Genomic DNA, 115,343 nt, shown 5'->3' on the forward strand with positions numbered 1-115,343 from the left:
AACGTCTGAAATATTTTTTCTATCAATTTCTTCTGTTGGTGGAACTACGTCAATACCTTTAGATTTTGCGGAATAATATGCTAAGTGTAAATGAATAACAGAGTTGACTGTAAATATATCTTTTTGTAGGGTTCTGTAGGCTGTCATATAGCTTTTTTTAATATGATCTTGATCTATTTTTTCAAATTGAGTTTGCATAATGAGTGCTCTTAATTTAAAGTTAAAAACTGCTCGATTAAGGTTTGCTTTTTTATAATAGTGAGCGCTGTCTAAAAAATATTGAGATGCAGTGGAATAGTCTTTTTTGCAAAAATAAAAAATTCCTAGGAGAACATTTTCTATACCGAGATTCATACTACTTTTATTAATTTTTTTAAAAAGAGTAAGTTTTTTTAGTTCTTTCTTTGCAAGGTTTATAGCGCCTTGATCTAAAAGGCAGTCTACATAAAATAAAAAGGCATTGTAACTTTGGCGTAAGTTATTAAGTTTTAAAAAAGAATCGCTCGCATATTTGTAATGATTTAAAGCGTTTTCAAAATCTCCTAAAATAGAGTATGCTACTCCTTTATAGAGAGTCATCTGATTTTTTGTGTTGATCAAGTAATGTTTATCGCAAAGTTGGATGTTTTTTGAAAGATAATAAATAGCTTCTAAATTCATTTTAGCAGACTGAAGCCACCTCACAATATTGGTGTTGATTTCTATCTGAGGCTTAATTGCAAACTTATTGTAATCAAATGTATTGATCAGACGTACTAAGTAAGGACTGCAAGAAGTTTTCCTACTGTAAATATTTGCTAAAAGAACTTTACCCCATATATTTGTTAAAAGCTCTTTGTCTATATTTCTTCTTAATAAATATCTTAATGTTATAAAGCCTTCATGAATGGTTTCGTTTTGCTTCCCATCATTTAATAAAGACTTTAGTCGCATGGGCAATAAGTCTGGAAAAACTTTTTGTGTCCATGCATCATCTACTTCAAGGTTTTGAGTTTTATCAATAACTCTTTGATATTGGTTTTGATGATGTGAAATCTCAGCTTCAAGATAATCAAAAATAGGTTTATCAAAGTTAACTGTTTTTCTCACTTTTGCAATGAAGTTATTGGCATGTTCTAAGGATTCTGTCGCAATTAAGGCCTTAGTTTTATATATAATATAGGTTTCAAGTTGTTCCAAAGATAGGTTGTGCGTATGGTCAGACAGATGTTTGAAATGTTGTACACTGAGTTGAAACTGGTTGTTTTGATAGCTTTTTACACCTGCTAGGTAGCTGTACTGGACTTTTAAAGAAGTATTGTCGCCTTTTTGAGCATGGCCGGCAATTTTATAGGTTAAATCATCCAACTCCAGTTGATCTTTGTAGATGTCTAAAAATTCAGCAATATGGGTATGAATCTCTTTTTTTTGTTCTTGGCTTAGTTGTTTGAGTAGGGTTTTGTATAATAAGGCATGGTTGAAGCGATACTTGTACTGCGGGAAGTTGCTGGTCACATCTAAAAAATGTTCACTGAATAAAGTATTGAGGCTGTTGTCAACGTCTTGCTTAAAGAAATGATCAAGATAGGCTTTTAAATGATCCGCGTTGTCCTCATAGCCAAAAATAGAACAATGCAACAAAAGTTGTTGTGATAATTCTGGTAAGCCATGAAAATGAGCCAAGAGCAATTGAGAAAGATCTTTTGGGATGCTGCCAATATCTTTTTTTAAAATAATGGAACGTTTGTCGTTGTCAGTAAAATACTGAATGTATTTTTGCTTTAATGCGTGTTCAAGCAACTTTTCTAAATAAAGCGGGTTGCCTTGAGAGCTGTCGTATAAGGTTTTAATAACCGATGATGCAATATAGTCTGCTTTTAGATGTAAAGTGCAAAACTGATAGACTTCTTCTTGAGTAAATGCAGGGAGTTTTTGTTCATTGTAGTTTAGATCTTTTTGCCAGGGAAGTGTGTGCTGTGCAACTTGAGTGTACAATAATAGAGTACGGTTGTTTTCAAAGTTTTCAAAAACAGTGCCTAAATATTCAATCGTGGTGTTGGGAGCAAAGTTTAGATCTTCGATGATCAATATTAAATGATCATGATTGAAGCGTTTTATGATTTGTTTAAAAGTATAAATCACCGCTTGATCAAATTCATTGCCTTCATAAGGCAGCTTACTGTGTATTTTAGGCTTATTTAGAGCAAGCAGAATATTGTGTTCAGTCGTGTTAAGTTCAATATTCTCTGATTTACAAAGCTCTAAAAGTTGAGGGGCCCAATCCCTAAAGCATTGTAAAGCATCGGATGTATCGGGTGAGAGCTGAGACTTTATGTGCAAATGCTGACTGTGCAGTGCCTGCTCATAGCGCTTGAGCAGTGTGCTGCAACCAATGCCAACCGGTCCTTCAATGCTTAAAATTTGTCCTTGATCTTCTTTTATTTGTTCAAGTGTAAGTTTAAAATCATGAATGAAGTCTTGTCGGCCAATGAATACGTCTTTTTGTAATTGAGTCATAGTGTCGAGGCTGATTGCTTGGGATATACAAGGTTTATGTGAAATATGCAAGATGTTGCAAAGATGTCACAGTTTTGATGCAAAAAAAGTTTACAATTATTTATTGATTTTAATAAAAAAATATAAAAAACAATAATTTCAATATCTTATAAATTTAAAAAAATGGCATAGCACATGCAATAGTATATGGGTGAGAGGACATAACCATGAAAAAACGCCCAGTACAATATCTTACTTTAACCCTAATCACCCTACTTTTAACAGCTTGTGGAGCACACAGTACCTTAGACAGTAATAATGAAAGTGTAAACTTAGGTTTAAGTGCTTTTGAAGCATATAGAGCTGCCGATGAGAGTTTAAAATGTAACGACTTAGCCAATAATTACAGCAATGTAGGTGTTGGTTGGTATGCTGCAAGAAGAGGTATAGGAGATGAGTTGCCGCGCTTGAGGGGAATCGGAGATGAGTTACCGTTTAGATTTGCCGCCAGTAGAGGAATAGGCGATGAATTGCCATCTTATAAGAGGAGAGGTATTGGTGATGAATTGCCATCTTTGAAGGGAATTGGCGATGAATTGCCATCTAGGTTTATGTACGACAGTTCAGTTATGATGGTTGAAGAGTCTGGTGACGTGAAGTATCAAGAAGAAATGACTTGCGCCAATATTGTTATTGATATGCAGGTTGAGGTTGCTTCAGACGCGGATTCAGTATTGGTCATTATTGATGGTAAAACAGTTTCAGTTAATGTTGAACAAGGAGTAGCAAAAGTTAATGTTGCTCTAGAAGACTTAAAAACAACGGAAATTCATGTTCAAGACACAATCTCGGGTGATGTTCTAGGCGTTGTTTTTGAAGGTCAATAAAAGATAGTTTTCAGCCCCACATTAAATTACAAACATAAAGCTCCTAAACAATTCGTTTAGGAGCTTTTTTTATAGATAAAAAAATAGCCTCATACTTTATAAGTGTGTCCATAATATGTACAAATGTTCAAAATTTGTACATATGTTAATTAAATATCTATATTAATTTTTTGTATAAGTAATTGGAATTATTTAAATAAATAGTTGGCACAAGGTTTGCTTTAGAGATATGTTTTATAAATAGAGATAAAACAATTTAAACGCTTAAGGCACATTAAACATGAAATGAAAAAATATAGCTTATATTATGAAGGGTTAAAGACTATTAGGCAAAGTGGTTTTTATGGACATGATGTAGAGAGAGTGGATGGTCGAGAATTATATGTAAATCAAAAAAAGGTTATTGATTTTTCAACTTGTGGTTATCTTGGTTTGGAGCAAGATATTCAAGAGGAGGATATTAAGCATACAAAGTTGTATGGTTTAAGAGATGGCTGGAGCAGGATTACGGGTGCAAGTAATATAGTTAGGCAGTTAGAGAAAAAAATAGCAGAAAAGTTAGGTTTAGAATCATGTCGTTTAGGGCAATCCATTAGCTTGATTAATGGATCAATTTTTTATTCACTAAAAGAATTGTTTGAGAATACTTTTTGTGATGCGGATGCACATTTTACCTTAAAAAAAGGTGTTGAAAGTAACTATAAAGCTAGAAGAAATTTATTTTACTTTAAAAACAATGATCTTAACTTTTTAGAGGGTAAACTAAAAAAAATTGAGAGCAGTACATCAAAATTGATTGTTGTAGATGGGATCTATTCAATGAAGGGATCCTTTGCAAAAATAAATGGTATTCTTGATCTTTGTGAAAAATATAATGCTTATTTGTATATTGACGATGCACATGGTTTTGGTGTCGTTGGAAAAACAGGTTTAGGTGTTCTAGAAAAACTAGACGTAAAAAAATTATCAAGAATTATATATGTTGCCAGTTTTTCTAAGTCTTGTTCAAATCCTGTAGCCTTTGTTGCAGCAAATAAGAATATAATTCAATGCTTAGATAATTCTGCGCCATTTTTAATTTTTAGTGGGCCGCCATCTAATTTCCATTGTGTTATATCAAATAGACATTTAGATTCGTTTGACAGTAGTGTTTATAAAGATAAGAGAGAAAAAATTAAAAGGTATTCTTCTAAGCTTCATGGTAAATGTAAAAACCTTGGATTAGAAACGTTTAGTGAAAAAGAATCGCCTATTATTTCCATCAAGATTTCGTCAAGAAACTTTAATGCGCTTTCTGATAAGGTCTTTGATATTGGTTTGATAGGGAAAGGGGTCATTTATCCAGCTGTAAGAAAAGGAGATGAAGCTATGCGATTTACAATCACATCAAAACATAAACAAAGTGAGATTGAAATGTTAGGAAAAGTCTTTGAAGTAATAAAGGAATATAACAATGAATAATACTGAGAAGTTCTTAGAAAGATTCGAGAAAAATAGCAATATACCTAGACATATTATTTCTAAGTATCCAAATATATTTCCATATAAAAAAAAACAAGATTTTGAATTTTTTAGTGAGTTGGTTAAGGATCTAGCTAACTTTTTTAACAATAGAGAGGAAATCTGTACTAAAGAAGAGGTTAAAGTTTTAGAGAAAATTAGCTACTCCAATACAATTGAAATTCCAAATAAAAATACTATTTTTGCTAGGCCTGATGGTTTTTGGAATGAATATTTTCAAATGATAGAAATCAATATAGGAAACTCTATTGGTGGTCTATTGGCAATAGATAAATTGGGACAATATTATAGTTCAATTACAGAGAATATAGAGTTTAATTCAATTGTTGAGGGCTTATTTCATATGTGGAAGCCTTATAATGATCAAAAGAATCCAATTATTTTGCATAGAAATATTGGTGAGCATGAGCGTTATGAAAGACAAAATATTGAGCTTGTATCTTTACTCAAGGAACGTGGGCTAAATATAGAGTTTTCAGATACCAAAAAGCTATATCAACAACTGAAAAATAATGAACTAAAACCAAGTCTTTTGGTTACTAGGCAAGATATATTAGACAATAAAGAAAGTCATGATCTTATTTTTAAATTTGAAGACCTAGCGAAACAAAAAGGTTTTAGGTTGTTTTGTGATAATAGAAATATTGATATTTTAAACAGTAAAGTTTTACTAGCGTTGTTTAGAGAATACATGCAGTCAAAATATATAGTACCATCTTTTTGGTTAGGTAATGTAGCAACAAAAAGTTTAGATAAGTTTCGTTTGAGAATAGAGAGTATTATAAGTGACAAAAATAAATTTATGATTAAAAAAGATTGCAGTTATCAAGGAAAAGATGTCTTTTTTGGTGATGAGTGTTCTGATGCTGAATGGGAAAAGTTAATTAATAATGCAATTAATGATGGGGTATGGATAGCTCAATTTGTGCAGTCGGGTCAGAGTTTTATCTTTTACGACACAAAAGGTAGCTCTGAAAAGGAATATCCAGCAGTAGTTAGTCCGTATTATTTTTCTGGAAAAGCAAATGCTGTAGCACTAAGGTATCGTTTGTCTGAACAGAGTAAAGTTTGTTCAATGCCAGGGAGTAGTAAGACAGTTTTTGGAATGTTGGGGTTTAAAAATGCTAATTAATGTTTTACCACATTTTTTCTATTCATTTATTTTATGGATGTTGTTTTCAAAAATACCTGAGATGCAGTCCGATCCATTTGATCAGCCTACGTATTTACTAATCATTGGTATGATAAAGTATACACCCGTATTCCTTTTTGCTATTTTAGGTGGGCATATTGTTAAAGAGTATGCAAAAAAAGGATTTATAGTTGGTTTGATCGCTGTTCAAATGGTCATAATCTTTTTTCTAAAAACATACACGCAGGATTCCTATGCAAGCCTAATATTGCTTGGAAGTTTTGTGATTTTTTCGTTGATCTATGAGCCTTTGATTGACTACTTAACAGCCTATTACTCTGAAAAAAAAGGAGAGTACATCTATATGAACAGTATTGTGTCTCTCAGTAGAACATCTGCAAGACTGTTGGCTCCAATGATGTTTGTATATGTTATTGCAAAAAATAATGGAGATATTTTTTCGACTACACAAATTATGTATTTGATATTGGCAGTGTCCATTATGTTTATTGATTTTCCAAAGTTAGAGAGTGGTGAAAAAAAACAAAAAAAAAGCTTAATAGTGTGTATGAAAAATATTATCAGCAATAAAACAGCTTTGGGCATTTTGTTAATTTACTGTGTGTTTTATTTAGGAATAAACTATTTAGAATATATAGTTGTGATCTCCCAAAAATTTGCATCAGTTCAGTTGGGTGATTTATTTATGACTATGGGGGCAGGCTTTGTTTGTGCAAATGCTAGTTTATTAATCTTAAAAGATAAGATTAAATCAATCCATATGATGACATTTAGCCTAGGTTTAAGCGGTACGATGTTGATAATGTTACCTTGGATAGAGGTTAAGTATTTAGTTTTCATGGCTTTGTTTTTGATTGGTTGCGGTAATGGTTTGGCCGTGCCCATATCAATGGGCTATGCTCAAAAATTACTTAAAAAAGATTTGATACCCTATTTTAGTGGCTTGTTGGATACAGCTATTAATGTTTGCGCTATTGTTTCAGTTGGAATTGGGTTTGTTTTAATGAAAACGCTTGGTGCAAAAGGAGTCTTTCTGTTTGATGGTTTGTTTTTGCTGATGTCAATGCTGATATGGGTATCGTTAAATAAAAATACACTTGGAGAAATAAAATGAATTTAGCAAATAAAAGTGAAGACTCTTTTTTAAGGCATTTTTGTGAGATTAAACCCTCCGAGTGCTCTTCAATTTATTATTGGAAAGATGGAGTTCAGTGGCCAAAATTTACTTTTATTAGAGTTCATGTAGCTGAAAAATATGATGAAAAAGACTTTGAAAGTGACTCTGTATTTTTTATAGACAAATTGAAATTAAGTAAGCGAGAAATTTATATTAAAGTAAGCGATGATTTAGAAAAATCGAGCTATATTAAAGAAAACTTTAAATTAAGTGGTTCTAGGTTGGCTTATTTTTCATTTAAAAAGAATAATGGCGCATGTTCATTAGAGAAAGATGAAAAATTTGTAGAGTGCAAAAATGAAAGAGATTTAGAAAATTTTTGGCTTATAAACTCTAGTGGACGATCAAGAAAAGATCCCTTTTTAAGCCCTTTATGGCCGATTATAAAAAATTCTTTTTTAAAAGGAACCAGATACTTTGTTCTAGAAAAAAATAATATTCCAGTTTCGGGTGCTGCATTAGATATCTTTGAAGGTGGTTATAATTTATGGGGATTGGCCACTGTAGAGAGTGCAAAAAGAAAAGGATTTATGAAAAAATGTATTTATAATATTATGCAAATATGCAAGGGTGATTTTTATGCTCAAACTAATTATGATTCAATAACACATCAATATTTTTTAAAACACCATGAAGCAGAGTTTTTAGGTTCAGAAACTTGGTATGTGCATAAATAAAAAAAATATATATACCTCCCTTTTTGTTGGAATTTTTTTAGTCGTTTTATTTAAGGTTTTTCAAGAAAATAATAAGACAGTTGTAAAAGTTATTTTTGAAACAGAGTTGGAAAAAATTTTACCTTTAAAGACTCAAGCAAAAGATTGGAGCGAAGTTTCTAATCAAATTTTTGAGAGACCTTTCTTTTTTTCGAGAGAAGGTAAGTTAAAACCACAGCTTGCAGATGATTGGAATTATGAAAATAACTATAAAGATTTGATTATTAGTTTGAAAAAGAATGTGTTTTTTCATAATGGCAAAAAATTGAAAGCTGAAGATTTTGTTTATAGTATAAAAAAACTAAAAGAAATTAATTCTTATCTAGAGTCTTCAATTATGTTTGATCTAATCAAAGATGTTAAAGAAGAATCAGATTATATAGTAAGAATACTTTTAACAGAAGCGAATCACGATTTTTTATATTTTTTAGCAAGCTCTAATATTAAAATTTTTCCAAAGGATATTTTTGATAATTATAAAAAAGTAGAGGGTGCATGGGTTGGTACAGGGGCATTTAAACTTAAAGAATTTACAAATAAATCTATTATTTTAGAAAAATTTACTGATTATCGAGATAGTGTAAAAATAGATGAGCTGCATTTTGTAGTATCTAATGATCCAAAACAAGATTTGATAAATGGAAAGCTTGATCTTATTCATATAGATAGAAAAGACATAGACTTTTTTTCTAAGCAGAAAAACTATACAACTTATAGCTTTCCAATCTTGGGAAGTTTTTATGTAGGGTTTAATTTGAAAAATAAAAAATTTTCATCCGATTTTAGGCAAGCTCTTTTTTATATGTTGAATAGAAAAGAAATAGTGCAAAATGTTAAAATTGAAGATGAATTGATACCAAAAAATATTATTCCTTTTGGTATGATAGGTTATAAATCTTCAGGGAGTACTCATAATGAAAAAAAAGCTTTTGAGTATATTAATAAAATCCCCAAGCACTTATTACCTAAAAAAGAGGATTTGACGATATCTTTGCCAAGAAATGCCCATCCTATGGCGGTTTATGCAGCAAAAAAAATATCGAAAGCATGTGTTGACTTGGGGTTGCCTGAGCTTGAAATTAAATACGTTCAAGAAAACTATGGACAAGGAAAGATCGGAGATTTTTATACTCATTTGAACAAGAATAAAGATTTTAATATGTATATTCGGGCAGTTATTATGTCATACCCATCTACACTTTTTTTGTTGAAACAAGTGTTTCTTCCAGAATCTAGGATGAATTTTGGTGGTTACAGTAATAACGAAGTTTCTAAAAACTTAAGGAAAACACCTGAAAGTTTTTATAGTGAAGATTTGAGAGTATATTATGAAAAATCATTGAAGTACATTGAGGAAGATATTCCAGTTATACCTTTAGCAAATTTAAAAAATAATATTGTATATAGTAATAAGTACCCATTAAAGGTACATACTATGAGCCCTGCATTTTTTTTATATAAAGATAGTTTATGAAGCAGTATAGTATCCTCAAAAAAGTCAATACTACTTACGTTGTTATTCTTGTGTTAGCTTTTTTATTTCCGTTAGGTTTTAATGCATATTTTAATATTTCAAAGTATAATTTAGAAAAGATTAGGTTAATCAAAATTTCTAATGATTTTTCGTCAGATAAAATAAGTGAAGCATATCTTTTAAATAATTTAGCTTTGGTTAATCAAACTTTAAGAAATTTATGTGTAGAACTTGATTTAGCTACTTGTGAGTTTTTAAATTCAAAAAAGGACCAAATTTACTTTTTTAAATTAAAAAATATATCTAAAAATAGTTTATCAACATATAAATACCCTCTTATATATAACGGTAAAACTTTGGGTTGGTTAAACTTTTCATATCAACCATTGTCTTTCTGGAGAGGTTTGTTCAGTAAAAACATTCATCTAGTCCCATGGTTGGTTTTATTTATGTTTTTGAGCACCTCTTTTTTAAGGAACTTGATTAAAAGTTCTTTAGAGAGGTTTAATGATATTTCTAAAGCAATGGAAGACCCAAATCTTTCATTAATCATTGAGAATATTAAAGCTATGAGTTTTTCTATGAAAGAGGTTGAGAGTCTGAAAATTAAAATTCAAAATAATTTAGAAAAAGTTAAAGATTATGAGGAAATTTCTAAAGAAACAGAAAAGCTGAAAGTTGAAACAAGTATAGCTCGACAAGTAGCCCACGACATACGCTCACCGTTAACGGCGTTGAATGTGGTATCTAAGGATTTGTCAGGTTTACAAGAGGGGTCTCGGGTATTGTTGCGGTCATCTATTCAGAGGATACAAGACATTGCCAATAATCTAGTAAGTAAGAGTGATGTGAATGCTCAAGATGAAGGTGAAAGTTCAGAACAAGAGATATTAGAGTCAGTTTTACTATTACCTATTATAGAAGAGATAGTGTCAGAGAAAAGGTATCAGCAAAGAAGCAAAGCAGATGTGGATATTGTATTAGAGAGTGATAAAGCCTATGGTTTGTTTGCTAAAGTGGATGAGCATGTTTTAAAAAGAGTCATATCTAATCTGATTAATAACAGTGTGGAAGCATTTAAAGGTACTGGTGAGGTTGTAGTTCAAGTTGCTAAATGTTTGAATAGTGACGAGATTGTAATCAGCGTTAAAGACAATGGTAAAGGAATTCCAAAAGATGTTTTGCCAAAGTTGGGAGAAAGAGGTGCTTCTTTTGGTAAAGAAGGCCATAAAGAGTCAGGCTCAGGCTTGGGCTTGTACCATGCTAAAAGTAATGTAGAGAAATGGGGCGGGAGGTTTGTTATAGAGTCTGAACAAGGAAAAGGTACAGAGATTCAACTTTATTTGCCTAAAACAGAAGCTCCGGATTGGTTTGTGCCCAGAATTAACCTTCAAGGCATAAAAAGCATCGTTATCTTGGATGATGACGAGTCTATCCATCAAGTGTGGGATAAGCGCTTAGATGTTTACATAAAAGAACATAATATAGATTTGAAACACGCCCGCTGTCCAGAGGCATTTGAAAAGCTGGTGCAAGATAGAGAAGGTTTGTTGTGTTTGTGTGATTATGAGCTTTTGGGCTATGAAGAAACGGGTTTGGATCTTATTGAGAGGAATAAATTAGAGAATATAGCTATACTGATCACCAGCAGGTATGCTGAAGAAACTGTTCAGGGGCGCTGTAAAAAACTTGGGATAAAACTTATCCCAAAAACATCTGCGGATTTAGTGCCGTTAACCATTGAGAAAAGCCAGAACAAGGTGCAGTACGATGCAGTATTGATTGATGATGATGAGATGATTCGGAATGTATGGCAGATGGCAGCAGATGATGACAATAAGCGTATCTTAACCTTTGCGGATCCAGCATTGTTTGATGAACAGGTGAAAAAGATAGATCTTCAGACGCCAATTTATATAGATCAGAACTTAAAGAATAAGCAGCTGGGTACTGAAGTGGCAAAGAGCATCGCTAAACGAGGATTTAAAAATTTGTATTTGGCCACTGGTGAAGAGGCGTATAGAGTTAAGCAAACGCATGATACCTCCATCTTTACTAAGATTGTCGATAAAAACCCGCCTTGGGTTTAGAAAGCTTTATTTTTAAAGAGAGGCATTTGCAATGACTTTAGATATTGATCATTTTAATATCACATTGGGCGATGAAGTATTTGAAGAAATAAAAAAGTTTAAGGTGCGGGTATCAAAAAATACAACATTAAATGTACTTTCCTAAGCCTGTATTAACCAACAATGTCTGCATGCCCAGTGTTTCTGCTGGGATGATATCACATCGCAAAGAGTCTCCAATATAAAGAATAGAGTTGTAGTCTAGAGTATTAAAGTATTTTAGAGCAGCATAACAAAACCCTTCAAGGCTTGGTTTTCCAATTAATTGGTAATGTAGTTTTTTGTTTAAATCTTTAAAAGAAGAAATGAAACATTGTAATATCGAGCCTGCACATAAAGAGTATTGATTTTGTTGAGGAGAATATAAATAATCAGGGTTAACAATATAGAATGGAATATGAGAGTTAATGATTAGATAACTCATTAACTTAGAATAGTTTTCTAAAGGAATAGTAGAATCCTCACCAAGTATAATAGCATCATATTTATCAAAAGTATTCCAATAAATTTTATAGTTAGATATACGCTTATCTGATAAAATAGATGCTTCAGGTTTTCCAAAATATAAAATGTTTTTGGCATCAATTTTTTTTAGCTTAATTTTTAATAAGTCTGCTGAAGTTGTAACTCTATTGTTTGCACATTGAATTCCAAGATTTTTGAGATTAAATGCTTTTTCTTTTCCTAAAGTTGAGGAGTCATTTGATAGAAAACCATACTCGATATTTTTTGTATTTAGATATTCAAATACATCAAGTATATTTTTTGATATTTTTCTATTTATTAAAACTGTTCCATCAATATCAAAGATTATTCTTTTTGGGTTATACGACTTTAAAAGATCAACGTTTAATTTTTTTGACTTATGTTCCATATCTCAAAAAATTGTTGTTTTTTTACTGAGTGCTACAATTTATTCTACTGATTAATTCAAATTCACTTGTATTAAGTTCAGTAGCGAGTTTTGATATGATATTGCCTTCAATACAAGGTTCATAAAAGCATATATTTTTTAAGTTTGATTTGTACTTGGTAATCTTATCAAACAATATGTATCCAAAAGACATGAAGTTAGGCCCAATTAGTTTAGCTTTGCCAATGTTAGATTGGACTTCTAATATAAAATCACTGGGAAGTTTTAAAAAATTATCAAAACCTAGGTTTGATATTCCTATATATCCATCACTGGTTAACTTTGTTCTAGGGGAATATCCAATTTTATCATGTTTAGAGACTTTTTTTAACTGATATATGTCAAATTCAATTGAAATAGAACAAACAAGACCTAAGTTTTTAATCCTTATAGAATCTTTCCAAAGTCCAAATATAAGTTGACCAACTCTGGGAATTCCAACTCTGTTTTGATAATTTTTTTCAAATGTTGAAGAAGTTTCTAAAGAAACTGATGCCTTTGGGAAATATCGACTTTTAATTCCTAAAAGTTCTTTCTGAGTTGCAATGTTTTCTGATGCATATGGGTTAAGCCTATTGATATACTGAGACCATATACTTACAATATTTATTCTTGATTCATAAAGTCTTGCTAAATAACTTTCTGAATTGAGTAAATCTAAACCCTCTCTTTTAAGACCACTATCAAAAACTAAAATTGCCGATTGAGAATAATCCATATCTAATAAGATGTTTAACTCTTCAACTGACTTTATAGTTGGAAGTATATTATATTGAGAAAGTAATTTAACATCTAAGTCCCAGCCATAATATACGCAAGCGCCGCGATAGCCATTATTCCTCAAAATAATTAGGTCCTCAAGCTTATTGCAGGCAATATAAGCTAGCATGCTATTTATGTCTTCAGCAATTAGGGCGATATTATGTATGTTAAGGTTATATGCATTATCTTTTAAGAAAAGTCCGATTTTATTGTTTTTGTTGTCTTTAAATAAAGTGCTTATATTATGAAGAATCGCACTACTATTAATTTGAATTGACATATTCTATATTAATACTTTCCAATAAATCAAAGTACTGGTCTTTTATGGCTCTAGTTGAGTCACCTAAAATGATAAAACTACCTAATCTACAATCATTGTCAGTGAGTTGTTCAATAGCAATCGGAAGTTTAACAGTTCTCATAAGTTCAAAGTTATCTTTGCAATATGTGATGCTTTCAATGTGGCCCAGATGTTTTGGAATAATCTGACCCATAGCTTTAATATTATTAGATAATTTTTTATGATTAATATTAATTGGATTAGATAAATAAGAATTAATCCAAAGATCTGCTACATCTATGTTTAATGTTTCATATATAAGTTCAACAATCCTGTCGCCAGGCAATCTTGGATTAATTTCTATGAGTTTAGCAATACCATTATCAATTTTAAACTCAATGTGTGCAACTGAACAATCTAGGTTAACAGAATTTAACCAGTTCAATATAATTGAACGATTTACTTCTTGGTTGGGAATAGTAACATTGCAAATATCCAAAAGTTCAACGCAGTTTTCATTAATATGTAAGTCTTTTGAAGTGTATTTTTTAATATAAGTAAGTATTTCCCACTGGTCTTCATTCCAATAACACTCTGCAGAGTACTCAATGCCCTCTATAAATTCTTCAATTTGACAGCCACGTTTAAACTGATACCCATAGTTGTTTTTTTTCTGATCAAAATATAAAGGAGAGACTCTATTTAATTCGTTTTGATTGCTTACAACATAAACATCACAGCTTCCACTGCCATTGATAGGTTTAATAATTGCCGGATATGTTTTCCAATGGTTTACATCTTCACTTTTATCAATGCTTTTATAATCAACAGATGATTTTGAATTATTGGTTAATTTTCGTGTTTTATCCTTGTATTTACAATTACATATAGCATTGTATTTAGGGCCATAGCCTTTAAGGTTTGCGTTGATTTGAGAACATACTTCTAATTGATAATCTCCGGGAGCAATTAAACAATCAATATTATTATTTTTACAAAGCTTTGTTACTTCATCAACTGAATATGAATTTCCTACAATTAAAGTTTCAGTTAAAAGCGCTGGATTAAGTTCAAGATGGTGATACTTATTGATGTCCGTTGTTATAAACACTGCTTCAAAATTATTCTTTTGCAGTGCCTTAATTAAGAACCAGCCATTACCTGAAGAATTTGTTTCTAATATACCAATTTTCATATCATCCTCCTAAAAACTATCTAAAATACGATTCATTTCATTCCCCACAATATCAATATCATTGATTTTACATGATTCTAATGGCATACCCAGTATACTTCTTACACTATCCTGGCATTGTTTTGTAAAATGAACGGTGCCTTCTGCGTCAATTTTTTCTATTCCATCGTACTTTTGACCTTCAATATTTACTCTTATCATTTCATTTAATTCATTATGATTATCGTAGTGAACAGAGTTGGTTGATGGATTTATAGGATATCCTCCTTCAAGACCATTTATTCCTGGAGCATGAATATTGCCTAAATTAAAACCAAGCTTAGTTAAAATAACTGAAGCTGCAGAATGTGCGGTCATTGTTTGTCCCTCTAGACCGGTAATTCTCTGAAATTTATGGTAGGTATTTTTTAAAATAAAATTTTTGTTTGACTCTATATCTAAAGATCTACCTTCTATGTTAGCTTTAATATAAATTGGAGCTCCATTCGTAGTGCCTGATCTAGTTATTGGAAACCCAGCGGCATGATGTCCTGCAACTTTTAAATTGATTTTTTCTGGATTAACATTAAAAAAATCTGCAATTGAATATTTTATTGCAGGAACTGAGTTAGCAATATTCCCAATTCCAATACTTGGTGACATGTCATAACGCTTTAAAACTGGATTAGTCACGTCAGGATAACAAGCATTGATCACATCTGTTTTTATTTTTATATCATTCAGTATTTTCATTAACTTTATCGTATTAGGTGCAAGAAAAGGATACCAAGCACCGGGTAAAACTGATTTTAGTTCTGCATACCTTTTAGAATTACTATTTTTCCATAAAGGTCGAAGTGGAGCAGTTTGCAATATATAATCTGGTGATATTTCACTAAGATACGTAGAGATTTGATCAGAATTATTTAAATCACCTTCTTTAAATTTAATAATACTATATTTGTTTATTTGTGCATTTGTCAGTTTAAGATGATTGATCCTTTTTTTTACTGACTCGTAATTTCTAGATATGATCCATAATTCTATATTAGTTCTTGCGGTTACAATCCGTAAGGTTTCATAGGCTAAGTTTCCAAATCCGAATACTAATAGTCTTTTCATTTTAATGATCTCCTAAAAATTTATCTATGATTGGAAATACTTGTGTATTAAATATTTTTATTATCTTTTCCGTGCCCATTTTGAATACTTCTCCACCCTTTTCTTTATAAGATTTAATTTTAGAACTATTTATTTTAGAATCTCGCTCAAGTTTAGTTTGATAATCATAGTGATCAGATGCACCATAGCAACCATAGGCTAGTCTATGGTAACCAGGTAATCCATGTGAAGAACCAGGAGCAAATGATACTTTTGCATATTTTTGTAAGTAAAGAGTAATATCTACATCAGTGTTTAATTTCTTTTTTCCATCTTTCTTAAATTTTAAGGCGTTGAATGAAATTAAAAGAGAATGTCCAGAGTATGGTGAGTGAGCAATCTCAATGGGGTCATAGTCAATAATAAATTTATTTTTAGCCTGTACATTATAAGAAATGATTTCTTCTTCAATTTTTCTTACGCGATCTTTTAAGCATTGATTGTTTTGAAGATAGTACCAGTTTGGTGATCTTAATGCCGTTATAGCAGCATGTTGATTGATCATAGTTACAGTGCCATATGTTAGGCGGTTATAATTTTTGAGATCATTAACGATTTTTTTGCTTCCACACATCCAGCCAAGCCTTAAATTAGCCAAGTTAAATTTTTTTGAAAGCCCTGAGCACACAAGAATAGGGTTTTTTAAGTGTTTTGATGAGGCAATAAGTTTGCTTTCTTCTTTAAACTCTGTTCCTCCAAAAACATTATCTTCAATAATTGTAATGTCGTATTTACCAAGCTCTTTAGCAAGGGAATCGATTTCATTTTTTGTATACACCGATCCAGTATATCCTGGATTGAATAAGACCAGTGTTGATACTTTTGTCATGCTGTATTTTTGGCAGTAGTGATTAATTTCTTTAGGAGTAAGTTTAAAATCATTATCTTTTCTTGTTTTAATTATATGGAGAGGAAGGTTGTTTTCGTGACACCAAGCAATAAGAGGATGGTAAATAGGAGCCGAAGTTAAAACGACTGAATTTTTTGGACATATTTTATTTAAATAGCTAGTTATGATTCTTGTTACACTGCCTTCTATACTGATATTTTTACTTAGATGCTCAGGAACTCCTTTTTCATTATATGACTTAATAATAATTGACTCCAACTCTTCATGGACTTTTAGATGGTGATAATCTTCAAGTGAAAATCGTTTTGCATCATACACTGCTTCACAAATCTGTTGTGTGACTTCAAAGTAAGGCCTTCTACAACCATCTCCATGTGAAAATGAACTGATGTTTGGTGAAAACATTGACTCAGAGTAAAGTTCGCCATCTATATTTTTTCCTTCAAGCGCAAGCCTTGCGTTTGATAATATTTTCATATTAGATTTATACATTTATAATCCTTTTTGTTGATGATTGGTAAAATGATAGTGATCCAAAAATAGAAATAAATAGAAAAATGCTTAAGCTTACTATTAGGTTTTTGTTTACAATAATTGCACCAAGGTACTGTCCAGCTCCTAATCCAAAACCACTGCAAAATAAGTTGTATTCAGCCATAGATGATAATTGGTCTAAAGATGAACTCAAAACTTCATTCTGAATGTGTACTGAACAAATAATTTCTCCTAGAGAAAATATTACTGCTGAAAATATAATAATATATGCATTTAAATTTGGATTAACTCTAAGAGAAGCCAATCCTATAAATGTTAATAGAAAACCTAAAAAAACCATATGATGTGATTTTTTGGCTTTAAATAGTTTAATAACAAAATAGCTCAAAGAAACTATAATTGAAGAATTTAAAAATAGATAAAATGAAGTCCAATATTTACCATTAGAAATAGATTTTAAAAGTAAAAGAGGTATAAAACTATAAAGCATACCTGCTAAAACAAAGTAAGCGAGTCCAGACAATAGTAACCCTATATTTTCAAAAGGTCTTTTTCTAGCTTTATTGATTGAGTTTTTTTTAATTTGCTTGCCTGAAACAGATATGCTGATGCACATGGCAATAAAAAATAAAGCACTACTCATTAATATTGTTTTTGAATAATTATAGCGGGCAATTAAAAATGAAAATCCCAAAGGAGCTAAAGTACCACTAAGTCCCAGTACAATATGGAGTTGCGATAGCATTGCTTTTAGAGAAGTGTTTTTGCCTGACACTTTAGACGCAACTACTCGTGAGCTGATCACGTAAAATGAAGAAAATAATCTAAATATTAGAATCAAGCATGAAAAAATAATAATACTAATTGCATATTTTTCCGAGATTCCAAGCATTGCTGTGGAAAGTGATAAAATAAAAATTGATCCAGTAAAAACGCTAAAAACATTAAATGATAATGTGGAAGTGATAATTAAATAGCTTGCAATTGCACCAATATAGGTAGAAGCCATTAGAATAAACCCAATGTTTTTGGATTCTATTTTAAATTCAGTAGACCCAATGGATATTAAATATGGAAATATCATCTGAGTTGCTAAAGCTACAAGAAAACAACAAAAAAGAAATAAGATAGCCTTATGATTCATTACAAAGACTAAACATTTCAATTTATATGCCAAAAAAAAGCACTGATTCTCTAACAATAAGTAGAGTTATATAAATTTAGTCCAAAAATTGGACATCACGGTGTCATATTTTGGACAGTATTAATCTTGATATTCAAAAGTTATTTTTGAGATCAGTTCTTTACATTTATTCATGGCTGACTGAGCAGTATTTCCGGTGCAAATTACATAACCAACCCTATCATGAGATGATCTTACAATTGGTGTTGTATCTCCTGGTTTAAGATTAATATTGATTTCTACAACATTGGGTTCAAATTTATATTTTGTTAATCCTGAAATTGATTTTAATATTTTATTAGGTGGTATATTGAAATAACGTATTGCAGCTCCCCGCAAACTCTTAATTGACTCTGAGGGTATCTCCATAAGTTTTAAAGGCCATTTTATGGCGTAGTCATATAAATCATGTCCTGTCGATAGCCTTACAAGATTTGCAATATTATCTCCGCCATTTCGATTATGGGTTTCAATTATGTATATAGTTTTATCTTTAATTATAATTTCGGTATGAGCTAAACCATCTTTGAGTTCCATAATATCTAAAAATTTTGAAATATACTCTTGCAAATATTTATTGCTTACTGAGAGTTTAGTTGGCAATTGATGACCTATTTCAATAAACTCCCCATCATATTCATTTTTTGCGAGGGCTTTTTTTGTAACTGAAAATATCCTATGATTACCATTAAAACTAAATGTTTCTATTGAGTATTCATTGCCGTCAATATACTGTTCAACAATTAAATCTGATTCAAATATTTTTTTATTCAGTTGATGTATATCTTCCAAACAGTCTATTTTGTAGATATCTTTACTACCAGAACCTTCAGTTGGTTTTAAAATAAAAGGATAATTCTTTCCATGAATAAATCTAATTAAATCATTGAAAGAGTGTATTATACAATAATCTACATTATTAAAGCCATGTTCAGTAAGTTTTTTGCGCATTAAATGTTTATTTTTAATGCACTCAACAGACTTTATCGATGTACTGACAATATCAAGTTTTTCGTTTAATACTGCGGTGGGATAAAGACCTTTTTCAGTAATAGATAAAACATGCTCTATTTTTTGGTTTTCGTTTATTTTTTTAAGCTTTTTTAAAGTATTTGGCGAAGAATAATCTGAAACATATATTGTTTTAGGGTCAATGATCTTTAATTTTGGGTATTTTGTTTTATTATTTAAGATCAATATATAGTCAATATCAAGTAATTTTGCTCTGTCACACAACACTTCATTTGCTCCGAGGAGTACTATTAATTTTTTTCTCATAAATCTTCCTTTTGCAGCTGTTTATCCGCTATAAAATGCAAAATTAATACCAAGCAATAAAAAGTGAATTAAAGGAAATATTAATTTAGGCTAGATCGCACCGTATATTAATGCATGAACATAACCTGCTTGCAGCAACGGTTATGTTTGCCTTAATAATGAATTTTTAAAACCTTGGATTGTGTTAAATATAAAAAAACACAAAAAAAAGTAACGATTGCCCCTTGACTTATGGTCGCGGATGGTTAACTTAGCCGCAGTATTTGCAGTGCGTAAGTGCTGAGGTATGGTTTTTTTGTTAACTATTTAATTATTAAGGTTTTTTATGCCGCTTTACGATTATCAATGTTTAGACTGTGACAAGCATTTTGAAGTATTTTGTAAAGTTACTGATACAGCCAATATAAAGTGTGAGGCCTGTGGGTCTTTACAGGTTAAAAAAGCAGTATCAGCGCCTTCTTTTCAACTAAAAGGAGGGGGATGGTATAAAGATGGCTATGCCAGTGTGCCAAAGACTGATTCAAACAGTCCAAAGCCAACATCTGAAGCCAAAAGCCAAAATAATAAAAGTAGTGAAGCAAAAAATAGTAGTTAACCCTGTCAATAATAAGGATGGATGTATGAATATTAGACCTTTACACGACCGTGTTCTTGTCAAAAGACTTGACCAAGAAGAAAAAACCCAAGGGGGTATCATTATTCCTGATTCAGCAAAAGAAAAGCCTATGCAAGGTGAAGTCGTTTCTGTTGGATTGGGCAAAGTGCTAGAAGATGGTAAAACCCGAGAAATGCAAGTTAAAACTGGGGATAAAGTTTTATTTGCAAAATATGCAGGTACAGAAGTAAAAATTGGTGGCGAGAATCATTTGATTTTCAGCGAAGATGAAATCTTGGGTATCATTGAATAATAAATTTAAATTAAGTGAGGAAATAAAATGTCAGCAAAAATTATAAGTTTTGGTGAAGAGGCTAGAAAGTCTGTTCAAAACGGTGTTAACACTTTAGCCAATGCAGTAAAAGTTACTTTAGGGCCACGTGGCCGCAACGTGGTGGTTGAAAAAACCTTTGGTAGCCCAACCATTACCAAAGATGGTGTGACTGTTGCAAAAGAAATTGAAATCTCAGACAAGTTTGAAAACATGGGCGCACAAATGGTAAAAGAAGTGGCTTCAAAAACTTCTGACAGCGCCGGTGATGGAACAACAACAGCAACTGTTTTAGCCCAAGCTATTTTTCAACAAGGGTCTAAAATGGTATCAGCCGGTTCAAATCCAATGGATCTAAAGCGTGGTATCGATAAAGCAGTTGAAGCCATTGTAGGTGAATTAAAATCCATTTCTAAAACTATTTCAGAAAACAGCGAAATTGCGCAAGTGGGTACAGTTTCTGCCAACGGTGACAAAGTGATTGGTGACATCATTGCTGATGCTATGGACAAAGTGGGTAAAGAAGGCGTGATTACTGTAGAAGAAGCCAAGTCTATGGAAACAAGCTTAGATGTGGTTGAAGGTATGCAGTTTGATCGTGGTTATCTTTCTCCATATTTTGTAACCGACTCAGAAAGAATGGAATGTGTCTTAGAAGATCCATATATTCTAATTCATGAGAAAAAAATCTCTTCAATGAAAGATTTGGTTCCAGTTTTAGAGAAAATTGCTCAGTCTGGTAAACCCATTGTTATTATTGCAGAGGATATTGAAGGTGAAGCTTTAGCAACCTTGGTTGTGAATAAGCTCCGTGGTTCATTGAAATGTGCCGCAATCAAAGCACCAGGCTTTGGTGACAGAAGAAAAGCTATGTTGGAAGACATTGCTGTTTTAACTGGTGGTAAATGCATTACTGATGATTTAGGCATTAAGCTTGAAACTATCAGTGTAGAAGATCTTGGCCAAGCCAAACGCGTTGTGATTGACAAAGAAAACTCAACAATCGTTGATGGTATTGGAACCCGTGATGAAATTGATGCACGCGTTAAGCAAATCAAAAACCAAATTGAAGCTTCTTCATCTGATTATGATAGAGAAAAACTTCAAGAACGTTTGGCTAAATTGATTGGCGGCGTGGCAGTGATCAATGTGGGTGCTGCAACTGAAACTGAGATGAAAGAGAAAAAAGCAAGAGTTGAAGATGCAATGTATGCTACCAAAGCTGCTGTAGAAGAAGGTATAGTGCCTGGCGGTGGAACTGCATATATCAGATGCTTAAAAGCTCTTGATAAAATTGACGTGACAGGTGACGAGAAATTTGGTGTGGACATCATCCGTAAAGCGGTTGAAGCCCCATTGAGACAAATTGCTCATAACGCAGGTACTGAAGCGTCTATCGTTCTTGCAAATGTAGCAGAGGCTAAAGAAGCCAGCTATGGCTACAATGCAGGTACTGAAGAGTATGGTGATATGATCAAAATGGGTATCATTGATCCTACCAAAGTATCTCGTTTGGCCTTACAAAACGCAGCATCAGTAGCTTCACTGTTATTAACAACAGAAGCATTGATTGCTGAAAAACCAGAAGAAAATAAGCCAGCTGCTCCAGCTGCCCCTGATATGGGTGGCATGGGCGGAATGGGCGGCATGGGTGGAATGTACTAACATTTCATTTATGTTAAGCCTCTGATGCTTAGCTTAAAAAAGGCCGTGCTTATAAAACAGCACGGCTTTTTTTTTGCTTTGTCAGTATGCCTATAAATTAAAGCGCTGTGTATAAAAAAATATGCGTTTTTTTTAAACTTGGTATGCTTGTATCTTATGTCTTTTACGATTAATAACTGTTCTCTTGTTTTTCCTCTATATAATGAGCAAAGTAGAGTTAAACAGCTTGTTGAAAAATTAATATTAGAGATTGATGCTGCATCAAAAAATTTTGAAGTTATTTTTGTTCTGGATGGCTGTAAAGATAAAACTCTAGAGTATCTAAAAAATGCGCTTAAAGATAACGCAACCTTTGTATACAGCGTTGCAGCATTAAAAAAAAATTTGGGAAAAGGTGGAGCTATTCGCCATGGTTTTGCTTTAGCTCAATATGAAAATCTAGCGTTTTTAGATGCTGATTTATCAATTGGTATCAAAGATCTTTCTGAAGCGTTAATGCAGTTTCAACAAAATCCATCTGCAAGTTTGTTGATGGCACAAAGACAAAATGTTTTAAAAAATAAAGGGCATCAAAACCCCCAACGACGTTGGGCCAGTTTTGGGTTTCGCTGGCTGGTCTGTAAAATGTTTTTTAAAAAAATAATTGATACCCAAGCCCCTTTAAAAATTATAAAACAAAGTGCCTACAAAAAAATAGAATGTCTTTTATCTGAAAATGGATATTTATTTGATATTGATTTATATTTAGCAGCGAATATAGAGGGTTATACTACCGTTGAGTACCCAATAGCCATCTGGTTGAATAAAGATGATTCAAAAATAAGGCTGTTAAGAGATTCACTAAAAATGTTTAAAAGTTTAGTGGCTTTAAAGTACAAATACATGAAGATAAACAGTGCTAGTAGAGTTGAGTAATGGAGGAAACAGGAATGTATAGGAAAAATGGGTTTACAATTTTAGAGTTGGTTGTGGGTGTGGCTATTGTGAGTTTATTGGCAGCAGTTTCCATTTCTTCTTATCAAAAGTACGTTAAGCGAGCTAAAGAGGCTGAAGGCTACATCATGCTGCGTAAAATAGTAGACTCTGAATTGGCTTTTGCAGCAAGTCCTTTATACACAAATCAATCAGGACAAACCTGCCGTTTTTATACAGGCTTTATTCAAGTTAAATCATACCATGAAGATAATAACAATAACAATTGGTACTCCGCATTACCTCCAAAAGGTAAAAAATCAGACACCATAAGTTTTTATGGTCGAGATATGAGCGCGAATACCGTTATGCCCAATCAGTTAGGGCACTGTGCTGCTGCGCCGATGGTTACTGGTTACGGCTTATATGATGCGCCGCAACTTTTAAACTTAGGCGATTCATACCAAAGATTTGCATCCAACAGCTCTCTCCTGAAAAGTGATTACTTGGAACCAGGCTATTTTTTATATACTGCAACCAAGAGTAACTCTGTTGCTGCAGAAACAGGTTATCAACACGCATACATGGTGCAAGCGATTGCAGATTTGGATGGTGTCAGCCCAGATAGCGGAATTGGAGCGATGGAGTGGTTGGCGGATATTAATTTATCAAAAACCTATTACACCATCCTTGCCCGGGGTATTTATATTGATGCTAATGGTGAGCCAAAGGCACAACCTGGAATATATAAGCAAAGAGAGCAAGCTTATTCTGCTGCAAGCTATGAATCTTCTACATACTATGGTGGTGGATCTTCAAGCAATAACTGTGATTATCTAGAAGAAGTTTACGGTATTGATTACTGTAATAAGTACTATTAACGACAAAAGATAGGCTTTTTAAAAAAAGGTGTTTCAATGATTTGCAGGCTGCGATCATGCTCTATTTTAAACTGAGCATCATCAAAAATGAAATATTGTTTAAGTTTAGGAATCCAGGTTTTTCCTAAGTTTTTATGCTCATTAATTTTTTTAAGACCACCTTGTGACTCATTTTCAATAAATATTTTTATGTTAATTTTATGCTGCTTCAAAAGAGCTCTTATTTTTTGTTCATAAACTTCAGGTAAAATGAGTATACCCTTATTTTGATGGATGTGTTTTATAGCGCAAGCAACAGCTTCATCATCAAACTTTGGATGCATGTAATACAATTTATATTCTGATATTTTATTTGAAAACAAAATATTCTCATAAAATGTGACAAACTCCATGTCAGACAAAGAATTTCTTACTTTTGCACCAAGTTCAGCATAGAGTAATATTGGAGTTCTTAAGTTGTTATGGACTAAAGGAACGGCATAAACTGTCCACCAGTAACTTTTTGAGACGATTTGTAAGGGATGTGATGTGTTTTTCAAAGTTGCACACAAGCCTTTTTTAGCTTTTGTCGGGCAAGCAATAAAACCTATATTAAACTCGTTAAGAATTTCAACATAACCATCCAAACCAACAGACTGAAGTAGAAGGTCATTGTGGTATTTAGGGATATAAAATAAGCCGCCTGGTTTTTCCAATATCAATTGACTTCGGACAGGTTCTATCAGTTGCTGAATAACTGAGTTTTCATGGTAGCCGTTAAAATCAATTTTAATGGCACTGCGCACAGCTTGAATTTTAAGGTCAGAAGCTACTGTCCGAGCCACCCAATTATCATTAAACGTAGGTACCATAAAGACCTTGTCTTTATATATTGAATGCTGTTGCTGAAATTGACGGATGTCATGAACAAGAGCTTTGTTTTCAGTATGATAATGGCGGTTGACAAAGATTGTATTGTAATTGCTTAAAAATATGAGGCTGTTAAATCCAAGGAAAATTATACCTAATGTCAAAGGACTTACACATTTTAACTTTGATGTTTTTAAGTTGTCTTTATATTCAGCAGCTAAAACTAGAAATGTTGCAATAACCACATAAGGCCAGTATCGAGAAAATTGTATGGGTAGGTTGGTCAAAAAATTAAAGACTTCAAAGTCTCTGAGAAAATCATGGCTTAAAGTCCAAAAAATACATTGTGAAATAAATAGAAAAGCAATGGTCCAAAAAATTGTATACTTAAAGCGGCGTAAATAGAGCAAAGAAAGAATGATTAAGCAGTATGTGTAGAGTAAACTGGCTTCAATGTAGTGATATAAAGCCATGGTTTTCATTTTAGACGGTGAAAAGGTCGTGATTTTTGTAAATGGGATGAGCCAAGGGCTAATGCTTAAAAGGGCCAATATAAAAGGGATGTAGCGTTTAAACTGTTTAAGTCTGTCTGTATAGATGATGTATGCAAGGACAGATAGACTTAAGGGGAAGGCAAGAATATTTGACCAATAACATAAGCTTAAAAATAATGTTGAGGCTGCAAGATTTATCCAGTTGATATTTGAACGAATTATCAGCCTGGTAAACGTAGAAAAAAGACATGTAAATAAAAGTTGAGCATACAGGCCAACAATAATAACAGAAAAATAACTGACGCCTTTTTCAGGCATGGAGTAATCACTGAACAGAACAGCGCTTAGTGTGAGCCAAAAAAACCAAGATATATGAATATTTTCACTGTAAGGTCCTATGCAGTACTTAAACCATTGTTGGATTTCATATAAGAGGTATAAAAAACAAACAAAAATGATCATCATGCAAGCTATTGCCCAGGGCAAGCCAAAGATTATGGATAATATTGAGCATAAAATATGGAATAGGGGAGGATATTTATCGGGGAAACGGGCATTGTAGCCAATTTCTGGAACTTTATTGCTTAACAGGTTTTTTATGCCACCTTCTTTAAGTTTTTGCGTGTATATTTCACCAAACATTTGATGGGTTGGGCCATCAACACTATTGACTAAGGCATCTGGATAATAATTAACAATGGAAAAGAGGTTGGGCCCGGTGAATATAAGGATTTGTACTAAAATTAATAACAGTAAAGCTGCTCTAGACTGAACAAGGCGTGTAACAAAGTTAGATGAAAAGTGTTGTGTGAGTTTCATGATGTTAATTTCCAAAAAATCATATTATTGAAGCCATACAATTAAAATGATTTTATATGTAAAAAAAATTATAGACACAAGGTTGATGCACTTTTTAGTAAATTTAATGTATTTTTAATAAGATAAAAACGTAATTTGAAAGCTGAGCATAAATTTGTTATTCAGAGGGGTCATGACTTATAAGCAGCTCATTGAGAAATTAAGAAATGTATGTGTGTGTAACAATACCGTTGTGGATAGTACGCAGATCAAACAGTACTTTTTAGGTTTAGATAAGTCCGATGAAGATTTACAAAAAATACTCAATGAATACAGCTATGCTCAACTGCCAGTGAACGCAGTGATTCATAGAGAACAGGGGTTTGAAATTAAACTTCTGCAAACGGGAGTTGATTTTGACAGTGAAATTCATGACCATCCTTATCGAGATGTTCATGGTTATGTGGTTGAGGGAAGTATCAATATGACTGTTTTTGACTTAAAAAAGCAAGTCAACCCTGAATGCAAGCAAATAGAAAAGGTGTCTGAACAAAATTACAATGAAGGCGATTACTTTTTAATTGGTAGAGACAAAAACAACTATCATCGTGTTAAAAGTGATCAGCCAGCAGTTGTCCTTGAGCTGGTAACTCCTGCAATCACGGCCAAGTTAGATGAAGATACTTTAAAATATCAAGTTGATAAGGTGTTGGAAGGTGACCTTATTCAGGTTGTGAAACTTGATGATAATGTGGCGTAACATAGAGCTTAATCGAATAACTGCTGGGTTGTTTTTTTTCTGTATTCAAAGATTTTCATAATATCTTTAAGAATCCAGTTGCCCAGTGCAAGCAAGCCCAGCCGACCAAAAGGGATTTGATAAATGACATCGTCCAACATCAGTGTTCCCTTCGAATGGGGTTCAAATGCATGCGTATGTTCCCATTGTTTGTAAGGACCTTTTTGCTGAACATCTGTAAACGAGACATTTTTTTCCCAGGCTTTAATTAATGTCCGCCATCGTGTGGGTACACCGTGAATTTTAAGCTTGTAGTTTATTATAGTGCCTTTTGTAATGTTTGGCGTTGATTGATTGAGGACTTTAAACTCAAGCAGGGGTGGGGTGATTTTTTCTAAATTTTTTGCTTCACAAAAAAATGGAAAAATTGCGTCAACCGGTTTATCAAACCATTGTGAGGCACTGAAGATTTGTTGATACCGTTGACTATGCCATGCATAAAGGTCTTTAAATGCACTGTCTAAATCAGGGTATTGAAATTCAAAGTCATGATCTAGCAATTTTTGCGAGATGACTTTCTGGCTGCCTAGAGCCAGGATAGACATTTCACCCAATAGCAGTTTAAGTGCAAGTGAAGGAACAGGCAAAAAAGGTTTTTGCTGCAGTGTTTTTGCCAATTTTTGCGTAAAATCACGATTGGTCACAGCTTGGGGAGCCACAATATTAATGGCGCCTTGAATTTTTGATTCATTTAGGCAAAAAAGCGTTGCTTTGACCAGGTCGTCGATGTGAACCCAACTCATCCATTGTTTGCCATGCCCAATTTTACCTGCTAGACCCGTTGAAAATAAAGGCCCCATTTTTTTTAAAAAGCCGTCACGAGGGTCAAAGACTAAGCCAAATCTTAAAAGCACTCTTCGGCAATGCTTTTCAAGCGGTAAAGAGCTTTTTTCCCATTGTTCACACACATCAGAAAGAAAGCCTGTGCCTTTGGGTGAGTTTTCATCAAAAGCTGTATCCATGCAGTAAGGGTAATAGCCAATAGCAGCGGCAGACAGAAAAGTTTTTGGGTAATCGCCTATACGATCAAAGTAATCAACCAAGGCCTCTGTTGTCTTTACCCTTGAATCAATAATGATTTGCTTTTGTTTTTTAGTCCAGCGCCCTCCAGCTATGGATGCACCTGCAAGGTGGATAACCGCATCAATATTCAAGTTATGCTTTAGTTTTTTTAAATCATCCCAGCTGTAATACGCGCAAGGCAAAGTAAATTGCTCTCTGAAAGTTTTTTCTTCTGATCGACCGACAACGATAAGATCATGGTTATTTTTTAACAAAGCCAAGCTCAACTTACCGCCGACAAAACCTGTGGCACCTGTAATTAAAATAGTCATGGCGTATCTTTTAATGCTTTTTCAATAGCAGTTAGAATTTTAGCATCCATTGGATCGGTTGATGAACGAAAGCGAGCGACAACCTCTTGTTTGCGATTCACTAAAAATTTTTCAAAATTCCACTGAACATCGATTGATTTTCCATCCTTTGGCGCCATTTGAGTAAGTTGATGAAATAAATCACTTTGCTCATCACCCAGAGCATCTCTTTTAGAAAGTATGGGAAAAGTAACGGTGTAACCTTTTTCAGCAAGAAATTGCTTTATTTCTTCGGCTGTACCGGGCTCTTGGTTGCCAAAGTTATTGCAAGGTATAGCAATAACTGTAAAGCCCTGAGTTTCATAACGTTCATGCAGCTGTTGAAGTTCTTTGTACTGACTGGTGTATCCGCAGTAGGAAGCGGTGTTAACAAATAAAATAACTTTACCAGCAAAATCATTAAGATTTATTTTTTGGCCGTTAAGCAGGGTTGTGGTTTGATTAAGAAGCATGGCATGTCCTTTCTTTGCTGCATAAGCTGTGTTTAAATGTGCTGTGAAAAAAACAGACACGCACAAAAAACTTTTAAACACTGATTTAATCATCTTCATCCTCAGTAACAGTAATGTTTTCATGGTGGCTATTGTTTTGTGATTGAGATGAAGTTTTGTCTATTTTGGAACGCTGTTTTTTTAAAAAGCTTCCAAGCGCTTCTAGACCATCAATTGAAAAATCAAGAGAGTCTTTGGCCCATGTCTTATCTTTACTGTTGCAAGCAAAGTATTCTTTGAGTAGGCCATAAACTTCGCTGAGGTTTTGTTTAATATCAGACTCGATATCTTTTTTGTTGCGTTTCATGCGGATGCTCCTTTGGTAAAGGTGATGTTTAAATGTTCTTTTTTTATTTTTGCGCTTAAAATTTTTTCATTCAAGATTGCGCGAGGCAGGAGTAGTTGTCTTTTAAAATTACCTACCCGGAGAGTAAGGTAGTCTTGGTGACGGTTTAAATCAATGGATTTTTGTCCAAGATTCGGGGTTTTTAAGGTTAAGGTATACTGGGTTTCATCTTCAGTGATTTTAAAAGGAGCTTCTGAGCTAAGCGTTGAGCTTGCGTCTTGATTAGGGTAAAGTTCAGTGCCAATGGTTTTTAGATTTTCAAGCCCAATCATTTCTTGAGAGTACCACGGAACCTTTCTTAGAGGGACTTGGCCGAAGTGTTCATTCAAACTTGAAATATGTTTTTGTTGCACCTCATACCAAGTATTGTGGAGAGCATTGTCTTTGTTGATGACTTTATTGATGATAATGAGGTCGCACATCACACCATACAAAGAAAAGTAGGTAAAGGCGCGCTGTGTTTCACGAACAATCATTTTTTCAGGTGAGGTTACCAGCCGGACAGAAGTGACTTTTGGATCAAGTAGAATTTTTTCTACGCCGTTGAGTCCATCAAAGAGCTTCTCAATGGCAGCAAAATATGTTTCTTCCGGCATGGGAAGTTTGGTGAGGGTTTTAGCTATAGGGCGAATGGCTTTTAAAGCAGTACGCTCCACTTTAAAAATTTTCTCCATGTACCACTCTAAGGTGGTAGGAAGGCTGACAAAACGTAATGATTCTCCGGTAGGGGGGCAATCAAGAACAAGCACATCGTACGTGTTCTCTCGAACAAATTGATTTATGTACAGTAAGGCCACAACATCTTCCATTCCCGGAAACACGGCCAGTTCTTGTGCTACAACATTGCTTAGCCCTGAGGTTTTAAGCACAGCTGAAAAAAAAGAGTAGATGTCTTTCCAGTATGTTTTTAATTCCTCTTGCACATCTATTTCTTGGAAACTTAGATTTGGAGAGAGTTCTTGAATGCGACCATTTTTTTTGTCAAACAAGTCACTGGGCAAGTCTAAAGCATCAGCCAAGGAGTGAGCGCTGTCCAGTGATATAAGGTGTGTTTTTTTACCTTCTTTAGCGCAGGCAGCAGCTGTAGCTGCCGCAACCGTTGTTTTGCCTACGCCGCCTTTGCCTGAAATTAATATTACGCGAGGCATTATGACGGATCCTTGTCTTGTTTTGGATTTATCTCACAAACGTTTTTTTTAGGGAGGTAAACCCTAAGTTTAGCAAAGCAAGCGTAAGCAATTTTTGCCAAACCATAAATGATCGGGAGTTTAATAATTTTTGAGAAATACGGATAAGGTTTGGGTAAGTGGTTCCAAATTAAAATAAACGAGTCAACGCCTTTGTAAACTGTTCCATGTTCATCAATGGTGTGCAATGACGCGTCGACCTCTTGTGCTGTAAGCTGATATTTCTCGGCGTCAAAGCCTGGTTCAGCGATATTGATCCATTCGATACGGCTGTTGTGCTTTTTATAAAGATTAACTTCTCCATCGCATACATAGCATGCGCCGTCATAAAATGCTTTGACCATGTCTTCTTTTTAGTTTAATATTGATTAAAAATCAAATTATATTTTATATATTTGATTTTATTGATTATTGTTAATATAGGAAATGTAGTTTTATGATTGCTAAACAAGAAAATATTAAAGCTAAGGCCTTGTTTCATCCTGTCGTCAATGAATTTGCTCAGGCAGTGGGGGATTTCATCGCTTATTGGGGCTTCTCTGAAACAGATGGAAAAATCTGGTCATATATCTATATCCAAGAAGAGCCCGTAGAAACCCCAGATATTATTGAGTTCGTTAAAAAAAGTAAGGCAAGTGTGAGTATATCCATTACTAAGCTTTTGAACTATGGTTTGATTGAAAAAAAGAGCCTGGGTCGAGCTGGAACTGTGCGTTATGTGGCTGCTCAGGACGTATCTAAGGTTATTTTTTCAGTTTTAAGGCAGCGCGAGTTGAAGTTGTTGAGTCATGCCAAAGAATCGATGGAGTTATTGCAAGCAACCAAAGCAAACTGCAAAACCATGCCAAACCTTTCTCAGCAAAAGCTTGATGAACTTCAAGACATGATTGAGCTCAGTCACAAAATTCTTAAATTGATTTTATCCATGGATAAACAAACTATCCACGGGCTCAATACAATGCTGCGTGGCTACATTAACTTAAAACAATCAAAGTTGGTTAAATCTTAAATTTATGATTTTGGATAAGACAGAAAAAATATGTTTGTCGTGTTATCGTTATTTTAGCTACAGAAAAAAATGGGCAGGTGTTTGGAGTGACGTCAAATACTGCAGTGAAAAATGTAAAAAATATAAACTGAAATACAAAGACCATGAATACTGTGTTCAATTAAAGCTTTATATTAGAGCGGAACATCCTAAAAAAATTTTTACGAATCATCTGAGTGGTTTTATGGGTGAACGGAATAAAAATTTATTGAATACTATGATTAGAAAACTTTACATTGACAATACAATCAGTGTCTTTGATCAAAAAGGAAAAAAAGTGTCTCCCTTGTTGGAAAAGGGACCTTATTACATTGCCTTGAGTTCGATATAGTTTTATGAATAAAAAGTTTGGAAATAATATGCATGAGCTGGCCAAAGACGCCCTCAATCGGTTTATGAATGAGGCTCTCTTAAACTATGCCCATCAAAGAAACTTTGATTTAGGCAAGGAAAATCATAACAATGTCAGTCGTTTGTCACACTTCATCAGAAAACGGCTTATTTCTGAAGAGCGGGTTGTAAAAAAAATATTGAGTTCCTTTGACCTTGGCCCGGTTGAAAAATATATACAAGAGGTTTGCTGGCGGACTTATTGGAAGGGCTGGCTCTGCCATTATCCAAGTGTGTGGGATAACTATAGGTCTGAGCTTGATCAACTCTTAAAAAATGCTGATGCAATAACTTTTTCAAAAATAAAAGACCTTGAAATGTCAAACTCTGAGTTCGAGTGCCTAAATGACTGGAGTGAAGAGTTACAAGAAACTGGATATCTGCATAACCATGCCAGAATGTGGTTTGCTAGTATTTGGGTTCATACCCTTCAACTTCCTTGGCAACTTGGGGCACACTTTTTCATGCAGCATTTGTTAGATGGAGATGAAGCCTCAAATACTTTAAGTTGGCGTTGGGTTGCAGGTCTTCACACAAAAGGTAAAGCTTATTTAGCCTCAGCAAAAAATATTAAAAAGTTTACGCACTCACGCTACGAAAAAATACCAGAAATGGCTGCTCGAGCAGTTCAACTGGAGTATCAAGCCCCCAGCTTTGAGAATATTGAATTGAAATCTCCAGCAAATACCAAGGGCAAAGTTCACTTGCTTGTTCATGGCAATGATTTGGAAAGTTTGGGTGCACTTGTTAAGCGCTATAAGCCAGAAGTAATTTATATTTTGTCTTTAAGGCATTTGAATAAGCAACTTAAGATTTATAGCGAAAAAGTTTTAAAATTTGATGATCAAGCCTTGGAACAAACATTGCATCAATTGAGTTTAAGTCAGGACTTTAAAGTTATATCCATAGAAGATGATATTAGCTTTGATCAAAATGTTGACTATGTAAGTTACTTCCCCGGTCAAGGTTATATGATGGATTATCTTCAAGATAAAATTCCTAATTTAAAGTATGTTTATAAACCATGGGATCAAAAACTGTTTCCCTATGCCAACAAAGGGTTTTTTCCGTTTTGGAAAAAAGTTAAGCAATTTCTTAAGCAAGAGGATATTTAATGCAAGCGTTTTATCAGGATTACTATGATAAAGCTTGGCAGTTGATGGCCTTAGGTCAAAAAAGCCGTAAGTCTTGCTTTAGAACAGCTGCGTTTTCTACGATATCTTCAGATTTTCCAGAGCTTAGAACTGTGGTGATACGAAAAACAGATCAAGCAAGTCAAACAATAGTGTTTCATACAGACACAAGAAGCCAGAAAGTAAATGAACTTAAAAACAATCCTAACTGTTGTTTATTGTTCTACAGTAAGCCGCATGCAGTTCAAATTAGAGTTTATGCGCAAGCACGGATTCATACAAATAATAAAACAGCTGAGCAGCGCTGGAAGACAATGATCCCATTGTCAAAAAGATGTTATATTGCAAAAGCACCGGGAACAGTTTTAGCTGTTGATGAGTCTGAGCACGCTAAACAGCTTCAAACAAGAGAGCCTTTGCCCCATGAGCATGAACAGGGTTATCATAACTTTGCAGTTGTTCAGTGCAAGGTTGAAAAAATAGATTATCTTGATTTAAATTTTGAAGGTCATACTCGCATTGTATTTGATTTGAGTTCCCACATTTTAGCTAAAAAGGTGGCCCCCTGATGACGTCAAAAAAAAAGCCAAAAATAGCCATGGTTGGCGCTGGTGCATGCAGTACATTTTTATCTCAAATGTTGACGCCTTATTTTCAAATAGACTGTTTTGAAAAATCCAGAGGTATCGGGGGGAGGGCCGCATACAGGCGGTACAGCGATACAAACTTTATTCACGGAGCACAGGCTTTCAGGGTTAGAGATCAATCATTTTTTCAATACTTAAACCCTATGATTGAAGGTGACTTACTTTATGAATGGGTGCCAAAGCTGATTAGTTATGATGAATTTGGCAAAACCTTTAAAAGACTGTGGTATGAAAAACGTTATTCACATTGTCACAGTATTGCGCATTTTTTAAAAGATATTGCTTGTTTTGATTCTTTGTATACACAGGCAAAAATTAATTCTATTGCTGTAGATAATAGAGATCATGTTGTTTTAGCGACTGATGATGAGGTTTTTAAAGGCTATTCCTTTTGCCTCATTACAGCGCCACCGGTTCAGGCAAAGCAGCTGTTGAGTCTCAACACAGAGCAAGAACCAAAGATAAAAAAAATTCAATCTCAATATGTATCAATGTTAAGTTTAACTCAAGACAACCGTTCACAGTGGGAAGTTGCTTATGGTCAGAACATGTTCTTAGAAAAAATTATAAGAATGAAACACGAACAAAACTTAAGCAACAACTATGTTGTGTTTTCTGAAATTTTAGATAACCCCAATGACTTTGACAAGAACTCTTTAAGACCCAACGCTTATGATAAAATGAAATTAGAGTTTTTTAACTTCCTTAAATCTGATGAAGATCAACTTGAACATGAAGAGCATCATTATTGGCGATACAGAAAAACAATGATGGATACAGATCAAAAATTTTACTGTGATAAGAGTGAAAAAATATATATTTGTGGTGATAGCTTTTTTGAATCCAACGATATTCAAGCAGCATTTTTAAGCGCGCAAGCTGTGGTGAATGACCTTAAGAAAAAAGGAGTTCTTCTTGTTTAAGTTGCGCTATGAAAAACTGAGCCCAGGAGATATTTCAAAAATAATTAAACGTGCATTGGGCGATGAGTTTTCATTTGATGACATTTGCAAAGACTATGACCTGGTGCATGGAGATATTATAAAAATAATGCGCAAAAATATATCAAGGCGTGCATTTAAAAACTGGAGACAAAGAAGTACCAGTACACTTAGAAATGGAAAAAAACACAGTAAAAAACAAACTGCTTTGTCTTAAAAAGAAAAAAGTCTTTAGACGGTGAAGGTCAGATTTCTTTTTCTGCCCCCTGATAAAGAATAGCATTAAGAGCATCTTTTAGAGGTTTGTGTTCATAGATGGCCTGATAAATTTGCATCATAATAACGCTTTGAGTTCCCATCTTTTGAATCATTTTATAAGCAGATTTTGTGGTTCTTATACCTTCAGCAACTTGTCCTAATTGTTTGATAGTCTGTCGCAAGGATAAACCACTTGCGAGCATCTTTCCAACCCGTCTATTTCTTGATAAATCACTGGTGCAGGTTAAAAGTAAATCGCCAAGCCCTGCTAAGCCAGAAAACGTTTCTACTTTTGCTCCTTGTGCTAAACCTATTCTTATGATTTCTGCTAAACCCCTTGTAATCAGTGCTGAACGAGCGCTTGGCCCAAGCTTCAAGCCATCACAAACACCAGCAGCAATAGCAATAACGTTTTTCAAAGCCCCCGCCAACTCTACGCCAATAACATCATCTGTACGGTAAGCGTGAAACGTTGGGCAATGAAATGCTTGTTGCACTTTTATTGCAGTAGAGGTGTTGTAAGTTGCAACTGTGACCGCTGTTGGCTTTTGACGGATGACATCGTGAGCAAAGCTTGGACCAGAAAGTGTTGCAAAGCGTTTTTTTATCCAATCTATTCCATATAAGTCAGTAAGGCTTTGGCTAACAGTTTTTAAACTTGTATTGTGAATACCTTTAGCTGTGGAGACAAAAATAGTTTGATCATTGATGTTGAGTTCAAGTTTAAGCAATACTTTTTTTACAGCATACGAAGGACAAGCGTAAACAATAATATCAAAGCTTTCTGTTATATTAGTCTGGCTGGTAAATTGAATGGTGTTGGGTAGCTCAATGTCTGGGTGATAGTTGGGGTTGTTTGAGTTTTGTTTCAACTGGTCAATATGTTCTGGGTTTCTGCTCCACATTAAAACAGTATTTCCATTTTTTGCCAAAACACTCGCTAAAGCTGTTCCCCAGCTCCCAGTGCCTATGACCAAAACATTCATGACAAGTTCATAACAAGTAACGCAAGGAAATGCCAATGATTGATGTTTATTGTTCAAGAATAAATTACGAATGTAAATCGACAATCGAGTAGGGTTATGCTAATCCAGACTCAATGCTGGAATGGATAAAAATTCAGGATTTGGCTATTATTTCTCAAGCTTATGTAGACTTTAAGTCTGGGCTTAATGTCTTGACGGGAGAAACAGGGGCAGGAAAGTCAATTTTGATTGATTCGATTGAATTTTTATCTGGTAAGCGGGCATCGTCTTTGGATGTGAGGCATGGGTCACCGTATGCAGTTATTGAAGGAAGTCTTAATGTTTCTGCTAAGGCTTCGCCTATGTGGATGATCATGGAAGAGTTGGGCTTGCCAAGAGATGACAATACGATTCATTTAAAAAGAGTCATATCGGCCAGCGGCAAAAGTAAAGCCTTTGTTAATCTGAGCCCCTGTACAGTCGGCACTCTAACAGAACTGGCCAAACATTGGTTGGATATGACAGGGCAACATAGTCAGAGTCAATTGGCAGATGAGAAGAACTACTTGGATCTCTTAGATCAATTCTGTAACCACACTGAACTCCTCAACGAATACAAATCCAAATTTGATCAGTTAAAAGCGATTGATCAAGATATTTCCGATTTAAAAGAGCAAGAAAAACGATTTGAACAAGAAAAAGATTTTTTAGAATACCAATATACAGAGCTTGAAAAAGCAGGCTTGGAGTTGGGAGAGCTACAAGAGTTGTCTGACCAAGAAAAAGTATTGAAAAATGCTGAGAAACTGGCGGATGGTATTCAAGCGGCTACAGCTTTGCTGGAAGACCCAGAGGGTATTTTAGATAAAGTGAATGCTTTATCCTTGGTTATTGACCAAATGAGAAAAGCACACAGCGACAGCAAAACACAAAATATCACTGAACAACTGGCTTTAGTTTTAGAACCTTTGAATCAAATATCTTTGGATCTGTCATTGCTGCAAAGTAATTTAGAGTTTGAGCCAGAACATATTGAAAAAATCAATGAGCGTTTATCTGTTCTGCAGGCAATCAAAAGAAAATATGGAAGCATAGAGACGGCAATTACTGAAAGAGATCGGCTAAAAGGGTTGATTGACAAGCAAATGGATTTGGCAGCCAGTTTTGAGGAGCTGGAGAAATCAAAAGAAGCTGTGCTTAAATTGTGTCGTCAATTGGCTAAAGAAATCCACCAAAACCGCATCAAAAATGGAGAGCAGTTTGCTAGCAAGATTAGTAACGAACTTAAAAAGCTTGGTATGGATCAAGCGGAATTTTTGGTTGAGGTGTTGCCTGGTCAAGAAGGTTATTTTGATCAAAAAACCAAACAGGTATTTAGCGCTAAGGGGACAGATAAAGTAGGATTTTTATTTTCACCTAATCTTGGTGAAGGTAAAAAGCCCTTGGAAAGTATTGCCTCAGGGGGCGAACTTTCAAGGATTTTGTTGGCAATCAAGAGTATTGCTGCTTTAGAGCAAGGTAATCAAAAAGTATTTTTATTTGATGAAGTGGATACTGGTATTGGTGGTGAAACCGCTGAACGTGTTGGTATCCATCTTAAGCAGTTGTCATTCAGTTCTCAAGTGTTATGTGTGACGCACCTGGCTCAAGTTGCATGTTATGCCGATCATCACTTATACATTGAAAAACAAGCTCAAGAAGGTAGAACGCAAGCATTGGTCAAAAGCCTCACTACAGAAGATCAAAAACAAGAGATTGCACGCATGATTGGTGGAATTAATATCACTTCAAAAGTTATTGAGCATGCCACAGAGTTGCTTAATCGTAAAAATGAAATGCAGCAGTTGAATAAAAGTATATGATGGTAGATAAAATTGGTTATAATAAAGCAAGGTTACTTTTTGTAAGAATTCAAAAAAGAATTTCGGCATTGGTACACTTTGCAGTATAAGAGAAGGTATTCATGAGGATTGTTTCTTGCGGTATAACGGATATTGGACAAAAGCGCCAGCGTAATGAGGATAGCTATTTACTCAATGATGAGCTCAAGCTTTATGTCGTTGCCGATGGCATGGGTGGTCATGTTGGTGGTGAGTTTGCCAGTAGAATTGCCGTGAAAACGGTTGAAGATATTATCAAAGGCGATGATCGAAAGTTTTCTGGTGTTGAAGACGATACTTACCTGGACAGTGAGCCGCCAAAAGCAACAGATGATACCAAACAGGAGCGCTTAAGGGATGCGATTACCCGTGCTGGGTGTATGATTGCACAAAAAGCGCAAGAAGAACCGGAATTAAGAGGCATGGGCACAACCACGACGGTGGCCTATTTTGACGAAGGCAAGGCTTACTTTGCGCATGTTGGAGACAGCAGAGCTTACTGTATTCGTAATAAAAAAATATCCCAAATAACAGAAGATCACTCTTTGGTTCATGAACAGTTGAAAAGTGGTTTAATCACAGAAGAAGAAGCAAAAAATCACCAACTAAAAAATATCATAACAAGATCTGTAGGCGTGCAAGAAGAGGTAGAAACTGATACAATAGTATGGAAGGTGCAAAAAGATGATATTTACCTCCTGTGCTCGGACGGTTTATCAAACATGGTAACAAATAAAGAAATGCAAGATATTGTCGCTTCAACAGACACGGAAACGGCGTCAAGAGCTTTAGTAGACTTGGCCAATGAACGTGGTGGAGATGACAATATTAGCGTTATTTTAATAAGAATAGATGAACTTTAGGGCAAGCTTTATACTGTTAATCAAGAGGCATTCATTGCAATTTTTGCCCATTAAGGTAGTAAGCATTTTGTGCAAAGGTTTTTAGCAAGTTGTTGAAATAATTCAAAAAAGAAAGTTATAGCATGAAAAAACAGAAAAAAAGTACGGTTTTTACCTTCATGTTCATTCCTGAGCGGCATTGGGGCGTTAAAAAGTGGATTGTCAGCAGAAAATGGCTGAAAAATGCGGCTATAGCCATGGCTTGCTTTACCGTTATTTCAGCAATTTCTATAACGTACAGTGCGCGGGACGTATTTTTGTCTTTATCACAAGAAAAAAAAGAAGATCGTATTGAGTTACTTGAAAGCAAAATACGGGTTTTAAAAACAGAGTTGTATGAAGCTCAGGTAACTCTAGCGCGTTTGGATACTTTTGAGCAAAAACTTAGAACGATGGCTCGTGTTGAAAAGAGTGGTTTAGCCATTGGTCCTTTAACGGAAGAAGAGCAAAATATCATTGACCACAAAGAAAATCCTTTGGATTTTTCACAAATTGGAGAAATCAAAGAGGATGATTTTGCTGCACTTGAGATGACCGCAAAAAATATTCAGAGAAAAGCCAGCATCAGGGAGCAGAGCTTGCAGCATTTGTATGAATTGTTAAGAGATCAGAGCTCATTGATTGCCGCTACACCATCAATTTGGCCAGTCCGTGGTTGGGTGTCCTCCCACTATGGTAAGAGGATTTCACCTTTTACTGGGCAAGTAAAGCATCATCATGGGGTTGATATTCCGGCACCAATTGGCACAAAGGTATTGGCAGCGGCAGATGGCGTTGTTATAAAAGTTGCTACAGAAAGTGGCTATGGCAAAGTGGTTAGTATCCGCCATGGCTATGGCATGGTGACGCGTTATGGACATAATTCAAAAAATTTAGTGAAAGTTGGACAAAAAGTGAAGCGTGGAGAAGTTGTTGCTGAAGTTGGGAACACAGGACGTTCTACTGGCCCACACCTTCATTATGAAGTTAGAATCAATGGGGTTCCAGTCAACCCTATGAAGTATATGGTTGACTAAAAAGCTTTGGGGGATAGCTTATAAGTCTACTTAAGTTCACCCATTATAGATTTTAGGGAAATGGTATTGATATGTTGGCAAACATCACAAAAAAAATTTTTGGTACGCAAAACGATAGAGACTTAAAAGCTTTTCAACCATGGGTAGATAAAATTAATCTTTTGGAGCCAGAGATGATGGCTTTGAGTGATCAAGCTTTAAAAGCGAAAACCCAACAGTTTAAAGAGCATTTAGCGCAAATAGCCGATGAAGATAAGCAAATAGCTGAATTGGATAAACTGTTACCAGAAGCCTTTGCTGTATGTAGAGAAGCGGGTAGAAGAGCTTTAGGAATGCGGCACTTTGATGTTCAGTTGATTGGTGGCATAGCGCTTCACCAAGGAAAAATTGCCGAGATGCGCACGGGTGAAGGTAAGACTTTGGTGGCAACTTTACCAGTTTATCTAAATGCCTTGTTGGGAAAAGGTGTTCATGTTGTAACCGTTAATGATTACTTGGCTAAGCGTGATTCAGAGTGGATGGGGCAACTGTATAACTTTTTAGGCTTAACTGTGGGTAATGTTGTCAACGGTATGATGGACGAAGAGCGTAGGGATGCCTATGCCTGTGATGTAACTTATGGTCAGAATAATGAATTTGGTTTTGATTACTTAAGAGATAACATGAAGTATCGTTTGGAAGACTATGTTCAACGTGAGCATTATTTTGCCATTGTTGATGAAGTTGACTCTATTCTAATTGATGAGGCCAGAACGCCTCTTATTATTTCTGGTCCAACCGATGATTCTACAGATAAATATTATGTAGTTAACAAAGTGATTCCGCATTTGACCAACGAAAAAGATTATACACTGGATGAAAAAACCAAAAGTGCCTTGCTGACGGAGCAAGGTGTTGCCAAAGTTGAAGAACTGTTAAAAATAGAGAATTTATATGCTCCAGAACATATGGAGTTGGTTCACCACGTTAACCAAGCTTTAAGAGCACATACTTTATTTCATAAAGATGTAGACTACATGGTTAAAGATGGTGAAGTTATGATTGTTGATGAGTTCACCGGTCGTTTAATGCAGGGTAGACGCTGGTCAGATGGTTTACACCAGGCTATAGAAGCAAAAGAAAATGTTAATATTGAAAACGAGAATCAAACTTTAGCCTCAATTACGTTCCAAAATTACTTTAGGATGTTTAAGAAACTTTCTGGGATGACAGGTACTGCAGAAACGGAAGCTGAAGAGTTTCATAAAATATATAAGCTTGATGTTATGGTTATTCCAACCAATAAGCCTATTGCCAGATTGGATGACCCTGATATCATTTACAGAACAGAACAAGATAAATTTAAATATATTGCAGATGATATCAAGGAAAAAAATGTTCTTGGACAGCCTGTTTTGGTGGGAACCGTTTCTATTGAGAAGTCAGAAAAACTTTCTAATTATCTTAAACGTTTGGGTGTAAAACACAATGTTCTCAATGCAAAGCAACATGAAAATGAGGCGGGTATTGTTAAGCATGCTGGACAAAAAGGCCAAGTGACGATTGCTACAAATATGGCCGGTCGTGGAACAGATATTGTCTTGGGTGAGGGCGTTGTTGATTTAGGTGGTTTGCATATTATTGGTACTGAAAGACATGAGTCAAGACGTATTGATAACCAGCTTAGAGGACGTGCTGGTCGGCAAGGTGATCCTGGGTCCTCACGTTTTTACTTGTCACTAGAAGATGACTTGATGCGTATTTTTGCCAGCGATTGGGTGCAAAAACTGCTTGATTGGGCTGGTATGAAAGACGGCGAAGCCATTGAGCATAAAATGACAACCAAAGCCATTGAAAATGCGCAAAGAACCATTGAAGGGCAAAACTTTGATATTCGTAAGCACCTTTTAAAATATGACGATGTCATGAATCAACAACGGCAAGTTATTTATTCTCAACGTAAAGCGGTTTTAGGTGAAGGTGCTATTGATAAAATTCTAGAAGACGACATAGAAGCTGTAGCGGAAGAGCTGGTTCTACAACATACAAACCAGGGTGATAGTCAAGAGTGGGATTGGGACAGCTTAGAAGACAACTTAAAGCGGGTTTTTAACTTTAGTGATGATCAACTCAATACAATTAAAACGGGTCAATACAAAAGCCAGGAAGACTTAAGAGATGTGTTGTGCGATGAAGCTCTGGCTAACCTTAAGGACAAGCAGGAACAACACTCTTCTGAGTTGATGGATGCTATTAAAAGAGAAATAAAACTCAGAACCATAGATGGCCTGTGGAAAGATCATTTATTGAATATGGATCACCTTAAAGAAGCTGTTGGTTGGGAAGGCTACGCACAAAAAGATCCCTTGGTAGTCTATAGGATTAAGGGTTTTGAGATGTTTTCTCAGATGCTGTACTCGATTTCGCAGACAAGTTTGGAAAGAATATTTCATGTTCAAGTCAATGTTTCAGAGCAGGATGATGCACAAGAAATGTTTGCTCAAAGAAGTCAACAAAGATCAAAAACAGGTCGAGGCCAAGGAATAGCTTTGCCCAATAGACCAAAAGCCAATGATACCAATATTCATACAACTGTTCGCAGAGAGGGTGAAAAGGTAGGCAGGAATGACCCCTGTCCATGTGGCTCGGGTAAAAAATATAAAAAATGTCATGGAGCAGACTGAAGTGAAAGACACAGATCAACATCAAGCAGAGTGTATAGTCCCAGAAACCTTTGAAGGTTGGGCAACTTTACATTTAATGTACACCATTGACTGGAGAAAGTGGTCTCTTTTAAGTGAAGGTGAGCAAGAGCAAAACTTGGGACAGCTGCAGCATTTCTTAGAAAATAATGAGACGCTTGACAATGAACAAGGACATTCAGCCATCTTTGCTCAGCTGGGTCATAAAGGTGACTTGATGTTGCTGCATTTTCGTAAAACTTTAGAGCAGTTAAAACAGGTAGAAAATGAATTTGCTTTACTCAATATTGCAGACTTTTTAGAAAAAAAACATTCTTATGTGTCTTATGTAGAGCTTGGCATGTATGCATTTACCCATAAATTACATGCGGAATTATTGGATAAGGGTTTAAAACCAAACTCAGATGAGTGGCAAAGCGCATGGACAGAAAATATGAAAGAGCAAGAGGCGCGCGTTCATAACCGTTTATTTACAAATATTCCAGATGAAAAGTATCTTTGTTTTTACCCCATGAATAAACTGCGCAACGATGTGAATAACTGGTACACCGTTCCGTTTGAAAAACGTCAGAGTATGATGCTTGAACATGGCATGATTGGTCGAAAGTACGCAGGTAAAGTCAATCAAATTATATCTGGCAGTATTGGTTTTGATGACTGGGAGTGGGGTGTAGATTTGTTTGCCAATGATCCCATTGTATTTAAAAAGCTGGTTTATGAAATGCGCTATGATGAAGCCAGTGCTCTTTACGGTGAGTTTGGTCCATTTTATATTGCCTACAGACTCAGACCCAATGATCTTGAAGGTTTTTTTGTGAGTTAAAAAAGCCAGTTAAGCCAAAGGCCATGATGCAGTGATCTTGGATAAAGTTTAATGCTTACATCAATAGGGCTATTGTATCAGCTATTTTAAGCCTATGATTTTTGAGTGCATTGAAACTAAACAACTGCTTTTCAAATTATTAAATAAATTATTTTTTCTCAACCGTTACAGGTTTGTTATTGCTTTTTACGGGGTTGGGAATAGGTTTTTTTACGCGTTTACTTGGTTTTTTATCATCGTCGTTGAATGGCTTATGTTTAAACTTCTTTTTACCGTTGCCTTTTCTCTTCTTACCCTTTTTGGCATTGTTTTTTTCGTCGTTGCGATGGTCTTTTTCTTTTTGAACAATGATATAGTCAGCCAAGAAAATCAGTTCCCCCACTTCTAAGGCAAACTTTGGAGTTTTTTCTTCTTCTTTATCTTTCTTCAAAGCAGTCACTTTTCTTAAGCGGTCTTGCATTTTTGGATTCACCACTCTACTGGCATCAATAGCTAAATTGAAACGATCTTCATTTTTCCAAGAAAATTCAGTTTTTAAAGCTTCAAGCAATTGCGGTCTTAATGCTTCAGCACGGTCTTTCCAACTGGGTCTTTTGGGTTTTAAAGCTTCTGCATTGTTACCTGGAGATGATTGAGCAGCATCATTTTGATTGTTTTGTTCATCTGCATGGCTGGCTTCGGTGTCTGGAGTTTTTGTTGTATCACCTTGCTCTTTTGGAGCCGCAGTTTCTTGATTTTCAGTGCTGGTTTCTTGGTTTACAGTAATGGCTTGATCTTCTTCAGTAGAAGAAGTATCTGGGGATGTGTTTTCTTGAAGGTCTTGAGATGTCTCAGTATTGTTTTGTTCAAGCTGTTCATCTAACGCAACTTTTTCTTGGATTTTCTCCTCAGGTTTAGAGACAGACTTTGTTTCATGTGTTTTCATCAGCTGAGATTGGATTGTTAGTAGCTTTTTTATTTCTAGACCTGTAAATTCAGTTACTGTTTTCATCTTATCGTTACCTTTTATTTTATTATGCACTGTTTGAGCGTTAAAACGCCAAGTACCACACAAATTGCGCATTTTGCTAGACTTGTCAATGTAATTTCTTCATTTAACAGGACGCTGTAGGTTATGGCTAATAAAATCCAAGCTCAAATGCATAGAAATGTTTGCAAGGATAAGATTTTTTGTTAGTTCATGCATATGAGACAAGTTACTATTTTATCTACGCTTTTTGTTTTGAGTCTTTTTTTTATTCCTCTATCTTCAGCCATGACCAATAAGTCGGTGACCAAAGAAAAAGACATAGAGACAGAGAAAATTAAATATTCATGGGATGATCAAGAATTTCATGGCTATTTGGCCAAGCCTAAAAAATTAAAAAAGCATACACCCGCGATATTGATTGTGCACGAGTGGTGGGGGCACAATGCCTACGCTCAAAAAAGAGCGGAAATGTTGGCAGAGGAAGGCTATATTGCTTTGGCTATTGATATGTATGGTAATGGAGAAAAAGCTCAGCACCCGTCTGAAGCAGGCAAAATGGCATCGCGCGTGAGTGGAAATATTGATTTAATGAAAAAAAGATTTCATGCAGGTATGAAAATTTTATCATCACAAGCGATGGTTGATGGTGATCGTATTGCTGCTCTGGGGTACTGCTTTGGCGGTGGAGTTGTTTTGCAAATGGCGCGAGAACGTTTACCGTTAACTGCAGTTATCAGCTATCACGGCAGTCTTTCTACAAGCCAGCCTGTAAAAGGTACAGAAGAAATGCCTAAGGTTTTAGTTTTTCATGGCAGTGACGATCCATTGGTTAGTGAGGAAGATCTAGAGAAATTTAAACAAGAAATGAAGGCTGCACAAGCAGACTATGATGTAGTTGAGTTTCCTGGAGTTAAACATGCTTTTACCAACCCTGATGCAACGGAATTAGGTGAGAAATTTTCTCTGCCTCTAGAGTATAACAAAAAAGCAGATCAAGCGTCATGGGAACGAAGTTTGATGTTTCTTAAGAACGTTTTTACCCAGACCAAACAAAAAACAGTTAAAGCAAAAGTAGTTAATGAAAACCAAAAAGCCGAACCCAAAGAAGAAAAAAAAGAGCTGTAAGCTGGTGTAAAACAAACCCTTACGTCCATGCACAAAAAAAGTAAAAAGACTCGTTCTCGTCTGGTTTTTGAAAAAGGAAGAGTCTTATCACATAGGCCCAAGCTTAATTTTCAAAAAACCCAATCCCAATTTTTACGGGATCCTTATTTTTATTTGTTGGATTCAGGCTGGTCAAGTTACTTCATTTTTTTTGTAATGGCTTTTGTTTTAGTTAATGCTTTATTTGCAGGTCTTTACTGTTACAGCTCTGCTCAAATTTCAGCTTTAGATAAAAATAGTTTTCTGCAGGGCTTTTTTTTTAGTGTACAAACTTTTTCTACAGTGGGTTATGGCATGATGTCACCACAAAATGCAGTAGCCAACACACTGGTATCCATACAAATTATGGTAGGGGTTCTATATACAGCTGGTTTTACAGGTTTGTTTTTTGCTAAACTCTCCAAACCTAAAGTCAAAATTATGTTCAGTAAAAATATGTTAATCCATAAACAAAATGGTCAAGATGTTTTAATGTTTAGAGTCGCCAACCAAAGAGCCAATGCTATTGTTATGGCAGAAATGACGGTGAATGCTTTAATTGATGAGATCAGCCAAGAAGGAGAGCATAGTAGAACCATTAAAAATCTAAAACTACAAAGAAAAAAAACATCTCTATTTGCGCTGTCTTGGAGCGTTTATCATGTTATTAATGATGATAGTCCTTTGCATGATTTTAGAGAAAACAAAGATGAACATCCGATGATTGCTTTATCTGTTATGTTAACCGGTTATGATGGAACCCAATCACAAACCATTTATAAAAACCATGTTTATTATCCTGAAGATATAAAATTTGATGCTTATTTTGAGGATATTGTTGAAGTGAATGATATGGAAGAGCTGAGTATTAGATACGAAAACTTTCATCAAATAAAAAACAAGGGCTAAAGAAATTTTCTTTTGGCGTTCAGTTTCTGAAAAACAGTATAAATATTTAATATAATTGCATTATTGTGTATAATGGAAGTATGCGTTATTTTAGTTTGTTTAACTTATGGATTCTTTTATTTTTTGCGAGTTCGTGCAGTCAAAGTAACAGTCCCTACAAGCTAAGAACTTTTCATACCAGCCCAGATTTAGGGGCGTTTAAATTAACAGTAGATGATAAAGAGCATGCTGAACAACTTAGTTACGCTGAAGTAACACCATATAAAGCAGTTAATAAAAAAATTCTTGATTATAAAGCTTACAATGAACAAGAAGAGCTTCTTTTTGCTATATCGCATACCTTTAGTCAGAAGGGGGACTATACATTAGTTGTTTCAGGTTACAGTAATGATTTAGACTTTATTATTATTGATGATGAAAAGCCTGAAATTAATAGCAATCAAACGGCTATGCGCTTTTGGAATGGGGTATTATCTAGCTCTGCTTATGATATATATGTTACTTTGCCTGGATCTGGTTTAAATGAAGCGACGATAGATTTTTTGAACTTTGATTATGCAACGGCTTCAACATATTTGAAATTAACATCGGGTAGCTATCAAGTAAGAATCACGGAACCGGGAAGTACTAGCAACCTTGTAGCCAATGAAATTATGAGTTTTTCTGCTGGTAAGGTTTATACGATAGCCTTAATTGAAAAAGCAGGAGGTGGGACTCCTTATGAGCTTGTAGTGTTGGAAGACAATAGTTTATTTTAAATGTCACCAGTAGAAAAAAAAATATTACTTTTGGGTAAAGGTTATGTAGCGCAAGCTTTTGCCCAAAGAATATCAGACGATTTCCCTTGGATAAATTTGACAATCACCTCTAGAGAGAAGCCGGAATGTGTTTATTTTGAACTAGAAAAACAAGCCTCTTGGGAAAATATTACTGATGAGTATGATGCCTGTGTTTGGACTTTTCCTGTCTATGACTTGAAACTGTTTCAACAGTTTTTTAATCAAAAGAAGAGTCTTTTTAAAAAGTTTATTCTACTTGGAACAACAAGCAGTTACAACATTGATTATGATCAGCAAATGATTCATGAGCAATCTGATTTGGATGTTGAGCACAAACGCTACGCTGTTGAAAAGTATCTTTTGCAGCATGAAGGAATCATTTTACGCTGTGCCGGTATTTATGGGCCAGAAAAGAACCCTTTAAACTGGGTAAAGCAAGGAAAAATTAAATCACCTCCCCAAAAATATGTAAACTGGATACATGTTTCTGACTTGGTACAGTTTATTGTCCATGCAATCCTGTATGGAAAAATGGGTGAAAGCTATATTGCAGCAGATGGATGTCCCGTCCAATGGCAAGCGTTTTATGATTATTACAAGGTGAGGCCAGTAGAAAATAAAACAAACTCAAAAAAGCTATCTAAAAAAATCAATAATCAATGGACTCTAGAACAGTTAAAAGTTGATCTCAATTACCCTAGTATTTTGCTAGGGCAGTGTAAATCTTAATTAAGCTGTTGCCGCTCAAATTCAAATAAAAACTTGAAGGTGAGTTTGGCAGATTCATCCTCAGCAAAGCAATTTAAATGGACCTGGATGTACTTCTTCTATGGAGTTTAAAGTAATAGATAGCATATCAGATGGACATAGTACAAAAGGGTCTGTGCAGTTTTCGAGTGTTATTTTATTATTTGATGTGGCAGATTTGATGTTTATGAACAACAAAACTAAAGCACAACAACAATATACGCATTTTTTTTTGCAAATTGGTCTCCCCAAGACAATAACAGTATTTTATCGTAAGGATCCAGCATGCAATAATTCTACGTGTCAAGCTGCAAAACGTTGTTTAACAAGGACAATTCAATTAACTATTTACGTTTAACACTTCGCATATTAGCAGCGAGAATCTTTTTACGCATTCTAATGGTGCTGGGTGTGATTTCAATCCATTCGTCATCATCAATCCACTCAATGCTGTCTTCAAGGCTCATTTTTTTTGTTCCTGCTAAAGTCACTAACACATCAGCATTGGCAGCTCTAAAGTTGGTCAGTTTTTTTTCGCGACAAACATTAATATTGAGATCAGTGTCTTTGTTAAATTGCCCCACAATCATGCCTTCATAAACTTTGGTGCCTGGATCAATAAAAAATATTCCTCTGTCTTCTAGCCCTAATAAAGCATACTCTGTAGAGTCTCCCGTTCTGTCAGCAATCAAAGCACCTTGACTCCTATGTAAAAAAGATTTGGTATTTTCTTTATATCCGTCCAATTGAGAACTCATCAAGCCTTGACCTTTGGTGATGGATAAAAACTTGGAACGCGTTCCTAAAAGACCTTTGGTTGGGATAGTAAATTCAAGGCGAACTCGCTGTTGAGATGTGTCTTGCGTGTTGGCATTGGCTTCATATTTACTCAAAACGCCACCACGGTTTTGAAACAATTGAGAAAGGTCACCCACAGACTCTTCAGGAACATCCAGAACTGCAATTTCATAGGGCTCCAATGTTTTGCCATTTTCATCTTGTTGCGTTAAAACCAAAGGTTTTCCCACTAAAAACTCAAGCCCTTCACGGCGCATTTGTTCAATTAAAATAGCCAACTGCAATTCACCGCGCGCTAAAACTCTAAATTGGTCAGAGCTTTCTGTTTCTTCAAAGCGTAAAGCAACGTTTTGTCTGACTTCTCGCAGTAAGCGTTCGCGTAATTTTCTGGACTGGATAGCTTCACCATCTTGACCGGAAAATGGCGAGTTATTGATAGAGAAAATCATCGATAAGGTAGGCTTTTCAACATTGATACGTTCAAGAGCAGCAATATCTGCGTTAGCAGCAAGTGTATCACCAATTTCAAACTTGTCAGTCCCAGCCACAATACCAATATCTCCAGCATGCAACTGATCAACATCAACTTGCTTTAGACCTTGATAAGTAAAAAGTTTGGTAACGGTAAAGTTTTCTTGCAGAGGCTCTTGATGATTTTTCAGTCCATGGCGAACAATTTTTTGTCCTTTTTGGATAGTGCCGGAATTGATTTTACCAATAGCTAAGCTACCAACGTAGTCAGAGTAAGCCAGGTTTGAAATTAGCATTTGAAAATCTTGGTCAGCAACAATTTTTGGAGCTGGAAAGTCATCAAGAATCAGCTCAAACAGAGGCTTTAAGTCAGCGGTTTTATTGCCTGCAACCAAATCTTCAATTTCATCTTTATCATTTGTACACCAGCCTTCACGACCACAAGCATAAATAATTGGGAAATCTAGTTGTTCATCTGTCGCTTCAAGCTCCATAAATAACTCTAAGACTTCATCAACCACTTCTGAGATTCGGTTAGAATGCCTACACTCGTTCCGATCAACCTTATTAATAACCAGAGCAATTTTATGACCTTTAGCCAAAGCTTTTTGGAGAACAAAGCGAGTTTGAGGCAGTGGCCCCTCTGCGGCATCAACCAAAAGAATGGCACCATCAACCATATTCATGATACGTTCAACTTCACCGCCAAAGTCAGCGTGTCCAGGCGTGTCTACAATGTTGACTTTAATATCACCAACAGTGATTGATGTGTTTTTGGCTAAAATAGTGATCCCGCGCTCGCGCTCAAGGTCCATGGAGTCCATAACACGTTCATCTACACTTTGATGTTCAGCAAAAGTTCCTGCTTGTTTTAATAAAAAGTCAACCAAAGTGGTTTTGCCGTGGTCAACGTGGGCAATGATACAAACGTTTCTAAAATTCATTGGCGGGAGTTTACGGCTTTTTTTCATAAGGTCAAGGCAAAACTTGCCGAGCAAGGTGTTTTTTGGCTAATGTCGCATTTGAAAAACTATGTAAATATTTTGTAGGGGTAAGTAGCTAAAATTAAAAGAAATCATTTGGCATTAAGGTTGCTGTATATTGATTATGATAGTGAAAAATAATTATAATAAAAAAAAGAATTTGGTTTTTTTTCTTAGCATTCTTTTTTCTAGCTTTGTTTATGCTCAGACTGTCAGCCAATATTGGGATTCATTCCAAGCCAATCAAATGAATTCTGAAATATCAGGTGATCAAATAAAACTATGCATGACATTAAAGATGCTCGTTTTACCTGAAGCAAAAAAAAATACCGATTACTTGCGAGATGTTTCTGCTAGCGGAAATGTTTTTCGCTATATGAGAAGTCATTGCCAAGCAAAATACTTTAATAGATATTTAGAGTTACTTGATGATTTGCAGAAAGATATTTTAATTACCCAAAAAATTTTGAAGAAGGATTTTTCAAAAAATTGGACCATGAAAAGTTTGCAAAAAACATTTACGGATTATTGGCGAGCAGATCCTCAGTATGATTTAAACTGTTATGCTAAAAATATAAAGTTGAATGTTGAACAAAAATATATTTTATATTTAGCAATAACTGAATTAAAGCATAAATTTTTTTTAGGGCTTGAAGTCAACGGTTCTAGTCAGAGACAAATTATATTAAAATTGTATGAACGTGTTTATGGTCTGAAAAAAAAGATTGATAAAAAATATCAACTTGACCCTGAGCTTGCAAAAATGATTCTAGAGTTAAAAGAGGAAGCTTTGTTGGAAGCAAAAGATCATCACCTTATTCATGAAGCTCTGATTAATGAGCTAATTGCAAAAGTTCTAAGATCTAGATCTAATATTATTGAATGAATATAAAAAGAAGGCTCAGCTATCTTTAATAGGGTCATCAATATCGTCTGGCAATTTATATTTATCAGCTGTATTTGCTTTACCTTTGGTGTATCGATCAAATAGAGTGTCCCACTCTAATTCAACATGCCCACCGTTTACTTCATGTCTGTGTTTGAAAGCAGACAATAACTCTAGACAGGCATGGTCAATAAATGCCAAGTTTTCAACGTGAAAACAGACGTTTGTCCCAGTATCAATGGTTTCTAATTCATGTCCCAGCTCAGGGAGCGCCAAAAAAGTAGCAGAGCCGTGCAGTATAATTTCTATAGTATTGTTGTTTACTTTTCTTTCAATGTCTAAGTGAGAAAGAGAGTAGACCAACTTGACTGTGGATAAAACTAAACCAATAACAATACCGTTGAGTAGGTTTAAACACACGATACCTAAAATAGTAGCTGAAAAAATAAATATAACGGGCTTACCGTATTTGAATAAAGATCGAATTGCAGGGATATTAAGTAATTTAAAACCGACATAAATTAATATTGCCGCTAAACTTGCGTTTGGGATTAACGCCAATAAACTGGGAAAAAATAAGATGAACACCAGTATCCAGAGGGCATGCAGTATAGAAGAAGCGTTGGATGAGGCTCCTGCATCAACATTAGCTGTGGATCTGCTGATCACACCAGTTACTGGAGAAGCACCTAAAATGCCACAAATGACATTGGCGATACCTTGGGCAACAAGCTCTTTACTATAATTGGTTCTTGGACCATTATGCATACGTGCTACAGCACTTGCACACAGCAATGTTTCAGTGGTACCAATAAAGGCAAGGGCTACGGCGGCCATAATGATATCGCCGCTAAAACTCTTGGTCCAAAGATCCAATTTAGGCAGGTTTATGATGTTTAAGATACTGCTGGGTACATCAACGTATTGAATATCCAAAGCCATAAGTTGAGAAACAGCAACTGCTGATAAAACACCCAACAATGCACCTGGGAGCGCTTTAAGATGTTTTGGTTTGAAACGCTCCCAAAATATTAATACAAGCAGAGTTAGGGTGCCAATCAGAGCAGCACTACTTTGGCTTGGATCAGAGCGGGTAACAAATGCATTAAAAATAGCATGAGGAATCATGATAAGGTTTTTTAACCCGCTTTCATACAGTTGAGCATCAAGAACAACATGCATTTGGCCAACAATAATTAAAACCCCAATGCCTGAAAGCATACCTCTAATCACCGCTGGAGATACAGCTCTAAAGTAGCGGCCTAGTTTAAGGAAGCCCCCCAAAAATTGCATTAGCCCACTTAAAACGACAATCAATGCAAATACTTCAAGACCATATTTCTGTACCATTTCAAAGATAATGACAGCAAGTCCCGCAGACGGTCCTGATATCTGTAAGGGGGCGCCACCAAGAAAACCAACAACAATGCCTCCGACTATTCCGGTAATTAGTCCTAATGCGGGAGGTAAACCTGAAGCCAGAGCAACCCCCATACCCAAAGGTAATGAGATTAAAAAAACAACCAAAGATGGACTTAAGTCTTTGATTGTTTTTATGTACAGAGAGTGCAACATAAAACAGATCTATAAAGTACTTTCTAGGTTTAATAAAGTTATTACTACTTATGTTTTTGTACTGAATAGAAATTCTGGTTGAGCATGATTGGCGAAAAGTCAACAAGCTATTTTTAGTAAAGAGAACCATGTTAAATTTAAACAAATCTAAAATATAAATTGTCAAAAACATCCATAAAACATTATGTTGTGTTGTATTAATATACAGATTTTATTTTTAAGGAGGTCATATCATGGGTTTATTTAATTTTATTAAAGATGTAGGTGCCAGTGTTTTAGGTGCAAGTAACGAAGAGCAAAACAATGAGCAAATAGAAAAAAAGATTATTGGCTTTGTAACCAAAGATTTACAGTTGGCTGTGGTGGACTTTAATGTAGATGTTCAAGGAGAAACTGCTTATCTAAAAGGAGAAGCTGGTAACTCTGAGCAACGAGAAAAGTTGATTCTTGCGGTTGGGAATATTGAAGGCATTGCTCAAGTTAATGATGATGCAATGACAACTTTTAAAGTGTCAACGGTAGAGCCAAGGTTTTATACTGTCAAAAAGGGCGACTCATTATCTAAGATTGCTAAAGAGTACTATAATGACCCGATGAAGTATCAACAAATTTTTGAAGCCAATAAACCGATGTTAGCTGATCCAGATAAAATTTATCCTGGGCAAACTTTGAGAATTCCACAAGATATAGCTTAAAAAAGACCGTTATAGTTAGCTCAAAGACAAAATCAGGTTGATTTGCTTTGGGCGCTATTTAGGGTTTAGAAATTAAAAATGTTCCTATTAAGAGTAAGATGATGCCCAAGGTTTTTGTTGGGGTAATGATGATGGTTTTGCCCAATAGACCAAAGTGATCATAAAAAAGGGAAGCCATCAACTGCACCGCAATTAAGGTGCTAAAAAAAATCAGTCCACCCATTTTAGGAACAAAAACTAGACTTGCAAAAATATAAAAAGCTCCAACAAAACCACCCATTAATAAATAACTGTGTTTAACATGCAGTTGAGAAAAGTTTGGTCTGTCTAAACCTGTAAAAATGATTATTGTGCTGATGCAGCTGATAGCAATGATAAAGTTAAACAAGGCTCCCCATAGAGGGTGACCAAGTTTATCACCCAGTTTAGCATTGGCAATGGCCTGCAAGGGAACAATAAGACCTAAAATAATAGGAATGAAGTACTGTATTGATTTCATCTCCTGTGTTTTATATAATGAAAGGCTGCATGCACCAATTGTTTAACACTATTTTTTTACTTTTTGTTGTTTTTTTGGTGTCTTGTGCAAGAGTAGATCCGCAAAAGGAATATATCAATAAGCTTTTTTCTGATCAAACCGAAACAGTATTCATTGAGCTTGATTATATGCAGGGGACATTGCCAGAAACAATTGATCAGAATAGTGGTTTGCCCGTATGGGAGCTTCTACGCTATAATCTAAACTATATTTTTTCTGGGACAAAAAACTTGCTTATTCCCTTAACTTCTTCAGATATGGATGAGATCCCTGCCGAGAATAAAAATTATAACAGGCAAGATTTGGTTCACCTTGCAATGCAACATCGAGCCAGTTCCGCTTGGGATGGTAAACAAGCATCTATTTATATTTTATGGGTAGATGGTTACTTTCAGAATGATCAACAAGAGACTGAAACCAGTGTTTTAGGTTTGTCTATATCTGGGCAAGCCATGCTTGTTGTATTCAAACCAGCAGTAGAGTTGGCTTCAAGTAGTTTCCCTCATTATGAAGCGTATGCCCAACAAATTGTTGTTAATCATGAAATTGGCCATGTTATTGGTTTGGTTAACAATGGCTTACCCATTACATCAAATCATCTAGATGATAATGCCTCACATGGATCTGCACATTGCAATAATCTCAGTTGTATTATGTACTGGCAAAATGAATCCAGAGTTCATGATATTGCCAATTATGTTGAAGTAAGTAACGACTTCAATATGTTGCTGTTTGGTCCATTTTGTCTAGAGGATGTTAATACTTTTTAAAAGAAGATTTAAGTGCTTTTTAGACTGGATGTTTTTATAGAATTAACGGTTGTAGCGTAATAAATCTCTTTCAACATCACGCTGTTTAATGCTTTCACGTTTATCATGGGCTTTTTTACCTTTTCCAAGAGCTAGCTCCAGTTTGATTTTTCCATGCTTCAGATAAAGTTTCATAGGAATTAAGCTTAAACGCTGTTGAGCCATTTGCATGGCTAGGTTTTGAATCTGCTTTTTATGCATCAGCAATTTTCTTGTTCGCACAGACTTTGGCACAACATGTCCACCCGTGTGTTCGTAGGGTTTGATATAGACACCCTCCAAAAAAAGTTCATCTTTTACAATAGTAGCGTAGCCTTCTTTAAGTTGAACATTGCCTTGGCGTATAGACTTGACTTCACTGCCCAAAAGAACGCAGCCGACTTCAAAGCTATCTAAGATTTGATAGTTATGTTTGGCTTGTCGGTTATAAGCGAATTGTGTGGAAGTTGGTTTTTTTGTCATTATAAAACCTCAGGATTTTCGTAATCAACATTGACCATTCCACCAGATATCACAAGCTTAAAGGCTGCTTCAATACCAAAGTTTGTGGGGATGGTTTCATCTTCGGGAACTAGAATTAAATAACCGCTAGTTGGATTTGGAGACGTGGGTACAAAAACATTCAAGAGTTTTTTTCCTGTTACTTGTGAAAAGTATTTTTGTTGGTCACTGGTAACAAAAGCCATGGTGTATAAGCCTTTTCTAGGGTACTCAATTAAAATAACTCTTTTGTATTGGTTGTAATGTTCTTCAGCTGTAAAGTTTTTTAAGACCTCTTTGGCTACTCTATGAATAGAACGAGCAAGAGGGATTTGATCAATGATACGGTCACCTATTCTAATCAAAGTATGTCCAAAATAATTTCGACTTAAAATACCCACTAAGATAACAAACAGAATGGTGATTACGATATCTAAACCTGGAACTTTGTAGCCCAGTAAATAATTGGGATGAAAATCTGCTGGGATGATATAAAGAAAGGTCCCATTGTCAATCCGTAAGATGCTTTCAAAAAAACCAAAAACCAGCATGAAAAATTTCAATGTGATGTAAAAAGGTAAGAGGACAAACAAACCCAACAAAAAGTAGCGTTTTAAAATTTTTTTAAGTGCGTTGAAAATTCTCATAGACTCTTTCTTTGGGCTGAGTTACAAGCTATCACATGTCTGAAAAAAGTTTAAGTTATAGTGATGCTGGTGTTGATATAAAAAAAGGTGATGGCTTTGTAAACAATATTAAACCTTTGGCTAAAGAAACCTTTCATCAGTATGTGCAAAATAGTATAGGCGGATTTGCTTCTGTGGCAAGTATTCCAAGTGAATACAAAGAGCCTATGATTGTGACTGGAACGGATGGTGTAGGAACCAAGTTACTTTTGGCTAAACAAATGAATGATTATCGCTACTTGGGTCAAGATTTAGTGGCTATGTGCGTAAATGACTTGTTAACCTTAGGGGCGAGACCTTTTTTATTTTTAGATTATTATGCTTGTGAGTCTATTAATCCTGATCAAGCAACAGAACTGATTAAAAGTATTGCAAGTGCCTGCAAGTTGTCTGGCTGCGCATTGGTTGGTGGAGAGACTGCAGAAATGCCTGGTTTGTACGCCAAAAATGATTTTGATTTAAGTGGTTTTTGCGTGGGCTTGGTCGAAAAAAGCAAGATCATTGATGGCCAAAACATAGAAGAGGGGGATGTTATTCTAGCTTTGCCTTCGTCTGGTGTTCACTCCAACGGCTTCAGTTTGGTTAGAAAAGTGATTGAGCACGCTCAATTGGATTTAAATGAAACGTATCCTGGTTTTGATGTTACTTTGGGGCAGAGTTTATTGGAAGGCACTCGAATTTATGTGCCAACAATTGTATCTTTGCTTGAACAAAATGTTCAAATCAAAGGCATGGCGCATATCACCGGTGGAGGTATAGCAGGTAATTTAAGCCGAGTGTTGCCTAAGAACTGTGATGCCATCATTCAAAAAGACGCTTGGCAAGTGCCTAGGCTATTTTCTTTTTTGCAAGAAAAAGGCAATATCCATGAAGACGAAATGTTTAAGACTTTCAATATGGGCTTAGGGTATGTGTTGGTTTGCAGTGCAGAAGAGAAGGATAAAATAGTTCATAGTTGTCCAGATGCTTTGCTGGTAGGGTCTATCCAAGAAGGACATCAAGAGGTCAATGTTGTATAAAACTAAAATTTATAGAAATCTTTGACAACCCACCGTACTCAGAAGCCCCAATGGTTTAATGAGTTTGATCTGTAGTTAAATTGTGGTGCTGAACTAAGATCTGTTTAGAGCAGGATCTTTGCCTCTGTAGGTTATGAGACCGTGGCTTGGGTCATAAGGAGAAACACCAACAGTAACATGATCGCCAAGGATAACGCGAATGTGTTTTCTTCTGAGTTTGCCGGCAAGTTTTGCTGCGATACGCATGCCGTTAGGGCCTTCAACCATAAAGTTACCACCAGCTGCGACCTCGATCACTTTTCCTTCAATCAAAACTAAATCTTCTCTTGCCAAACGAAATACTCCTTGTTTACAAAACCGTACAGTCAATATTGTATGACGCATATTTATTGAATTTAAAGCAAAAGATCAAGTTCTTCTTTAGTTTTCATCGGTCTTATTTGTTTTGAGGTTAATTGAATAAGACATAAAAGATTACTTTTTTGGATGATCAATTAATCCAAGTAACGTAAAAAAATTTTTAAGCGTACGAATTTTAAAACTTTGACTGATTTTTTGTATTTTTTTCAAAGCCGTACTTTTTGAAAAATATTGGTTTTTTTTCAAAACTTTTTCTAAACAAATATAATCGTCAAGATGTTTAATCTTATAAAACATCCCTTTGTTTAACTTTTGATTTTGTAGGTGCTCTGTGAAAAGCTTTGGTGAATTGACTAAAACTGTATCATAGGCATACTCTTTAAATATGGAGTCAGTTTGGATAAAGTTTTTCTTTTCAACAACTTTATCAAGCAACAGTTGAGCTACAAAAGTTTGTTTTACGTTTTGCATACGCAGAAAAGCTTTATGCTGCTGTTCTTTTGTCTGGTCATAGAGGTTTTCAATAAGCCAGGCGCATACATCTTGATGGTGGGAATAAGGTAAGAGCAGCTTAAGTAACTGCTTTTTGTTGAGAGGGCCTAGCTGTTTTGTCATGGCCATGATCAGCATTGGGTCTATGCTAGAGTTAAGAATATATGTAAGCTTGAGCAGTGATTTTTTGTATATTCTTCTGTAGCCCTTATCAGGTGAAAAGTTAAAAATCTTCTGTAAAAAACCACTGTCACCTCTGTGAATTCTAGCCAAGTATCGAATGAAAATCATTTTTGAAGGGTGTAGATTGAATTGTTCTATCAAATTAAAGCACAGCAAGAAGCGTTCGCTTGGAATACTGCTTAAAAGATTTTCGCATGCTTCTTCATGTTCTGCTAATAGTTTAAAAAATTTCAGGTGGTGTAAAGTTTTAGTGATTAGGTTTGGTGACCATAAGCTGTGGGTATTTTTAAGAGTGTAATTTTGGGGCGTATAGCTTTCAATTAAAATTAATGCATCATGATAAAGTTGACTCTTCACTAGTGCGAAAACGATTGTTTCTAAGTCATCCCTAAGCTTGGGTGTTTCGGGATAAGTTTTAAGTGTTTTTAAAAAAGAGAAAATGTGTGTATTGGTATCAACGTCAATGTTTAAAGTTTCAAAGTTTTTACTGGCTTTTTTTATAGCGCTTTTAAAAGATAACCGGACGGTTTTTTTAAAGTAAAGCCCAAAGCTAAGAGTGTCATATTGATGCGTTTTGATAGGTGTTTTATCGACGCTGGCAGTCAAAAGAGACAAGAGCGTATTGAAACTTTCAAAGTTAAGACTATTAAGGATGCGTATCTTGTATAAGCCCATGCTAAATAATTTTGCAAAAGGTGATGTTTTGTCAAAGGTATAGTTTTCAAGGCTTTGATAAGAAATAGAAAGCTTATGAAAATTAAATTGTATAATAAATTTGGGTACCGCCTTGAGTTTATCATGCAGGCTTTCAATTAATCTTTGATTTTTGCTAGCGTTTTGTCCGAGCTTAAGGTAATTTTGCAAAGCATCTAGGAAAATAAAGTAGGGACTTTGCTCTATGTGTTGGTCTTCTTTTATTTTGAGTTGCTCTGTAGGCATGGTTGATATTAACAATTGTATATAAAAAGAGTTAGAAATGATACAAGTTTGGTTATTATACCCTGAACTTATTCATTAAGTCAGCATATCAGCATAAAAGGCTGTTAAGCCAACTTGGTTTTAAACTCTTTAAATAAATTTAAGCATGAATTATTTTTATGAAATTCACAACAAATAAGCAAAAAGTTTATTATATTGGCTTTCCATTGGCAGTCTTTTTTTTATGCTTTGTTTCCTATAAAATTGGTTATCAAAAGGGCATTTATAAAGTTACATACAACGAGTCACTTGAGACAATCGTTGATAGAAAGGTTATTAAAAGACCTGAGCAGCTCATCTTTTACGACGAGTTGAATAAGAAAGCTGATACAACAGATAATGCAAATCATAAAAGTTTGTTGGTCAAAAAAAAACCCAAAAAAGCTGAACAAGAGCCAGTGGCAATGCAAGCGCCTGTTATTCGGCAAGATGAATTAGACTCAAAAAGTACCTTGGATAGCGCAAAGACGGATTTCCCAGATAGTTTGGTTATTCAGTTAAGTGCATTTAAAGATAAAGAGAAAGCCCAAGAACAGGTGGATCGCTTGCAGTCTAAAGGCTTTTTAGCTTTTTTAATATCTCAAGAGGGTGATCAGCTGTGGCATAGAGTTTTTGTTGGTCCTTATGATAACCGGATCAAAGCCAATGAAATGATACAGAAGTTAGAGCAAAAAGGGTTTGGACGTGGCTTTATTGTAGATAAGCCCATTCAATAAGGAATCAGAATATAATGAAGCAGCAACAGCATGAATTGGATCTTTTTACATTAAGACAACTTGAATACGCCGTTTATTCCAAGTACTGCCAAGTTTTGTCTGTTAGTGTGAGCAAACAGTTTGCTGAGTCTCAAACGTATAATAAGTACAGCGTTTTGTTCTCAAAATTAGGGGGTAAACTCAAACAAGTTAATGGTTTAGAGTTTAAAAGAGGTAAAAAAGACAGAGGCCAGTTGCACGCTAAAGTAAGGTTGCGCACTTTTCATTCAAGCAAGGCTTGGATGCAGGAGTGTAAAAGTAAAGCTGGAGCTAAACGCGTTTTGCTTTTAGATCAAGTTCAAGATCCGCAAAATTTTGGTGCGATGGTAAGAACAGCAATGTTTTTTTCCTACGATGCAGTCATGATTCCAACAAGGAATAGTGCTCCAATGACTGCTACAGTTGTTCAAGCGTCAAGCGGGGCCTTGTTCAGTTTGCCCATTATTTGTGTCAATAACCTAAAGCGTGAGATTGATTTTTTAAAACAACAGTATTTTTTTTGTTTAGGCTTGGATGTGAGCGCAACAAAAACTTTGGAAGACTCTAAGTTTTTAAATGAAGATCTTATTATTGTCATGGGTAATGAAGGTAAAGGGATGCGTTCATTAACCCTGAATGCATGTGATGAGGTGTATAAAGTTTCCAATCAACCTGCTTTTGAAAGTTTAAATGTAAGTGCAGCAGCAGCAATAGCCATGTATCATTTTGACCATCAGAAAAATAAACTTGGATAAAGATGAGTTCAAGTTGACGTAATGAAAAGCTTTATATAAGTAATTAATATAAAAAAGTTTTTTAAAGAAAATATATCAAATTTAAACTTTTCCTAAATGGTTGACAAACATAAAAAAACAAAGTACTGGGTGCGCTTTGTTATTAGTCTTTAAAAAATGGCCGAACAAAGTTTTAGAGACTAATTTAAGCTAGGCTGGTGTAGCTCAACTGGTAGAGCAGCTGATTTGTAATCAGCAGGTTGCGGGTTCAAGTCCCATCACCAGCTCCACTTTGCAAAAAGTGACATAGTGAAAAAATAAAACCAGGTTTTTATTTTTTTGTGTTGGTGGATGCCATGGGTAGTAAAATTGTAAAATGTTTTACTAAAGTTTAGATGGAGAGGTGGCCGAGTGGTTAAAGGCATCAGACTGTAAATCTGACGGTTAACGCCTACGTAGGTTCGAATCCTATCCTCTCCACCACTATGGCTTGATAAGGAATACGCTGTGCTTGCGGGGATAGCTCAATTGGTAGAGCATCAGCCTTCCAAGCTGAGGGCTGCGGGTTCGAGTCCCGTTCCCCGCTCCAAACATTGATTTTATGATCAAAGTTTGTTATTGCCCGCGTAGCTCAGCGGTAGAGCACTTCCTTGGTAAGGAAGAGGTCATCGGTTCAAGTCCGATCGCGGGCTCCAGATGAAAAAAGCTTTTTAGAAAACTAAAAGGCAAAGTAAAAAACTGTAGGAGAAAGAAAGAAAATGGCAAAAGAAAAATTTGAAAGAACGAAACCGCACGTTAATGTTGGTACCATCGGTCACGTTGACCACGGTAAGACAACAACTACTGCGGCGATTACTTGTGTTTTAGCAACAAAAGGCATGGCTGACTATAAAGCTTATGATGATGTAGCTAAAGCTGATGCAAAATCATTTAGAAGAGATGCGACAAAAATTCTTACAGTTGCTTTGTCTCACGTTGAGTATGAGTCAGAAACACGTCACTATGCGCACATTGATTGTCCTGGTCACGCTGACTACATTAAAAACATGATCACAGGTGCTGCTCAGATGGACGGTGCTATTTTGGTTGTGAGTGCTCACACAGGTCCAATGCCTCAAACAAAAGAGCACGTACTGTTGGCTCGTCAGGTGAACGTACCTTCAATTACAGTATTTTTAAACAAGTGTGACTTGGTTGAAGACGAAGAGCTGTTAGAGTTGGTTGAAATGGAAGTGACAGAACTTCTAGAAAAGTATGACTTTAAAGATTCCAAAATTATTCGTGGTAGTGCAACTAAAGCTATTGAAGATCCTGAAGGTGAAGGCGGAAAGTGCATTTGGGACTTGATTGCTGCTTTAGATGAGAGCATTCCTGAGCCAAAACGTGAAACTGATAAGCCTTTCTTGATGCCTGTTGAGGATATCTTCTCAATTGAAGGCCGTGGTACAGTTGTAACCGGTAAAATCGAGCGTGGTATTATTAAAGTTGGTGAAGAGATTGAAATCGTTGGCTTAAATGACACACAAAAAACCACTGTAACAGGTGTTGAGATGTTCAAAAAGCTTCTTGATGAAGGTCAAGCTGGTGATAACGTGGGTCTTTTGGTTCGTGGTATCAAGCGTGATGAGGTTGAGCGTGGACAGGTTTTATGTAAGCCCGGTTCAGTAACTCCTCACAAAAGATTTAAAGCCAGTGCTTATATTCTAAATAAAGAAGAAGGTGGTAGACATACTCCATTCTTTAAAGGATATAGACCTCAGTTTTATTTTAGAACAACTGATGTGACCGGTGATTGTAAGCTGCCTGATAATGTTGAGATGGTTATGCCAGGTGACAACATTGAAATGGAAGTTGAGCTTATGAAGCCAGTTGCTATGGAAAAAGAAGTGCGTTTTGCTATCCGTGAAGGTGGTAAAACTGTTGGTGCCGGTGTGGTATCAGAAATTATTGAATAATTATTAATTGTTTGTTATATGCCTCCCCCAGCTCAAGAAATTGACTTGGGGAGGTATAAGCTTTTTAAGGGTGAGTGTTTGTCATGTCGGGTGATAAAAAATGGATAAATCTTAGTTTTGTTACATTGGCTTTAATTTTAGCTTGGGTTTTAAATCAAGCGTTTTTAATGGTCGCGCGGTATGCAAAGTTACAAAATCCTGTGTTTTTAGATACTTTGCCAGCGTCTACAGTATTAGCTTTATTGGTGGCGTGTTTGGGAGTGTTTTTGTACACAAGGCAAGCAAAGGTGCAAAGCTTTGCCTATGAAGTTTTACAAGAGATTAAAAAGGTTATATGGCCAACCCAAAAAGTGGCTTATCTCTCAACCGTGGTGGTTTTAATTTTGGTGGTTATTTCTGCAAGTATATTGGGAGTGTTTGATTGGTTGTGTACAGGTCTAATTGGCTTGGTACTGAAAGTGTGATTGAGTATGTTTTTTAATGAAGAACAGTCGAATGCTAGCGGCAATAACAACAGTGAAGAGTTGAACGATTCTTCTGTTGAGGTTTCTGCAGACAATGTGGAAGAAACCAAGGTCGCTGATGATGATCAGGGTCAATCAGAGGTGAAAAACCCAAGGTTTAAGTGGTATGTTGTTCATGTTTATTCAGGTTATGAACAAAGAGTAAAAGAAGGTCTTTTGGAGCGAATTAAATCTTTGTCAGCTGAAGATAATTTTGGAGAGGTTTTGATTCCAACTGAGAATGTTGTAGAGATGGTTCAGGGGCAAAAAAAATCTTCTAAAAGAAAGTTTTTTCCAGGTTATATACTGGTTGAGATGGATTTAACCGATGATATGTGGCACTTGGTAAAAGGAACACCAAAAGTTACTGGTTTTGTTGGCGGTGCGTCAAGGAAGCCAACGCCAGTGCCTGAAAAAGAAGTTTTAAGGTTAACGCAGCAAATTAGTGAAGGTGTGGTTAATCCAAAATTAAAGATGAGCTTTGAAAAGGGTGAGAATGTTCGTGTTGTCGAGGGTCCTTTTCAAAACTTTAATGGTATAGTGGATGAAGTTAAGCCTGATAAAGGTAAATTAAGAGTGCTTGTGAGTATTTTTGGTCGTTCAACCCCTGTTGAGCTTGACTATGCACAAGTAGAAAAAAGTTGAGGTATAAGATGGCAGATAAAAAAGTGCAAGCATTTATCAAATTGCAGATTCCAGCTGGAAAGGCTAATCCAGCTCCTCCTGTGGGTCCGGCATTGGGTCAGCATGGGGTAAATATCATGGATTTCTGTAAAGCATTCAATGCAGATACTCAAAAAATGGGTGATGCGGTGGTGCCTGTTGTTATAACAGTTTATCAGGATAGAACTTTTTCGTATATTACAAAGACACCTCCGGCTTCTAACTTATTAAAAAAGGCTGCTGGAATTGCTAAAGGTTCTGGAGAGCCACATAAGAATAAAGTGGGTAAGGTGACGGATGCGCAAGTTGAAGAAATTGCAAAAACCAAAATGCCAGACCTTAATGCTGCAGGCTTAGATGCAGCAAAGAAAATTGTAGCAGGAACAGCCCGTAGTATGGGTATAGACGTGATTGGCTAGGAGATAAATACAATGGCGACAATGACAGGAAAAAGGTATGCAGCAAATAGTGAGAAAGTTGCTGCTGATAAAAAATATGCGGCTCAAGAAGCCTTTGAAACTCTAAAAAGTTTTTCTGGGCCAAAATTTGATGAGACCATTGACTTGTGTGTGCGTTTGGGTGTTGATCCAAAGCAGGCAGACCAAATGGTTAGAGCTTCAGTGAAGTTGCCTCACGGTACAGGAAAAGATGTCAAAGTTGTGGTGATTGCTAAGGCAGATAAAGCTGAGCAAGCTAAAGCTGCAGGTGCAGACGTAGTCGGTGACCAGGATGTTTTAGATAAGATTGCTAAGGGTTGGTTTGATTTTGATAAGCTCATTGCAACACCTGACATGATGGCCGCTGTTGGTAAATTGGGTTCTGCTTTGGGTCCAAGAGGTTTGATGCCCAATCCAAAAACTGGAACAGTGACTTTTGAAGTTGAAAAAGCGGTTAAAGATATCAAAGCCGGTAAAGTTGACTTCCGTGTTGATAAGACAGGTAATATTCACACAGTGGTCGGGCGTATGTCTTTTGATGCTGAAAAGTTGACACAGAACTTATCAGCGCTTATGGAGTCTATTGTTAAGGCTAAGCCTTCTTCAGCAAAAGGTATTTACATTAAAAACATCAGTGTTTCCGGGACAATGAGTCCTTCTGTAACGCTTGACCCAGGGCAGTTTCAGTAATTTTTAACTGGTATAAGTGGAGTATTAAGTATGCCGAGTCAAAATAGAATAAAAAAACAAGAGCAAGTTGCTTTGTATAAAGAAAAGTTTTCTAAATCAAAAGCAGCAGTTTTGTCTCTGTGCACTGGAATCAGTGTTGAAGATATCACTGCATTTAGAGCAAAGCTACGCTCTGAAAATGTAGAGTTTAAAGTTTTAAAAAATACAATTGCGTCACGAGCTATAGAAGGGACTGACCTTGAACCTTTGAAGAGTGAATTTTCAGGGCAGACGGCAGTTGCTTTTACGGAAAGTGACCCAGTTGTTTTAGCAAAAATCATTTCTGATTTTGCAAAAGAGCAAGAAACATTTTCTATTAAAGCGGGAGTCTTGGATGGAAAATTGTTGGATGCAAAAAATGTAGATGCATTGGCCAACATTCCTAGTAGGGAAGTGTTGTTGGGAAAATTGGCTGGATCACTTCAGTCACCCTATGCCGGTATGGTTTACGGTTTATCAGGTATTCTTCGGAAGTTTGTTTATGTCCTTGACGCTGTCCGAAGAGAAAAAGAAAGTAAGGGCGAGTAGTCTTTTAATATATTGGGAGAGAAAAAATGGCTGAAAAAATGACAAAAGAACAGTTTGTTGAAAACGTAAAGGCAATGTCTGTTTTAGAACTTAAAGAGTTGGTAGACATATTTGAAGAAGAATTCGGTGTGTCTGCAGCGCCTGTTGCAGTTGCAGGTGGTGCAGCTCCAGCTGCTGGTGGTGAAGCCGCTGCGGCTGAAAAAACAGAGTTTAACGTAATGTTAAAAGCTGCTGGCGATAAGAAAATCCAAGTGATTAAAGTTGTAAGATCAATTACGGGTCTTGGTTTGAAAGAAGCAAAAGATTTAGTTGATGGCGCTCCAAAAGCAATTAAAGAAAATGTTGCTAAGGAAGAAGCTGAAAAAATGAAAGCTGATCTTGAGCAAGAAGGCGCAACTGTAGAGCTTTCTTAATAGCGCTTAGTCAAACCTAAGCTTTCAGTTTGTTTGTTTAGGTTTGCGAGCAATTTTTTGGAGGCGTAAATGAATTTAGTTCATTTACGTTTCTTATTTATAAGATTAAGTTGTTTTTTGTTAACTCAGTTGTTGAGTTACGAAAAAATTTAGTCGGTCTATGATAAAGGTATTTTAGTTTGTGCCTTTGTCTTGAAAATAAAGTTTGGTAAGAGCCAAGCTTTGCTGCATAAAGCTCACAGTGTTGATTTTGTGTAGACGTTGAATAAAAATATATATTTTAGGAGTTTTTGGATGGCCTCATTTGTAAACCACTTACATCGACCCCGTAAAAATTTTTCAAAAATTAATAAGGTTATCGATGTACCAAACCTTATTGATATTCAAAAAAGATCATATGAGAGGTTTTTGCAAATAGGAGTTCCTGAAGACCAGAGAGAGGATATTGGTTTACAGGCTGTTTTTAAGTCGGTCTTTCCAATTAAAGATTTTAATGAAACAGCTTCCCTTGAGTTTGTTTCTTATAAGTTAGAAGAACCAAAATATGATGTAGATGAATGCTTGCAAAGAGGTATGACTTACGCATGCCCGGTGCGAGTTGTTGTTCGTTTGGTTGTGTGGGATACATCTGAAGGAGCGCCTCCTGGAGCGATTCGAGATGTTAAAGAGCAGGAAGTATATTTTGGTGAGATTCCTCTGATGACCGGCGACGGTACCTTTATCAATAATGGTACTGAACGTGTTGTTGTAAGTCAATTGCACCGCTCTCCAGGTGTTTTCTTTGAATCGGCTAGTGCTACGGCAGTATCAAGAAGTAATGTGTTGTATTCAGCCAGAATGCTTCCTTATCGTGGTTCTTGGTTAGACTTTGAGTATGATCACAGAGATGTGTTGTATGTAAGGATAGACCGTCGTAGAAAAATGCCGGCAACTATTTTGTTAAGAGCATTAGGTTATTCTGAAGAGGATTTATTAAACTTCTTTTACAAGTCTGAAACCGTCAGTTTTAAAGGTAAGGATATTTTTAAGAGCGTTGTGCTTGATCTACTGCCAGGGCAAATGGCAAGCTTTGATGTTAAAGACCCCAAATCAGGTGAGGTCTTGGTTAAAGCGGGCAAGAAGTTTACAAAGTTTTCATTAAAAAGGTTAGAGCGCTCTAATATTGATGCAATAAAGATTAATGCTGAAGATATTATTGGTCGTTTTGCTGCCAAAGATGTTGTCAATAAAGACACCGGTGAGGTTATTCTGGGTGTGAATCAGGAGTTGACTGCAGAAATTTTTGATGACATTAAAACAGCTGGTATTGAATCGTTTGATTTGCTTTATATTGATGGTGTTAATGTCAATGCTGCACTAAGAAATACCTTGATGGCGGATAAAATGTCTACGCAAGATGAATCCATCTTGGAAATATATTCAAGATTGCGTCCTGGCGAGCCACCTACACTTGAAACGGCAACAGCTTATTTTGAAAGTTTATTTTTTAACCCCGATCGTTATGACTTGTCACATGTTGGCCGTTTAAAAATTAACCATAAGTTTGGCTTTGATACTGAATTGGAAACCAGAACTTTACAAAAAGAAGATATTCTTCATTCAGTAAAGTACCTTTCTGGCTTAAAAGATGGTTTGGGCGTAACTGATGATATTGATCATCTAGGTAACAGGCGTGTGCGTACGGTAGGTGAGTTGGTTGAAATTCAGTACCGCATAGGTCTTGTCCGTATGGAAAGAGCTATAAAAGAGCGCATGAGTTTGCAAGATGTTGAGACGCTGATGCCACATGAGTTGATTAATTCTAAACCCGTGTCTGCAGTTGTAAAAGAGTTTTTTAGTTCAAGTCAGTTGTCACAGTTTATGGATCAAACCAACCCTTTGTCTTCAACAACGCACAAAAGAAGATTGTCGGCTTTAGGACCAGGTGGTTTAACCAGAGAGAGAGCCGGTTTTGAGGTTCGTGATGTTCATACCACGCACTATGGACGTATTTGTCCTATTGAAACACCTGAGGGACCCAATATTGGTTTGATTACCTCTTTATCAACTTTTGCAAGAGTTAATGACTATGGCTTTATTGAAACACCATACAGAAAAGTTGTTAACGGTGTTGTCACAGATGAAGTGAACTTTTATTCGGCTTTGGAAGAGGAAAAGCATATTATCGCTCAGGCCAATGCGCCCATTAATGCCAAAGGAAAGTTTACAGGTGATTTAGTTCAGTGTAGGCAAGCCGGTGAAACAATTTCTGTTGATCCAGCTGAAGTGACATTGATGGACGTTTCTCCAAACCAACTTGTTTCCGTTGCAGCGTCGCTGATTCCGTTTTTAGAGAATGATGATGCTAACCGTGCTTTGATGGGGTCAAACATGCAACGGCAAGCCGTTCCATTGCTTTCAGCTAGTGCACCAATTGTGGGTACAGGTATGGAAAGTATTGTTGCGCGTGACTCAGGTGCAGCTCTGGTTGCAGTCAATGACGGTGTTGTTGAATCTGTTGATGCTGGAAGAATTGTGATTCGTTCTAAAGCAGGTTCTAAGGTTTCTGGTCCAGAGGTTGATATTTATAACTTGGTGAAGTACCAGCGCTCCAATCAGGCGACCTGTGTTAACCAAAAACCTATCGTTAGAAAAGGTGATGAGGTTTTACGTGGTCAAGTGATTGCGGATGGTCCATCAACATCAAAAGGTGAGCTTGCGCTTGGGAAAAACGTTATTGTGGCGTTTATGCCTTGGCAAGGTTATAACTTCGAAGATTCTATCCTGCTATCAGAAAGACTCGTGACTGAAGATGTTTATACATCAGTACATATTGAGACTTTTGAATTGTTTGCTAGGGACACCAAGTTAGGTAAGGAAGAAGTTACTCGAGATATTCCTAATGTTGGTGAGGATGCATTGAGAGATCTAGATGACTCAGGTGTTGTTCGTATTGGTGCAGAAGTTTCTTCTGGTGATATTTTGGTGGGTAAAGTGACACCAAAAGGAGAAACACAGCTTTCTCCAGAAGAAAAACTGTTAAGGGCAATTTTTGGCGATAAAGCGGGTGATGTTAAAGATACATCGCTTAGAATGCCACCAGGAGCTAAAGGAACAGTTATTGATGTGCAAATTTTTTCTCGAGAAGGTGTTGAAAAAGATGCCAGAGCGAAAGAAATTGAAGACATGCAAGTAAGCAAACTCTTACAGGATCAAGAAGATCAGATTAAGATTATTCGTGAGTCTTCTTATGCAAAAATCGCCAATGTCTTAAGTGGTGAAAAAGTGGCGGCGGATCTAAAAGACAATAAGTCTAAAGTTCTGATTAAAAAAGGCACAAAGATTACGCAAGAAGCTTTAGATGAGGTTCCAAGGCATAAATGGAAAGATATTGCTTTAGTCAGTAATGAAGATGCTGAAAAACAAGTTTTGCAGATCTTTGATCAATTGGCTGAACAAACTGATGGTATTAAGCATGCTTTTGATGAAAAAATATTAAGAATCAAAAGCGGTGACGATTTGTTGCCGGGCGTAATCAAGATGGTGCGTGTATTCGTTGCCATTAAAAGACGTATTTCTGTGGGTGATAAAATGGCTGGACGCCACGGAAATAAAGGTGTTGTGTCTAGAATTATGCCTGTTGAAGATATGCCTTACTTGGAAGACGGTACACCGGTAGATGTTGTTTTAAATCCATTGGGTGTTCCTTCTCGTATGAACGTTGGTCAGATCATGGAAACGCATCTGGGTTGGGCTGGACGCATGCTTGGGCGTAAAATTGACCAGATGATTGAAGAGAAAGTAGACAGCGAAAAAATCAGAACATTTCTTAAGAAAGTGTACCATCGATCAGAAGATCATGACCTGATAGATAAAGCTAAGAAAAGTGATGTTTTGGCCTATGCCAGAAGAATCGCAGAAGAGCATGTGCATTTGGCAACGCCAGTATTTGATGGTGCCAATGATGAGCATATCAAAGAGTTGCTCAAACTTTCCGATGTCCATTCTTCGGGCCAAAGTAAATTGTTTGATGGTAGAACCGGTGATGCTTTTGACCGTATGGTGACAGTAGGAATCATGTATGTCCTTAAGTTACACCACTTGGTTGATGATAAGTTGCATGCTCGTTCTATTGGTCCATACTCTCTTGTCACACAACAGCCTTTGGGCGGTAAAGCTCAGTTTGGTGGTCAAAGACTTGGGGAGATGGAAGTGTGGGCTCTGGAAGCCTATGGTGCTGCTTATGCTCTGCAAGAATTTTTGACTGTAAAATCTGATGATATTGCCGGTCGAACAAGAACGTATGAAGCTATCGTCAAAGGTGAGAATCATCTTGAGTGTGGTTTGCCAGAGTCATTCAACGTGCTTTTAAAAGAGTTAAAAGCTTTATCCTTGGATGTAAGGTTGATTGAGTCACCTGAGTCTTCTACTGAAGAAGGTTCAGATGACCAAGGTAAAGAGTCTTCAGATCAAGAGGCTGCGGCTTAATTTTTAGTTTGAATATTAAAACTAGAGGAAAACAATAATGCAAAACTTATTTTCATTCTTTGAAAAACCTAAAGATCCACTATTTTTTGAAGCTATTCAGGTTGGCTTGGCGTCTCCTGAAAAAATATTAGAGTGGTCTTACGGTGAAATAAAAAAACCAGAAACCATCAATTATAGAACATTTAAGCCAGAAAGAGATGGTTTGTTTTGTGCTAAAATTTTTGGCCCAGTTAAAGACTATGAGTGTAACTGCGGTAAATATAAAAGAATGAAGCATCGCGGAATTGTCTGTGAAAAATGTGGCGTTGAAGTTATTGAGTCAAAGGTTAGACGTGAGCGTATGGGGCACATCACTTTAGGTTCGCCTGTTGCGCATATTTGGTTTTTAAAATCTTTGCCCAGCCGTATTGGTAACCTTTTAGATTTAACCTTAAAAAACCTTGAAAAAGTTATTTATTTTGAAGCGCATATTGTTCTGGAGCCAGGTGCTTCAAGTTTAGAAAAAGGTCAGGTCCTCAGTGAAGATGAATATCATAAGGCACTTGAGGATTTTGGTGATACAGGTTTTGAAGTTGGAATGGGTGCTGAAGCAATTAAGGTGTTGTTGAGTGATCTTGATCTGGAAGATTTAGCCGTAACGGTCAGAGAAGAAATTTCTGCAACCAAATCAGAAGCCAAGAAGAAAAAACTTGCCAAACGTCTAAAGGTTGTAGAAGCATTTAGAGAGTCTGGCAATAAACCAGAGTGGATGGTGTTGGATACAATTCCAGTGCTACCTCCTGACTTAAGACCTTTGGTAGCCTTGGAAGGTGGCCGTTTTGCTACAGCAGACTTAAATGACTTGTACCGTCGTGTGATTAACAGAAACAATCGTTTGAAGCGTTTGTTAGAGCTAAATGCGCCTGGTATCATTATTAGAAATGAAAAAAGAATGTTACAGGAAGCTGTAGATGCTCTGTTTGATAACGGTAGAAGAGGTAAAACCATTACAGGTACCAATAAAAGGCCTTTAAAATCTTTATCTGACATTATTAAAGGGAAGCAAGGTCGTTTTAGACAGAACCTTTTAGGTAAACGTGTTGATTATTCAGGACGTTCAGTGATTGTGGTTGGTCCTGAGTTGAAATTGCATCAGTGTGGTTTGCCAAAGCTTATGGCTTTGGAGTTGTTTAAGCCATTTATTTTTCAAAAACTAGATGAGAGAGGGTTTGTTCCTACAGTTAAAGCGGCTAAAAAAATGGTGGAAGACCAAACCGATGAAGTCTGGGATGCATTAGATGAAGTGGTAAGAGAGCATCCGGTGATGTTAAACCGTGCACCAACATTGCACCGTTTAGGGATTCAAGCTTTTGAGCCAGTTTTGATTGAAGGTAAGGCCATTCGTTTACACCCATTGGTTTGCTCTGCGTTTAACGCTGACTTTGATGGTGACCAAATGGCGGTTCATGTGCCCTTGTCTATTGAGGCTCAGGTAGAAGCGCGTGTCTTAATGATGTCAACCAATAATATTTTATCTCCAGCTAATGGTAAGCCAGTTATTGTTCCTTCTCAGGATATTGTTTTGGGCTTATATTATTTAACTAAAGAAAGACCATTCTGTGTAGGTGAAGGTAAACATTTCTCCAGCGAAGAAGAAGTACGAATAGCTTATGATTCTGGTGCAATAGAATTGCATGCAAAAATTCATGTTAGAATTCGTGGAGAAAAAGTTCAAACAACCGTTGGGCGAGTCCTTCTTTTAGAAGCTTTGCCTAAAGGTTTGCCATTTTCTATGATCAATAAAGTGATGGATAAAAAGGCATTGGCAGACTTGGTTGACCAAGCGTTTCGTCTATGTGGTCAAAAAGATACTATTTTGTTGGCCGATCAGTTGAAAAACTTAGGTTATAAGCACTCTACACAAGCGGGTGTTTCAATTTGTATGGACGACATGCAAATCCCAAGTAAAAAATATGAGCTGCTTGATAAGGCTCAAAATTCCGTTCAAGAGATTCAGAAACAATACACCGAAGGTTTAATTACTGATGGTGAACGTTACAATAAAGTTATCGATGAGTGGGCTCAAGTGTCCGAGCAGATCGCTGGCGAAATGTTAGGTGAGCTTAGTACTGATATCGTTAAGAGTGCAGATGGTAAAGACTCTGAAGAAGCACCAAGCTTTAACCCAATTTTTATGATGGCTGATTCCGGTGCCAGAGGCAGTGCTCAGCAGTTAAGGCAGTTGGCAGGTATGCGTGGTCTTATGGCTAAACCATCTGGCGAGATTATTGAGACACCTATTACAGCTAACTTTAAAGAAGGTTTAACGGTGCAGCAGTACTTTATCTCTACACACGGTGCTCGTAAAGGTTTGGCAGATACTGCCTTGAAAACTGCAAACTCAGGTTATTTAACTAGACGATTGGTGGATGTTGCACAAGATGCTGTAATCACTGAGTATGATTGTAGTACGCTAGATGGTGTTGAAGCTGTAGCTTTGATTGAGGGTGGAGAAATAATTGAGCCTCTTGGAGATCGTATCTTAGGAAGGGTTGCATTGGAAGATGTTGTTGATCCTTATTCAGGCGAAGTTGTGATCCCAGCTAATGTTGAAATTGATGAGAAAATTGTTGAGAAGGTCAATAACTCAGTTATTGAAAAGGTGAAAATTAGATCCGTTCTTACTTGTCAAACTCGCAGAGGTATTTGTACTTTATGTTACGGGCGTGACTTGTCTCGTGGTAGAATGGTGAGCATTGGTGAAACCGTTGGTGTTATTGCTGCTCAGTCTATTGGTGAGCCAGGAACTCAGTTAACGATGAGAACCTTCCACGTTGGGGGTACCGCGACTCGTAGAGCTGAGCAGTCAACTTTAGAAAGTCGCAATGCAGGTACAATTAAATTTATCAACCTTAATACAGTAAAGAACAGAGCTGGCCGTTTAACAGTTTTAAATAGAAATGCAGAGCTTGCTATTGTTGATGACAAGGGGCGTGAGCGAGAAAAATATAAAATTCCTTACGGTTCCGAAGTCTTTTTTGATGATGGTAAAAAAGTCAAGGCCAATGCAATGATTGCTGAATGGGATCCTTACACCATTCCAATTATTACTGAGGTCGGTGGTATTGTTCAATTTAATGATATGATTGAAGGGAATACCGTTTCTGACCAAATGGATGCGGTTACGGGTCTTTCACGTAAAGTCATTATTGAAGCTAAAGAAGCGGGTTTAAGACCTTCTATTATCTTAACTGATAAAAAAGGTGAAACCATAAAATCTAAAGTTACAGGTGGCGATATTCAGTATGTGCTGCCGGTAGGTGCTAACTTGGCTGTTGATAATGGTGATGAACTTAAACCTGGTGACGTTGTTGCTAAAATTACCCGCGAGAGCAGTAAAACAAAAGATATTACGGGTGGTTTGCCAAGAGTTGCAGAGCTTTTTGAAGCAAGAAAGCCAAAAGAGGTTGCTGTTATTTCTGAAATTGATGGCGCCGTATCTTTTGGTAAAGATACCAAAGGTAAGCGTAAAGTAATTGTAACTCCAGAAGTTGGAGATGCGCGTGAATACTTGATTCCTAAAGGTAAGCACATCTCTGTTATTGAAGGAGACAGAGTGGTTGCCGGTGAGGCCTTGATGGATGGCTCGGCAGATCCGCATGATATCTTAAGTGTTCTTGGTGAAAAAGAATTGTCCAAGTACATGGTGGATGAAGTGCAAGAGGTTTATCGTTTGCAAGGTGTAAAAATTAACGATAAGCATATTGAAACCATTGTTCGCCAAATGTTGCGTAAAGTTAAGGTTGTGGATCCAGGTGAAACCAGCTTCTTGTCTGGTGAACAAGTGGATAAAGCTGCTTTTTATGAAGAGAATGATAAAGCCTTGGCAGAGAAGAAAAAGCCAGCTAAAGCAGAAGCTTTGTTGTTAGGTATTACGAAAGCTTCTTTGTCAACGGAGTCCTTTATATCAGCCGCATCATTCCAGGAAACCACAAAAGTGTTTACTGAAGCAGCGATCAACGGAAAAATTGATCACTTAAGAGGCTTAAAAGAAAATATTGTGATGGGTAGAATCATTCCAGCTGGAACGGGAACTGCTCATTATAGAAATTTAGGCCTTGAGGTTGTAGGAAAAGAAATTAAATCAATGGTGGACCCTACATTGGAGAGTCCAGCTAATGAAAACAACTACATAGAGAATGTAACAACAGAAACGGGTGCTTAAAAATCTTAAAAATTAGGGCCTTAATTAAAAGTTCTTGACTTTTGGCCCGCAATTCCTTAGGTACGCATTCTTTAGAAAAGGAAAATTATGCCAACGATAAACCAATTAGTTAGAAAAGCGAGAGAAAAACAGAGCCAAAAAAATACGGCTCCAGCATTAGCCAAATGCCCACAAAAAAGAGGGGTATGTACAAGAGTGTATACAGTAACCCCTAAAAAGCCTAACTCGGCTTTAAGAAAAGTGGCTAGGGTAAGATTGACCAACGGCTATGATGTTACTGCATATATCCCAGGAGAAGGCCATAATTTGCAAGAACACTCTGTTGTGTTGGTGCGTGGTGGTCGTGTAAAGGATTTACCTGGTGTTCGTTACCACATTGTTAGAGGTTCATTGGATACTGCGGGTGTACAAAACAGAAAAAGAGGCCGCTCTAAGTACGGTACCAAGAGGAGTTAAGGGTTATGTCTAGAAGAAGAGAAGCTAAAGTTAGAGTTCGTGTTCCAGATCCCAGGTTTGGTGATCGTCTTATTGCTAGATTGATCAGTTCTTGTATGTTGGATGGTAAGAAGTCTTTGAGTCAAAAAATAGTTTACACTGCCTTAGATATGGTGGCAGAAAAAATGAAAGATGACCCTATTAAAGTGTTAAGAAAAGCATTGGACAATGTAAAACCTGTTGTAGAGACTAAAAGTAGACGTGTTGGTGGTGCAAACTATCAGGTGCCAATGGAAGTAAGGCCTAATAGAGCTGAAGCTTTAGGTATTCGTTGGTTGTTGAAATCCAGTCGTGATCGTTCTGGTAAATCAATGGCAGAGAAATTGGCCAATGAATTAATGGATGCGCATGCACAACGTGGTGCGGCAGTTAAGAAACGTGAAGAAGTACATAAAATGGCAGAAGCAAATAAAGCGTTTGCACATTATCGATGGTAGGACAAGACAATGGATTTAAAAAAAGTAAGAAATATTGGAATTATTGCGCATATTGATGCCGGTAAAACAACAACTACAGAGCGTGTATTGTATTACACCGGTCGTTCACATAAAATAGGTGAAGTGCATGAAGGTAATGCCACGATGGACTGGATGGAGCAGGAGCAAGAGCGAGGTATTACAATTACGTCAGCTGCTACAACTTGTTCTTGGAAAGATCATAAAATTAATATTATTGATACGCCTGGTCACGTTGATTTTACTGTTGAAGTAGAGCGTTCTTTGCGGGTTTTGGATGGTGCTGTCGGTGTTTTTGATGGTGTCGCCGGTGTAGAGCCTCAGTCAGAGACTGTGTGGCGTCAAGCAGATAAATACAAGGTTCCTAGAATAGCCTTTGTTAATAAAATGGACCGCACAGGGGCAGACTTTTTTATGTGCGTTGAGCAAATGGTTTCAAGGTTGCAGGCTAATCCAGTGCCTGTGCAGATCCCTCTGGGCCGTGAAGAAGGTCATATGGGCGTAATTGACTTGGTTAAAATGAAAGCATATCAGTTTAACAATGAGTCATTGGGTGCAAAATTTGATGAAATAGAAATTCCTGCTGAATACAAAGCTGATGCAGATAGCTGGAGAGAGAAGCTCTTAGAAGCTGTTTCTGAAGTTGATGAAAATTTAATGGAAAAGTATTTAGGCGGAGAAGAGCTTTCTGAAGATGACGTTTGGAGTGCTTTGCGTAAAGGTGCTAACACCATGGAGCTTACCCCTGTACTATGTGGTTCTGCTTTTAAAAATAAAGGTGTTCAACAGCTTCTTGACGCAATTGTTGCTTTGTTGCCTTCTCCTTTAGATGTTCCTGCGATTAGAGGGGTGGACGTTAAAGATGAAGAGAAAGAGATTGTCAGAAAAGCGGATGAGTCTGAGCCATTCTCAGCTTTAGCTTTTAAAATTATGTCAGATCCTTTTGTTGGGCATTTGACTTTCTTGAGAATTTATTCTGGTAAGATTGCCAGTGGCGATGCTATTTTAAACTCAACCAAAGATAAAAAAGAGCGTTTGGGGCGTATTCTTCAGATGCATGCCAATAAACGTGAAGAGCTTACAGAAGCCTCAGCTGGAGATATCATTGCGGCTGTGGGTCTAAAAACAGCGTCTACCGGAGATACATTTTGTGTGCCCACCAACCCTGTAAAGTTGGAGTCTATCAATTTCCCAGAACCCGTTATTCAAATTGCTGTTGAGCCTAAAACAAAGTCTGACCAAGAGAAAATGGGCGAAGCTTTGCATAAATTGGCTCAGGAAGATCCATCTTTACGTATTAAAACAGATGAAGAGACAGCTCAAACATTGCTTGCGGGTATGGGTGAGTTACACTTAGAAATTATTGTTGATCGTTTGTTACGTGAGTTTAAGGTTGAAGCCAATATTGGTAAACCTCAGGTTGCATATCGGGAAACAATCACCAAAGCAATTAAAGCCGAGGGTAAGTTTATTCGCCAGTCTGGTGGTAAAGGTCAGTATGGCCATGTTGTTTTTGAAATGGAGCCAAATGAAGCTGGCGGTGGTTTTTCCTTTGAAACAACCATTAAAGGTGGAGCGGTTCCAAAAGAGTTCTTTAAACCTATTGAAGAAGGTGTTAAAGAGGCTTTAGATTCTGGTGTTGTTGCTGGTTATCCAGTGGTTGACATTAAGGTTAACTTGGTAGATGGTTCTTTTCACGAAGTGGATTCATCAGAGATGGCATTTAAAATTGCTGGATCTATGGGTTTTAAAGAGGGGTGTTCAAAAGCTTCTCCAATATTATTAGAGCCTATTATGAAAACTGAAGTTGTGGTTCCTGAAGACTATATGTCTAACGTCATTGGTGACCTCAACTCTAGAAGAGCTAAAATTTTGGGTATGACCCCGCGTTCAGGAACGCAAGTTATTGATGCAGAGGTGCCTCTGTCAGAGATGTTTGGTTATACAACGGACTTACGGTCTAATACGCAAGGTAGAGGGAGCTCTTCAATGGAGTTTGATCACTATGCTCCGTTGCCAGCAAAGATAAGTGCTGAAATTGTTGAGAAATCTAAGTCAAAGTAGAGGATGATATGGCTATTGCAGAAGAAAAAATTAGAATTCGATTAAAAGCTTATGATTATCAATTGTTGGATCAGTCTACACAAGAAATTGTAGAAACTGCCAGAAGAACAGGAGCTAGAGTTGCTGGTCCTATCCCTTTGCCAACAAAGATCAATCGTTATTGTGTTTTGAGATCTCCGCATACAGATAAAAAATCGCGTGAGCATTTTGAAATCAGAACCCATAAAAGAATGATGGATATTCTTGAGCCTACACAACAAACCATTGACTCGTTGATGAAGTTGGATTTGTCAGCCGGTGTTGATGTGGCGATAAAGAGTTATAGGGAGTAGTTATGGCCGTAGAAGCAAAAAAAATTGATTGGTCAGCCAAAAAGTCCAGTTCTGCAGTTGCTCTGCCGAAAGACATTTTTGCTGTTGAAGTGAAAGAAGCCGCTGTACATCAAAATGTATTGAGTATTTTGGCTGGGCGTAGGTCTGGGACAGCTAAGGTTAAGACCAGAGGTGAAGTCGCTGGTGGTGGTAGAAAGCCATATCGTCAAAAAGGTACCGGTAATGCAAGGCATGGTAGTAATACATCACCGATTTTTGCTGGTGGTGGTACTGTTTTTGGCCCTAAACCTAGATCTTATGCTCAGAAAATTTCAAAAAAGCTTAAAAAAGCTGCGCTGAACAGTGTGTTGACTGACAAGTTAAGTAACGAACAAGTTTTTGTTTGTGCGCGTTTTTCTGAAGAAAAGCCATCCACTAAGAAAGTGTCCGCATGGATGAAGTCTGCACAGCTTGATAGTGTTGTTTTTGTTGATAAATCAAATGAAGCATTGTCTTTGTCAGTACGTAATATTCCAACTGCTCGCTACTTAGATGTAAGAAGTTTGAATGTATTTGATTTATTGAAGTACAAAACTTTGGTTATTTCTGAAGATGCGGTTGCATATCTTAATGAAGGAGCAAAGGCATGAATGTAAGGTTAGATAAAGTCTTAAAAAGACCGATACAAACAGAAAAGACAACCATGCAAAAAGAGACTGCAAATCAAGTCGTTTTTGAAGTGTACCCAGGTGCTGATAAATTGAGCATTAAGTATGCAGTAGAAAAAGCCTTTAGTGTTAAGGTTGACTCTGTTCAAACTATGGTTGTTCCATCGAAGCGAAAAAAACCAATTATTGGAAGACGTAGAGTTGAATTTAAAAAAGCCAACTGGAAAAAGGCTATCGTGAAGTTAGCACCAGGTGAGAAGATTGAGTTGTTTGAAGGAGTTTAGAAATGCCAGTAATTAAGTATAAACCGATTACTCCAAGTAGACGTTATATGTCTACATCAGATTTTTCTGATGTGACATCTAGTAAGCCAAAGAAAAGTTTATTGGCTCCGCAAAAGAGATCCGGTGGAAGAAATAATAGAGGTCGTGTTACCAGTCGTTGGATTGGTGGCGGACACAAAAAGAAGTATAGAAAAATAGATTTTTTGCGTCGTGATAAAGAGGGTATTGAGTGTCGTGTTAAAACGATTGAGTATGATCCGAATCGTTCAGCACGAATTGCTTTGGTGTCCTATTTAGATGGTGAATATAGATATATTGTTGCTCCTCACGGTGTAGAAGTTGGTGCCAGCTTAAAGTGTGGTAAAGAAGCGGAAATTAAGCCAGGAAATGCTTTAGAGTTGCAAAACATTCCTGTGGGTACGCTTGTGCATAACCTAGAGCTTAAAAAAGGTCGTGGTGCGCAAATGGTTCGTTCAGCTGGAACTTCAGCTCAAATCATTGGTCGTGAAGAAGGCTACACTCAAGTTCGTATGCCATCAGGTGAGATTAGAAGAGTTCGTAAAGAGTGTTATGCAACCATTGGACAGGTGTCTAATATTGAGCATGAAAACTTGACGATTGGTAAAGCCGGTCGTTCTCGCTGGTTGGGTAAGAACCCAAGAGTTAGAGGTGCAGCGATGAACCCAGTAGACCATCCTCATGGAGGTGGTGAAGGTAGAACTACGGGTGGTCGCCATCCAGTTACACCTTGGGGTGTTCCAACAAAAGGATATAAAACACGTAATAATAAGAAAACTGATCGATTTATTATTGAAAGGAAGAAAAAATAATGGCACGTAGTACCAAAAAAGGACCTTTTGTTGATGGGTACCTGCTGAAAAAAGCAGATGATTCGCGTAATGCAGGTGGTAAAAAAGTGATTAAAACATGGTCACGACGATCGACTGTATTACCAGAGTTTGTTGGCTTAACCTTTGCTATTCATAATGGTCGTAAGTTTCTTCCAATCTATATAACAGAAAATATGGTTGGTCATAAATTGGGTGAGTTTGCATTGACGAGAACGTTTACAATGCATGCTGGCGATAGAAAAGCCGGAAAATAATGAGGGTATAGATCATGCAAGTTAGAGCAAAATTTTTAAGAGTGCCGCCGCGCAAAGCAAGATTGGTGGCCAATATGATTAAAGGAAAAATGGCCAATGATGCTATGACCATGCTTAAATTCATGCCTAAAAAAGGTGCAGGAATGATTGAAAAGCTGCTAAAAAGTGCGGTTGCCAACGTTAATGCCCAAGGGCAAGTAGATGTGGATAATTTGTATGTTGAGCAAATTTGGGTTGATCCAGGTCCAGTTATTCAAGCGTTTACACCTAGAGCACAAGGTAGAGCAACGCCAATTAATAAAAGAACAAGCCATATATCATTGGTGTTAAAGGAAAAGTAGGAGATATCGTATGGGTCAAAAAGTAAATCCTTTAGGTTTAAGAATGGGTATCATGAAGCCATGGCGCTGCAGATGGTACTCAGAAAAAGATTATGCAACTTTTTTGCATGAAGATCTTAAGATTAAAGATATTGTTAAAAAGAAGCTTTATCATGCAGGTGTTTCGCATATTGATATTGCAAGAGCAGCAGGGAAGTGCATTGTAGATATTTATACAGCTAGACCTGGTGTAGTTATTGGTAAGAGAGGCGCCGGCATTGACAGTTTGCGACAACAGTTGCAAAAAATGACTGACAAAGAAGTTGCTGTGAATATTAAAGAAGTACGTAAAGCAGAGTTGGATGCACAGTTGGTTGCTGAAAATATTGCTATGCAGTTGGAAAGACGGGTTGCTTTTAGGCGTGTAATGAAACGTGCTGTACAGTCGGCAATGAAGTTGGGAGCTAAAGGTATTAAGGTGCGTATGGCCGGACGACTCGGTGGTGCTGAGATTGCTAGAGCAGAGTGGTATATGGAAGGCGCAGTTCCATTGCATACACTTAAGGCTGATATTGACTATGGTTTTATAGAGGCAAATACAACCTATGGTAAAATTGGTGTAAAAGTTTGGGTCAATAAAGGTGTTATTGTGAATGAAAAACCAAAACGTGATGGTAAAGGCGAAGAAGCGGTTAATGCTGCGTAATAAAGGATAAGTATTATGTTACAACCAGCAAAAGTTAAGTTTAGAAAGCAACAAACGGGAAGAATGAAGGGGAAAGCTCATCGTGGGTCTAAAATCTCCTTTGGAGATTTTGGTTTGAAAGCTGTTGAGTGTGGATACATGACTTCACGTCAGATTGAAGCAGCGCGGATTGCAATGACCCGTCATATTGATCGTGGTGGTAAAGTTTGGATTAGAGTTTTTCCTGATAAACCTATTACCAAAAAGCCACTTGAAACAAGAATGGGTAAGGGTAAAGGCCCGTTGTCACACTGGGTTGCCGTTATCAAACCAGGTCGAGTTTTGTATGAGTTGCAAGGTGTGAACAAAGAAATGGCAAAAGAAGCATTACGCTTAGCTTCACATAAGCTGCCATTTAAGACTAAGTTTGTAGAAAGAGGACAGATATGAGTGCGGCAAAGAAAAATAAAGATGAAGTTCAGGCTTTTCAAGCTTTATCAGAGGATGAGCTTAACTCAAAAATCAGCAGTTTACGTGAAGAATCTTTTTGGTTGAAATTTAAAAATAACAGTGGCCAAGAAGTTAATGCAAAAGATATTAGATCTACAAAAAAAAGTATTGCTAGAGCTTTAACCGTTTTAAAACAAAAAAAACGTGTTGAGATAACAGAGAATTAGGAATAAACACTATGGAACGTACACAAAGAAAAGAACAACAAGGTATTGTTGTCAGCGATAAAATGGACAAAACAGTTGTGGTTTTGACTAAGTCACATGTCAAGCATCCAAGGTATGGAAAGTATTATGTTCGTCGTTTAAAGTTTCCTGCGCATGATGAAAAGCAAATTGCAAAAATGGGCGATTTGGTAAAGATTCGTGAAACACGACCATTGAGCAAAACCAAGAACTGGAAGGTTGTTGAAGTATTAAAAGAGGCAGCTATCATAGAAGAAAATCAGGATGCAGCTGTCAGTGAGGTGCAATCATGATTCAAACTGAAAGTGTTTTAGCTGTTGCTGATAACTCTGGTGCAAAAAAAGTGATGTGCATCAAGGTTTTGGGTGGTTCAAAAAGAAAGTACGCTAGTGTTGGGGATATCATTGTAGTTTCTATAAAAGAGGCTATCCCTAGTGCAAAAGTAAAAAAAGGTGAAGTGAAAAAAGCTGTAATCGTGAGAACAAGAAAAGAATATGTGCGTAAAGATGGCTCGTATATTCGTTTTGATGATAACTCTGCGGTTTTAATCAACAATGAAAAAGAGCCTATTGGTACACGTATTTTTGGCCCTGTTGCTCGTGAGCTGAGAGCAAAAAGTTTTATGAAAATTATATCTTTAGCTCCGGAGGTATTGTAATGTCCCGCGTAAATAGAGCAAATAAAAAAATTAAAGTCGGTGATACGGTAAGAGTAATCGCTGGTAAAGATTCAGCTGGAAAAGGCAAGGTTGGTAAAGTATTGAGTATTAATGCTAAAACTGACCGTGCAGTTGTTGAAAAAGTAAATATGGTCAAAAAGCATCAAAAGGGCGATGAAAGAGGTAATCAAGGAGGAATCTTTGACCAAGAATCTCCTATCCATTTGTCAAACTTGAGCTTGGTATCTGGAGTGAAAGAAGAAAAAACTCCTAAGAAAAAAACAACAAAAAAGAAAGCTGCCAAGAAGGTTAGCAAAAAAGCAGTGAGCAAAAAGTAAACTAGAGAGAAAAAACCATGTCAACAAGATTGTACGAAAAATATAAAAAAGAAGTTGCACCCAATATGCAAAAAACATTTGCCTATAAAAGTGCCATGCAAATTCCAAAATTAGAAAAAATAGTGATCAATGTAGGTTTGGGAAGAGCTGTATCTGAACCAAAGTTGGTTGAAAATGTTGTTAAAGAGGTTGCTGTTTTTACTGGACAAAAACCTATTGTAACCAAAGCTAAAAAAGCGATCTCTAACTTTAAGTTAAGGGAAGGTATGCCCATTGGTTGTAAGGTGACATTAAGAAAAGATAGAATGTATGAGTTTTTGGATAGATTGTGTTCTATTGCTTTGCCTAGGGTAAGAGACTTTAGAGGCGTTTCCAATAAAGGTTTTGATAAAAGTGGTAATTATACGCTTGGGATTAAAGATTACTCTATCTTTCCTGAGATTAAACTAGAAAATGTACAATCAACATTTGGTATGAATATTTCTTTTGTAAGTTCATCGCAAAATGCAAAAGAAGGTAAAGAATTGTTAACCCAGTTGGGCATGCCTTTTAGAAAGTAATTCGGAGAATAAAAATGATTACAGACCCTATAGCAGATTTAATTACAAGAATTCGTAACGCTCAAAATGCAAAACATAAGAGTGTTTCAGTGCCTGCATCTAAACTAAAAAAGCAAGTGTTGGATGTACTTAAAAAGGAAGGTTTTATTAGTCGATGGAACAGCAGCAATGATAGCGCTTTTGAAGCATTGGATGTTGAACTTAGATATGAAAGAACCGGGCGCGGCGTGATTAGAAAAATTGATAGAATCAGTAAACCTGGTCGACGAGTCTATTTTTCTTCTGAAGATTTAAAAAAAGGTAGTGATATTATTACCTTAAGAATATTAACGACGTCAAATGGTGTTATGTCTGATAAAGAGGCTATTTCAAAAGGCATTGGCGGTGAAGTTATTTGTGAAGTGTCTTAATGAGAATTAAGGCAGGTAGGAGAAAGTAAGATATGTCACGTATAGGGAAAAAACCAATAGAAATTCTACAAGGTACTGTTGTTACCGTTTCTGGCAAAACAGTTGCTGTTGAGGGTCCAAAAGGAAAGGCATCAATAGAAGCTTTTGATGGAGTGTCTGTAAAAGTTGAAGATAATCAAGTTGTTTGCGCCTTAGATGAGGGGCATGTTGACGGATCAAAGCATGGATTAACCAGAAGCTTAATTTCAAATATGATAGAGGGTTGTAGCAAAGGTTTTCAAAAGGAGCTTGAAATCGTTGGTGTAGGTTATCGTGCTTCTGTTAACGGTCAGACTCTGGAAATGACTTTAGGGCATTCTCATCCAATTAATTACCCAATACCAATGGGAATTACAATTAGTGTTGAGAAACAAACTAAGGTTACCGTTGAAGGTGTTGATAAACAGTTGGTTGGCCAAGTAGCTGCTGATATTAGGAGCTTCAGAGAGCCTGAGCCTTACAAGGGTAAAGGTGTAAAATATGCTGATGAAAGAATCATCAGAAAAGCTGGTAAAGCTGGAGCAAAATAAGAGGATCATGGGTTATGAAAAAAAATCATTCAAGAAGCGCAAGAACACGTTATAAACTTAGAAAAGTATCGTCTAGACCAAGGTTGTCTGTTTTTAGAAGTAATAAGCATATTTATGCACAAATTATTGATGATACAAGCAATGAAACTTTGGCTTCTGCATCAACGATGTCAAAAGAGTTGAAGGGCAAGTTTAATTCACTTACCGTTGATGCTGCTAAATCAGTTGGACAATTGATTGCAGAAAAAGCAAAAGCCAATAAGGTTGAGCAGGTTTGTTTTGATAGAGGTGGGTACCCATTTCACGGTAGAGTAGAAGCTTTAGCAACTGCAGCTAGAGAGCATGGATTGAAATTTTAAGGAGTTACAGTGTCTGAAAATATTGATGTAAATGAATTGGGTTTGGTTGAGAATGTTATTAAAGTTAACCGTTGTGCCAAAGTGGTTAAAGGCGGCCGTCGATTTAGCTTCGCAGCTATCGTTGTTGTAGGAGACCGTAATGGACATGTTGGCGTTGGTTTAGGTAAAGCCAATGAGGTTCCTGAAGCAATTAGAAAGGCACAAGAACAAGCCAAAAAATCAATTAAGAAAGTTAACATTCATGGGCACACCATTGCTCACGATGTTTTAGGAAGATATGGTGCTGGTTCTGTTTTGTTAAAACCTGCAAGTGAAGGTAAAGGTGTTATTGCTTCGGGTGTTGTTCGCGCGGTTGTTGAGGCTGCCGGGATTCAGAATGTATTGTCAAAGTGCTTGGGCTCTTCCAATCCGCATAATGCGGTTAAAGCGACCATAGCTGCTTTGGAGATGTTAAGAACTGAAGAAGAAATTAACCAAGCACGCCAACTTGGTGGTAAGGAATCAGAATAATTATGGCTAAATTAATAAAAATCACACTTAAGAAAAGTACAATTGGTTGTACACAAAAGCAGATAGCTAATGTACAAGGTTTAGGCTTTAAGAAAACAGCAACAACTGTATACAGGGAAGATACACCTGAAGTAAGAGGTATGATTCAAAAAGTTGTTCACCTTTTAGATGTGGAAAAAGCTCAGTCAAAACCTGAGAAACCAGCTAAAAAGGTCTTTGTAGACGTATCTAAACCGGCTAAAAAACAAACGGCAGCTAAAAAAACAGCCAAGAAAAAGACAACAAAAAAAACTGCGGCAAAAAAAGCCAGCTAAATGTTGAATTTTAAGGAGTATCAATCATGGATTTGTCAAATTTAAAGAGCCCAGAAGGTTCAAGAAAAAAAAGAAAACGTATTGGACGAGGCCACGGCTCAGGTTGGGGAAAAACCTCCGGCAAAGGACATAAAGGTCAAAATGCGCGTTCAGGTGGAGGTGTTAACCCTGCTTTTGAAGGTGGTCAAATGCCTTTGATTAGACGTTTGCCTAAATTTGGTTTTACAAATATTTTCAAGAAACAATATGCAGTGGTTAATCTAGATGCTCTCAATGCAATTGAAATTGATGGTCCGATTGATTTAAACATTTTAAAAGATGCTAAAATCGTTCGTAAAAAATCATTACGTTTGTTGAAGGTTTTAGGTAATGGTCATCTAGATAAAAAAGTTCATGTTGTTGCAGATGCTTTTAGCGCAAGTGCTAAAGCGGCCATTGAAAAAGCGGGTGGAACGGCTGAGTTGATTAAAGATTTGGATGCTCAAACAGAAAGCAGCAAAGAAGCCTAGATATAGGCTTGCTTAGAGAAAGGTATTAGCGTGTCAACTGTAGCAAATATGGCAAAAGTTCCTGAATTAAGAAAACGAATTTTGTTTACTTTAGGAATGTTAGCGGTTTACCGCTTGGGGGTTCATGTGCCCTCTCCAGGTATTGATGCTGCAGAGTTGGCTAAGTTTTTTTCAGATAAAGGCGACACAATTTTGGGTGTTTTTAATGTTTTCAGTGGTGGAGCTTTAGAGAGACTGTCGATTTTTGCGCTTGGTATCATGCCTTACATTAGTGCATCGATTATCATGCAACTGTTAGCACCAACCATTCCTTACCTAGAAAGACTTAAAAAGGAAGGTGAACTAGGTCAACGTAAGATTACGCAATACTCTAGGTACTTAACAATTGTCATCAGTTGTGTACAAGGCTTTGGTTTAGCGGCGTATTTCCAGAGTCAAGGAGTTGTGATTAACCCAGGGCTTGCATTTAAGATTCAAACAGTAATAACTTTGGCTGCAGGTACTGCATTTTTGATGTGGTTGGGTGAGCAAATAACCGAGCGTGGTATTGGTAATGGGATCTCCTTAATTATTTATGCAGGTATTGTGGCTGGATTGCCAGGAGCAATTTCTAATACTGTAACTTTGGTTCAAGAAAATCAAATGGCAGTTTTGAGTTTGATTTTTATGTGTGTTTTTATGGCAGCAGTGATTTATGGTATTGTTTATGTTGAGCAGGCCTATAGAAGAGTACCCGTTCAAGTGGCGAAACGTGTTGTAGGTAGAAAAGTATTTCAAGGTCAAAATACGGGTATTCCAATTAAAGTCAACTCAGCAGGGGTGATGGCGGCTATTTTTGCAATGGCCATTATTTCTGGTCCAATCTCTCTTGCTCGTTTATCTAATATTCCTTGGTTGCAGCGTTTTAGTCAGCAGTACTTGTCTTTTGATGGCTGGATAACCAATGTTATCATGGTTGTCTTGATCATCTTTTTCTTTTTCTTTTATACCGCGATTCAAGATCAAACCAACCCTGAAAAAATTGCTGAAAACATAAAAAAATCAGGTGGTTATATCCCAGGTATTCGTCCAGGAAGAGCTACAGCAGATTATTTAGAGAAAGTTATTGTTCGTATTGCGTTTGTGGGTGCTATATACACGTGTTTGGTATGTGTTTTGCCGGGCATTTTACAAAGCAATGCAGGTGTATCTTTTTACTTTGGTGGTACCAGTTTGTTGATTGTTGTTGGTGTAGCTCTAGATACGATGCAGCAAATACAAGCTCATTTGGTCAGCCATGATTATGATGCGATGATGGGTGGCAATGTTCGTGGTAGAAAGCTTAAAGGGCGTAGAGCTGGATAAAGGTATAAGATCATGAATGTTGTATTTTTAGGAGCACCTGGCGCCGGTAAGGGCACACAAGCAGAAAATGTTAAAGATCATTTTGGTCTTAAGCATATTTCTTCGGGTGATTTGTTGCGGGAGTCTTTAAAGAAGGAAACTGATTTGGGACTAAAAGCTAAAGCTTACATGGACAGAGGTGACTTGGTACCTGATGAAATAGTTTTTGCTATGATTCAGGAGAAGTTGCCAGCCAAACAAGGGGTTTTGTTTGATGGCTTCCCAAGAAATTTAGAGCAAGCCAAGCAATTGGATCAGGTTTTTTCTAATCTTGAGGATAAGATTGATACAGTTATTAACCTTGATGTTAAAGAAGATCTTGTTGTTGACCGCTTAATTGCAAGAGGCCGTAAAGATGACAACCCAGAGGTTATTAAGAACAGGTTGGATGTATATAGGAAACAAACACAGCCTTTGTGTAGCTATTATGAAACACAAGGCAAACTGTTTACCATTGACGCTTCTGAAAGTGTAGAACAAGTCTGGGATAATATTAAAGTATGTTTGGAGCGTAAGCATGGTTAATATCAAGTCAAAAGAAGAATTAGATATCATGCGTAAAGTCAACAAACTTCTCGCGGGTGTAAGAGAGACTTTAAGAGAAATGGTCAAGCCTGGTGTGACAACGCTTGATTTAGATAAAAAAGCTGAAAGCATGATCCGCGATTTTGGGGCTGTTCCAGCGTTTAAAGGTTATCATGGGTTTCCATCAACCTTGTGTACATCTATAAATGAAGAGGTTGTGCATGGTATTCCTAGCAATAGAGTTTTGCAAGAGGGTGATGTTTTAGGTATGGACATGGGAGCTATTTTGCAAGGTTTTTATGCGGATACAGCCATTACATGTAAAGTAGGGCAGGTTTCTGCTGAAGCTGAAAAACTCCTGAAAGTTACAGAGCAATCATTGTACAGAGGTATTGAGCAGGCTAAACCAGGTGGCCGTTTGAATGATATTGGGGCTGCTGTGCAAAAATGTGTTGAAAAAGAGGGCTATAGTGTTGTAAGAGAGTTTGTCGGACATGGTATAGGCAAGCAATTGCATGAAGATCCTCAAGTCCCTAACTACGGTGTAGCAGGTACAGGAATGATGCTAAAAGCCGGGATGGTTATTGCCATTGAACCTATGGTAAACATAGGCGGAGCAAAAGTAAATATTTTAGATGATGGCTGGACGGCTGTCACAGAAGATGGTAGTTTGTCGGCTCATTTTGAGCATACGGTGGCAATTACTGAAAATGGGCCAGAAATTCTGACCCAAGCATAGAGGTAGGTATGAAAGTAAGAGTATCAGTGAAAAAAATTTGTAATAAATGCAAAGTGATCCGCCGCAAAGGGGTGGTCAGGGTTATTTGTGACAATCCAAGACATAAGCAAAGACAGGGTTAAGGAGAAAAAATGGCACGTATTTCAGGTGTTGAGTTACCGAAAAAGAAAAGAATTAATTACGCTTTAACATATATTTATGGCATTGGTTATACAAGAGCCACAGCTATATGTGATGCCGCCAATGTGGATAAGTTTAAAAAAGTTGATGAGTTGGCTGAAGGTGAGTTGGTCAGAATTCGTGATATTATTGACCAAAGCTATAAAGTTGAGGGTGACCTTCGTCGTGAAGTGAATGCCAATATAAAACGTCTCATGGATTTAGGCTGTTACAGAGGTATGCGTCATAGAAGAGGTTTGCCTGTTCGTGGACAAAGAACGCATACCAATGCAAGAACAAGAAAAGGTAAAAGTAAGATCGCTGTTAAAGTAAATAGACCGGTTGGAAAATAGAACTGAAGAGGTAAGCATGGCTGCAGTAAAGAAAAAAGTAACGAAAAAGAAAAAAGAAAAAAGAACGATTCCACATGGGATGGTCAAAGTTCAAGCAACATTTAATAACACCATGGTGTCTATTACGGAGCCTAATGGTAATGTGTTGTCTTGGTCAAGTGCTGGAGCGCAAGGGTTTAAAGGGTCTAAGAAATCTACACCTTTTGCAGCTCAAATTGCTGCTGAAAAAGCCGCAAGGATTGCTATAGATACCTATGGTTTGAAATCTGTAGATGTTGATATTAAAGGTCCTGGTGCAGGCCGTGAAGCTGCAGTAAGAGCTATTCAGTCTGCAGGGATTAGAGTCAATTCAATTCGTGATGTGACACCTATTCCACACAACGGTTGTCGACCACCTAAAAGAAGAAGAGTTTGATTGATTTTAACAGTATTTAGGAGACGCTAGTACGAATAAATAATTTATGCTTATGAAGGAAGGGTTTTATTTTGTAAAGCTTGACCTAGGTGGAATAAATCAGTCAAAAGTCATATTTTTTGATTGAAAAACAAAGAGACAATCTCTTTAAGAAAACTACCAGAGCAGTGAAGGAGAAAATGGTATGTATAAGAATTGGAAAGATCTAATTGAACCTGAAAAAGTAGAGCTTGAGAGAGATCCAAATCGTGAAAACTATGGTAAATTTACGGTTAAGCCTTTAGAAAGAGGTTTTGGTCTTACCATGGGTAACTCTTTGCGAAGAGTTTTATTGTCTTCATTGCAAGGTGCAGCCATTACAAAGGTTAAAATTAAAGGTGTTGAGCATGAGTTTTCAACCATTCGTGGTGTTGCTGAAGATGTCTCTGATATTATTTTAAACCTTAAAGGTGTTCGTATTAAATGTCACTCTGAAGGTCCTGAAGCCATTACCATTAAAGCTTCTGGGCAAGGTGATGTTACAGCCAAAGATATATTGACCAATGATAACATAGAAATCTTAAACCCTGAGCATCACATCGCTTCTTTAGATGAAAATGGTAAATTGGAAGCAGAAATGACCGTTAAAATGGGACGTGGTTATGTGACTTCAGAAGAGAACAAAGATGAAGACGATGAAATTGGTGCAATCTCTATTGACTCAGCATTTTCTCCAATCAAACGCGTTAACTACAACGTTACGCAAGCGCGTGTAGGTAAAAAAACAGACTTTGATAAATTAACTTTAGAAGTATGGACCAATGGTGCTGTTGCACCTGAAGATGCTGTTGCTTATGCAGCTAAAATTATCAAAGAACAAGTACAAGTTTTCATTAATTTTGATGAAAAAACAGCTGAGCCAGAAGTTGTTGAAGTGATTGAGGAAGAAGTTCCTAATAAAATTAATGAACACTTATTGCGAAAAGTTGAAGAGTTAGAACTTTCTGTGCGTTCAGCAAACTGTTTGCAAAATGCAGACTTAAAGTTTATTGGTGAGCTGGTGCAAAAAACAGAAATGGATATGTTAAAAACCAAAAATTTTGGTCGTAAGTCTTTGAACGAAATCAAAGAAATTTTAACTGAGATGGGTCTAGGTCTAGGTATGAAACTTGACTTAGAAACTGTTAAAGAAATTGAAAAATTGAGAAGGAATAACTCAGCCGTTGGACAAGTTAGCGCGGCATTGGGAGAGTCAGTGGTATGAGACACCAAATGAGAAAAAGAAACTTTGGTCGTAGACCTCATCAACGCAAAGCTTTGATGAGAGGTTTGGCAGATCAATTGATTGAACATGAACGTATTACTACAACTTTAGTTAAGGCTAAAGAACTTAGAAAAGTTGTAGAACCTTTGATTACTTTAGGTAAGAAGGGTGACTTACACTCTAGAAGACAAGCTGCTTCTGTGCTATACAAAAAAGAAACCGTTCAAAAGCTGTTTGATGGCGGCATTGTAGAGCGTTTTAAAGATCGCCCAGGTGGTTACACCCGTATTTACAAAGGCGGTATTAGACGCGGTGATGCTGCGCCTATGGCAATCATTGAGTTGATTCCTGAAGGTGACAAGCCAGCGAAGAAAAAGGCTAAGAAAACTGCAAAGTCTAAAGCTGCGCCGGCAAAACAAGCTAAAGCTACTAAAAAAACAGAAGAAAAAGCTACTCAATCAGCGGCTGCTAAGGCTTCAGAAAACAAAACTGATCAAGCAGCTCAAGAAAAAGCAACTGATAAAGAATAAGATCTTGCCGTATGCGACTTATAGCATGGCTTAGTTTATTCATTGTCCCAGTAGTCTTTGCGTCGTCAGAGCAATGCAAAGGTTCTGTAGCGCCTCAAGTTAACGCTTGTGCTCCTAAAGTGGCAGCTTTAAATAATGTTTCTCAAAAAAAATTAAAAAAAGACATTTCTGCGAGTGATCTTAAAGATAAAGTAGTTTTTTTACACTTTTGGGCAACTTGGTGTAAACCTTGTGTAGAAGAATTACCTGAGCTAGAGAAACTGTTTACAAAAATCAAAAATAATAAAGATATTATCTTTCTTGCAGTAAGTATTGATACAGAAGGAAAGCCAGCCTTGGATCGTTTTTTTACGCGCTTGTTCAAGGGTGAGTACCCTGACTTTGATGTTTTTTTAGATCAAAAAAAACAAACAGCCAATAGGTTTGGAGCAATGAAAGTTCCAGAAACGTTTATTATTGATAAAACAGGTAAAATTACCGATAAAATTGTGGGTATTAACAATTGGGATAGCTCAATTGTTGAAAACTATTTAAATTTGTTAAGCCAACAGTAATAGATAATATAAAAGCCACAAGGAGATGCCATGAGCACAGTATTTTTATTTCCAGGACAGGGTTCTCAAAAAGTTGGTATGGGGCAAGAGCTTTATCAGCATTATGATCTCGTTAAACATAAGTTTAAGCAGGCTAATGATATTTTAAACCAAGATATAACAAAATTAATTTTTGAAGGGTCTTCAGAAGAACTGCAATTGACCTACAACGCTCAACCTGCAATTTTGTTGCTGAGTGTGGCTATTTTAGAAGTTTTAAATAAAGAATATGGTGTTATCGCAGATGCCGTAGCAGGGCATAGCTTGGGTGAGTTTTCAGCTTTGGTTGCTGCTGGAGGTTTATCATTTGAAGACGCTCTAAAAACAGTGAAAAAGCGTGGAGAACTCATGCAAGAAGCGGTTCCAACAGGTATTGGAAGTATGGCTGCAGTCTTGGGTGCAGAGGATGAGTTGGTAGAAACTGTTTGCAAGGAAATTTCAAAAGAAGGACATAAAGTTGAGCCAGCCAACTACAACTGTCCAGGCCAACTGGTGATCAGTGGTCATAAAAAAGCCGTTGATCAGGCATGTGAACAACTTAAGGCTAAAGGAGTTAAGCGTTGCATTCCATTAAAAGTCAGTGCCCCCTTTCACTCTAGTTTGTTGGAGCCTGCAGGAAGAGCCTTAAGAACCTATTTAGAACAAATTGACTGGTCTAAAAATCTTAATATCCCCTATTGGGCCAATGTAGATGCTCAAAAATATACGAGTACAGAAGGTACGGTTGATCGCTTGGAGTCTCAGGTGTGGAGTAGTGTCAAGTGGACGCAAAGTTTAAAAGCTATTTTTAGAGAGTATCCAGATGCAAACTGTATTGAAGTTGGACCGGGCAATGTTGTTTGCGGTCATGTTAAAAAGATTAATACTGATATAAAATGTGCCCCCAGTCAAACAGAGCACGATATTCAAAACTTGATATAAACATCTATGATCTAATTTAAAAAAAGTTGCAGTGATTCTAAGCTTTCTTGAAGGTTAGAATGAAATATATGTTTTTATATTTATGATAGTGCTTAATGAATTTTAGATTAAAATAGAAATTTTAAAAATTTACTCTGTTTGATGAGGAGTTAAATGGTTAAACCCAGACCAAAAAAGTTTTAGGGTACAGTAAAAAGTTAGAGCTTGAGTACACAAAAGTCATAGACGAAGAAACCTTTTTGACTAAGATGAGCTAAAAGAGTTTAGGATACATCTCTATATAATCAATTATTCTATTGACCTATAGGTGCGATTCGGAGTAAGTATGGGCCTGTGAACTCACAACGTATGCATATATTGACTTATGGCTGTCAGATGAATGATTATGAATCTGATCGCACCTATAGACTGTTTCATAACAAATATGGCTATTCCTGGGCGGATCATCCCCATGACGCTGATTTGGTTATTTTTAATACCTGTAGTATTCGTGAGAAAGCAGATCAAAAAGCTTTTTCTGCCTTAGGAGAGCTCAAAAAAACCAAAGCTGCCCGTAAGCAGGATATGATTATAGCGGTCGGTGGCTGCAGTGCCCAATTACGTGGAAAAGAGATTCAAAGTAAATTTCCCTTTGTAGATATTGTTTTTGGTACGCATCAGTGGAATAAATTACCGGAGTTGGTTGAAGCCTCGCTTAAGAAAAACAAACGGCAAAGCAACCTGGATTTATTTGGTTGGCAAAAATACAGTTTTTTGGATGTTGAAAAGCATCAGGAACAAGATCAACACCCTGTGACCGAACTCATTACCGTACAAAATGGCTGTGATAAGTTTTGTAGTTTTTGTGTGGTTCCTTACACACGGGGTCGTCAGGTGAGTCGCGATCTGGATGATATCTGTAGAGAAGTAGAAAAAGTGGCTCAAAAAGGTACCAAAGAAGTTATTTTATTGGGTCAAAATGTCAATGCCTATGGCAATGACAAAAGTTCCGATATTGGTTTTTCCAAGCTATTAAGGTCGGTTGCTGCAGTTGATGGTATTGAAAGAATTCGTTATGTGACCTCACATCCCTCAGAGCTGAGTTTTGAAATGATGGACACCATGGCAGAATTGGATGAAGTATGCAATAGCTTGCATTTACCTATTCAAAGTGGTTCAGACAAAGTCTTAAAAGCCATGAATCGAGACTATACGGTAGAACGCTACAGAGAAGTGGCTGAGTATTTGTACAAAGTTATCCCCGATATGATCTTGACCACGGACTTAATGGTGGCTTTTCCTGGTGAAACAGAAGAAGATTTTCAAGATACGCTAAGAGCCATGGAAGAATTTAACTTTGCTGAAAGCTATTCCTTTTTATATTCTCCTCGTCCGCATACCAAAGCTGCCAAGCGTGAAGAAGACTTTATCCCTATGGATGTGGGTAAACAGCGTTTGTATAAACTGCAAGACTTACAAAACAAACTGTCCATGCAAGCTCGACAAAACTATTTGGGTAAAACTGTCAAAGTTTTGGTTGATGGACTTTCAGCGCGAGACAACAAGCAAATTACCGGTAAAATGGAGCAAAATTGGTCGGTTAATTTTGATGGAAGCAAAGATCTTATTGGCAGTATTGTTGAAGTCAAAATAGATCAAGTGATGAGCAATACCTTTAAAGGACAGTTGGTTTCGGCCCCTGATATGTTGAAGAAATCTCTTCCTAGTGTAGGATAGCAATATGTCTGAACAACAGTTGATTACGTTAAGCAATGGGCTTCATCCTCAATTACATCAATCCGTTTTTTTAGCGCCCTCATCTTATGTTATTGGTGAAGTGAGTATGGGAGAGCAATGCAGTGTTTGGTTTGGCTCTGTGATTCGCGGTGATGTCAATTATATAAAAATTGGTAAAAAAACCAATGTACAAGATCAAAGCATGCTGCACGTTACTCACAAAACGCATCCTTTAATTATTGGCGATGAAGTTACCATTGGTCATCGTGTGACTTTGCATGGCTGTACGCTAAAAGACAGAATTTTAGTGGGTATGGGAGCTACAATTATGGATGGAGCTCATATTGAGAGTGATGTGATGATTGGTGCTGGAGCCTTAGTAACTCCAAATACAAAAATCCCTAGCGGTGTTCTGGTGGTTGGGAGTCCTGCCAAAGTAAAGCGTGAACTTAAACTTGAAGAAATAGCTTTTTTAAAAAAATCAGCGCAAAATTATGTGGATTACCAAAGTTTGTATAAATAAGAAGTATGTCGCATTTTGATTTATTAAAATCCTGTTCTATTTTTTCACAACTCAGTGATTCAGAGATGATATTGCTTGAAAAGAGTTGTGAAGAAATCTTGTTGGGCAAAGGAGAAGTGCTCTATAAACAAGGTGATATGAGCAAAGGGTTTTGCCTGATTAAAGCTGGTAAATTATCATTTAATCAGGGCAATGCGGTTTTAAATGCTGGAGATTTTATGGGGGCTTTTTCACTCTATAAAAGTGGCTTAAAAGCAAAATTAGATCTTGAAGCGCTTGAAACTTCAGCCTTACTTTGTTTGTCTCAACAAAAGTTCTATGCTCTGAGCCAAGATAACCCGCAAATTCAATTGAAAGTCGCTTACAGCATAATCAATGAGTATGTTTCTGAGCTAGATCAAGTTGCAAATAGCTTAATAAAATAATACGGCCATTTGTCGCTTTTATCATTCTAAAAAAACTGCTAGGTAAGCATCTATGTTTTACATTTTGGGGAATAAAAAAACATACTTTAAGCTTTTGTTTCTGGGCTTTTGTCTTTTCATGAACCGTGGTTTTACTCAAGAACGATTGAGTCTGGATACACGTATTTCTGAATATAGACAGAGTAAAATTACGCAAGCAACTGAGCAGATTGGTGAAGTTCTGGAGTTATCCATAGAAACACTTCAAGAAATTGCACAACTTGTGCAAACTGAAGCAGAAAGTGATGATGAAAAAAAATTGTTAAGTATTTGGAAAAACACATTTATAGGTAATGAGCCTAATGAAATTTTAGAAAAATTTAAGTATTTACAGACTCAGTTTAATGAAAACTCAACCCATATTCGTTATGCGTCACAAGCAATGTGTCAGACAAAAACTAAAAAACCACAAAAGAAGGTCATCAAGCTCGCCTTTGTTTTGATGTTGAGGGATAGGGTCACAGGCGAAATTGTACCTTATGATACAGAAACGCAGAGTTTAAGCCATGAAGCCATTGTTCATTTATGTGATCATTGGTTTGACTCAATCGGTTTTTATGATCAAATTGCTAGTTTGATCCATGAATTAAGCCATTGGTATTTAAAGACTGAAGATTATGCTTATGTTCATCAAAACGCTCAATATCAGGCATTAACAGCCCAAAAGCATAAAAATAATGCTGATAGCTATGCTTTTTTTATTAAACAAGTGTTACTTCTTAAACCTTTAGGATATTCACGGGAAATAGAGTTCAATAGTTAGCGAATCATGGGCCATGAGCGCTACTATACTATGCGTCTCGTTCTTAAAGAATCTGCAATAAATCATAGTCATAGTAAAAAAAATCTTGTATAGGGCGCTCTATGGAAAAAGCAAATGTTCATGTTGTTGGTACAGGTACTATAGGGGAGCCGCTGATTGGCTTATTATGTGAGTTCAGAGAAAAATTGGGGTTTGGAGAGATTACTTTTTCAAAACGCAATGTTTCGTTGTTAGACCGTTCAAAAGTGAATGCTTTGATCGCTAAAGGGGCCAAACTTTGTGCCCAGAAAACGTCATGGGATGCGTTTGTTGATTTGGGAATTACCCCCAGTTACAATTTGGACGAAGCACATGAAAAAGCGGATGTTATTATTGATTGCACACCTGTAGGAAATAAAAATAAAGAAACCGTTTATCAAAAACTAGAAGGTACAACCAAAGGCTTCATTGCGCAGGGGAGTGAATTTGGCTTTGGAAAAATGTATGCACGAGGCGTTAATGATGAAAGCCTTAATGCAGATGATAAGTATTTACAAGTGGTTAGCTGTAATACGCATAACTTATCCGCATTAATAAAAACCATTGCCATGAATAATGGGCAAAACATTCAAGGTCTTAACCATGCAAAGTTTGTCTGTATTCGTCGAGCCAATGATATCAGCCAAAATGGTTCATTTTCTCCTGCGCATGAGGTCAATGCACACAGTGACCCAGAATTTGGAACTCACCATGCTAGAGATGCGCATGAACTGTTTAAGACTTTAGATATCAAGTTGCCTCTGTTTTCTTCAGCCATGAAAAGCAATACTCAGTATATGCATACGCTTTGGTTTCACTTAACATTAAATGAAGATGTCACTCGTGAAGAAGTATTACGGCGTTTGTATGAAAATGACAGGGTTGCTCTAACCTATAAAAACACATCAAATTCAGTGTTTTCATTTGGTCGTGATCATGGTCATTTTGGACGCATTTTGAATCAAACAGTTGTTGTTGAACCCGGTTTAAGTGTGGTCAATAATAGAGAAGTTGTCGGCTGGTGTTTTACGCCCCAAGACGGTAACTCTTTATTATCTTCTTTGGCAGCAGCAACCTACTTTGCCAATCCAGATAGCTATGAAGATAGAGTTCAGTGTTTAAATGAATACTTTTATAATGAAATATAGAAAACATGATTGCGCGCTAACTGCTTGATTTTTATACATAAAATCTAATTTTTCTTGACATTCTTTCTGTGTTTATGTTAAAAGACCAGAGTCTATTCATACGGAAGTATGCGTAAGAAGGGGATCTAGCAGAAAGGATTTATATGGATATTTTGAATGATGATGTAAGAGAATACTCAATGGATCAAGTTTATCAAATTGGTGATGAGATTGAACATCCATTTTTTGGCAAAGGCAAAGTAACAGCAAATTTACGCAAAGGTAAAATTGAAGTTGATTTTGATAAAATTGGTACACGTACTTTGGTGGCTAACTATAAAAGCTAATTCATCATTTTTATATAAAAAAACCAAAAAGAGCGCCCGATGGACGCTCTTTTTTTTTGCCTTAGGTTAAAAGCCGGTCATGATGAAAATTGAAAAGACCAGACTTCTATAAAATAAAGTAATAAAATTTTAAGGAAAAATTCCTCTTTCTCTATAGGCTGTTTGTAGCTTTTCTAAAGCAACTATGTATGCTGCGGTTCTTAAGTTAATATCTTCCTGTTTTGCTTTTTCCAAGGTTTTATAAAAAGCCTGACGCATAATAAAAGATAATTTATGATCCACTTCTTGTAAGCTCCATTGAGCACTGGTTTTGTTTTGTACCCACTCAAAATAACTTACTGTAACACCGCCGGCGTTGGCTAAAATGTCTGGTAATACAGTAATTCCGCGTTCATTTAAAATAGAGTCGCCCTCAGATGTGATAGGGCCATTGGCACCTTCAACCACAACCATGGCTTTGATGTCTTGGGCATTGTTTTTATGAATTTGTCCTTCCAATGCCGCTGGGATAAGAACATCTACATCTTGAGTGAAAAATTGGCTAGGATCCATGGCTTCAGCATTTGGATAACCTTCTACAGAACCATTTTCCGCCACGTAATCTCTAAGTTCAACACAATTTAGGCCCTTACTGTTATAGATTGTTCCTTTGTGATCTTGGACAGAAGTGATTTTTCCGCCACGTTTTTCTAAAAGAATTGCAGTACTGCTACCTACATTCCCAAAACCTTGAATAGCATAGCTTAAAGAAGATAAAGAGATATCTTTTTCATCTGCCCAACTTCTTAATACATAGACAAGACCTTGCCCAGTAGCTTTATCACGACCATGGCTTCCACCGCAGGTTAGAGTTTTTCCAGTTACAATATGTCTCTGTGCGTTTCGAGTAATGGCTGTTTGAGCATTCATAAAAGTATCCATGATGTGTACCATGGTTTGTGCATTGGTTCCCATATCTGGAGCTGGGATATCGTATTCTGGACCAATGTTTGCGCCTAAAGCGTGCGTCATTCTTCGGGTAAGTCGTTCAATTTCTTTTTCACTAAAGTCTCTAGGATTAATGGTTACACCGCCTTTTGCACCACCAAAAGGTATATCTACCAAAGCACATTTAAAGGTCATCCAAGCTGCAAGAGCTTTGACTTCATCCAAGTTTACGTTCTGATTATAGCGAATACCACCTTTAAAGGGTCCTAAAATATTACTGTGTTGAATTCTATAACCGCTTACCATTTTTAAATCACCGCTATCCATACGAACCGGAAAGTTAACCGCGATTTCATTTTTAGGTTGCGATAATATTTCTCTAACCGAGGGATGGAGTTGCATGATATCAGCGGCAGCTTGCCACTGGGAGACGGCCTGTTTATACAATGATTTTTCTGACATAATGGCCGGGATCATACACCAGATAAAAATAAAGAAAACAAAAAATGCTGATTCAATATAGGTTTCTTTGTCGCATACAAACAAGTATTTTGCTTTTACCCAGACTTTGCCGGGAAGTTTATCAAAATAACTAAGGAGTTTCTTTGGTTACAATATTGGGTTTATCAACGGTTCCCGAAACATGGAAAGAGTTGATAGGCGTGTATTCATGGTAGAAAGTGACTTCCGCTCCTGCATTTAAGTCTTTATTTGGAAAATTTTTTTGAGCTTGATTGATAAGGTCTAGAATAAAGCTGGATAAACGGTATTGTGTTCTAAAATTGATATGCGAATATGAAATGATGTCTACTTGAAGACTAATTTTTGAACAAGGATCAGTGTTGCACTGGATAACAAAATTTAGATTTGAAATATTATATTCGCCTAAGTTTTGTTGTAAAAGGCTGTTTTCATAAAGTGTAGCCCATTGTTGGGTTAATTGCTCATCGTAAGGATTAGTTGTCATTTTTATTTGTGCTGGAGAAGTGATTTTTGAAGGAGTGACTTCTTTTTTACCTGATAAGAGCTGATTAAAACTTTCTCTAAGTTCACAGTCTTTAACGAGTTGAGATTGTTTATCCTGGTTAAGCTTCGTTTTGGGGATATATTTCTTTAATAAGGAGCATTTTTTTTGTTCAATGAGTTGCAAGGCAAAGACTTCAGGGTCAACAAGACCAGAACGATATTGTTTTTGATTTTGTTGCCTAAACCAATCTGAAAAATCATTGATCAGTTTTCTGTTTCCCATATTTTCAAAAGCACTTTCACCAATGAGCTCATAGTTTTGTACATCCCATAAACTAACGGCAATATAGTTTGGAGATATTTTTCTTAAAATAGCCATAGTTTGGACTTGGTCCAAAGCAGCCTTAGCTAAAATTAGTGCATCGTTACGGATGTTTTTGATAGGAAAAGCTTTTAAAGTAAAGTTCTGACTATGAATAGATAACCTTTGAATTAAATTATTGTATTCACTGAGTTGATTAGGGTCTTTGCCATCAAAAGTTTTACTGTTAACAAAAATACCGACAAAAGGTTTGTTTTTTTGATTGGCATAGCTTTTTTCAGTGATATACACAACAATGAACAGAGCGTATAAAAAAAGGAATGCTGTGTGCTTAAATTTTCTTTTATTATACATCAACTCCAATTATACATGACATGTTTGAGGTTTGACTAGATATCAAGTGAATATGAACAAAAAAATACAACAAAAAAGAATCATCATCATGGCTTCAGGCAATGGCAGTAACTTTGAAGCCATTGTAAAAGCATGTCACTGTGGTCAAATCAATGCTCAACCTGTTAAACTCATTGGAGATAAACCCAAGGCCTTTGTTTTTGAACGAGCCAAAACTCTTGGTGTAGACTCTGAATGTATCGATTATCAGTCTTTTACTTATAGATCTGAATTTGAAGACCAACTATTGCGGGCATGCAAAAAAGATGGACCGGATTATATTGTTTTGGCGGGTTTTATGAAAATACTTCCAGTGCAATTTATCCATAACTTTAAAGACAAGATTATCAATATTCATCCCTCGCTTTTACCCAAATACCCTGGAACCAAAGCGATTGAAAAAGCCTGGGCTAATGATGATAGTGTTAGCGGGGTTACGGTTCACTATGTTGATGAAGGTGTTGATACAGGTAAAATCATCTTACAAAAAAGTCTAGAGATTGACCGCACAAAAACATTTGAAGATTTTTGTCAGCAGATGCACGCTTTAGAGCATCAAGTATACATTGAAGCTTTGCAAAAAATTCTGAAATAATGACACTTTAACTCAAAAGAGTTGGCATGTATTGTGAATTAAATATGACATGTTGCTAAAATCTTTGCATGAACATTCAAAGCATATTCAGTATGAATTTTATTCTACTGAAGAACTTTTTAAGGTTTTGTTTTTAGAAAAACCTATTAATCAAACAGCCATTAAAAAAATCATATATCGATTAAATAATAACCTAGTATGTGACTATGAGTATTTACGTTATATTTTGGATTTAGATGAAGATATCATATTTAAACTTTTAGCATTGATTGAAATGATCAAGCGTAAAGAGACTCTTGTCTCTAACCTGAAGTACATTCACTCACCCAAAGACTTTGCTCTAGGCTTAATTAAACATTGCCAATACTTGGTTAAAGAAGTTGTTTATATTGGCTTATTGAATCATAAAAACGTTTTGTTTGAATTAAAGCAGTTAGGTCAAGGTGAAACAGACAGTATTAAAATAGATATGAAAGTATTTATGAAGCATATTTTATGTGAGGATGCGTCTCGAATTATTTTAGGACATAATCACCCCTCAGGTGACCCAAGCCCCTCACATCAAGATATTGCATTAACAAAGCGTATAGAAAGAATGTTGAGTTACTTTAATTTAGAGTTATTGGATCATATTATCATTGGACGAAAATCATACTACAGCTTTAAAAACAAACGCATTTGTTTGATACAACAATATTAAATTTCGATGCGTTCAATGTTTCTTTTTTTAAGTGAACTCAATTCATTAGGTACATTGTCAATAATGCAGTCTATTATAGCGTTGATAATGTGCTCTTTTAGAAAGGTTCTGCTGTGAACGAGACTAACTTCACGGGTAGGAACGGGGGTTTTAAACTTTTTTAATTGATGTTTTTTTTCTTGTTCACTGAGATCGAGAGTGGATAGATGAGGAATAAGGGTGTAACCATCTCCTCGACGAATTAGGTTTTTTAAAGTTTCAAGATTACCACTATCAAAATGTACATTGTTTAAAACTTCAGGTTTGTTTTTAAAGGCACAAACTTTAATGACTTGCTCTCTAAAACAATGCCCCTCATCAAGAAGCCAAATCGGATAATCTTGCAGTTGGGTTTCTGACACAGTTTTCTTTTTGATTAGGGGGTGTTTGTTGGACATGAACGCATAAAAAGGTTCATAAAATAAACTGCGTTCTATGATTTTATCATCATAAAGGGGGGTTACTAAGAGTCCGCCATCAATTTGATCGTCGTAGAGTTTTTCAATAATGTCTTGGGTTTTGTGCTCGCTAATGGTCAACTCTACCTTTGGGTAGTTGTCTGAAAAGCTTTTAATAAACAGAGGTAAAATATAAGGAGACAAGGTAGGAATAACGCCAAGATGAAATGACCCACTGAGTTCTGTGCTTTGAGCATGGATATCGAGCAGCTTTTTATGTTCAGATATGATTTTTTTTGCTTGGTCAATCACTTCTTGACCAAGCTGTGTGATTTTAATGGGAGATTTTGAACGATCAAAAATCACAATATCCAACTCATCTTCAGCTTTTTGGACTTGGGCTGAAAGAGAAGGTTGACTGACAAAGCACGATTTAGCAGCTCTGCCAAAATGTTTGTGTTTTGCTACGGCTAAAATGTATTCAAGTTGACTCAAACTTGGCATTTTTGTAATGTACTTTGAGCAATTAAAATGTCAACAATAATAGTTTTAAGCTATTGATTAATAGCTTGAAAGTCTTGGAAAAAATTGAAGCTTTGTTGCATATTATGAACTGAACCGAATGCAATAAAAACGGAGGTTGCAATGATTGAACTAAATGAAGATAACTTACAAACAATACTGAATGAAAATCCACATGTTATTGTACAGTATGGCGCCACCTGGTGCGGAAATTGTAGAATGATAAAGCCTAAATTTAAAAAGCTGGCAGAAAATACTCAGGATGTTACTTTTGTTTATGTTGATGCAGAGAAGTATCCTAACTCAAGAAAGCTTGCAAATGTCGATAATCTTCCTACCTTTGCTGCTTTCAAAGGTGGGGAATTATTAAAACAAGATCAAGGTAATAAAATTGATGTGGTTGAAGGGTTGGTCAGTGAAATTACCAGTCATTAAGTCATTAACAGAGTTTATCACTCAGCATGATGAAGATTATGTTAATGAGTGTATTGAGGTATTGGAACATGTATCTCAAGCCAAGGGTTTAAGTGATGAAGAGCTTAATACTATTGGTGAGCTGCTTTCCAATATGTATGGATCGTTAGAGGTTTCAAAAATGGTCAAAGAAGGAAAGTCTGATAAAGATGCTTTGAACCATTTTATGAAAAGAGTCGTAGGCTCTATAGACAAATAAGGAACCAGAGGAAAAGAAGGTTTATCCTGAATTTTCCCCGGGTGGGCGCCGCTGAAGCGGCATAAGTTGTACTAAATCATCGCAAGGCAAAAGCCTTGCTCTTCACAAGTACAGCTTTATGAATTTGATCAAAAAGACATTTTTTGGTCAAGAATGGCGGGAGATTTTACATGAGTCATTATTAAGACGAAGGGTCTAAGGATGACTGAAGACCTCCCTTAAATAAAAATGAAAAAGGAGTAAATGTATATGTCAAGATTAGTAGGTAACCAAGCACCAAGTTTTTCTGAACAGGCTTTAGTAAACGGTGAAATTGGTAATGTTTCATTAGATGATTTTAAAGGTAAGTGGAAAATTTTATTCTTTTATCCTCTAGATTTTACTTTTGTATGTCCAACAGAAATTGTGGCATTTTCTGATGCTGCAGAAAAATTTAAAGAAAAGAACTGTGAATTGATTGCATGTTCTGTGGATTCCGTATTTTCTCACCTTGCGTGGACTCAGCAAGATAGAAATGATGGTGGTTTAGGGGATGTTAATTTTCCAATTATTGCAGATATCAACAAGAAAGTAGCCAGTGATTATGAAGTCTTAACCGATGGAGGTGTTTCACTAAGAGGCTTATTCTTGATTGATGATCAAAATGTGATTCAACATGCAACCATTAACAACCTTTCTGTTGGAAGAAATGTAGATGAAGCCTTACGTTTGTTAGCAGCGTATCAATATACTGCTGAAAAAGGCGAAGTCTGCCCAGCAAACTGGACTGAAGGTGAAGACAGCATGAAACCTGATCCACAAGGTTCAAAAGAGTGGTTCAATAAACATAAATAAATGATTGAATAGCTTTCATGAAACTGTAAAAAAGAGCCTTAAGAGGCTCTTTTTTATTTTTAGGGTGTAAAGTTTGTTTTTAAAAGAACTGGGGTGAAAAAAGTAAATAAATAATATGTTTTATAAAAAATGAGATTGCATTAAAAAAAATTATCTATTACAAGAGATATTAGGGGAAGTTTAATGGTTATAAAGTCGCGTTTAGCTAAAGTTTTTTTAATAAGTCTATATTTATTTTTTGCAACTGTTTATGCGCAAAAAAATATAAGAGTTGTGGCCTTTGATGATGCTTCAATTGAAAAGTATGGGCCTGTGAAAGTTCTTTTACATTTAGCTAGTGCCATTAAGAATGTAAAATCTGGGGATATTGTTTTTGATATGAACCTGTGGGAACCCATTGATTTTGAAATACTTTTAAAAGACCCAAATAAAAGAGAAATGGTATTAGATTATAAAGAAGCACAAAAAATCTTTTTTCATAATGTTACAAGTTTTTGTGAGCAGTCTTTAGAACAAAATAAATTTTTTATTACTGCCCCCGGTAGAGTACGTTTTTATGAACAAGCATCTTCAATGTATCTACAAAGCTTAAAAAACTTAGGCTTAGATCAAGAGCTTCCAACTTGTGTTGAGTTTGCTTATGCTAAAGGCTATGAAAAACAGGTGATGATTGATGGTGATATCACCAATGAAATTGCAATTGTTAAGCTTAAACATACGGACCTAGAACACATGTTTTTTGCTATTAACAGACAAGTTTGGGGAGATGCAGGAGTCAGTTCTATGTTAAAAGGAGTAGATAGAGAGATATTTTTAGAGTATTCCTTTGTGGATACTTCTGATTACTTTGATGAAAACTATAATCCAGTTAATCGTGTGCTAGCTTTATCTTCAATGGAAAACAATGAAATTATAGACTCAGAACTCACTATTTTTTCTGCCCATTCAATTAAAAGAGATGCTTTTATACGAAAAATAGATAAACAAGGTAAAATTAAGCAGTGGTATCCAGGCTACTTTTTAATTGTATTGGGTATAGAGTTAGTTTCAGAGTTTTAAAACAATCTAAAGATTTTTAACGCGTTCAACAGTTAGAACTCCTTTTAACTCTCCTATGCGTTGAATTAAAGAATTAAGTTGATTGGTATTTTGAATAGAAACATCAAAGTAGCAAATGGCCTTGTTATCCGCAGTTGTTTTAATCGATGCATGAGAGATATTGCCTCCAGATTTTGAAATTTGCTGTGAAACATCGGCTAAAATTCCTACTGTATCGGTTGTGATGACTTGGATACGGACGATTCGCTTACTGCCTGCAATGCTATCTGCCCAAGCCACATGAATTTTTCTTTCATCGTCTGTTTCTAAAATCATATAGCAATCACTTTTGTGAATTGTAACACCACGACCTCGAGTAATAAAACCAATAATTGGATCTCCGGGCAAAGGTGTACAGCATTTACCATACCTGACAACAATACTGTCTTCTCCTCCCACTTGAATGGGAGCAGATTTTTCTTGGCTTATGGCTTGTGACGAAATATTTTCGTGAACTTTGGCTAGTTTTTTAAATGTTTTTTCTGGGTTTAAAAGCTGTGTGTATTTTTCTACAACTACTTGTGGATGAATTTTTCCATAGCCTACAGCTAAAAGTAGTTCATCTTCATTGCCTAAACGCAACTCTTTTAAAGTTGCAGAAAAAAGATCGCTATCGAGGACACTTTCAAAACGCTCTTTATGTTTTCTAAATTCACGAATAAGAATTTCATGCCCCATTTTTTTGGCTTGGTCACGTTCAATTTTTTTAATATGCGATCTTATTTTAGAACGAGCTTTTGAAGTTTTAACCAACTTTAGCCAATCTTTTGATGGGCTCATGTTTTTATCGGTGATAATTTCAACTTTATCGCCATTTTTAAGCTGATATTTTAAAGGGACCATTTTGCCATTAACAATAGCACCTTTACACTTTAATCCTACTTCTGTATGGACTCTAAAGGCATAGTCTATGGGTGTAGATCCTCGAGGGAAGTCTAAAACTTCACCTTGAGGGGTAAATACATAAACTTCATCTGAGAATAGATCAATTTTTACGCTTTCAATGAATTGATGAGCATCGGATAAATCTTGTTGCCATTCTACCATCTGTCTAAGCCAAGCGAATTGCTTAATATCTTTGGCTTTGGCAGATGCTTTTTTATTGTTTTTATAGTCCCAGTGGGCTGCAATTCCGTCCTCAGCAATAGAGTGCATATCATAAGTTCTGATCTGAACTTCAATGCGTTCTCCATTAGGGCCAATAAGTGTGGTATGTAAAGATTGATACATATTAGCTTTGGGTAGGGCGATAAAATCTTTAAATCGACCAGGAATAGGCTTCCACATGGCATGAATATGCCCCAAAGCTTCGTAACATTTTGGAATAGAATCAACCAAAATTCTAAACGCAAGGATGTCATGTATTTGATCAAATTCGAGCCGACGTTTTTCCATTTTTTTAAAAATTGAAAAAGCGTGCTTACGTCTCCCGGTAACTTCACAGGAGATATTTTCTTCCTTCATTTTTCTAGCTAAAATATCAATGATTTTAGAAATAAAGGTGTCATGTTTATTTTGAGATTCAGCTAGGTGATCTTGAATCATTGAAAAAGAGGAGGGGTGAAGGTATTGAAAACAAAGATCTTCCAGCTCATTTTTCATCCAAGACATACCTAAACGATGGGCCAAAGGAGCATAGATGTCTAAAGTTTCCTGCGAAATATTTCTTTGCTTGTCTTCACGCATGTGTTCCAATGTGCGCATATTATGTAGACGATCAGCAAGTTTAACAACAATCACCCTGATATCCTTGGCCATGGCCAAGAGCATTTTTCTAAAACTCTCACTTTGTTGAATGTCTTTGGACTGAAAAGAGATTTTAGATAGTTTAGTCACACCATCAACCATTTGAGCAATGTCTTGACCAAACTGGGCTTCAATATCGTCTATGCTGGTATCGGTGTCTTCTACAACATCATGCAGCAAACCTGTAGCAACAGTGTCTTCATCCATTTGGTGCGACGCTAAAATAAAAGCAACTTGAGTGGGGTGAGCAAAGTAAGGTTCCCCAGATTTTCTTTTTTGATGTTGGTGCGCTACCTTTCCCAAGGCATATGCTTTTTCAATAAGCTCTGCATTGGCTTTAGGTCGGAATTTTTGAATTTCTGAAATAATTTCTTTTACTGGTATCATAAGTTAAACGCCGATTATAAACCAGTCAACTCAGGCTTACCAGTCTTATTTCTTAATTTGTCTTTTAAAGAAAGATTTAGATAATACAGCAAAGGCTTTTGCCTAAATAATATTTTTAAGATATTTGTAAAGACAAAAATTATGAGCAGAGAAGCAAAATCCAGTGAATCTAAACCAATAAGCAAGCAAGAAGACCTGTTAGATATTTTTTATGGGGGCAGTAGATCTTCAGAAGATTTCTTGGTTGGGCTTGAGACTGAAAAAATTGGTGTTTATAAAGATAACTTACAGGCCATCCCCTATGCTGGTGAAAGAGGGATTGAAACAATTTTACACGCTATTGCTGAAAATGATGACTGGAGAAAAATCCTAGATCAAGAGCAACTGATTGCGCTGGAGAAGGGGGGGCAGGCAATTACTTTAGAACCCGGTGGTCAATTAGAGCTTAGTGGTTCAGCGCACCGGTCTATTGCCGATGTTGCTCAAGAACTTGGCCAACACTTAAAACTTCTCTGTAAAATTTCAACGCCCTTAAATATTTCTTGGTTGGGAATAGGTATTCAACCCATGAGCAGTATTGATGAGGTTTCATGGGTACCCAAGTCTCGATATAAAATTATGAAAAGCTATTTTGAGAAAGTCTCTCCGGGCGGTTTACAAATGATGAAACTAACCGCCTCATCACAAGTTAATTTAGATTATAGCAGTGAAGAAGATGCCTCCAAAAAGGTAAGTGTGGGTAGCGTTTTTGGCGTACTGGCTTCGGCGTTAACAGCTAATTCAGCAATAGAGCAGGGGAAAAAAAATGGTTTTTGTTCCAGGCGTTTAAAGGTTTGGCAGAATACCGATAAACAACGTTGTGGGATTCCAAAATTTTTTATTGATGGTAGTTTCTCTTTTGAGAAGTATAAAGATTATGCGCAAAATATTCCTATGTACTTTTTATACAGAGATGGAGTCTATCAAGATGCAACTCAGTATTCCTTTGCTCAGGCACTTAATAAAGGTGTGAGTTTGACACAAACTGACTGGGAGAGCCACTTAACAACTTTGTTTCCCGATGTGCGTTTAAAAAATCATTTAGAATTTAGAACTGCCGATGCCAGCAGTGAAAAGCTATCTATAGCCATAACCGCTTTTTGGATGGCTTTATTGTATAACAACAGTTTATTGGATGAGGCTTATAATTTTTCTAAGAAAATTGATTTGGAAACTTTACAACTTGCCATTGATGATGTTGCTCTTAATGGAATGCAAGCAAATCTAGGTAAAATAAAGATACAAGATTGGGCCAATGAGTATATAGATTATTGTATATCAGCCATGGACAAAGTGCTTTATAATCAAGGGATGACAGATTACTTAATCCCACTCAAAGAAATTGTTGATCAAGGACAATCGCCAGCAGAACAGTTGTTGGCCAACTGGCCAACCTGTCTTAAAACACTATGCGAAAAGGAATAAAATATGTTATCCCCTGCGGGATTTGGGTGGGAATTATTTTTTTGTTTTCAAGTAAGTATTTTTCTGCAGGCAATACCAGTACAGTTTTGTATGAATGGATTCACGCTCTGTTTAAATCGTTTTCAAGACAAGATTTTTGGACCATTCATACCTACATTCGTAAGTCAGCACATATTATGGCCTATGCGGTTTTGGCATATTTTACATTGGTGGCCCAGTTAAAAAGCTTTTATATTTTTAGGTTTAAGGTGCCTAAAAAATTTTTTTTCTATGCGTTTACATTTTGTTTTAGTGTTGCTGTTTTAGATGAATACAATCAAAGTCAGATTTCTGTTCGGACAGGAACGTACAAAGATATTATCTTTGATATGATCGGTGTTTTGCTTATACTTATCTTTGTTCATTTTAAGACTATGCATCGGCAATGTAAAATTTTTATATGACAGTATTGTTTGTGCAACAGCAATGTGTTGACAAAAAAGAGGGTAATTTGTAGTTTCAATTGCTATGAAAAATTTATTGATCACATTGTTATGCATACTAAGCCTAAATTTATCATCTTGTGCGAACAAGAAAATTCCATCACAGGTCCAAGCAAATGATACTAAGCCTGAATTGATTGAGTTTTCTTCTAAAGAAGGAATGGAAAGATTCAATCGATCGAAGCATAAGCAAGATTTTTTTATTTTATCGAATCATTTTGAATCACAAACCAATAAAGTATATTGCGGCCCAACATCAGCAGTTATTGTTCTAAACGGTTTAAGACAAGATGAACTGCGTAACAATAATATACAGTTGAAAGTTGATAAAAGTCTGATCAGCAATGTCAATAGGAAACACTTAAACTCTGAAAGAGTTTATGTATTTAATCGGTATACCTATAATAATATTTATAATGTAAACAATGTTAAAACCTCTCAGCAAGTTTTAGGTGGTCCCATGGAAAATGGAAAATCAGATTGGGGCTATCAGTTAGAACAGCTTGTACAACTATTCAAAGCGCATGGATTGAATGCGGATAAATTTGTTGTAGATGATGCATTATCCATACAAAAAATGAAAGCAACAATGATTGATTCACTAAACAATAATTCCAATTTTATATTGGTCAATTATAAAAGAACTGCTTTAGGTCAAAAAGGTGGAGGACATATTTCTCCAATTGGAGCCTATGATAAAAAAAGTGATTCCTTTTTGATTATGGATGTAAACCCTAATAAGGCTGACTGGGTTTGGGTTGATGCTAAAGACCTTCACGCTGCAATGAAAACCTTTGATACAATAGAAAACAGAGGCTATCTAATGGTTAGCGATATTAAAGCTATGTATACCAATTAGATTTAAGATTTGGCCAAGTCAATGAGTTTATCAAGCAGACTAGAGTCTATTTTTTCAGGCTTTCTAATGTTGTTTGCTAAAAATAAAATTTTTGCACTATGCTCCACACGTTCGAGTTGGGTGTAGGCATCATGGATACTTGTGCTTGATGCACTAACCACACCATGGCGTTCTAAAATAATACATTGATTGTCTTTTAAAGCCTTGGCCGCCTGTTGTGCTATGGCGTCTGTGCCTGGCGTGGTGTAAGGACATGTTGGCACCTTGCCCAAAGCAATGATGACCTCAGGTAAAACAGGGTCTTCTAAACTGATCTTAGATAAGCTGCACGCTATGGCATAAGGAGGGTGGGAGTGGACAATGGATTTTGCTTCTGGGTTTTGCTGATAGCAAACAAGGTGCAACTGATACTCTGAAGACGGTTTTGGGCCAGAAAGGTGTTCCCCCGTTTTTAGACAAACTATACTGATATCAAAAGCCTTCAGTTTGCTTTTATCGTATCCTGTGGGGGTGATTAACATCCTTTGTCCTGAAATCCTTATAGATGTATTACCATCATTCCCCACTCCGTAACCCTTGTTGTAAAGTTGTTTGTGAATACTTATGATTTTTTTTCTTGCCAATAAATTAAACACAGTTTTTGTATAGCACTAAACCTTATATATAGTCGATAGATGCTGTGTTTTGCTTTCATAAAATTAAAAATATGTTGATGGGGTTATGAATAAATTGACAAGGCTGCTGCAGTATAGCATTTTTAATGCATGAAATTCTTCATAGATACAGCCAATATAGATGAAATTAAACAAGCCATTGCTTTGGGTATGTGTGACGGTGTCACAACCAACCCCAGTCTGGTCGCTAAAGAAGGCAAATCCTATTTTGACTTAGCCAAAGAAATTTGCGCTTTGGTTCCTGGGCCGGTTAGTCTTGAGACAGTTGCACAAACATCTGAGACCATGGTGACAGAGGGCAAAAAGTTAGCAGAGCTTGGAGATAATGTTGTTGTCAAGCTACCCATGTGTGAAGACGCTTTGATTGCAACCAAGCATTTGGCACAAGAAGGTATCAACGTCAATATGACCTTGTGCTTTTCCCCGATGCAGGCACTTTTGGCTGCCAAAGCTGGAGCTGCTTACATTTCCCCTTTTGTTGGTCGTTTGGATGACATCTCTCATGATGGAATGGCTTTGATTGAGGAGATTGTAGCCATCTATGATAATTATGCTTTTGAAACGGAAGTTTTAGTGGCCAGCATTAGACATCCAAAGCATTTACTGGATGCAGCCTTGATGGGGGCGGATGTTGCAACCATTCCATTTAAAGTTTTGTCACAATTGGTCAAACATCCCTTAACCGATAGTGGTATTGCAAAGTTTAACGAAGACTCAAAGAAAGTAGAAGGGCACATATAGATGATGAAACAGCTTTTAGCATGTGCTTTATGTTTAACTATGCTTTTTACAGCGGATGCTTATGCTCAGCTGCAAGAAAAAATTGATTTAAAAATAGGTGCTGGGACAACACTTTCTCCGACAGGTGTTTTAGGCGTTGGCTCTGCGGATTACAGGCTTTCAGAAAACATAGCTTTAACGGCAATGATGCAATGGTCCTTGGGTGAGTTGCAGGACATTGTTTTTCCAAGCTTTGGTGGACGTCTTATTTTGCCCCGTAGTGTAATTAGCGGATCTGAAAAATCAGGTTTGGAGTTGTCGGCGCTATTTGGAGCAGGTCCGGTGTATAGAGAAGTGAATGGCTTTAAAGCCTCACATGTTGGTTATACTACTGGCCTTGGAGTTGACATGTTTTTAGGGAGTGGTTTTTCTTTTGGTGGAACAGCTTTGGTTAACTTAACCAGTAATGTTGTAGAAGATTCATTTTTTTCAGTTTTTGGCCACGTAGGCTTTCACTTTTAATTAGAAAGTAACTTAAAAAATAAAAATTAGTAGAGGAGATGCACACCATGAAAATAGCAGTTTGCGTAAAACGGGTACCGGATACAGCCAGCAATATCAAGCTTAACAATGATCAACAAGGTATTGTAGAAGATGGCTTGAAGTTTATTATCAGTCCTTATGATGAGTTTGGTGTTGAAGAAGGTTTAAAAACCAAAGAAAGTGTGGGTTCTGGTGAAGTTACTGCTTTAACTGTAGGTGATGATAAGTCACAGGATGTTCTTAGAAATGCTTTGGCCATGGGCTGCGATAAAGCTGTGATGGTTCAAAGTCAAGAAAAGTTATCGGGATTGTCTGTCGCAAAACTCTTGGCAGCAAAAATTAAAGCGGATGACTACCAGTTGGTATTTACCGGAAAACATGCCATTGATGATGATGCTTCCCAAGTCAGCCAAATGACAGCTCAGCTGCTAGATTGGCCGCATGTTTCTTCAGTAAGTAAATTTGAACTGATTGATGAAACTACTGCAAAAGTGCATCGAGATGTCGATGGCGGCAATCAAGAGGTATGGGAAATTAAGTTGCCAGCAATATTTGCTGCAAGCAAAGGTCTAAACCAGCCACGCTATGCGTCTTTAAAAGGCATTATGCAATCGAAGTCAAAACCCATTGAAAAAGTTAGTGCATCTGACTTGGGTTTAGATGAGGGATCGTTGAATAACAATGTTAAAGTTATAAATTATGAAGAACCACCTGCACGCCAAGCTGGGCAAATTTTTAAAGATGCTCCGCAAGAAGCCGTTAAAGAAGTGGTTAAAAAATTAAGAGAAGAAGCTAAAGTAATATAAGGTTTATTTGAGTCTGAGAAGGAGTTGATTGTATGAATATCGCTGTATGGATTGAAGGTAGTAACAATAAAATTAAAAAGGCATCTTTAGAAGTTTTGGCCCAAGCAGGTCGCTTGGCAAAAGCCAACAATGCAAATCTACTGGCATTGTATGTTGGTGAGTCGATTGCGGATATAGAAACACAACTTAGGCCTTATGCAGTAAAAGCACTGTATCATGCCAATGTGTCCAATTACAATACAGTGTCTTGGTCCAACCAAACAGCCAAGTTTTGCAGTGACCATGATGTCAATATTTTGCTGGCCTCTTTAAGTGCAAACAGTCAAGATACCTTTCCAAGAGTTGCGGCACAATTAAACTGTGGAATGATTTCAGAGGTGACTCATATTGAGTTGGAAGGCAATACTTTAAAAGCCAAACGGCCCGTTTATGCGGGTAAACTGATTGCCAATGTTGAGGCCAGTTTAGATGCTCCCGTGGTAGTGACCTGTAGACCCAATGTTTTTGACCCTAAGCCTGAATCGGGTGAGTCCAATATTGAGATCAACGAACTTGACGCTGCTGGATTTTCCGAGTGCGGTCGTTGTAAAATCCTAGATGTTAAAGAAACTGTGTCCGATAGACCTGATTTGGCAGCCGCTGAAATTGTTGTTTCTGCGGGACGTTCTATTAAGTCAGAAGAGAATTTTAGCATGATCAATGAATTGGCCGATGTTTTAGGTGCTGCCGTTGGTGCTTCAAGAGCTGCTGTAGACGCTGGATATGCTAGCCATGACATGCAAGTGGGGCAAACCGGTAAAACAGTGAACCCAAAATTATACATTGCCTGTGGTATATCAGGAGCCATACAACATTTAGCCGGCATGAGCTCCTCAAAAGTCATCGTCGCCATCAACACCGATCCAGAAGCGCCCATTTTCCAGAAAGCAGATTATGGCATAGTGGGGGATATGTTTGAATTGGTGCCACTGATGAAGGAAGAGTTAGCAAAACTCTTGCAAGAGTAGGGCAACCCGCAAAAGGTGAATTTGTCCAAAACGACGTTTTTGGACAAAGAGGAAAAAGCGATTTTTCCTAAATATCAATGGCAAAGCCATTGATAAGAAATCGGACCAGAAAGCAGATTATGGCATAGTGGGGGATATGTTTGAATTGGTGCCTTTGATGAAGGAAGAGTTAGCAAAACTCTTGCAAGAGTAGGGCAACCCGCAAAAGGGCCTTGCATAAGCTATCCTAAAAACAAAGCTTTAAGGATAGCTAATAAATTTGTCCAAAACGACGTTTTTGGACAAAGAGGAAAAGTATTTTTCCCTGGCTATCATGTTGAGAGGGCTTTGATTTTTTCTTCATATTCAAGCTTTTAAGCCAGTTTTCATATTCAAAGAGTTGTTTTTTTTATAACTTTTTGATTTTATTGTAAAAAATATACTTGATTGAGATAACGCAATATGTTAATTTGCTTGAGATGATCAAAAAAGCGACTTTACTCTTATTCTTAGCCATGATGTTTGGATGTGCATCAAAACCAGTTGTCCCTACTGAAAAAAAAGTAAAAGAGGTTATCCCAAAGCCTAAAAAAACCATTACAGAGGTTGAAGAAAAAGGTGATGGTGAAGAAAAAGGTGATGGTGAAGAAACAAGCGATGATGATGGCGACGATACCGAGACCGAGGCTGCAAAAATCTATCTAAAAAAGACAGAACAACAATTTAAAAATGGCGAATTCATTTATGACATCATGAAAGATGATCAAGTCATGGGTGAATGGTGGCCAGTGAGTGCTTTAGACTTAGTGACCAAAGATTCGCATTCCGATTTATTTGAAAAAGAATTGAAAGAAATTATCAAAGAAGTGGGGGGCATTGCTGCTGCACCTGATGGCATGACTTCTGGCGCTAGTCCTGGAAAGCTTGAAGGAAAGTTTTTAATTGATGGTGTTTTGTATGAAGGAGATGGGTCTCATCCAAAATACGGCATTGTATTACTAGAACAAAATGGAAGAAAAATCACCTTTACTCATCAAGAAGAAGTTCTTAAAGATTATGATGATATGGACGCCTTTTTTGCTGAATATGAAGGTAATGACGAAGCTACAATATTTTATACCCCATCGATAAAACGTGGAGAAAAAGAATTAAACAACGATACCAAGATTCATAGAGCCTTGGTCAGAAGAGTGAATGCTGATGATGAGCAAGAAGTGGGTATGGCTATTTTAGAAAAGCCTATTAACAATAAAGAGATGATTGCTTTGATGAATGGGCTCAATACCAAAGATGATGATGGAAATATGCTGACCAAAACCACGCATATTTATTATACTGATGGTGGCAACAGCTATGGGCAAGCAGCAAGGCTAGATGCTGATGCAAAGGTTACCGTGCTGGGTGAGCGCAACTCTGATCTTGTGACCAACTATCTGATTATTTATTAAAACTTAAAGAACTGATTTAAATAAAATCAAAAAAATACCATTGACAAGCGGCTTGATGAGTTTATTTTGCTTGTGTTGGCTTTTTTGGGCCAAAAATTTAGTGTTATCAATATTTTAGAGAACAGATAAGTAAGGAATTTGAGATTATGAGCAAAATTATTGGAATTGACCTTGGAACCACCAACTCAGTGGTTGCCATTATGGAAGGTGGAGAAACCAAAATTATCCCTAATGAAGAGGGCGGTAGAACCACACCATCGGTGGTAGCGTTTTTAAAAGATGGGAATAGAGCTGTTGGCCAGGTGGCTAAACGTCAAGCTGTAACAAACCCAGAAAAAACCATTTATTCTGCCAAACGTTTTATGGGTAGACGCTTTTCTGAAGTAGGCGACGAAAAAGATGTAGTTCCTTATAAAGTTGCAGAAGGTGATAATGGCATGGCGGTTATTGAAATCGATGGTAAAAATTATACACCTCAAGAAATTTCTGCCATGGTTTTGCAAAAATTAAAAAAAGCAGCTGAAGACTATCTAGGAACAACCGTGACTGAAGCGGTGATTACTGTTCCTGCCTATTTTAATGATTCACAACGACAAGCCACCAAGGACGCAGGTAAAATTGCCGGTTTAGATGTAAAGCGTATTATCAATGAACCTACAGCTGCTGCCTTAGCCTATGGTATGGACAAAAAGAAAGACCAAGTGGTTGCGGTTTATGACTTTGGAGGTGGTA

Annotated in this window: 122 protein-coding genes, 4 tRNA genes and 2 pseudogenes (2 of these 128 cut by a window edge); 100 read left to right on the top strand and 28 right to left on the bottom strand. The window is 36.5% G+C overall.

Annotation, left to right across the window (positions count from 1 at the left end):
• Positions 1-2,496, bottom strand: the 5' portion of a protein-coding gene (locus tag MRY82_08035) for a hypothetical protein (protein ID MCI5072871.1). It extends 186 nt beyond the left edge of the window; the window shows 2,496 of its 2,682 coding nt (coding positions 1-2,496); its start codon is at positions 2,494-2,496; its stop codon lies off the left edge, out of view.
• 206 nt (positions 2,497-2,702) lie between these two features.
• Here MRY82_08035 and MRY82_08040 point away from each other — a divergent pair, with 206 nt between their 5' ends.
• The 7 genes from MRY82_08040 (at position 2,703) to MRY82_08070 (ending at position 11,493) form a co-directional block, all read left to right on the top strand.
• Positions 2,703-3,362: a hypothetical protein gene (locus MRY82_08040; protein MCI5072872.1), complete on the top strand. Its 660-nt coding sequence runs from the start codon at positions 2,703-2,705 to the stop codon at positions 3,360-3,362.
• A gap of 285 nt (positions 3,363-3,647) precedes the next feature.
• Positions 3,648-4,823 (top strand): pyridoxal phosphate-dependent aminotransferase family protein, encoded by a 1,176-nt coding sequence (locus MRY82_08045; protein ID MCI5072873.1) that lies wholly within the window; start codon positions 3,648-3,650, stop codon positions 4,821-4,823.
• Positions 4,816-6,015 (top strand): hypothetical protein, encoded by a 1,200-nt coding sequence (locus MRY82_08050; protein MCI5072874.1) that lies wholly within the window; start codon positions 4,816-4,818, stop codon positions 6,013-6,015. The genes MRY82_08045 and MRY82_08050 overlap by 8 nt, the downstream gene beginning before the upstream one ends.
• Positions 6,016-6,076: 61 nt before the next feature.
• Positions 6,077-7,150, top strand: a complete 1,074-nt coding sequence (locus MRY82_08055) for an MFS transporter (protein ID MCI5072875.1) — start codon at positions 6,077-6,079, stop codon at positions 7,148-7,150.
• Positions 7,147-7,890: a hypothetical protein gene (locus MRY82_08060; protein ID MCI5072876.1), complete on the top strand. Its 744-nt coding sequence runs from the start codon at positions 7,147-7,149 to the stop codon at positions 7,888-7,890. Before MRY82_08055 ends, MRY82_08060 begins: the two co-directional genes overlap by 4 nt.
• The gene (locus MRY82_08065) at positions 7,877-9,403 is read left to right on the top strand and encodes an ABC transporter substrate-binding protein (protein MCI5072877.1); all 1,527 of its coding nucleotides are present in this window, start codon (positions 7,877-7,879) and stop codon (positions 9,401-9,403) included. The genes MRY82_08060 and MRY82_08065 overlap by 14 nt, the downstream gene beginning before the upstream one ends.
• On the top strand, positions 9,400-11,493 hold the full coding sequence (locus MRY82_08070) for a HAMP domain-containing histidine kinase (GenBank protein ID MCI5072878.1): 2,094 nt from the start codon (positions 9,400-9,402) through the stop codon (positions 11,491-11,493). The genes MRY82_08065 and MRY82_08070 overlap by 4 nt, the downstream gene beginning before the upstream one ends.
• 127 nt (positions 11,494-11,620) lie before the next feature.
• On the opposite strand, the gene MRY82_08075 is transcribed toward MRY82_08070, so the two are convergent.
• The 7 genes from MRY82_08075 to MRY82_08105 form a co-directional block, all read right to left on the bottom strand.
• On the bottom strand, positions 11,621-12,406 hold the full coding sequence (locus tag MRY82_08075; GenBank protein ID MCI5072879.1) for an HAD hydrolase-like protein: 786 nt from the start codon (positions 12,404-12,406) through the stop codon (positions 11,621-11,623).
• A 22-nt stretch (positions 12,407-12,428) separates the two neighbouring features.
• On the bottom strand, positions 12,429-13,487 hold the full coding sequence (locus MRY82_08080) for an alanine racemase (protein ID MCI5072880.1): 1,059 nt from the start codon (positions 13,485-13,487) through the stop codon (positions 12,429-12,431).
• On the bottom strand, positions 13,471-14,682 hold the full coding sequence (locus tag MRY82_08085; GenBank protein ID MCI5072881.1) for an ATP-grasp domain-containing protein: 1,212 nt from the start codon (positions 14,680-14,682) through the stop codon (positions 13,471-13,473). Before MRY82_08085 ends, MRY82_08080 begins: the two co-directional genes overlap by 17 nt.
• Positions 14,683-14,691: 9 nt before the next feature.
• Positions 14,692-15,783, bottom strand: a complete 1,092-nt coding sequence (locus tag MRY82_08090; GenBank protein ID MCI5072882.1) for a hypothetical protein — start codon at positions 15,781-15,783, stop codon at positions 14,692-14,694.
• A 1-nt stretch (position 15,784) separates the two neighbouring features.
• Entirely contained in the window at positions 15,785-17,164 is a 1,380-nt protein-coding gene (locus tag MRY82_08095; GenBank protein MCI5072883.1) for a pyridoxal phosphate-dependent aminotransferase, read from the bottom strand.
• The gene (locus MRY82_08100) at positions 17,157-18,176 is read right to left on the bottom strand and encodes a hypothetical protein (protein MCI5072884.1); all 1,020 of its coding nucleotides are present in this window, start codon (positions 18,174-18,176) and stop codon (positions 17,157-17,159) included. The genes MRY82_08095 and MRY82_08100 overlap by 8 nt, the downstream gene beginning before the upstream one ends.
• A 255-nt stretch (positions 18,177-18,431) precedes the next feature.
• Positions 18,432-19,628 carry an ATP-grasp domain-containing protein gene (locus MRY82_08105; protein ID MCI5072885.1) on the bottom strand — a complete coding sequence of 399 codons (1,197 nt, stop codon included), beginning with the start codon at positions 19,626-19,628 and terminating at the stop codon, positions 18,432-18,434.
• A 325-nt stretch (positions 19,629-19,953) separates the two neighbouring features.
• On the opposite strand from MRY82_08105, the gene MRY82_08110 reads away from it, so the two are divergent.
• From MRY82_08110 to MRY82_08130, 5 genes are all read left to right on the top strand, one after another.
• A complete protein-coding gene (locus MRY82_08110) occupies positions 19,954-20,223 on the top strand; it encodes a zinc ribbon domain-containing protein (protein MCI5072886.1) in 270 nt (89 codons plus the stop codon).
• A 25-nt stretch (positions 20,224-20,248) separates the two neighbouring features.
• Positions 20,249-20,536, top strand: coding sequence for a co-chaperone GroES (gene groES / locus MRY82_08115; protein ID MCI5072887.1), 288 nt, complete (start codon positions 20,249-20,251; stop codon positions 20,534-20,536).
• 27 nt (positions 20,537-20,563) lie between these two features.
• Positions 20,564-22,219, top strand: coding sequence for a chaperonin GroEL (gene groL / locus MRY82_08120; protein MCI5072888.1), 1,656 nt, complete (start codon positions 20,564-20,566; stop codon positions 22,217-22,219).
• 156 nt (positions 22,220-22,375) lie between these two features.
• Positions 22,376-23,134, top strand: a complete 759-nt coding sequence (locus MRY82_08125; GenBank protein MCI5072889.1) for a glycosyltransferase — start codon at positions 22,376-22,378, stop codon at positions 23,132-23,134.
• 14 nt (positions 23,135-23,148) lie between these two features.
• On the top strand, positions 23,149-24,012 hold the full coding sequence (locus MRY82_08130) for a prepilin-type N-terminal cleavage/methylation domain-containing protein (GenBank protein ID MCI5072890.1): 864 nt from the start codon (positions 23,149-23,151) through the stop codon (positions 24,010-24,012).
• Here MRY82_08130 and MRY82_08135 read toward each other — a convergent pair.
• The gene (locus MRY82_08135) at positions 24,009-26,174 is read right to left on the bottom strand and encodes a hypothetical protein (GenBank protein ID MCI5072891.1); all 2,166 of its coding nucleotides are present in this window, start codon (positions 26,172-26,174) and stop codon (positions 24,009-24,011) included. The two genes, MRY82_08130 and MRY82_08135, sit on opposite strands and share 4 nt — an antisense overlap.
• Before the next feature lie 172 nt (positions 26,175-26,346).
• On the opposite strand from MRY82_08135, the gene MRY82_08140 reads away from it, so the two are divergent.
• A complete protein-coding gene (locus MRY82_08140; protein ID MCI5072892.1) occupies positions 26,347-26,913 on the top strand; it encodes a hypothetical protein in 567 nt (188 codons plus the stop codon).
• 8 nt (positions 26,914-26,921) lie between these two features.
• Here the strand turns inward: MRY82_08140 and MRY82_08145 are convergent, their stop codons facing one another.
• The 5 genes from MRY82_08145 to MRY82_08165 are packed head-to-tail and all read right to left on the bottom strand — an operon-like array spanning position 26,922 to position 30,693.
• The gene (locus tag MRY82_08145; protein ID MCI5072893.1) at positions 26,922-28,286 is read right to left on the bottom strand and encodes a TIGR01777 family oxidoreductase; all 1,365 of its coding nucleotides are present in this window, start codon (positions 28,284-28,286) and stop codon (positions 26,922-26,924) included.
• Entirely contained in the window at positions 28,283-28,870 is a 588-nt protein-coding gene (locus MRY82_08150) for a glutathione peroxidase (GenBank protein MCI5072894.1), read from the bottom strand. The genes MRY82_08145 and MRY82_08150 overlap by 4 nt, the downstream gene beginning before the upstream one ends.
• Positions 28,863-29,123, bottom strand: coding sequence for a hypothetical protein (locus MRY82_08155; GenBank protein MCI5072895.1), 261 nt, complete (start codon positions 29,121-29,123; stop codon positions 28,863-28,865). The genes MRY82_08150 and MRY82_08155 overlap by 8 nt, the downstream gene beginning before the upstream one ends.
• Entirely contained in the window at positions 29,120-30,310 is a 1,191-nt protein-coding gene (locus MRY82_08160; protein MCI5072896.1) for an ArsA family ATPase, read from the bottom strand. The genes MRY82_08155 and MRY82_08160 overlap by 4 nt, the downstream gene beginning before the upstream one ends.
• Positions 30,310-30,693, bottom strand: coding sequence for a DUF393 domain-containing protein (locus MRY82_08165; protein MCI5072897.1), 384 nt, complete (start codon positions 30,691-30,693; stop codon positions 30,310-30,312). The genes MRY82_08160 and MRY82_08165 overlap by 1 nt, the downstream gene beginning before the upstream one ends.
• A gap of 92 nt (positions 30,694-30,785) precedes the next feature.
• On the opposite strand from MRY82_08165, the gene MRY82_08170 reads away from it, so the two are divergent.
• The 6 genes from MRY82_08170 to MRY82_08195 are packed head-to-tail and all read left to right on the top strand — an operon-like array spanning position 30,786 to position 34,725.
• Entirely contained in the window at positions 30,786-31,358 is a 573-nt protein-coding gene (locus MRY82_08170; GenBank protein MCI5072898.1) for a hypothetical protein, read from the top strand.
• A 4-nt stretch (positions 31,359-31,362) separates the two neighbouring features.
• Positions 31,363-31,728: a DUF2256 domain-containing protein gene (locus tag MRY82_08175; protein MCI5072899.1), complete on the top strand. Its 366-nt coding sequence runs from the start codon at positions 31,363-31,365 to the stop codon at positions 31,726-31,728.
• Between the two features lie 4 nt (positions 31,729-31,732).
• On the top strand, positions 31,733-32,902 hold the full coding sequence (locus MRY82_08180) for a hypothetical protein (GenBank protein MCI5072900.1): 1,170 nt from the start codon (positions 31,733-31,735) through the stop codon (positions 32,900-32,902).
• Positions 32,902-33,489: a pyridoxamine 5'-phosphate oxidase family protein gene (locus MRY82_08185; GenBank protein ID MCI5072901.1), complete on the top strand. Its 588-nt coding sequence runs from the start codon at positions 32,902-32,904 to the stop codon at positions 33,487-33,489. Before MRY82_08180 ends, MRY82_08185 begins: the two co-directional genes overlap by 1 nt.
• Positions 33,489-34,490 carry an NAD(P)-binding protein gene (locus tag MRY82_08190; GenBank protein MCI5072902.1) on the top strand — a complete coding sequence of 334 codons (1,002 nt, stop codon included), beginning with the start codon at positions 33,489-33,491 and terminating at the stop codon, positions 34,488-34,490. The genes MRY82_08185 and MRY82_08190 overlap by 1 nt, the downstream gene beginning before the upstream one ends.
• On the top strand, positions 34,483-34,725 hold the full coding sequence (locus MRY82_08195; GenBank protein ID MCI5072903.1) for a TIGR03643 family protein: 243 nt from the start codon (positions 34,483-34,485) through the stop codon (positions 34,723-34,725). Before MRY82_08190 ends, MRY82_08195 begins: the two co-directional genes overlap by 8 nt.
• Before the next feature lie 28 nt (positions 34,726-34,753).
• Here MRY82_08195 and MRY82_08200 read toward each other — a convergent pair whose 3' ends face one another.
• Positions 34,754-35,752, bottom strand: coding sequence for an NAD(P)-dependent glycerol-3-phosphate dehydrogenase (locus MRY82_08200; protein ID MCI5072904.1), 999 nt, complete (start codon positions 35,750-35,752; stop codon positions 34,754-34,756).
• 113 nt (positions 35,753-35,865) lie between these two features.
• On the opposite strand from MRY82_08200, the gene recN reads away from it, so the two are divergent.
• The 5 genes from recN to MRY82_08225 all read left to right on the top strand — a co-directional run bounded on the left by recN (position 35,866) and on the right by MRY82_08225 (position 43,033).
• Entirely contained in the window at positions 35,866-37,593 is a 1,728-nt protein-coding gene (gene recN, locus MRY82_08205; GenBank protein MCI5072905.1) for a DNA repair protein RecN, read from the top strand.
• Between the two features lie 101 nt (positions 37,594-37,694).
• Positions 37,695-38,474 carry a Stp1/IreP family PP2C-type Ser/Thr phosphatase gene (locus MRY82_08210; protein ID MCI5072906.1) on the top strand — a complete coding sequence of 260 codons (780 nt, stop codon included), beginning with the start codon at positions 37,695-37,697 and terminating at the stop codon, positions 38,472-38,474.
• Positions 38,475-38,596: 122 nt separating this feature from the next.
• A complete protein-coding gene (locus MRY82_08215) occupies positions 38,597-39,529 on the top strand; it encodes a M23 family metallopeptidase (protein ID MCI5072907.1) in 933 nt (310 codons plus the stop codon).
• 74 nt (positions 39,530-39,603) lie between these two features.
• Positions 39,604-42,192, top strand: a complete 2,589-nt coding sequence (secA, locus tag MRY82_08220; GenBank protein ID MCI5072908.1) for a preprotein translocase subunit SecA — start codon at positions 39,604-39,606, stop codon at positions 42,190-42,192.
• A complete protein-coding gene (locus MRY82_08225) occupies positions 42,179-43,033 on the top strand; it encodes a heme-dependent peroxidase (GenBank protein ID MCI5072909.1) in 855 nt (284 codons plus the stop codon). Before secA ends, MRY82_08225 begins: the two co-directional genes overlap by 14 nt.
• A 148-nt stretch (positions 43,034-43,181) precedes the next feature.
• On the opposite strand, the gene MRY82_08230 is transcribed toward MRY82_08225, so the two are convergent.
• Positions 43,182-44,024, bottom strand: a complete 843-nt coding sequence (locus MRY82_08230; protein ID MCI5072910.1) for a hypothetical protein — start codon at positions 44,022-44,024, stop codon at positions 43,182-43,184.
• A gap of 189 nt (positions 44,025-44,213) precedes the next feature.
• On the opposite strand from MRY82_08230, the gene MRY82_08235 reads away from it, so the two are divergent.
• The 4 genes from MRY82_08235 (at position 44,214) to MRY82_08250 (ending at position 47,563) form a co-directional block, all read left to right on the top strand.
• Complete coding sequence (locus MRY82_08235; GenBank protein ID MCI5072911.1) at positions 44,214-45,128, top strand: dienelactone hydrolase family protein; 915 nt, start codon at positions 44,214-44,216, stop codon at positions 45,126-45,128.
• A gap of 27 nt (positions 45,129-45,155) precedes the next feature.
• Entirely contained in the window at positions 45,156-46,055 is a 900-nt protein-coding gene (locus MRY82_08240) for an ion channel (protein MCI5072912.1), read from the top strand.
• An 80-nt stretch (positions 46,056-46,135) separates the two neighbouring features.
• The gene (locus MRY82_08245; GenBank protein ID MCI5072913.1) at positions 46,136-46,813 is read left to right on the top strand and encodes a DUF4397 domain-containing protein; all 678 of its coding nucleotides are present in this window, start codon (positions 46,136-46,138) and stop codon (positions 46,811-46,813) included.
• Entirely contained in the window at positions 46,814-47,563 is a 750-nt protein-coding gene (locus MRY82_08250; protein ID MCI5072914.1) for a hypothetical protein, read from the top strand.
• A 362-nt stretch (positions 47,564-47,925) separates the two neighbouring features.
• Here the strand turns inward: MRY82_08250 and typA are convergent, their stop codons facing one another.
• Positions 47,926-49,794 carry a translational GTPase TypA gene (typA, locus tag MRY82_08255; protein ID MCI5072915.1) on the bottom strand — a complete coding sequence of 623 codons (1,869 nt, stop codon included), beginning with the start codon at positions 49,792-49,794 and terminating at the stop codon, positions 47,926-47,928.
• 169 nt (positions 49,795-49,963) lie between these two features.
• Here typA and MRY82_08260 point away from each other — a divergent pair, with 169 nt between their 5' ends.
• Positions 49,964-50,719, top strand: coding sequence for a hypothetical protein (locus tag MRY82_08260; GenBank protein ID MCI5072916.1), 756 nt, complete (start codon positions 49,964-49,966; stop codon positions 50,717-50,719).
• A gap of 15 nt (positions 50,720-50,734) precedes the next feature.
• Here MRY82_08260 and MRY82_08265 read toward each other — a convergent pair whose 3' ends face one another.
• Complete coding sequence (locus MRY82_08265) at positions 50,735-52,294, bottom strand: SulP family inorganic anion transporter (protein ID MCI5072917.1); 1,560 nt, start codon at positions 52,292-52,294, stop codon at positions 50,735-50,737.
• 233 nt (positions 52,295-52,527) lie between these two features.
• Here MRY82_08265 and lysM point away from each other — a divergent pair, with 233 nt between their 5' ends.
• The gene (gene lysM, locus MRY82_08270; GenBank protein MCI5072918.1) at positions 52,528-52,989 is read left to right on the top strand and encodes a peptidoglycan-binding protein LysM; all 462 of its coding nucleotides are present in this window, start codon (positions 52,528-52,530) and stop codon (positions 52,987-52,989) included.
• A 58-nt stretch (positions 52,990-53,047) separates the two neighbouring features.
• Here lysM and MRY82_08275 read toward each other — a convergent pair whose 3' ends face one another.
• On the bottom strand, positions 53,048-53,488 hold the full coding sequence (locus tag MRY82_08275) for a DMT family transporter (protein ID MCI5072919.1): 441 nt from the start codon (positions 53,486-53,488) through the stop codon (positions 53,048-53,050).
• A gap of 29 nt (positions 53,489-53,517) precedes the next feature.
• Between MRY82_08275 and MRY82_08280 the strand changes: the two genes are divergently transcribed.
• A complete protein-coding gene (locus MRY82_08280; GenBank protein MCI5072920.1) occupies positions 53,518-54,297 on the top strand; it encodes a hypothetical protein in 780 nt (259 codons plus the stop codon).
• Positions 54,298-54,339: 42 nt separating this feature from the next.
• Here the strand turns inward: MRY82_08280 and smpB are convergent, their stop codons facing one another.
• Together smpB and MRY82_08290 are read right to left on the bottom strand one after the other, a co-directional pair.
• On the bottom strand, positions 54,340-54,798 hold the full coding sequence (smpB, locus tag MRY82_08285) for an SsrA-binding protein SmpB (GenBank protein MCI5072921.1): 459 nt from the start codon (positions 54,796-54,798) through the stop codon (positions 54,340-54,342).
• Positions 54,798-55,463: a DUF502 domain-containing protein gene (locus MRY82_08290; protein ID MCI5072922.1), complete on the bottom strand. Its 666-nt coding sequence runs from the start codon at positions 55,461-55,463 to the stop codon at positions 54,798-54,800. Before MRY82_08290 ends, smpB begins: the two co-directional genes overlap by 1 nt.
• A 35-nt stretch (positions 55,464-55,498) precedes the next feature.
• On the opposite strand from MRY82_08290, the gene purM reads away from it, so the two are divergent.
• Positions 55,499-56,521 carry a phosphoribosylformylglycinamidine cyclo-ligase gene (purM, locus tag MRY82_08295; GenBank protein MCI5072923.1) on the top strand — a complete coding sequence of 341 codons (1,023 nt, stop codon included), beginning with the start codon at positions 55,499-55,501 and terminating at the stop codon, positions 56,519-56,521.
• A 93-nt stretch (positions 56,522-56,614) separates the two neighbouring features.
• Here the strand turns inward: purM and infA are convergent, their stop codons facing one another.
• Together infA and MRY82_08305 are read right to left on the bottom strand one after the other, a co-directional pair.
• Positions 56,615-56,854 carry a translation initiation factor IF-1 gene (gene infA, locus MRY82_08300; GenBank protein MCI5072924.1) on the bottom strand — a complete coding sequence of 80 codons (240 nt, stop codon included), beginning with the start codon at positions 56,852-56,854 and terminating at the stop codon, positions 56,615-56,617.
• A 141-nt stretch (positions 56,855-56,995) separates the two neighbouring features.
• Positions 56,996-58,495 carry a hypothetical protein gene (locus tag MRY82_08305; protein MCI5072925.1) on the bottom strand — a complete coding sequence of 500 codons (1,500 nt, stop codon included), beginning with the start codon at positions 58,493-58,495 and terminating at the stop codon, positions 56,996-56,998.
• 158 nt (positions 58,496-58,653) lie between these two features.
• On the opposite strand from MRY82_08305, the gene MRY82_08310 reads away from it, so the two are divergent.
• The 53 genes and pseudogenes from MRY82_08310 to MRY82_08570 all read left to right on the top strand — a co-directional run bounded on the left by MRY82_08310 (position 58,654) and on the right by MRY82_08570 (position 97,029).
• Complete coding sequence (locus MRY82_08310; protein ID MCI5072926.1) at positions 58,654-59,250, top strand: SPOR domain-containing protein; 597 nt, start codon at positions 58,654-58,656, stop codon at positions 59,248-59,250.
• A gap of 14 nt (positions 59,251-59,264) precedes the next feature.
• Complete coding sequence (locus MRY82_08315) at positions 59,265-60,023, top strand: RNA methyltransferase (protein MCI5072927.1); 759 nt, start codon at positions 59,265-59,267, stop codon at positions 60,021-60,023.
• A 193-nt stretch (positions 60,024-60,216) separates the two neighbouring features.
• Positions 60,217-60,292 (top strand) — tRNA-Thr (locus MRY82_08320).
• Between the two features lie 107 nt (positions 60,293-60,399).
• Positions 60,400-60,485 (top strand) — tRNA-Tyr (locus tag MRY82_08325).
• Between the two features lie 30 nt (positions 60,486-60,515).
• Positions 60,516-60,591, top strand: a tRNA-Gly gene (locus MRY82_08330).
• Between the two features lie 31 nt (positions 60,592-60,622).
• Positions 60,623-60,697: transfer RNA gene (locus MRY82_08335), tRNA-Thr, on the top strand.
• Positions 60,698-60,760: 63 nt separating this feature from the next.
• On the top strand, positions 60,761-61,957 hold the full coding sequence (tuf, locus tag MRY82_08340) for an elongation factor Tu (GenBank protein MCI5072928.1): 1,197 nt from the start codon (positions 60,761-60,763) through the stop codon (positions 61,955-61,957).
• Between the two features lie 83 nt (positions 61,958-62,040).
• On the top strand, positions 62,041-62,421 hold the full coding sequence (gene secE, locus MRY82_08345) for a preprotein translocase subunit SecE (GenBank protein ID MCI5072929.1): 381 nt from the start codon (positions 62,041-62,043) through the stop codon (positions 62,419-62,421).
• 141 nt (positions 62,422-62,562) lie between these two features.
• Positions 62,563-63,105 carry a transcription termination/antitermination protein NusG gene (nusG, locus tag MRY82_08350; protein ID MCI5072930.1) on the top strand — a complete coding sequence of 181 codons (543 nt, stop codon included), beginning with the start codon at positions 62,563-62,565 and terminating at the stop codon, positions 63,103-63,105.
• A gap of 8 nt (positions 63,106-63,113) precedes the next feature.
• Positions 63,114-63,542 (top strand): 50S ribosomal protein L11, encoded by a 429-nt coding sequence (gene rplK, locus MRY82_08355; GenBank protein ID MCI5072931.1) that lies wholly within the window; start codon positions 63,114-63,116, stop codon positions 63,540-63,542.
• 21 nt (positions 63,543-63,563) lie between these two features.
• On the top strand, positions 63,564-64,250 hold the full coding sequence (gene rplA, locus MRY82_08360; protein ID MCI5072932.1) for a 50S ribosomal protein L1: 687 nt from the start codon (positions 63,564-63,566) through the stop codon (positions 64,248-64,250).
• 30 nt (positions 64,251-64,280) lie between these two features.
• Positions 64,281-64,817, top strand: a complete 537-nt coding sequence (rplJ, locus tag MRY82_08365) for a 50S ribosomal protein L10 (GenBank protein ID MCI5072933.1) — start codon at positions 64,281-64,283, stop codon at positions 64,815-64,817.
• A gap of 38 nt (positions 64,818-64,855) precedes the next feature.
• Positions 64,856-65,230, top strand: coding sequence for a 50S ribosomal protein L7/L12 (rplL, locus tag MRY82_08370; protein ID MCI5072934.1), 375 nt, complete (start codon positions 64,856-64,858; stop codon positions 65,228-65,230).
• 294 nt (positions 65,231-65,524) lie between these two features.
• A complete protein-coding gene (gene rpoB, locus MRY82_08375) occupies positions 65,525-69,697 on the top strand; it encodes a DNA-directed RNA polymerase subunit beta (protein ID MCI5072935.1) in 4,173 nt (1,390 codons plus the stop codon).
• Between the two features lie 37 nt (positions 69,698-69,734).
• Positions 69,735-73,901 carry a DNA-directed RNA polymerase subunit beta' gene (rpoC, locus tag MRY82_08380; GenBank protein MCI5072936.1) on the top strand — a complete coding sequence of 1,389 codons (4,167 nt, stop codon included), beginning with the start codon at positions 69,735-69,737 and terminating at the stop codon, positions 73,899-73,901.
• A gap of 87 nt (positions 73,902-73,988) precedes the next feature.
• A complete protein-coding gene (rpsL, locus tag MRY82_08385) occupies positions 73,989-74,357 on the top strand; it encodes a 30S ribosomal protein S12 (GenBank protein MCI5072937.1) in 369 nt (122 codons plus the stop codon).
• 5 nt (positions 74,358-74,362) lie between these two features.
• Complete coding sequence (rpsG, locus tag MRY82_08390; protein ID MCI5072938.1) at positions 74,363-74,833, top strand: 30S ribosomal protein S7; 471 nt, start codon at positions 74,363-74,365, stop codon at positions 74,831-74,833.
• 9 nt (positions 74,834-74,842) lie between these two features.
• On the top strand, positions 74,843-76,915 hold the full coding sequence (gene fusA, locus MRY82_08395) for an elongation factor G (protein ID MCI5072939.1): 2,073 nt from the start codon (positions 74,843-74,845) through the stop codon (positions 76,913-76,915).
• A gap of 14 nt (positions 76,916-76,929) precedes the next feature.
• Positions 76,930-77,247 (top strand): 30S ribosomal protein S10, encoded by a 318-nt coding sequence (rpsJ, locus tag MRY82_08400; protein ID MCI5072940.1) that lies wholly within the window; start codon positions 76,930-76,932, stop codon positions 77,245-77,247.
• Positions 77,248-77,249: 2 nt separating this feature from the next.
• Positions 77,250-77,876 carry a 50S ribosomal protein L4 gene (gene rplD / locus MRY82_08405; protein MCI5072941.1) on the top strand — a complete coding sequence of 209 codons (627 nt, stop codon included), beginning with the start codon at positions 77,250-77,252 and terminating at the stop codon, positions 77,874-77,876.
• Positions 77,873-78,178 carry a 50S ribosomal protein L23 gene (rplW, locus tag MRY82_08410; GenBank protein ID MCI5072942.1) on the top strand — a complete coding sequence of 102 codons (306 nt, stop codon included), beginning with the start codon at positions 77,873-77,875 and terminating at the stop codon, positions 78,176-78,178. Before rplD ends, rplW begins: the two co-directional genes overlap by 4 nt.
• 2 nt (positions 78,179-78,180) lie before the next feature.
• Positions 78,181-79,008, top strand: coding sequence for a 50S ribosomal protein L2 (gene rplB, locus MRY82_08415; protein ID MCI5072943.1), 828 nt, complete (start codon positions 78,181-78,183; stop codon positions 79,006-79,008).
• A complete protein-coding gene (gene rpsS / locus MRY82_08420) occupies positions 79,008-79,283 on the top strand; it encodes a 30S ribosomal protein S19 (protein ID MCI5072944.1) in 276 nt (91 codons plus the stop codon). Before rplB ends, rpsS begins: the two co-directional genes overlap by 1 nt.
• Before the next feature lie 14 nt (positions 79,284-79,297).
• Positions 79,298-79,624, top strand: coding sequence for a 50S ribosomal protein L22 (gene rplV / locus MRY82_08425; GenBank protein ID MCI5072945.1), 327 nt, complete (start codon positions 79,298-79,300; stop codon positions 79,622-79,624).
• Between the two features lie 10 nt (positions 79,625-79,634).
• Positions 79,635-80,309, top strand: coding sequence for a 30S ribosomal protein S3 (gene rpsC / locus MRY82_08430; GenBank protein MCI5072946.1), 675 nt, complete (start codon positions 79,635-79,637; stop codon positions 80,307-80,309).
• Between the two features lie 15 nt (positions 80,310-80,324).
• Positions 80,325-80,738: a 50S ribosomal protein L16 gene (rplP, locus tag MRY82_08435; GenBank protein MCI5072947.1), complete on the top strand. Its 414-nt coding sequence runs from the start codon at positions 80,325-80,327 to the stop codon at positions 80,736-80,738.
• Positions 80,735-80,965, top strand: coding sequence for a 50S ribosomal protein L29 (gene rpmC / locus MRY82_08440; protein ID MCI5072948.1), 231 nt, complete (start codon positions 80,735-80,737; stop codon positions 80,963-80,965). The genes rplP and rpmC overlap by 4 nt, the downstream gene beginning before the upstream one ends.
• A gap of 11 nt (positions 80,966-80,976) precedes the next feature.
• Positions 80,977-81,276: a 30S ribosomal protein S17 gene (gene rpsQ, locus MRY82_08445; GenBank protein MCI5072949.1), complete on the top strand. Its 300-nt coding sequence runs from the start codon at positions 80,977-80,979 to the stop codon at positions 81,274-81,276.
• Positions 81,273-81,641 (top strand): 50S ribosomal protein L14, encoded by a 369-nt coding sequence (gene rplN, locus MRY82_08450; GenBank protein ID MCI5072950.1) that lies wholly within the window; start codon positions 81,273-81,275, stop codon positions 81,639-81,641. The genes rpsQ and rplN overlap by 4 nt, the downstream gene beginning before the upstream one ends.
• Complete coding sequence (gene rplX / locus MRY82_08455; GenBank protein ID MCI5072951.1) at positions 81,641-81,979, top strand: 50S ribosomal protein L24; 339 nt, start codon at positions 81,641-81,643, stop codon at positions 81,977-81,979. Before rplN ends, rplX begins: the two co-directional genes overlap by 1 nt.
• Before the next feature lie 17 nt (positions 81,980-81,996).
• Entirely contained in the window at positions 81,997-82,539 is a 543-nt protein-coding gene (rplE, locus tag MRY82_08460; GenBank protein ID MCI5072952.1) for a 50S ribosomal protein L5, read from the top strand.
• A gap of 14 nt (positions 82,540-82,553) precedes the next feature.
• Complete coding sequence (rpsH, locus tag MRY82_08465) at positions 82,554-82,949, top strand: 30S ribosomal protein S8 (protein ID MCI5072953.1); 396 nt, start codon at positions 82,554-82,556, stop codon at positions 82,947-82,949.
• A 32-nt stretch (positions 82,950-82,981) separates the two neighbouring features.
• On the top strand, positions 82,982-83,518 hold the full coding sequence (gene rplF, locus MRY82_08470) for a 50S ribosomal protein L6 (protein MCI5072954.1): 537 nt from the start codon (positions 82,982-82,984) through the stop codon (positions 83,516-83,518).
• 14 nt (positions 83,519-83,532) lie between these two features.
• Positions 83,533-83,877, top strand: coding sequence for a 50S ribosomal protein L18 (gene rplR / locus MRY82_08475; GenBank protein ID MCI5072955.1), 345 nt, complete (start codon positions 83,533-83,535; stop codon positions 83,875-83,877).
• 9 nt (positions 83,878-83,886) lie between these two features.
• Positions 83,887-84,387 (top strand): 30S ribosomal protein S5, encoded by a 501-nt coding sequence (gene rpsE / locus MRY82_08480; GenBank protein ID MCI5072956.1) that lies wholly within the window; start codon positions 83,887-83,889, stop codon positions 84,385-84,387.
• Positions 84,388-84,389: 2 nt separating this feature from the next.
• Positions 84,390-84,566 (top strand): annotated as a pseudogene (rpmD, locus tag MRY82_08485) (50S ribosomal protein L30).
• A 161-nt stretch (positions 84,567-84,727) separates the two neighbouring features.
• Positions 84,728-85,210, top strand: a complete 483-nt coding sequence (rplO, locus tag MRY82_08490; protein MCI5072957.1) for a 50S ribosomal protein L15 — start codon at positions 84,728-84,730, stop codon at positions 85,208-85,210.
• A gap of 30 nt (positions 85,211-85,240) precedes the next feature.
• Positions 85,241-86,554, top strand: coding sequence for a preprotein translocase subunit SecY (gene secY, locus MRY82_08495; GenBank protein ID MCI5072958.1), 1,314 nt, complete (start codon positions 85,241-85,243; stop codon positions 86,552-86,554).
• A 12-nt stretch (positions 86,555-86,566) separates the two neighbouring features.
• Positions 86,567-87,118, top strand: a complete 552-nt coding sequence (locus MRY82_08500; protein MCI5072959.1) for an adenylate kinase — start codon at positions 86,567-86,569, stop codon at positions 87,116-87,118.
• Entirely contained in the window at positions 87,111-87,857 is a 747-nt protein-coding gene (gene map, locus MRY82_08505) for a type I methionyl aminopeptidase (GenBank protein ID MCI5072960.1), read from the top strand. Before MRY82_08500 ends, map begins: the two co-directional genes overlap by 8 nt.
• An 8-nt stretch (positions 87,858-87,865) precedes the next feature.
• The gene (gene rpmJ / locus MRY82_08510) at positions 87,866-87,979 is read left to right on the top strand and encodes a 50S ribosomal protein L36 (protein ID MCI5072961.1); all 114 of its coding nucleotides are present in this window, start codon (positions 87,866-87,868) and stop codon (positions 87,977-87,979) included.
• A 9-nt stretch (positions 87,980-87,988) separates the two neighbouring features.
• Entirely contained in the window at positions 87,989-88,369 is a 381-nt protein-coding gene (rpsM, locus tag MRY82_08515) for a 30S ribosomal protein S13 (GenBank protein MCI5072962.1), read from the top strand.
• Positions 88,370-88,385: 16 nt separating this feature from the next.
• Positions 88,386-88,784: a 30S ribosomal protein S11 gene (gene rpsK, locus MRY82_08520; GenBank protein ID MCI5072963.1), complete on the top strand. Its 399-nt coding sequence runs from the start codon at positions 88,386-88,388 to the stop codon at positions 88,782-88,784.
• 184 nt (positions 88,785-88,968) lie between these two features.
• Positions 88,969-90,027, top strand: a complete 1,059-nt coding sequence (locus MRY82_08525; protein ID MCI5072964.1) for a DNA-directed RNA polymerase subunit alpha — start codon at positions 88,969-88,971, stop codon at positions 90,025-90,027.
• An 8-nt stretch (positions 90,028-90,035) separates the two neighbouring features.
• Positions 90,036-90,374 (top strand): annotated as a pseudogene (gene rplQ / locus MRY82_08530) (50S ribosomal protein L17).
• A 194-nt stretch (positions 90,375-90,568) separates the two neighbouring features.
• Positions 90,569-91,111, top strand: a complete 543-nt coding sequence (locus MRY82_08535; protein MCI5072965.1) for a TlpA family protein disulfide reductase — start codon at positions 90,569-90,571, stop codon at positions 91,109-91,111.
• A gap of 30 nt (positions 91,112-91,141) precedes the next feature.
• A complete protein-coding gene (gene fabD, locus MRY82_08540; GenBank protein ID MCI5072966.1) occupies positions 91,142-92,071 on the top strand; it encodes an ACP S-malonyltransferase in 930 nt (309 codons plus the stop codon).
• Positions 92,072-92,419: 348 nt separating this feature from the next.
• The gene (gene miaB / locus MRY82_08545; GenBank protein ID MCI5072967.1) at positions 92,420-93,787 is read left to right on the top strand and encodes a tRNA (N6-isopentenyl adenosine(37)-C2)-methylthiotransferase MiaB; all 1,368 of its coding nucleotides are present in this window, start codon (positions 92,420-92,422) and stop codon (positions 93,785-93,787) included.
• A gap of 4 nt (positions 93,788-93,791) precedes the next feature.
• Positions 93,792-94,310: a gamma carbonic anhydrase family protein gene (locus tag MRY82_08550; protein MCI5072968.1), complete on the top strand. Its 519-nt coding sequence runs from the start codon at positions 93,792-93,794 to the stop codon at positions 94,308-94,310.
• A 5-nt stretch (positions 94,311-94,315) separates the two neighbouring features.
• Positions 94,316-94,735 (top strand): cyclic nucleotide-binding domain-containing protein, encoded by a 420-nt coding sequence (locus MRY82_08555; protein ID MCI5072969.1) that lies wholly within the window; start codon positions 94,316-94,318, stop codon positions 94,733-94,735.
• 118 nt (positions 94,736-94,853) lie between these two features.
• On the top strand, positions 94,854-95,537 hold the full coding sequence (locus MRY82_08560) for a M35 family metallo-endopeptidase (GenBank protein MCI5072970.1): 684 nt from the start codon (positions 94,854-94,856) through the stop codon (positions 95,535-95,537).
• 101 nt (positions 95,538-95,638) lie between these two features.
• Positions 95,639-96,703, top strand: a complete 1,065-nt coding sequence (locus MRY82_08565; GenBank protein MCI5072971.1) for a hypothetical protein — start codon at positions 95,639-95,641, stop codon at positions 96,701-96,703.
• Between the two features lie 143 nt (positions 96,704-96,846).
• Positions 96,847-97,029, top strand: a complete 183-nt coding sequence (locus MRY82_08570) for a hypothetical protein (GenBank protein MCI5072972.1) — start codon at positions 96,847-96,849, stop codon at positions 97,027-97,029.
• 129 nt (positions 97,030-97,158) lie between these two features.
• Here MRY82_08570 and MRY82_08575 read toward each other — a convergent pair whose 3' ends face one another.
• Positions 97,159-98,418, bottom strand: coding sequence for a Glu/Leu/Phe/Val dehydrogenase (locus tag MRY82_08575; protein MCI5072973.1), 1,260 nt, complete (start codon positions 98,416-98,418; stop codon positions 97,159-97,161).
• A 130-nt stretch (positions 98,419-98,548) separates the two neighbouring features.
• Positions 98,549-99,598 (bottom strand): hypothetical protein, encoded by a 1,050-nt coding sequence (locus MRY82_08580; GenBank protein MCI5072974.1) that lies wholly within the window; start codon positions 99,596-99,598, stop codon positions 98,549-98,551.
• Positions 99,599-99,650: 52 nt separating this feature from the next.
• On the opposite strand from MRY82_08580, the gene purN reads away from it, so the two are divergent.
• Both purN and MRY82_08590 read left to right on the top strand, forming a co-directional pair.
• Entirely contained in the window at positions 99,651-100,232 is a 582-nt protein-coding gene (purN, locus tag MRY82_08585; GenBank protein ID MCI5072975.1) for a phosphoribosylglycinamide formyltransferase, read from the top strand.
• A 49-nt stretch (positions 100,233-100,281) separates the two neighbouring features.
• Positions 100,282-100,932, top strand: a complete 651-nt coding sequence (locus MRY82_08590) for a hypothetical protein (GenBank protein ID MCI5072976.1) — start codon at positions 100,282-100,284, stop codon at positions 100,930-100,932.
• On the opposite strand, the gene MRY82_08595 is transcribed toward MRY82_08590, so the two are convergent.
• The gene (locus MRY82_08595) at positions 100,929-101,873 is read right to left on the bottom strand and encodes a LysR substrate-binding domain-containing protein (protein MCI5072977.1); all 945 of its coding nucleotides are present in this window, start codon (positions 101,871-101,873) and stop codon (positions 100,929-100,931) included. The two genes, MRY82_08590 and MRY82_08595, sit on opposite strands and share 4 nt — an antisense overlap.
• 141 nt (positions 101,874-102,014) lie before the next feature.
• On the opposite strand from MRY82_08595, the gene MRY82_08600 reads away from it, so the two are divergent.
• From MRY82_08600 to MRY82_08615, 4 genes are all read left to right on the top strand, one after another.
• On the top strand, positions 102,015-102,326 hold the full coding sequence (locus MRY82_08600; GenBank protein MCI5072978.1) for a thioredoxin family protein: 312 nt from the start codon (positions 102,015-102,017) through the stop codon (positions 102,324-102,326).
• Positions 102,307-102,564 carry a hypothetical protein gene (locus tag MRY82_08605; GenBank protein MCI5072979.1) on the top strand — a complete coding sequence of 86 codons (258 nt, stop codon included), beginning with the start codon at positions 102,307-102,309 and terminating at the stop codon, positions 102,562-102,564. Before MRY82_08600 ends, MRY82_08605 begins: the two co-directional genes overlap by 20 nt.
• Before the next feature lie 249 nt (positions 102,565-102,813).
• Complete coding sequence (locus tag MRY82_08610) at positions 102,814-103,398, top strand: peroxiredoxin (protein ID MCI5072980.1); 585 nt, start codon at positions 102,814-102,816, stop codon at positions 103,396-103,398.
• Positions 103,399-103,581: 183 nt separating this feature from the next.
• Positions 103,582-104,457 carry a hypothetical protein gene (locus MRY82_08615; GenBank protein MCI5072981.1) on the top strand — a complete coding sequence of 292 codons (876 nt, stop codon included), beginning with the start codon at positions 103,582-103,584 and terminating at the stop codon, positions 104,455-104,457.
• Between the two features lie 6 nt (positions 104,458-104,463).
• On the opposite strand, the gene MRY82_08620 is transcribed toward MRY82_08615, so the two are convergent.
• Positions 104,464-106,629 carry a bifunctional (p)ppGpp synthetase/guanosine-3',5'-bis(diphosphate) 3'-pyrophosphohydrolase gene (locus tag MRY82_08620; protein MCI5072982.1) on the bottom strand — a complete coding sequence of 722 codons (2,166 nt, stop codon included), beginning with the start codon at positions 106,627-106,629 and terminating at the stop codon, positions 104,464-104,466.
• A 141-nt stretch (positions 106,630-106,770) separates the two neighbouring features.
• Here MRY82_08620 and MRY82_08625 point away from each other — a divergent pair, with 141 nt between their 5' ends.
• The 3 genes from MRY82_08625 (at position 106,771) to MRY82_08635 (ending at position 109,434) form a co-directional block, all read left to right on the top strand.
• A complete protein-coding gene (locus MRY82_08625; protein ID MCI5072983.1) occupies positions 106,771-108,093 on the top strand; it encodes a glutamate-cysteine ligase family protein in 1,323 nt (440 codons plus the stop codon).
• A 26-nt stretch (positions 108,094-108,119) separates the two neighbouring features.
• On the top strand, positions 108,120-108,536 hold the full coding sequence (locus MRY82_08630) for a VanZ family protein (protein ID MCI5072984.1): 417 nt from the start codon (positions 108,120-108,122) through the stop codon (positions 108,534-108,536).
• Between the two features lie 64 nt (positions 108,537-108,600).
• Positions 108,601-109,434 (top strand): phytochelatin synthase family protein, encoded by an 834-nt coding sequence (locus MRY82_08635; protein MCI5072985.1) that lies wholly within the window; start codon positions 108,601-108,603, stop codon positions 109,432-109,434.
• 2 nt (positions 109,435-109,436) lie between these two features.
• Here the strand turns inward: MRY82_08635 and MRY82_08640 are convergent, their stop codons facing one another.
• Positions 109,437-110,069: a class II aldolase/adducin family protein gene (locus tag MRY82_08640; protein MCI5072986.1), complete on the bottom strand. Its 633-nt coding sequence runs from the start codon at positions 110,067-110,069 to the stop codon at positions 109,437-109,439.
• Positions 110,070-110,198: 129 nt separating this feature from the next.
• Between MRY82_08640 and fsa the strand changes: the two genes are divergently transcribed.
• The 6 genes from fsa to dnaK all read left to right on the top strand — a co-directional run.
• Positions 110,199-110,849, top strand: a complete 651-nt coding sequence (gene fsa, locus MRY82_08645; protein MCI5072987.1) for a fructose-6-phosphate aldolase — start codon at positions 110,199-110,201, stop codon at positions 110,847-110,849.
• On the top strand, positions 110,850-111,350 hold the full coding sequence (locus MRY82_08650; protein ID MCI5072988.1) for a hypothetical protein: 501 nt from the start codon (positions 110,850-110,852) through the stop codon (positions 111,348-111,350).
• A gap of 47 nt (positions 111,351-111,397) precedes the next feature.
• Positions 111,398-112,177: an electron transfer flavoprotein subunit beta/FixA family protein gene (locus MRY82_08655; protein ID MCI5072989.1), complete on the top strand. Its 780-nt coding sequence runs from the start codon at positions 111,398-111,400 to the stop codon at positions 112,175-112,177.
• Positions 112,178-112,209: 32 nt separating this feature from the next.
• Positions 112,210-113,184 (top strand): electron transfer flavoprotein subunit alpha/FixB family protein, encoded by a 975-nt coding sequence (locus MRY82_08660; GenBank protein ID MCI5072990.1) that lies wholly within the window; start codon positions 112,210-112,212, stop codon positions 113,182-113,184.
• A 458-nt stretch (positions 113,185-113,642) separates the two neighbouring features.
• Positions 113,643-114,611 (top strand): hypothetical protein, encoded by a 969-nt coding sequence (locus tag MRY82_08665; GenBank protein MCI5072991.1) that lies wholly within the window; start codon positions 113,643-113,645, stop codon positions 114,609-114,611.
• A 146-nt stretch (positions 114,612-114,757) separates the two neighbouring features.
• Positions 114,758-115,343 carry the 5' end (the start) of a molecular chaperone DnaK gene (gene dnaK / locus MRY82_08670; GenBank protein MCI5072992.1) on the top strand. 1,325 nt of this gene lie beyond the right edge of the window, so 586 of the gene's 1,911 nt are visible here — the first part of the coding sequence; the start codon lies at positions 114,758-114,760; the stop codon falls past the right edge of the window.

The sequence above is a fragment of the bacterium genome (genome assembly GCA_022763185.1).
Taxonomy (GTDB): Bacteria; Bdellovibrionota_G; JALEGL01; order JALEGL01; family JALEGL01; genus JALEGL01.

Bases quoted from the DNA above. Each gene is read 5' to 3' on its own strand.
- MRY82_08040 (MCI5072872.1), top strand. From the start codon at position 2,703: ATGAAAAAACGCCCAGTACAATATCTTACTTTAACCCTAATCACCCTA.
- MRY82_08045 (MCI5072873.1), top strand. From the start codon at position 3,648: ATGAAAAAATATAGCTTATATTATGAAGGGTTAAAGACTATTAGGCAA.
- MRY82_08050 (MCI5072874.1), top strand. From the start codon at position 4,816: ATGAATAATACTGAGAAGTTCTTAGAAAGATTCGAGAAAAATAGCAAT.
- MRY82_08055 (MCI5072875.1), top strand. From the start codon at position 6,077: ATGCAGTCCGATCCATTTGATCAGCCTACGTATTTACTAATCATTGGT.
- MRY82_08060 (MCI5072876.1), top strand. From the start codon at position 7,147: ATGAATTTAGCAAATAAAAGTGAAGACTCTTTTTTAAGGCATTTTTGT.
- MRY82_08065 (MCI5072877.1), top strand. From the start codon at position 7,877: ATGTGCATAAATAAAAAAAATATATATACCTCCCTTTTTGTTGGAATT.
- MRY82_08070 (MCI5072878.1), top strand. From the start codon at position 9,400: ATGAAGCAGTATAGTATCCTCAAAAAAGTCAATACTACTTACGTTGTT.
- MRY82_08075 (MCI5072879.1), bottom strand. From the start codon at position 12,406: ATGGAACATAAGTCAAAAAAATTAAACGTTGATCTTTTAAAGTCGTAT.
- MRY82_08080 (MCI5072880.1), bottom strand. From the start codon at position 13,487: ATGTCAATTCAAATTAATAGTAGTGCGATTCTTCATAATATAAGCACT.
- MRY82_08085 (MCI5072881.1), bottom strand. From the start codon at position 14,682: ATGAAAATTGGTATATTAGAAACAAATTCTTCAGGTAATGGCTGGTTC.
- MRY82_08090 (MCI5072882.1), bottom strand. From the start codon at position 15,783: ATGAAAAGACTATTAGTATTCGGATTTGGAAACTTAGCCTATGAAACC.
- MRY82_08095 (MCI5072883.1), bottom strand. From the start codon at position 17,164: ATGTATAAATCTAATATGAAAATATTATCAAACGCAAGGCTTGCGCTT.
- MRY82_08100 (MCI5072884.1), bottom strand. From the start codon at position 18,176: ATGGCTTCTACCTATATTGGTGCAATTGCAAGCTATTTAATTATCACT.
- MRY82_08105 (MCI5072885.1), bottom strand. From the start codon at position 19,628: ATGAGAAAAAAATTAATAGTACTCCTCGGAGCAAATGAAGTGTTGTGT.
- MRY82_08110 (MCI5072886.1), top strand. From the start codon at position 19,954: ATGCCGCTTTACGATTATCAATGTTTAGACTGTGACAAGCATTTTGAA.
- groES (MCI5072887.1), top strand. From the start codon at position 20,249: ATGAATATTAGACCTTTACACGACCGTGTTCTTGTCAAAAGACTTGAC.
- groL (MCI5072888.1), top strand. From the start codon at position 20,564: ATGTCAGCAAAAATTATAAGTTTTGGTGAAGAGGCTAGAAAGTCTGTT.
- MRY82_08125 (MCI5072889.1), top strand. From the start codon at position 22,376: ATGTCTTTTACGATTAATAACTGTTCTCTTGTTTTTCCTCTATATAAT.
- MRY82_08130 (MCI5072890.1), top strand. From the start codon at position 23,149: ATGTATAGGAAAAATGGGTTTACAATTTTAGAGTTGGTTGTGGGTGTG.
- MRY82_08135 (MCI5072891.1), bottom strand. From the start codon at position 26,174: ATGAAACTCACACAACACTTTTCATCTAACTTTGTTACACGCCTTGTT.
- MRY82_08140 (MCI5072892.1), top strand. From the start codon at position 26,347: ATGACTTATAAGCAGCTCATTGAGAAATTAAGAAATGTATGTGTGTGT.
- MRY82_08145 (MCI5072893.1), bottom strand. From the start codon at position 28,286: ATGACTATTTTAATTACAGGTGCCACAGGTTTTGTCGGCGGTAAGTTG.
- MRY82_08150 (MCI5072894.1), bottom strand. From the start codon at position 28,870: ATGATTAAATCAGTGTTTAAAAGTTTTTTGTGCGTGTCTGTTTTTTTC.
- MRY82_08155 (MCI5072895.1), bottom strand. From the start codon at position 29,123: ATGAAACGCAACAAAAAAGATATCGAGTCTGATATTAAACAAAACCTC.
- MRY82_08160 (MCI5072896.1), bottom strand. From the start codon at position 30,310: ATGCCTCGCGTAATATTAATTTCAGGCAAAGGCGGCGTAGGCAAAACA.
- MRY82_08165 (MCI5072897.1), bottom strand. From the start codon at position 30,693: ATGGTCAAAGCATTTTATGACGGCGCATGCTATGTATGCGATGGAGAA.
- MRY82_08170 (MCI5072898.1), top strand. From the start codon at position 30,786: ATGATTGCTAAACAAGAAAATATTAAAGCTAAGGCCTTGTTTCATCCT.
- MRY82_08175 (MCI5072899.1), top strand. From the start codon at position 31,363: ATGATTTTGGATAAGACAGAAAAAATATGTTTGTCGTGTTATCGTTAT.
- MRY82_08180 (MCI5072900.1), top strand. From the start codon at position 31,733: ATGAATAAAAAGTTTGGAAATAATATGCATGAGCTGGCCAAAGACGCC.
- MRY82_08185 (MCI5072901.1), top strand. From the start codon at position 32,902: ATGCAAGCGTTTTATCAGGATTACTATGATAAAGCTTGGCAGTTGATG.
- MRY82_08190 (MCI5072902.1), top strand. From the start codon at position 33,489: ATGACGTCAAAAAAAAAGCCAAAAATAGCCATGGTTGGCGCTGGTGCA.
- MRY82_08200 (MCI5072904.1), bottom strand. From the start codon at position 35,752: ATGAATGTTTTGGTCATAGGCACTGGGAGCTGGGGAACAGCTTTAGCG.
- recN (MCI5072905.1), top strand. From the start codon at position 35,866: ATGCTGGAATGGATAAAAATTCAGGATTTGGCTATTATTTCTCAAGCT.
- MRY82_08210 (MCI5072906.1), top strand. From the start codon at position 37,695: ATGAGGATTGTTTCTTGCGGTATAACGGATATTGGACAAAAGCGCCAG.
- MRY82_08215 (MCI5072907.1), top strand. From the start codon at position 38,597: ATGAAAAAACAGAAAAAAAGTACGGTTTTTACCTTCATGTTCATTCCT.
- MRY82_08225 (MCI5072909.1), top strand. From the start codon at position 42,179: ATGGAGCAGACTGAAGTGAAAGACACAGATCAACATCAAGCAGAGTGT.
- MRY82_08230 (MCI5072910.1), bottom strand. From the start codon at position 44,024: ATGAAAACAGTAACTGAATTTACAGGTCTAGAAATAAAAAAGCTACTA.
- MRY82_08235 (MCI5072911.1), top strand. From the start codon at position 44,214: ATGCATATGAGACAAGTTACTATTTTATCTACGCTTTTTGTTTTGAGT.
- MRY82_08240 (MCI5072912.1), top strand. From the start codon at position 45,156: ATGCACAAAAAAAGTAAAAAGACTCGTTCTCGTCTGGTTTTTGAAAAA.
- MRY82_08245 (MCI5072913.1), top strand. From the start codon at position 46,136: ATGCGTTATTTTAGTTTGTTTAACTTATGGATTCTTTTATTTTTTGCG.
- MRY82_08250 (MCI5072914.1), top strand. From the start codon at position 46,814: ATGTCACCAGTAGAAAAAAAAATATTACTTTTGGGTAAAGGTTATGTA.
- typA (MCI5072915.1), bottom strand. From the start codon at position 49,794: ATGAATTTTAGAAACGTTTGTATCATTGCCCACGTTGACCACGGCAAA.
- MRY82_08265 (MCI5072917.1), bottom strand. From the start codon at position 52,294: ATGTTGCACTCTCTGTACATAAAAACAATCAAAGACTTAAGTCCATCT.
- lysM (MCI5072918.1), top strand. From the start codon at position 52,528: ATGGGTTTATTTAATTTTATTAAAGATGTAGGTGCCAGTGTTTTAGGT.
- MRY82_08275 (MCI5072919.1), bottom strand. From the start codon at position 53,488: ATGAAATCAATACAGTACTTCATTCCTATTATTTTAGGTCTTATTGTT.
- MRY82_08280 (MCI5072920.1), top strand. From the start codon at position 53,518: ATGCACCAATTGTTTAACACTATTTTTTTACTTTTTGTTGTTTTTTTG.
- smpB (MCI5072921.1), bottom strand. From the start codon at position 54,798: ATGACAAAAAAACCAACTTCCACACAATTCGCTTATAACCGACAAGCC.
- MRY82_08290 (MCI5072922.1), bottom strand. From the start codon at position 55,463: ATGAGAATTTTCAACGCACTTAAAAAAATTTTAAAACGCTACTTTTTG.
- purM (MCI5072923.1), top strand. From the start codon at position 55,499: ATGTCTGAAAAAAGTTTAAGTTATAGTGATGCTGGTGTTGATATAAAA.
- MRY82_08305 (MCI5072925.1), bottom strand. From the start codon at position 58,495: ATGCCTACAGAGCAACTCAAAATAAAAGAAGACCAACACATAGAGCAA.
- MRY82_08310 (MCI5072926.1), top strand. From the start codon at position 58,654: ATGAAATTCACAACAAATAAGCAAAAAGTTTATTATATTGGCTTTCCA.
- MRY82_08315 (MCI5072927.1), top strand. From the start codon at position 59,265: ATGAAGCAGCAACAGCATGAATTGGATCTTTTTACATTAAGACAACTT.
- tuf (MCI5072928.1), top strand. From the start codon at position 60,761: ATGGCAAAAGAAAAATTTGAAAGAACGAAACCGCACGTTAATGTTGGT.
- secE (MCI5072929.1), top strand. From the start codon at position 62,041: ATGTCGGGTGATAAAAAATGGATAAATCTTAGTTTTGTTACATTGGCT.
- rplK (MCI5072931.1), top strand. From the start codon at position 63,114: ATGGCAGATAAAAAAGTGCAAGCATTTATCAAATTGCAGATTCCAGCT.
- rplA (MCI5072932.1), top strand. From the start codon at position 63,564: ATGACAGGAAAAAGGTATGCAGCAAATAGTGAGAAAGTTGCTGCTGAT.
- rplJ (MCI5072933.1), top strand. From the start codon at position 64,281: ATGCCGAGTCAAAATAGAATAAAAAAACAAGAGCAAGTTGCTTTGTAT.
- rplL (MCI5072934.1), top strand. From the start codon at position 64,856: ATGACAAAAGAACAGTTTGTTGAAAACGTAAAGGCAATGTCTGTTTTA.
- rpoB (MCI5072935.1), top strand. From the start codon at position 65,525: ATGGCCTCATTTGTAAACCACTTACATCGACCCCGTAAAAATTTTTCA.
- rpoC (MCI5072936.1), top strand. From the start codon at position 69,735: ATGCAAAACTTATTTTCATTCTTTGAAAAACCTAAAGATCCACTATTT.
- rpsL (MCI5072937.1), top strand. From the start codon at position 73,989: ATGCCAACGATAAACCAATTAGTTAGAAAAGCGAGAGAAAAACAGAGC.
- rpsG (MCI5072938.1), top strand. From the start codon at position 74,363: ATGTCTAGAAGAAGAGAAGCTAAAGTTAGAGTTCGTGTTCCAGATCCC.
- fusA (MCI5072939.1), top strand. From the start codon at position 74,843: ATGGATTTAAAAAAAGTAAGAAATATTGGAATTATTGCGCATATTGAT.
- rplD (MCI5072941.1), top strand. From the start codon at position 77,250: ATGGCCGTAGAAGCAAAAAAAATTGATTGGTCAGCCAAAAAGTCCAGT.
- rplW (MCI5072942.1), top strand. From the start codon at position 77,873: ATGAATGTAAGGTTAGATAAAGTCTTAAAAAGACCGATACAAACAGAA.
- rplB (MCI5072943.1), top strand. From the start codon at position 78,181: ATGCCAGTAATTAAGTATAAACCGATTACTCCAAGTAGACGTTATATG.
- rpsS (MCI5072944.1), top strand. From the start codon at position 79,008: ATGGCACGTAGTACCAAAAAAGGACCTTTTGTTGATGGGTACCTGCTG.
- rplV (MCI5072945.1), top strand. From the start codon at position 79,298: ATGCAAGTTAGAGCAAAATTTTTAAGAGTGCCGCCGCGCAAAGCAAGA.
- rpsC (MCI5072946.1), top strand. From the start codon at position 79,635: ATGGGTCAAAAAGTAAATCCTTTAGGTTTAAGAATGGGTATCATGAAG.
- rplP (MCI5072947.1), top strand. From the start codon at position 80,325: ATGTTACAACCAGCAAAAGTTAAGTTTAGAAAGCAACAAACGGGAAGA.
- rpmC (MCI5072948.1), top strand. From the start codon at position 80,735: ATGAGTGCGGCAAAGAAAAATAAAGATGAAGTTCAGGCTTTTCAAGCT.
- rpsQ (MCI5072949.1), top strand. From the start codon at position 80,977: ATGGAACGTACACAAAGAAAAGAACAACAAGGTATTGTTGTCAGCGAT.
- rplN (MCI5072950.1), top strand. From the start codon at position 81,273: ATGATTCAAACTGAAAGTGTTTTAGCTGTTGCTGATAACTCTGGTGCA.
- rplX (MCI5072951.1), top strand. From the start codon at position 81,641: ATGTCCCGCGTAAATAGAGCAAATAAAAAAATTAAAGTCGGTGATACG.
- rplE (MCI5072952.1), top strand. From the start codon at position 81,997: ATGTCAACAAGATTGTACGAAAAATATAAAAAAGAAGTTGCACCCAAT.
- rpsH (MCI5072953.1), top strand. From the start codon at position 82,554: ATGATTACAGACCCTATAGCAGATTTAATTACAAGAATTCGTAACGCT.
- rplF (MCI5072954.1), top strand. From the start codon at position 82,982: ATGTCACGTATAGGGAAAAAACCAATAGAAATTCTACAAGGTACTGTT.
- rplR (MCI5072955.1), top strand. From the start codon at position 83,533: ATGAAAAAAAATCATTCAAGAAGCGCAAGAACACGTTATAAACTTAGA.
- rplO (MCI5072957.1), top strand. From the start codon at position 84,728: ATGGATTTGTCAAATTTAAAGAGCCCAGAAGGTTCAAGAAAAAAAAGA.
- MRY82_08500 (MCI5072959.1), top strand. From the start codon at position 86,567: ATGAATGTTGTATTTTTAGGAGCACCTGGCGCCGGTAAGGGCACACAA.
- map (MCI5072960.1), top strand. From the start codon at position 87,111: ATGGTTAATATCAAGTCAAAAGAAGAATTAGATATCATGCGTAAAGTC.
- rpmJ (MCI5072961.1), top strand. From the start codon at position 87,866: ATGAAAGTAAGAGTATCAGTGAAAAAAATTTGTAATAAATGCAAAGTG.
- rpsM (MCI5072962.1), top strand. From the start codon at position 87,989: ATGGCACGTATTTCAGGTGTTGAGTTACCGAAAAAGAAAAGAATTAAT.
- rpsK (MCI5072963.1), top strand. From the start codon at position 88,386: ATGGCTGCAGTAAAGAAAAAAGTAACGAAAAAGAAAAAAGAAAAAAGA.
- MRY82_08525 (MCI5072964.1), top strand. From the start codon at position 88,969: ATGTATAAGAATTGGAAAGATCTAATTGAACCTGAAAAAGTAGAGCTT.
- MRY82_08535 (MCI5072965.1), top strand. From the start codon at position 90,569: ATGCGACTTATAGCATGGCTTAGTTTATTCATTGTCCCAGTAGTCTTT.
- fabD (MCI5072966.1), top strand. From the start codon at position 91,142: ATGAGCACAGTATTTTTATTTCCAGGACAGGGTTCTCAAAAAGTTGGT.
- miaB (MCI5072967.1), top strand. From the start codon at position 92,420: ATGCATATATTGACTTATGGCTGTCAGATGAATGATTATGAATCTGAT.
- MRY82_08550 (MCI5072968.1), top strand. From the start codon at position 93,792: ATGTCTGAACAACAGTTGATTACGTTAAGCAATGGGCTTCATCCTCAA.
- MRY82_08555 (MCI5072969.1), top strand. From the start codon at position 94,316: ATGTCGCATTTTGATTTATTAAAATCCTGTTCTATTTTTTCACAACTC.
- MRY82_08560 (MCI5072970.1), top strand. From the start codon at position 94,854: ATGAACCGTGGTTTTACTCAAGAACGATTGAGTCTGGATACACGTATT.
- MRY82_08565 (MCI5072971.1), top strand. From the start codon at position 95,639: ATGGAAAAAGCAAATGTTCATGTTGTTGGTACAGGTACTATAGGGGAG.
- MRY82_08570 (MCI5072972.1), top strand. From the start codon at position 96,847: ATGGATATTTTGAATGATGATGTAAGAGAATACTCAATGGATCAAGTT.
- MRY82_08575 (MCI5072973.1), bottom strand. From the start codon at position 98,418: ATGTCAGAAAAATCATTGTATAAACAGGCCGTCTCCCAGTGGCAAGCT.
- MRY82_08580 (MCI5072974.1), bottom strand. From the start codon at position 99,598: ATGTATAATAAAAGAAAATTTAAGCACACAGCATTCCTTTTTTTATAC.
- purN (MCI5072975.1), top strand. From the start codon at position 99,651: ATGAACAAAAAAATACAACAAAAAAGAATCATCATCATGGCTTCAGGC.
- MRY82_08590 (MCI5072976.1), top strand. From the start codon at position 100,282: ATGTTGCTAAAATCTTTGCATGAACATTCAAAGCATATTCAGTATGAA.
- MRY82_08595 (MCI5072977.1), bottom strand. From the start codon at position 101,873: ATGCCAAGTTTGAGTCAACTTGAATACATTTTAGCCGTAGCAAAACAC.
- MRY82_08600 (MCI5072978.1), top strand. From the start codon at position 102,015: ATGATTGAACTAAATGAAGATAACTTACAAACAATACTGAATGAAAAT.
- MRY82_08610 (MCI5072980.1), top strand. From the start codon at position 102,814: ATGTCAAGATTAGTAGGTAACCAAGCACCAAGTTTTTCTGAACAGGCT.
- MRY82_08615 (MCI5072981.1), top strand. From the start codon at position 103,582: ATGGTTATAAAGTCGCGTTTAGCTAAAGTTTTTTTAATAAGTCTATAT.
- MRY82_08620 (MCI5072982.1), bottom strand. From the start codon at position 106,629: ATGATACCAGTAAAAGAAATTATTTCAGAAATTCAAAAATTCCGACCT.
- MRY82_08625 (MCI5072983.1), top strand. From the start codon at position 106,771: ATGAGCAGAGAAGCAAAATCCAGTGAATCTAAACCAATAAGCAAGCAA.
- MRY82_08635 (MCI5072985.1), top strand. From the start codon at position 108,601: ATGAAAAATTTATTGATCACATTGTTATGCATACTAAGCCTAAATTTA.
- fsa (MCI5072987.1), top strand. From the start codon at position 110,199: ATGAAATTCTTCATAGATACAGCCAATATAGATGAAATTAAACAAGCC.
- MRY82_08650 (MCI5072988.1), top strand. From the start codon at position 110,850: ATGATGAAACAGCTTTTAGCATGTGCTTTATGTTTAACTATGCTTTTT.
- MRY82_08655 (MCI5072989.1), top strand. From the start codon at position 111,398: ATGAAAATAGCAGTTTGCGTAAAACGGGTACCGGATACAGCCAGCAAT.
- MRY82_08660 (MCI5072990.1), top strand. From the start codon at position 112,210: ATGAATATCGCTGTATGGATTGAAGGTAGTAACAATAAAATTAAAAAG.
- MRY82_08665 (MCI5072991.1), top strand. From the start codon at position 113,643: ATGATCAAAAAAGCGACTTTACTCTTATTCTTAGCCATGATGTTTGGA.